We start from the raw sequence: 115343 nt of genomic DNA on the forward strand, positions 1-115343 counted from the left end.
ACCGGGCTCGCGGACACCGGGCTCGCGGACACCGGGCTCGCGGACACCGGGCTCGCGGACACCGGGCTCGCGGACACCGGGCTCGCGGACACCGGGCTCGCGGACACCGGGCTCGCGGACACCGGGCTCGCGGACACCGGGCTGCCGGGTCCGGGACCCGCCGAGGAGGCCGGCGCGGAGCGGCGCCGGCCCGCCCTGTCCCCCTCGCGCGCCGCGGACTTCAAGCAGTGCCCCCTGCTCTACCGCTTCCGCGCCGTGGACCGGCTGCCCGAGGCGCCGAGCGCGGCCGCCCTGCGCGGCACCCTCGTGCACGCGGTGCTGGAGCGGCTCTTCGACCTGCCGGCGGCCGAGCGGGTGCCGGCGCGGGCGAAGGCACTGGTCGGCGTGGTGTGGGCGGAGATCGCCGCGGAGGCGCCGGAGATCGTCGCGGCGGTGCTCGAGGAGCTGCGCCGGCGCCCGGTCGCGGTCGACACGGAGGACGACGAGGGCACCGGGGACAGCGGGGACAGCGGGGACACCGCCGACACCGCCGACACCGCCGACCACGGCGTGCCCGCCGAGACCGCCGACACCGCCGACCACGGCGTGCCCGCCGAGACCGCCGAGACCGCCGACCCGCTCCCCGGCTGGCTCTCCTCCGCCGAGGCCCTGCTCGACACCTACTTCGCCCTGGAGGACCCGCGCGCCTTCGAGCCGCAGTCCCGGGAGCTGCTCGTCGAGACCGAGCTGAGCTCGGGGGTGCCGTTGCGCGGCTATCTCGACCGGCTGGACGTCGATGCCGAGGGCGGGCTCCGGATCGTCGACTACAAGACGGGTGCGGCCCCGCGGGAGGCCTCGGAGGCCCGGGCGCTGTTCCAGATGAAGTTCTACGCGCTCGCCCTGCTGGAGCTGCGCGGCACGGTGCCGGAGCAGCTGCGCCTGGTCTACCTCGGCGAGGGCGGCGAGGAGCTGACCTACCGTCCGGAGGCCGGCGAGCTGCGCCGCTTCCAGCGGATCCTGGAGGCGATCTGGGCCGCCATCCGGGAGGCCGACCGCACCGGCGACTTCCGCCCCCGCCGGGGACCGGGGTGCGACTGGTGCGCCCACCGCGCGCTGTGCCCCGCCTGGGACGGCACCCCGCCGCCCTACCCCGGCTGGCCCGAGCTCCGATCGGCGCCCGCCGGCGCGGGCCCGGGTCGACCGGGCAGCACGGGGGCCTCGGACGTCGCGGACGTCACCGACGCTCCCGACACCCGCGGTCCGGAGGGTGCACACGGAGTCGCACACGTCCGCGGGGCATCATCGGCCGCGTGAGCGAGGAGCCCTTCTACCGAGTCGTCGACGCGAGCGCGGGCCGGTACCACGCGACCATGTCGACCGCAGGCCCGTGGTTCGCCGGCGCCCAGCACCTCGGGCCGCCGTCGGCGCTGCTGGTGCGCGAGTTCGAGCGGTGCGCGCCCAGCCGGCCGGACGCTCCCCCGCTGCAGCTCTCGCGCTACACCATCGAGATCCTCGGCGTGGTGCCCGTGGGCGACCTCGAGGTGCGCGCCTGGGTCGAGCGCCCGGGCCGGACGATCGAGATGCTGGCCGCGGAGATGACCGCCGGCGGGCGGGCGGTGCTGCGGGCCCGCGCCTGGCGCCTCGCGATCGACGACACGGCCGACGCGTCCGTGGGCGCCGCCGCCCCGCTGCCCCCGCCGGACGACGCGGCGCCGCAGGGCGAGCGGCCGCAGGGCTGGCTGCCCGGCTACCTCGACGCCGTCGAGTGGCGCTGGCTGGGCGGGCAGTGGGACGAGCTGGGGCCGGGCCGCGCCTGGGGCCGGCTGCGGGTGCCCGTGGTGGAGGGCGAGGAGGCGACGCCGCTGCAGGGGCTCGCGGCGATCGCCGACTCCGCCAACGGCGTGGCCGCGACCCTGCGGATGCAGGACTGGTTGTTCGTGAACACCGAGCTCAGCGTGCACCTGCACCGCCCGCCGACCGGCGCGTGGACGGGCATCGACGCGGCGACCGTCGTCGGGCCGACCGGCACGGGCACGGTCACGGCGAAGCTGTTCGACCTGACCGGGCACGCCGCCCACATCACGCAGGAGCTGACCGTCCGACGCCGCTGACCACGGCGCCGAGGACCGAGCCGACGACCGAGCCGACGACCGAGCCGACGACAGGGCCGAGAACGACGACGGTCCCGGCGGCATCGCGCCGCCGGGACCGTGCCCACCACTGTCAGTACTGGCCGCCGTCGACCGCGCGACAGGACCGGATCTCCGAGGTCAGGATGGCCTTGGCGCCGAGGGCGGCGAGCTCGTCCATGACCCGGTTCGACGCGTGCTTGCGCACCATCGACCGCACGGCCACCCAGTCCGGGTCGGCGAGCGGGGCGATGGTCGGCGCCTGCAGGCCGGGGGTGATCTCCTTGGCCGCGTCGAGCTTCGCCTTGGGGCAGTCGTAGTCGAGCATCAGGTACTGCCGGGCGTAGACGACGCCGCGGATCCGCTCCGTGAAGATCCGCTTGAAGGCCTTGATCTCCTCGGACTCGACGCGGTCCATCCGCGGCTCGCGCTCGATGAGCATGGCCTCGGACTCGGCGATCGGGTCGCCGATGACCTTGAGCCCGTGCTGGCGCAGCGTGCGGCCGGAGGACACCACGTCCGCGATGGCGTCGGCCAGGCCGAGCTGCACGGAGATCTCCACCGCGCCGTCGAGCTTGATGATCGTGGCGCCGATCCGCTTGCCGGACAGGTGGGAGCGGACCAGCCGGGGGTACGACGTCGCGATCGTGCGGCCGTCGAGGTCCTCGAGCTTCCAGTCCTTGTCCTCGGGAGCGGCGAACCGGAACTTCGACGCGCCGAAGCCGAGCTTGAGCACCTCCTGGACCTGGCTGCCGGACTCCTCCATGAGGTCGTGCCCGGTGATGCCGAGGTGCAGGTCGCCGGAGCCGACGTAGGTCGCGATGTCCTTCGGCCGCAGGTAGAAGAACTCGATGCCGTTCTCCTCGTCGACCATGGACAGGTCGCGCGAGTCGGAGCGCTGCCGGTAGCCCGCCTCGCGCATCATCGTCGCGGCGGGCTCGGCGAGCGTGCCCTTGTTGGGGAGTGCGACGCGGAGCATGGGTGTGGCTTCCTTCGGGTGGGTGCGGCGGGCGCCGTTCGGGGCGGGGGTCGAGGTCGTCACGGGCGGGCTCCTACAGGTACTTGTAGACGTCCTGCAGGCTCAGCCCGCGGCCGATCATGATCACCTGGGCGCGGTAGAGCAGCTGCGAGATCTCCTCGGCGAGCGCGGCGTCGTCCTCGTGCTCGGCGGCGATCCAGACCTCGCCCGCCTCCTCGAGGAGCTTCTTGCCCTGCGCGTGGACGCCGGCGTCGAGCGCCTCGACCGTGGCCGACCCGGCGGGCCGGGTGGCGGCCTTCTCGCGGAGCTCCTCGAAGAGCTCGTCGAATGTCTTCACGTCCCTGCCGATCCCTCTCCAGCCGTCTCGATCGCACCCAGTGTCGGGTGCCTCCCGCGCCGTCACGAACCCGTGGGGCCCCGGTGAGACCGCCGGACCGCACGTTGCGCCGGGCGGTGACGCCACCGGGGCGGTCACCCGGACGGAGGCGCCGCTCGTCGCGGCCCGACACGCCCGACGGTACCCCGCGGACCAGGGCACCTGCCCGCCCGGCCGGGTCAGGCCGCCTGCTGCTCCCGCACCTCCCGGTGCACGGCGGCCAGGTCCGCAGGGGTGAGCCCCTCCAGCGAGGGGCGCACGACGCGGCCCGGCCCGGGCGGGATCGCCACCTCGCACGGCACGGCGAGGACGGCGGCGCCCGCGGCCTCCGCGGCCCGGATGCCGGTCGGCGAGTCCTCGACGGCCACGCAGTCCTCCGCCGCGAGGCCCAGCAGCGCGGCCGCGCGCAGGTACGGGTCCGGCGCGGGCTTGCCGTGCGGCACCTCGTCGCCGCAGACGGTGACGTCGAAGTGCTCCGCCCCGATCCCGACCAGCGCCTTGTCCGTGAGGTAGCGGCCGGTGTTGGTGACCAGCGCCGTCGCGAACCCGGCCTCCCGTACCGTGCGCAGCGCGGTGTAGGCGCCGGGCCGCCACGGCAGCCCGCCCTCGAACATCTCCGCCGTGCGCTCGACGAGCATGTGGGCGGCCTGCTCGCTCAGCTCGGGCGTCTGCACGACGCCCGCCTCGCGGAACACGATCGCCAGGCTGCTGCGCAGGTTCCCGCCGAGGGTCTCCCGACGGGCCTCGGGCGAGAGGTCCGTGCCGCCCAGCCAGCGCAGCACCTCGACGAGCGAGCGGTCCCACACCTTCTCGGAGTCGATCAGCGTGCCGTCCATGTCGAACAGGACGGCGGCGACCGATGAGCGAACGGCGCTCTCGCTCAGACCTGGTGAGCGAGAGTGCCGTTCGCTCACAGGGGGATCAGCCCGCATTGAAGTACTTCGCCTCCGGGTGGTGCGCGATCAACGCGTCGGTGGACTGCTCGGGGTGCAGCTGCAGCTCCTCGGACAGTTCGACGCCGATGCGGCCGGGTTCCAGCAGCTCGACGATCTTGGCCCGGTCCTCGAGGTTCGGGCAGGCGCCGTAGCCCAGCGAGTACCGGGCGCCGCGGTAGCCCAGCGAGAAGAACTCGGTGACGTCCTCCGGGTCCTCCTCGGCGACGGTCCGCCCGGTCGACCAGGTGAGCTCCTCGCGGATCCGCTTGTGCCAGTATTCGGCCAGTGCCTCGGTGAGCTGCACGCCGAGCCCGTGCACCTCCAGGTAGTCCCGGTAGGCGTCCTTGGCGAACAGCTCGTTGGCGTAGTCCGCGATCGGCCGCCCCATCGTGACCAGGTGCAGCGGGAGGACGTCGATCTCGCCGCGCGCCAGCGCGACCTCGCGCGGCCGCCAGAAGTCCGCCAGGCACAGGTGCCGGTCCCGGCGCTGGCGCGGGAAGGTGAAGCGGTACCGCTCGGGGCCGTCCGCGCGGGGCTCGGTGAGCACCAGCAGCGAGTCCTTCTCGGCGACGGCCGGGAAGTAGCCGTAGACCAGCGACGCGTGGGCCAGCACGCCCTCCGCGGTCAGCCGCTCCAGCCAGTACCGCAGCCGCGGTCGGCCCTCGGTCTCGACGAGCTCCTCGTACGAGGGCCCCGAGCCGCCCTTGGCCCCGCGCAGGCCCCACTGGCCCAGGAAGAGGGCGCGCTCGTCGATCATGCCGCTGTACTCGGCCAGCGCGACGCCCTTGACCACCCGGGTGCCCCAGAACGGCGGGGTCGGCACGGGGTTGTCCAGCGCCACGTCTGACCGCTCGGGCAGCGGGCCCGCGGACTCCGCCTCGGCGGCCCGGCGCTTCGCCGCGATCCGCTTGGAGCGCTCGTGCCGCTCCTTGCGCTCGGCCGCCTTCCGCTCCTCCTCCGGGTCGACGGCCGGCGCCAGGCCCCGCTTGCGGGCCATCGTCGCGTCCATCAGCCGCAGGCCCTCGAACGCGTCCCGGGCGTAGGAGACGCGGCCCGCGTAGACCTCGGACAGGTCGTTCTCGACGTAGGAGCGCGTCAGCGCGGCGCCGCCGAGCAGCACGGGCAGGGAGTTCCCGCGGGAGTTCATCTCCTGCAGGTTCTCCTTCATCACCACCGTGGACTTGACCAGCAGCCCGCTCATGCCGACGGCGTCGGCGCGGTGCTCCGCCGCGGCCTGCAGGATCGTGGCGATGGGCTGCTTGATGCCCAGGTTGACCACGGTGTAGCCGTTGTTGCTCAGGATGATGTCGACGAGGTTCTTGCCGATGTCGTGGACGTCGCCCTTGACCGTGGCCAGGACGATCGTGCCCTTGCCCTCGTCGTCCGTCTTCTCCATGTGCGGCTCGAGGTGGGCCACCGCGGTCTTCATGACCTCGGCGGAGGCGAGCACGAACGGCAGCTGCATCTGGCCGGAGCCGAACAGCTCGCCGACGGTCTTCATGCCGGCCAGCAGGGTGTCGTTGACGATCTCCAGCGGCGGCCGGGACTGCATCGCCTCGTCGAGGTCGGCCTCCAGGCCGTTGCGCTCGCCGTCGACGATCCGCCGCTCCAGCCGCTCGAACAGCGGCAGCGCCGCCAGCTCCTCGGCCCGCCCGGCCTTGGCCGACGACGCGGTCACGCCCTCGAAGAGCTCCATGAACCGGTTGAGCGGGTCGTATCCCTCGCGGCGGCGGTCGTAGACCAGGTCGAGGGCGACGGAGCGCTGCTCGTCCGGGATCTTCGACATCGGCAGGATCTTCGCCGCGGACACGATCGCCGTGTCCAGCCCCGCGTTGACGGCCTCGTTGAGGAACACCGAGTTGAGCACCTGGCGGGCTGCGGCGTTGAGCCCGAACGACACGTTGGAGACGCCGAGCGTGGTCTGCACGTCCGGGAAGCGGCGCTTGATCTCGCGGATCGCCTCGATGGTCTCGAGGGCGTCCCGGCGGACCTCCTCCTGCCCGGTCGTGATCGGGAAGGTCAGCGTGTCGACGACGATGTCGGAGACCCGCATGCCGTGGTTCGTGGTGAGGTCGGTGATCAGCCGGTCCGCCACGCGGACCTTCCAGTCCCGGGTGCGGGCCTGGCCCTCCTCGTCGATGCACAGCGCGACGACCGCGCAGCCGTGCTCGCGGACCAGCTCCATGGTCCGCTGGAAACGCGAGCCCGGCCCGTCGCCGTCCTCGTAGTTGACCGAGTTGACGATCGAGCGACCGCCGAGCAGCTCCAGCCCGGCCCGCAGGACCTCGGGCTCGGTCGAGTCGAGCATCACGGGCAGGGTCGAGGCCGTGGCCAGCCGGGAGGCGAGCTCGACCATGTCCGCGACACCGTCCCGCCCGACGTAGTCGACGCACAGATCGATCATGTGGGCGCCCTCGCGGGTCTGCTCGCGGGCGATCGCGACGCAGTCCTCCCAACGCTCCTCGAGCATGGCCTCGCGGAACTTCTTCGAGCCGTTGGCGTTGGTCCGCTCCCCCACCATGAGCACCGAGGTGTCCTGGCGGAACGGCACCGGGGCGTAGAGCGACGACACGCCCGGCTCGGGACGCGGCCTCCGGGCGGCCGGGGTGACCTGCGCGACGGCGTCGGCCACGGCCCGCACGTGCGCGGGCGTGGTGCCGCAGCAGCCGCCGACGAGCCGCAGCCCGTAGTCGCGGACGAAGGTGGAGAGCGCCTCGGCCAGCTCCTCGGCGGACAACGGGTACTCGGCGCCGTTCGGGCCGAGGACCGGCAGGCCGGCGTTGGGCATCACCGAGAGCGGGACGCGGGCCTGCTTGGACAGCGTGCGCAGGTGCTCGCTCATCTCGGCCGGGCCGGTGGCGCAGTTCAGCCCGATGAGGTCGATGCCCAGCGGCTCGAGCGCGGTGAGCGCCGCGCCGATCTCGGAGCCCAGCAGCATGGTGCCGGTGGTCTCGACGGTCACGCTGGTGATGATCGGGATGCGCCGGCCCTCGGCGGCCATCGCGCGCTGCACGCCGTGCACCGCCGCCTTGACCTGCAGCAGGTCCTGGCAGGTCTCGACGAGGAACGCGTCCGCCCCGCCGGCCAGCAGGCCCCGGCCGGTCTCGGTGTAGGCGTCCCGCAGGGTGGCGAAGCGCTCGTGCCCCAGCGTGGGCAGCTTGGTGCCCGGGCCGATGGAGCCCAGGACGTACCGCGGCCGGTCGGCTGTCGCGATCTCGTCCGCGGCCTCGCGGGCCAGCCGGGCGCCGCGCTCGGACAGCTCCCGGATCCGGTCGGCGATGCCGTAGTCGCCGAGATTGGGCAGGTTGGCGCCGAAGGTGTTCGTCTCGACGGCGTCCGCACCCGACTCGAAGTAGGCGCGGTGGATGCCCCGAACGACGTCCGGCCGGGTCGCGTTGAGGATCTCGTTGCAGCCCTCGAGCCCGGCGAAGTCGTCGAGGGTGAGGTCCACCCCCTGGAGCATGGTGCCCATGGCACCGTCGGCGATCACCACGCGCTGGTCCAGCGTCCCCAGGAGCGTGGTGTCGAAGCTGTGATCTGACGCGGCTGCGTTCACGGCTGACACCCCCTCAGGCTACCGGCGTCGCCCACCGGGCCCCTCGTGTTACCCGCGCGCGCCGTAGGGTGGACGGATGAGCGAGCGAGAGCAGCGGGCGGGGGTGCCCTCCGACCTCCCGGATCTGGTCGACCCGATCATGATCACGGCATTCGAGGGCTGGAACGACGCCGGTGAGGCCGCCAGCTCCGCGCTGGAGCATCTCGAGCTGAGCTGGGACGCCGAGCCGCTCGGCTCGATCGACCCCGAGGACTACTACGACTTCCAGGTCACGCGGCCGCTGGTCCGGCTCGCGGGCGGCGTCACCCGGCGCATCGAGTGGCAGACCACCCGGCTCTCCACGGCGAAGCTCCCGGGCAGCGGCCGGCACGTCGTCCTGGTCAACGGCATCGAGCCGAACCTGCGCTGGCGCTCGTTCTGCGCCGAGCTCCTCGAGTACGTCGACCGCCTCGGCGTGACGAAGGTCATCAACCTCGGCGCCATGCTGACCGACGTGCCGCACACCCGGCCCACCCCGGTCCGCGGCACCGGCTACGACACCGCGTCGGCCAAGAAGATGGGCGTCGAGCCGTCGACCTACCAGGGCCCGACCGGGATCGTCGGGGTGTTCCACAGCCTCTGCATCGAGGCCGGGGTGCCGGCGCTGTCGTACTGGGCCGAGGTGCCGCACTACGTCTCGCAGGCCCGGGTGCCCAAGGCCGCCATCGCGCTGCTGCTGCGCGTCGAGGAGGCGCTCGACGTCGAGGTCCCGCTGGGCGGGCTGCCCGAGCAGGCCGAGGAGTGGGAGCGCACGGTCAACGAGATGGCCGACGCGGACGACGAGGTGCGCGAGTACGTGCGCCAGCTCGAGCAGCAGGCCACCGAGGACGACGAGGAGAAGCCCGTCGACCTCGCCGAGGCCAGCGGCGACGAGATCGCCGCGGACTTCGAGCGGTACCTGCGCCGGCGCGGCGGCTCCGGCGGCGCGAGCTGACCGCTCCGTTCCGCCGGGCCCGCCGGGCCGGGCTCTACCTCGGGGGGTTCCTCGGGCCCTTCGGGGGCGGGGTGACGACGGCCATGCTCCCCGAGCTGGGGGCGAGCTACGGGATCTCCCCCGGCGCCGCGTCGGCCTCGCTGACGGCGTTCCTGCTGCCCTTCGCGGCGGCGATGCTGGTCTCCGGCACGCTGGGCGAGCGCTGGGGCCGCAGCCGGACGGTGCGCGGCGCGTACGTCCTCTACACCGTCTCCTCCCTGGCCTGCGTGCTCGCGCCGACCTGGACGCTGTTCCTCGGGGCGCGGGCGCTGCAGGGCGTCGCCAACGCCTTCACGACCCCGCTGCTCATGGCCGCGCTGGCCACGACCGTCGCGCCGGAGGCCCTCGGCCGGGCGCTCGGCTGGTACGGCTCGCTGCAGGCGGCCGGGCAGACGTCGGCGCCGCTGGTCGGCGGGCTCGCGGCCGAGGTGGACTGGCACTACGCCTTCTACGGTGTCGCCGCGGTGTCGCTGCTGCTCGCGCTGCTCGGCATCCCCGCCGACGAGCGCGGCACCGCGCGGGCCCGCGTGCCGCTGCGCAGCGCGTGGACCTCGGCGGTGCTGCGGCTCGGGCTCATCGCCGCGCTGGGCTGGGGGTGCCTGGCGAGCCTCGGCTTCCTGGTCGCGCTGCGGCTCGTCGACGTGTTCACCCTCGACGCCGGCCCGCGCGGCCTCGCGCTCACCGGGCTCGGCGCGATGGGGATCGTGACCGCCAGGTTGGTCGGTGCCGGTGTCGACCGGCTCGGGGCGCGGCCGTGCGTGCTGGTCGGCGCGGTGTCCGGCGGGGTGCTGCTCGCCGGCGTCGGGCTCGCCCCGGTGCTGTGGCTGGTCGTGGCCTGCTGGGCGCTCGCCGGGATCTCCAGCCAGCTCATCCTCGTGGGGGTGAACGCCCTGGTCCTGAGCCGGGAGGGCGGGAACCGGGGCGGCGCGGTGTCGGTGGTGCAGTCCATCCGCTTCTTCGGCGCGGCCGCCTCCCCCGCGGCGCTGCCGCCCGTCTACCACGCCGACCCGCTGGCGGGGTTCCTCGTCCCGGCCGGCGTGCTCGCACTGGTCACACCGCTGGCCCTGCCCCGCTCCGCCCCCGGCGACCGCACCGCCTGACCGGCCCCGCGTGCGGGACCCTCGACCGGGATCACGAGGCCGTTGGGCCCCCTCGTCGGCCGCCCCGGCCCACCAGACTGGCCGGCGGACCCGGGGAGGGACATGGACCCGATCGTGAAGACCCGGCACGGCGAGCTGCGGGGGCGCATCGAGGACGGCGTGGCGGTGTTCCGGGGCGTCCCGTTCGCCGCGCCGCCCTTCGGCCCCCGCCGCTTCCGGCCCCCGCAGCCGGTCGAGCCGTGGACCGGTGTGCGGGACGCGACGGCCGTCGGCGCGATCCCGCCGGCGCTGCCGCCCGCCCCGGAGGTCCGGGCGTTCGTCCCGGACGCCGGCGTCGCCGGCGAGGACTGCCTCAACCTCACCCTCTGGACGCCCGAGGTCGGGCCGGCGGACCTGCCGGTCATGGTCTGGATCACCGGCGGCTTCTTCAAGTACGGCTCCGGGGCGCCCTACGACGGCAGCCGGTTCGCCCGGGACGGGGTGGTCTGCGTGACGCTGAACTACCGCGCGGGACCGGAGGGCTTTCTCGACCTCGGCGACGGGCTCGCCGACCTCGGGCTCCTCGACCAGGTCGCCGCGCTCGAGTGGGTCCGGGACTCGGTCGCGGACTTCGGCGGGAACCCGGGCGAGGTCACCGTCTTCGGCGAGTCGGCCGGCGCGATGAGCATCGGGACGCTGCTGTCGATGCCCCGCTCGGAGGGCCTGTTCCACCGTGCCATCGCCCAGAGCGGCGCGGCGCACACGGTCAGCCCGGCCGCGGACGCCCGGCGCGTCGCTGCCGACCTCGCCGCCCGGCTCGGGGTCCCCGCGACCCGCGAGGCCCTTGCCGCCGTCCCGCTCGAGCGGCTGTGGCAGGCGCAGGCCGAGCTGGAGGCCGCGCTGGAGGCGGACCCGGACCCGCGGCGCTGGGGCCGGGAGATGGCCCTGGGCCGGCTGCCGTGGCAGCCGTCGATCGACGGCGACGTCGTCCCCGAGCGGCCGATCGACCGCATCGCGGCCGGGGCGGGCGGGGGTGTCGACCTGATCGTCGGCACGACCGTCGACGAGGGCCGGCTGGGGCTGGTCGCCTCCGGCGCGGTCGACCGCGTCCCGGCCGGGGCGCTGCGCGAGGCCGCCGCGCTCTTCGGGCTCGACCCCGACCGCGCCGAGGCCGCCTACCGGGCGGCGTACCCCGGCCAGGGCGAGGGCGACCTGCTCGCCGCTCTGCAGACGGACGGCTTCTGGCGCATCCCCGCGCTGCGCCTGGCCGACGCGCACACGGCAGGGCCCGCCGCCACGTACATGTACGAGTTCGCCTGGCGCTCCCCCGCGTTCGGCGGGCTGCTCGGGGCCTGCCACGGCCTGGACGTCCCGTTCGTCTTCGACACCCTCGGGCCGGGGGCCATGCTGGGGCCGGCGCTCGGGGACGACCCGCCCCGGGAGCTGGCCCACGCCATGCACTCGGCCTGGGTCGCCTTCGCCGCCCACGGCGATCCCGGATGGCCCGCCTACGAGCCCACCCGGCGGGCCACCATGCGTTTCGACACCACCTCCGAGGTCGTGGACGACCCGCGTGCCGCCGAACGCCGACTGTGGGCAGGAGTGCGCTGACCGGCCCCGCCGTACGGCGCTGACCGTCCCGCCGCACGGCGCTGACCAGGGCACTCGCCGTCACGCCCCGTTTCGCCGATCCGGGGACCGGGTACGGCCGGGACGTGGAACGAGAGGTCCGCGTGCGCGAGGTCGAGGAGGTGTCCGGCCGGTCGGGAACCACCCGATACGTGCTGCGCGACGACGAGGGCAACGAGTACACGACCTTCCGCCCGCGCGTCGGGGAGGAGGCGCGGCGCTTCGAGGGCCGGCGTGCCCTGGTCACCTTCCACGAGGAGGACCGCCGCGGCTTCCACAACGTCTACCTCGACGGGATCGCCGCTCCCGCCACGCCGCCCGACGACGGGGCCGACGGCGGGCGCGAGGAGGAGCGGCACGCCGACGAGTCGGCCTGGAACACGGCGCTGGAGGCGGCGCCGTGGATCGTCGGGACGCCGGAGCCGCAGGAGGCGGTGGAGCCGGAGGAGCTCTACGAGCGGCTGCACCCGTTCAAGGAGCTCGTCGCCGAGGACATCCGCCGGTCGTCCGACCCGGCCGGGGAGGACCGGGATCGCTGATCCGGCGCCCGCGTACCTCCTCGTGAGCGGCGATCGCCCGAGCGACGATCGCCACTCGCCAGGTCAGAGAGCGATCCCGAGCAGGGCGTCGATCGCGGTGCGGGCCAGCGCCGGCGCGCCGGTGTCCGTGCCCCGCCGTTCCAGCGCCTCGCTCGCCCACGCGTCCACGGCCGCGAGCGCCCGCGGGGTGTCCAGGTCGTCCGCCAGGTGCTCGCGCAGGCGCGCAACCAGGCCGGACGCGTCGGGCGCGGCGTCGAGCGAGACGGCCTCGCGCCAGCGCGCGAGCCGCTCCTGGGCGGCGGTGAGCAGCTCGTCCGTCCAGGCGCGGTCCTCGCGGTAGTGCCCGGAGAGCAGGGCGGCGCGGATCGCGTTGGGATCGACCCCGGCGGAGCGCAACTTCGAGACGAAGACCAGGTTGCCGCGGGACTTCGACATCTTCTCGCCGTCGAGGCCGATCATCCCACTGTGCACGTAGTGCCGGGCGAAGGGGTGGTCGCCGGTGAGCGCCTCGGCGTGCGCCGCCCCGCACTCGTGGTGCGGGAAGATCAGGTCCGAGCCGCCGCCGTTGAGGTCGATCTGCGTCCCGAGCCGGTTCAGCGCGATCGCCGCGCACTCCACGTGCCAGCCCGGGCGGCCGCGCCCCAGGTCGGAGTCCCACGCCGGCTCGCCGGGCCGTTCCATCCGCCAGAGCAGGGCGTCGACCGGGTTGCGCTTGCCGGGCCGGTCCGGGTCGCCGCCGCGCTCGCGGGACAGCCGGACCATCGTCTCCTCGTCGTAGGTCGACTCGTAGCCGAAGTGGCCCGTGGCGGCGGAGTCGAAGTAGACGTCCGGGTACTCGGGGTCGTCGATCCGGTAGGCGGCGCCGCCCGCCAGCAGCTTCTCCACCAGCTCGGCGATCTCCGGGATGGCCTCGACGGCGCCGATGAAGTCCCGCGGCGGCAGCACCCGCAGGGCCTCCATGTCCTCGCGGAACAGCGCGGTCTCGCGCATGCCGAGGACCACCCAGTCGTCCTGGTCCCGCTCCGCGCGCTCCAGCAGCGGCTCGTCGATGTCGGTGACGTTCTGGACGTAGTGCACCTGGTGCCCGAGGTCCCGCCACAGCCGGTTGACCAGGTCGAACGCCAGGTAGGTGGCCGCGTGGCCGAGGTGGGTGGCGTCGTACGGGGTGATCCCGCAGACGTACATCGTGGCGGTGGCGCCGGGCGCGGTCGGCCGGACCCGCGCGGTCGAGGTGTCGTACAGGCGGAGCGGCGGCCCGCTCCCCTCGAGCGCGGGGAGGTCGACGGAGGCCCAGGTCTGCATGCCTTCCACACTAAATGCTCGGCAGGGGTGCCCCGGGCCGCCGCGGGGACGGTCACACCGCGCGGGCCCGGGCGACGAACCACGCGCGAGGGGGCGCCGACGCTGATGGAGACCCGCGGGAGGTGTACCGGCGCGGGTCGCGCGTCTGATCACCACCACTCCTGCGGCAGCCGCGCCTCGATGTCCCGGACGTGCGCGCGGGCGCAGGCGGGGCAGAGCGCGGTCTCCCGGCCGCCGGGGTCCCGCTCGACGCTCCACGCCAGCCGCGCGGGATCGTCGTCCTCGACCGTCGCCCCGCACCTCTCGCAGGTCCACATGCCGCTCCCCTCCCCGCGGGTCGGCACCTTCCGGTCACCGAACCACACGTTCCCGTTCTCCCGGGATGTGCACCTCGATCGCGGGGGACCGCCGACTCGCGGGATCAGGCCGGGACGGGTTGCGCGGTCGGCTCCTCGGCGCGGCGGGCCATCCGGCCGGCGATCGCGGCGCAGGCCATCAGCTGGATCTGGTGGAAGAGCATCAGCGGCAGCACGAGCAGGCCGACCTGCGGGCCCGCGAACAGCACCCCCGCCATCGGCAGGCCGCTGGCCAGGCTCTTCTTCGACCCGCAGAACAGGATCGTGATCCGGTCGGCGCGGCCGAAGCGGCGCGACCCGAACCAGGTGAGCGCCAGCACGACACCGAGCAGCACGACGCAGGTGCCGAGCAGGGCACCGAGGGCCACCGGGGAGAGCCGGCCCCAGATGCCCTCGACCATCCCCTCGCTGAAGGCCGCGTAGACGACCAGCAGGATCGAGCCCCGGTCGACGACCTGCAGGTACTTCCTGTTCCGGGCCACCCAGCCGCCGATCCAGCGGCGCACCAGCTGGCCGAGCACGAACGGGGCGAGCAACTGCAGGGCGACGTCCACGACCGCCCCGCCCGAGATCCCGCCCTGGGAGGACAGCAGGAGGCCGGTGAGCAGCGGCGTGACCACGATGCCGAGCAGGTTCGACAGCGACGCCGCGCAGATCGCCGCCGGGACGTTGCCCCGCGCCACCGAGGTGAACGCGATGGAGGACTGCACGGTCGAGGGCAGGCAGCACAGGAACAGCACGCCCAGCGTGAGCTCGGTGGGCAGCACGGCCGACGGGACGAGCTGGATCGCCAGCCCCAGCAGCGGGAACACCACGAAGGTCGCCAGCACGACGGTGCCGTGCAACCGCCAGTGCTTCAGCCCCTCGATCGCCTCGCGGGTCGACAACCGCGCGCCGTAGAGAAAGAACAGCAGCCCGATCGCCACGGTCGTCGCGTGCCCGACGCCGGTCGCGACGGCCCCGCGCGCGGGCAGCAGGGCCGCGATCGCCACCGTGAGCAGGATCAGGACCAGGAAGGTGTCGATCCGGACCTTGTCCCGGAGCCGTCGGAGCTGTCGCAGCACCGCTCCATGGTGCGCCGCGGATGCTCATGTGGAAACACGCACACCGTTCTGTCTGTCATCACGGACTAAGATGACCGTGTGGACCCGGTGCTGCTGCGCTCGTTCGTCGCCGTCGCGCGCACCCTGAGCTTCACCCGCGCCGCGGACCGGCTCGGCGTCCGGCAGTCGACGGTCAGCCAGCACGTGCGCAGGCTGGAGACGGAGGTGGGGCGCACCCTGCTGGCCCGCGACACCCACACCGTCGCCCTCACGCCGGACGGCGAGGCGATGCTGGAGTTCGCGACCACGATCCTCGACACCGGCGAACGCGCGCTGGCCCACTTCCGCGGCGCGCGGGTGCGCGGGCGGCTGCGGTTCGGCGTGTCCGAGGACCTCGTGCTGACCCGGCTGCCGACGATCCTGGCCGGGTTCCGCCGTCGTCACCCCGAGGTGGACCTGGAGCTGACGGTCGGGCTGAGCGAGACCCTCGAGGCCGAGCTCGACCGCGGCGAGCTGGACCTGCTCTTCGCCAAGCGCTCCCCCGGCCGCACGGGCGGCACGCCGGTCTGGCACGACCGGTTCGTCTGGGTGGCCGCACCCGGCTACCGGCCCGACGACGGCGCGATCCCGCTCGTCAGCTACCCGCCGCCGAGCCTGTCCCGGGCCGCCGCGATCGCGGCGTTGGAGGCGGCGGGACGGCCGTGGCGCATGGCCTGCACCAGCGGCTCGCTCTCCGGGCTGCGGGCGGCGGCGCTGGCCGGGCTGGGGGTCGTCGCGCACGCCGAGACGCTGCTCCCCGCCGGGCTGGCCCCGGTCCCGGGGCTGCCCCGGCTGGCCGGGTTCGACTTCACCCTGCAGACCGGGCGCCGCGCCCTGACCGCCCCGGCCGAGGCCCTGGCCGGGGCGATCCTGGACAGCGCGGGCACCCTGCGAACCGCCGAGGACCAGTGAGCGAACGGCGCTCTCGCTCACAAGGTATGAGCGAGAGCGCCGTTCGCTCACCCGGGTCGAGTTGGGGTCAGGAGCGGCGCTTGAGGTAGTCCGCCACGACCTCGGCACCGAGGCCGTCGAGGGTCGGGTTGACCACCCGGCCGCCCACCCGTTTGGCCACGTCGTCCATGAACACGGCCAGGCGTGGGTCGTCGCCCAGCACGAAGAACGTGAACGTTGCCTTGAGTCCGGCCAGCCTGTCGAGCTCCCCGATCGTGGCCCGCAGGGTGTGCGGGCTGGGCGGGTAGTCGAAGTAGGCCTCGCCGTCCGGCTCCAGGTGCGCGGTCGGCTCGCCGTCCGTGACCACCAGGACCACCGGGGTGGCGTCCGAGTTCTTGCGCAGGTGCTGCCCGGCCAGCAGCAGGGCGTGGTGCAGGTTGGTGCCCTGAGCGTACGCCCCCTCCAGGCCGACCAGCTCCCCCAGCTCGACGGACTGCGCGTGCCGCCCGAAGGTCACGAGCTGCAGCGCGTCGCCGCGGAACCGGGTGGAGATCAGCTGGTGCAGCGCCAGCGCGGTGCGCTTCATCGGCACCCACCGGCCCTCGGCGACCATCGACCACGAGGTGTCGACGAGCAGGGCCACCGCCGCGCGGGTCCGCTGCTCGGTCTCGACGATCTCCACGTCGCTGACGTCGAGCGCCCGCGGATCGCCCCCCGCCCGCCGCAGCTGGGCGTTGAGCAGCGTGCGCGGCACCGACCACGCCTCGGTGTCGCCGAACGCCCACGGCCGGGTCTGCCCGGTCGCGTCACCCGCCGCCCCGGCGCGCCGGGTGTCCCGCTGCCCGGTCCGCCCGGACAGCTGCTCGGCGACGTCCCGCAGGATCGACTGCCCGAGCCGGCGCAGCGCCTTCGGGGACAGCAGCAGCGACCCGTCGGCCGCCCGTTCGAACAGGCCCTGCCGCTGCAGCTCGCGCTCCAGCTGGGCCAGGGTCCGGGCGTCGACGCCGGCCTGCTCGCCGAGCATCTCGGTGAGCGCGTCGAGGTCGATGTCGTCCAGCCGGGCACCGGGGTAGCTCTGCGAGAGCTGCTCGGCCAGCGAGTCCAGCTGCCCCAGCTCCTCGAGCGCGCGGGTGGCCTCGCCCATGCCCATCGGGTTCTCCCCGCGGAACCGGCCCGAGCCCTGCCAGTCCTCGCCGGGCCGCAGGGCCTGCAGCTGGGCGTCGAGCCGGGCCATCTGCTGGGCCAGCCGTGGGTCGCCGAACGCCTGCTGGGCCAGCTCCATCAGCTCCGCGCGCTGCTCGGCGGACATCGAGTTGAGCATCCGCTGCGCCGCCGCCGCGCGCTGCGCCAGCAGGTCCGCCAGCTCGTCCGTGTTCTGCGGGTTCTCCGGGAAGAAGTCCCCGTGCTTCTGCATGAACTCGCGGAACTCGTCCGTGGTGTCCTGGCCCTGGGCGTGGTGCTCGAGCAGGTCGTTGAGATCCGACATCATCTCGTGGATCCGCTCGACGTCCTCGGGCGTGGCGTTCTCCATCGCCTGCTTCATGCCCTGGAAGCGCTGGTCGAGCATCTCCCGGCCGAGCAGGTCGCGGATGTCCTCGTAGGCCTGCCGGGCCTCGGCGGACCGCCAGTCGTACTCGTTCAGCTCACGGACCGCGCCACCGGTGTCGTTCGGCAGCGCGTCGAGCTGCATCTCGCGGAACCGGGCGTCGTCCGAGTCCTCGTTGCCGAGGGCCTCCCGCTCGGCGTCGAGGGCACGCTGCAGCAGCTCCCGGACCTCCTGCAGGGTGCCGTCGAGCCGGTTGTCCCGCTGCAGGCTGCGACGGCGCTCCCAGACCTGGCGGGTCAGGTCGTCGAGCCCGCGCCGGCCGTCGAGACCCCGGCGGAGGAGCTCCTGCAGCGCCTGGCGCGGCGAGGAGCCCTCCATGACGTCCCGGCCGATCTGGTCCATCGCCGACCGGATGTCGAACGGCGGGGCGAGCGGGTCCGGGCCCCCGGCGTAGGGGCCGTAGGCGTACCGCAGCCTGCGCCGACGTGGATCAGCCATATTCCACCGTGTCGCCGTCGTCGGTCTCGTCCTTGGCGAGCTTGCGGGTGAGGAAGAGGTACTCCAGGGCCAGCTCCGCGGCGCTCGCCATCGGGCCCGGGTCCTCGGTGCCCTCGGCGCCGAGCCGCCTCGCGACCTCGGTCAGGGCGTCGACCGTCGGCAGCTTGGCGACGACCTCGGTCGCCGGCACCCGCTCGCCGGTGCGGACCGGGCGGGTGGCCACCTCGTCGGCCAGCTCGGACAGGTCGACCCCGCGCAGCGCGAAGCGGGCGGTGTCGGCCGTGGCCCGGCGCAGCAGGTGCTCGAGGATCTCCTCCTCGCGGCCCTCCTCGCCGGACTCGAACTCGATCTTGCCGCGGAGCACGGCCGGCACGGCCTCCAGGTCGACGGGCCGGGCGTGGGCGCGGGCCTCGCCGGTCAGCGCCGCGCGGCGCAGGGCCGCGGCCGCCACCGTCTCGGCCGCCGCCACGGCGACCCGGGCGGAGACGCCGGAACCCTGGTCGACCGCGCTCGACTCGCGCAGGTGCCGGGTGAACCGGGCGACGACCTCGATCAGGTGCCGCGGGACCTCCGCCGCGAGCTCGGCCTCCTGCACGACCAGGTCGACCTCGTCGGACACCTCCAACGGGTAGTGCGTGCGCACCTCGGCGCCGAAGCGGTCCTTGAGCGGGGTGATGATCCGGCCGCGGTTGGTGTAGTCCTCCGGGTTCGCGCTGGCGACCAGCAGGACGTCGAGCGGCAGGCGCAGCGTGTAGCCCCGGACCTGGATGTCCCGCTCCTCCATGACGTTGAGCAGCGCGACCTGGATGCGCTCGGCGAGGTCGGGCAGCTCGTTGATCGCCACGATGCCGCGGTGCGCCCGCGGCACGAGGCCGAAGTGGATCGTCTCGGGGTCGCCCAGCGAGCGGCCCTCGGCGACCTTGACGGGGTCGACGTCGCCGATCAGGTCGGCGACGGCGGTGTCGGGGGTGGCGAGCTTCTCGGTGTACCGCGCGAAGCGGTGCACCCACGTGACGGGCAGGTCGTCGCCGAGCTCGGCGGCGCGCCGGATCGTCTCCGGTGCAATCGGCTCGTAGGGGTGCTCGCCGAGCTCGGAGCCCTCGATGACGGGGGTCCACTCGTCGAGCAGGTTCGCGATCGAGCGGAGCAGGCGGGTCTTGCCCTGCCCGCGCTCGCCGAGGAGCACGACGTCGTGCCCGGCGATGAGGGCGCGCTCGAGCTGCGGGAGCACGGTGGACTCGAAGCCGACGATGCCCGGCCAGGGGTCGCGGCCCTCGCGGAGGGCGGCGAGGAGGTTGTCGCGGATCTCGGTCTTGACGCCCTTGCTCTCGTGCCCGGAGGCACGGAGGGCACCGAGGGTGCGGGGAAGATCGGAAGGTGCGGTGAACGGCACGTCCTCCACGCTACGCCCGGAGCATGATTACCGCGCAACGTTTCGGCGTCACCGCAGCTCAGAGGGGTCGTGAGGGCCGACTGCCATTCCAGGGGCAGTTGGTGCTCACAGGAGGAGCAGCACCGTGGGCACCGCCACCAACGCGAGCGCCCCCAGCCGGACGGCGGCCCAGGAGTACCACGGCAGCGGGCAGGGATGGGTCGTGATCCGCTCGATCCGGGCGTCGAGGGCGTCCGTGAAGGAGCTGAGCGCGGCCGCGGGGGCCGAGCCGCCGACCGTCTTGAGCGCCCCGACGAGCTCGTGCGGCTCGGAGCGGCAGGCCGCCACGTCGTCCGCCCGCATCTCGATCAGCTCGGCGACCGCGAGCTGGGCGCACACCATGCCGCGCACGAAAGGGGCGGTCGCACCCCACGCGACGAAGGGCAGGACGACGAGATCGTGCCGCTCCCGCAGGTGCGACTTCTCGTGGGCGAGGACCGCCCACACCTCCTCCGGCGACAGCGCCTCCAGCACCCCGGCCGAGACGACCAGCCGGGAGCTGCGCCCGGGCAGGCAGTACGCGACGGGCTGGGGATGGTCGAGCACCCGGGTACCGGGCGAGTCCGGCCAGGGCGTGGCCAGGACGTCGAGCAGGTCGCGGTGCCGGCGCCGGGCGCGAACCGTACGCAGGTACATCGTGCCGAGCACCCACAGCAGCCGCGCGCCCACGGCGAGCGCCGCGAGCATCGCGATCAGGTGGACGGCGTCGAGCCGCGCGGGCCAGTGCCCGGCGTTCCACTCCGTGACCAGCGCGCCGACGGCCTCCGGGAGGGAGTCGCCGAGCGGGGAGAGCCCGAAGACCACTCCGGACCCGACGAGCGAGAGCCCGCCGGCCAGCCCGATCGCCTGCCACACGAGCAGGGCGCCCACCGGGTCGCGCCGGGTCCAGCGGGCCCGGGAGAAGGCACGGCTGATCGGCTCGGCGAGCAGGACGCCGAGCAGGAGGAGGCCGAGCGCCGCGAGCGCCATGGGCCCATTGTCCGGGAGACCCGGCGGGACTAGTCGAGCAGGTCCCGCAGCTTGCGGCGCTCCTCGTCCGGGATCGAGCCGAGGAAGCGGGCGAGGGCGGCCCCGCGGTCCGGGGCGCCGTCGAGCGCGTCGTTCATCAGCTCGGCGACGTGGTCCTCGCGGCTCGCGGTGGCGCGGTAGTGGTGCGCCCGCCCGTCGCGCGTGCGCACGACCAGCTGTTTGCGCTCCAGTCGGCCCAGCACCGTGAGCACGGTCGTGGTGGCGAGCTCGCGGTCGGCGAGCGCCTCCTGCACCTCGCGGGCGGTCAATGCGCCCCGTCCTTCGTGGGCTGCGGCCCAGAGGACCTCCATGACCGCACGTTCCAACTCACCCAGGCTCGGCACGGGATCGATTCTACTCGACGTAGAAGCCGACCTCGCCAGTACTGAGGGTGTCCTTCAGGTGACCTGTACCTCGTCCCCGACCTGCAGGTGGGTGAAGAAGGCCTTCGCGTCCGCCTCGAGGAGCTTCACGCACCCCGCGGACGGCGTGTCCTGCCGACCCTGGTGGAACGCGATGCCGCCGGGGGCGAAGAACACCGAGTAGGGCATCTGCACCAGGTACTCGCGGCTGGTGTACTGCTCGGCCTTCCACTGCACGGAGAAGGTGCCCCGCGGGGTCGGGTCCTCGCGGTCGCCGGTCTGCACCTGCACCGGCCCGCGCACGACGGTGCCGCCGTCCATCAGCCACGCCTTGCGGCCGGCGACGTCGACGCACGCGCGGGCGGTCGCGGTGCACGGGGTGCCGCCGACGCCGTTCGGGTAGGTCGCGGGGGCCGCCGCGGGAGCGCCGGGGCCGGACGCCCGGGCGGCCGGGGCCGCCGCGCCCAGCCGGGTCGGCGCACCCGTCCCTCGTCCGTCGGCCGCGTTCGCGGCGTCGTCGGCCTCCTCGCCGTCCGGGCCGGGTGCCGCGGTCGCGTCCTCGTGCGTGCCCTCCGCGGGCTCGTCCGGCCCGGTGTCCGGCCCGGTGTCGGCCCCGGTGTCCACACTGCCCGCACCGGACGGGGAGGCGGAGTCGTCCGCCCCCAGGAGGCCGCCGAGCGCGGGGAGGCCGGGGCGCGCCTGCGGCTCGGCCGCCGCGGGTCCGAACCCGACCAGTCCGACGACGAGCGCGACCGCCCCCGCCACCACGGCGCCGCTCACCGCCGCGGGCCGTGCCCGCCCGGGCACCCGCCGCCGTCCGTCCTGCCGGACCATCCCTACCTCACCTGCCGCACGTCCTTCCCGGCACAACGACCGGGCGCCGGGGCGGGTGACGGCCCGGGGGCCGCCGAGGTGACCATCCGTCGACATCGAGACCTTCGGGTGAGACGCAGGCGTCACCCTCACGGCCACCGGGCCGATCCGGCTACTCATCGTGGTCGAGCAGGACCGAACGGAGCAGCGGCGGTGTCGTACGGACCAGCGGTCAGCGGCCCTCGTACGCCGGGACGCGCTTCTCGGATCGCGCCGCCCGCCCCTCCTCGAGGTCCGCGCTGCGCCAGCAGCCCTCGAACGCCTCGGCGAGGAGCGGGTCCTCCTCCCCCAGCTCGACGCGGTCGAGGACGAGCTTGTTGTAGGCGAGCGTGAGCGGCGCGAGACCGGCCAGCTCGGCGGCGAGGGTCCGGGCGTCCTCGAGCGTGCCGAGGCGGTCCACGAGGCCCCGGGCGAGGGCCAGCTCGGCAGCGACCGTGTCGCAGGCGAGCAGCAGGGCGCGGGCCGTCGCGCCACCGGCCACCTGCGCGAGCCGGCGGATCGTCCACGGGTTGACGGCCAGCCCGAGCCGGGCCGTGGGCAGCGCGAAGACCGCGCCCTCGGCGGCGACCCGCAGGTCGCACGCGATCGCGAGCTGGGTGCCCGCGCCGATGGCGGGACCGTTGACGGCCGCGACCACCGGGACCGGCAGGGAGTGCACGGCGCCGAGCGCGGCGTGCAGCGCGTCCCGGAACCCCTCGCCGTAGACCTCGCCGAAGTCCGCGCCCGAGCAGAAGCTCGTGCCCGTCCCGGTCACCACGACGGCCCGGACCGCCGCGGCCCGCAGCTCCTCGGTCGCAGCCACGATCCGGCCGCAGGTCTCGACGTTGAGCGCGTTGCGCCGCTCCGGCCGGTCCAGCTCGATCACGCCGACCCGGTCCGCCCCGACCGTCACGTTGACCGCCACGTCCACACTCCCTCGCCCCGCCGACCGACCGGCCGAGATTACGAGGTGGTCGGCGCGCCGCGGGGTCTAGGGTCCGGCGCATGGTGGACCAGGAGCTGCGGCTGGGCACGTCGGCGGGGCGCTGGGTGCTGCTCACCACCGTCCTGGGCTCCAGCCTGGCGCTGCTCGACGGCACGGTGGTCAACGTCGCCCTCGCCCACATCGGCGAGGACCTCGGCGCCGGGTTCACCGGGCTGCAGTGGACAGTCAACGCCTACACCCTCAGCCTGGCCTCGCTGATCCTGCTCGGCGGCTCGCTCGGGGACCGCTACGGGCGGCGGCGGGTGTTCGTGATCGGCGTCGTGTGGTTCGCGCTGGCCTCGCTGGCCTGCGGGCTCGCGCCCAACATCGAGACCCTGGTGGCCGCGCGGGCGCTGCAGGGCGTCGGCGGGGCGCTGCTCACCCCGGGCAGCCTCGCGATCATCTCCGCGTCGTTCCACGGCACGGACCGCGCGGCGGCGGTCGGCGCCTGGTCCGGGCTGGGTGGCATCGCCGGCGCGATCGGGCCCTTCCTCGGCGGCTGGCTGGTGGAGTGGACCTGGCGCGCGGTGTTCCTGGTGAACCTGCCGCTGGCGGTCGTCGTCGTGGCGGTGGCGGTGAAGCACGTGCCGGAGAGCCGGGACGGCGCGGCCGCGCGCGGGCTGGACCTGTCCGGCACGGCGCTCGCCGTGGCCGGGCTCGCGGGCCTCACCTGGTCGCTCACCGAGCTCGGCGCGGGTGCGGGCTCGGTCGCGGTGTGGACCGCCCTGGCCGTCGGGATCCTGGCGCTCCTCGTGTTCGTGCTGGTCGAGCGGCGGTCACCGCACCCGCTCGTGCCGCCGGTGCTGTTCGCCGACCGGGTCTTCACGGCGGCCAACGTCGTGACGCTGCTCGTCTACGCCGCCCTCGGGGCGCTCTTCCTGCTCCTCGTGCTGCAGCTGCAGATCGTCGCGGGGTACCCGCCGGTGCTGGCCGGGGCCGGGCTGCTGCCCGTCACGCTCGTCATGCTGCTGTTCTCGGCGCGGTCCGGGAGGCTCGCGCAGCGGATCGGGCCGCGGATCCCGATGACGGTCGGGCCGATCCTCGCCGCGTGCGGGCTGCTGCTCATGCTCCGAATCGGGCCGGACGCCTCCTGGCTGACGGACGTCCTGCCCGCGGTCCTGGTCTTCGCCGCCGGGCTGACCCTCACCGTCGCGCCGCTGACCGCCACCGTGCTCGACGCCGCCCCCGACCGCTACGCCGGGGCGGCCTCCGGGGTGAACAACGCCGTGGCCCGCGCGGCGGGGCTGCTCGCCGTCGCGGTCATCCCGGGCGTGGCCGGGATCGGGAACGCCGACTACTCCGATCCGGTCGCCTTCGACGCCGGGTTCCGGACCGCCCTGATGATCGGCGCCGGGCTGCTGGTGCTGGGCGGGCTGGTGTCCGCGGTGGCGATCCGCAGCCGGCTGGGCACCGGGGCCCCGCCAACCGAGCCGGAGCCCGTGGGCCCGCCGCTGGAGCGGATCCCGCTCGAGTGCTGCGCGCACTGCGGGATCACCGGCCCGCAGGTCTACCCGCGGGACTCCGCGGGTTCCTGAGCCGGGGCCGGCCCGCCGGCCAGGTCCCCGGCGAACCCGACGACCACCTGGTCGATCCGCCGCAGCGGAAGGACCGCCGAGAGCAGGTCCCGGCGCAGGCCGGGGTCGTCGCAGCGAGCGGCCCACGCCTCGGCGGCGTCGACCAGCTCCTCGGCGGACACGATCTCCTGGCTCCCGGCCGCGCCCCCCGGCCCGAGCAGCTCGCCGAGCCCCGCGACGTTGGCGCGGACCCGCGCGACGGCGGGATCGAGCGTCGGCGCCCACCCCGGCACGACGATCCGGTCGGACAGCCGGGCGAGAGCGCGGGCGTAGTGGTCCACGGCGGTCAGCACGCGGAGGGCGCGCTGGTAGCTGCCCCGCCCGTGCCGCCGCGGCAGCGGGTTGTCCAGCGGCTCGGCCCGCTGCCGGAGCGTCCCGAGCTTCTCGTCGGCCGTGCGGGCCAGGACCACGGGCAACCCCGTGGGCGGGCGCCCGGTCATCCGGTCGACGGTGGCTCCGAGCGTCTCGTCGAGCGCGAGCACGGTGTCGTCGAGGGCCTCCTGGAACGCGGCCCGGGTGTGCTTGGGCAGCACGACGAGCGCGGCCAGGGCCCCGAGCGCGCCGCCGACGGCCGTCTCGATCACGCGCAGCACGAGCGTCTCGACCGAGAACTGGCCGATCAGGCCGTAGAGCAGGGCGAGCACCGCGGTGATCCAGAAGGCGAGCAGCCCGACCGAGATCCGGAACAGGTACAGCGCGAGGAACACGCAGGCGGCCAGCAGGATCAGCGTGGGGACGGGCCGGCCGCCCACGAGGACGGCCAGCAGCATCCCGGCCACGACCCCGCCCACCGTGCCGACGAGCCGCTGCCAGCCGCGGGCCAGGACCTCGCCCCGGCTCACCGTGCCCGCGAACACCACGAACGTCGCGATCACCGCCCAGTACCAGCGCGCGGGCGAGATCAGCTCACCGACGACGATCGCCAGGCTCGTCGCCACCCCGACCTGGATCGCCTGCCGGGTCGACAGCGCGATGCGGTCGACGGGCCGGCCGGACTCGTCGTCCTCCTCGCCCTCGTCCTCGGGGGGCTCGGCCAGGGTGACCGGCGCCGGGACGGCGGGCTCGCCGCCCTCCCCGCTCGTCAGCGCGTCGGCCAGCCGCACGATCGCGAACGCGACCCGCTGCTCGCGGGGCCGGGCCCCGCTGTGCTCGGCGGCGAGCTCCTCGACGCTGCGCCGGGCCGCGTCGAGCACCGCGGCGCGCAGGGGCTCGGGTGCGCCGGTCGCCGTGGCCGAGGCGATCCCGCGCACGCCCCCGAGCAGCGCCTCCCGCACCTCCGGCTCCAGGGCGCCCGGCCGCGCCGGGTCGTCGGCCAGCCGCCGGGTCGAGACCGCGAGCCGCTCGGCCGCCAGTTCGAGGTCGGCGACGGCGAGGGAGAGCGCGCGCCGCGGATCGTCCTCGCCGGCCTCCTCGTCGGGCTCCCCCCGCTCGTCCCGCAGCTGCTCGATGCGGTCGACGACCAGCAGCATCGTGTCGTTGAGCCGGGTGCGGCGGCGGTGCAGGTCCCGCAGCGCGGCGTCGATGGCCTTCTCGTCGCCCGCGGGCGCCTCCAGCACGTCGATCACGGCCAGGGCCAGCGCGTGCACGTGCGCCCGGACGGCCCGGAGCAGGTCGTCGAGCACCTTCTCCGGTTTCTCGGCGAACACCCCGCCGCGCAGGAGCAGCGTGGACCCGATGCCGACGCCGACCGCCGCCAGCAGGGCGGGCAGCTGGGCGGGCCGCGCCTGGAGGAACTGGGTGAAGAAGTAGGGAATGAACATCGCCATGCCCAGCGCCGTGCCGCGCGGGCCGTACCGGCGGATCCACACCGCGGTCATCATGACCAGCACGAACAGGACGTCGGAGACGAGCCGGTGCTCGGCCAGCAGCGTGCCGACGACGGTCGAGGCGGCCGCGGGCAGCACCATCAGTGCGGTCGTCACCCGGCGCCGCCGGTTGTCCGGCTCGTTCACCGACAGGTTGCTGATCATCGCCAGCACCGCGGCGAACACCACCACGGTGACGGGCTGCCCGGTGCCGCGCGGACCGCGGACATGGCGACGGCGGCCAGCACCATGGCCGCCGTCGCCACCCCCGCCAGCCGCAGCCGGCCCAGGCCGGGGTCCACGCCCGTCACCCAGGTGCGCAGCTCCCCGATCCACGCCCGCCCGCGCACGGGGCGAAGTCTTCCACCGCGGTGATCCGGCCGCCGGGAAAGGGGCTCAGGCCAGGCCGAGCTCCGCGGCCAGCGCGCGCAGCGCGGTGCGGTACTCCTCGTCCGGCGAGCCGGAGGCGCTGAGGATCTGCGCGGCGACGTGGTCGGCCCCGGCCTCCAGGTGCGCGTCCAGCCCGGCGCGGACGGCGGCGGCGTCGCCGTGCAGGACCAGCGCGTCGATCGTGCGGTCGCTCGCGGTGTCGAGGTCCTCCTCGGTGAAGCCGGTGCGCAGCAGGTTGCGCCGGTAGTTCGACAGCCGCAGGTAGGGGTCGCGGACCTTCGGCCGGCCGACGCGCCGGGCGTACTCCGGGTCCGTGGAGACGACGACCTTGTGCTCGGGCGCGAGCAGCGGGCCCGCGCCGAGGATCTCGCGGGCCTCGGCGGTGTGCCGCGGCGTGGTCAGGTAGGGAGCGGCACCCGCCGTGCGCTCCCCCGCGACCCGCAGCACCTTCGGGCCCAGGGCGGCCAGGGCGCGGCCCGCGACCGGCACGCCGGCGGCGTCGAGGTCGTCGAGGTAGCCGACGATCGTGTCGTAGGGAGAGCGGTACTCCTTGACGGCCTCGGGGTGCCCGATGCCGACGCCCAGCAGGAACCGTCCCGGGTGGGCCTTCTCGATGCGGTGGTAGGACTCCGCGACCTCGGGCGCGGGCGCCTGCCAGATGTTGACGATGCCGGTGGCGACCGCGATCCGCCGCGTCGCCGCCAGTACCTGCTCGGGCAGCGCCAGGTCGGCGGGCGGGGAGCCGCCGATCCAGATCGCGCCGAAGCCGGCCGCCTCGATCTCCGCGCCGAGCTCCGGGGTGAGCTGGTCGCGGCGCAGCCAGATCCCGTAGCGGCCCAGGTCCACCGACATGCGTGCCTCCTCGCGTCGTCCGTCGGGGTGGTCGTCCCCCCGCACGGGCAACCCGCCGCCGTGCGCGGCGCATTCCTGTCGGGCCCCCTCCGTAGGCTTCCGCACGTGAATGCTCGGGCCGTGAGTCGCACCCTCCCGTGGCGGCGCCGTCCGCAGGTCCTCGTCCCCGCCCGGCCCGAGCTGCCCCGGCGGGCGCCGGCGGGCACACGCGCGGTCGTCGTGGGCGGCGGGATCGCGGGCGTGAGCGCGGCGGTCGTGCTCGCCGAGCGCGGGGTGGCCGTCACGCTCCTCGAGGCGGCGCCCACGCTGGGCGGGCGGCTCGGGGCCTGGCCGCACACCCTGCCGGACGGGTCGGAGCAGGTCGTCGAGCACGGGTTCCACGCGTTCTTCCGGCACTACGACACCTGGCGGTCGATCCTGCGGCGGATCGACCCGGAGCTCGGCTTCCTGCGCCCGGTCGAGGGCTATCCGGTGATCTCCCGCCGCTGGCCGGCCGAGGACCTGGGGAACCTGCCGGCGGCACCGCCGCTGAACCTCCTCGCGCTGTTCGCCCGCTCCCCCAGCCTGCGGCTGCGCGAGATCGCGGGGGCGGACGCCGGCCTCGGGTTCGCCCTGCTCGCGCACGACCCGGCGGACACCGTCGCGCGGTTCGACGACCTGAGCGCCGGGGAGTTCCTCGCGCGGCTCGGGGTGTCGGAGCGGGCCCGGCAGATGCTGTTCGAGGCGTTCGCGCGGTCCTTCTTCTGCGACCAGGCGGGGCTGTCCGCCGCCGAGCTGGTGGCGATGTTCCACTACTACTTCCTGGGCAATCCGGCGGGCATCGGCTTCGACGCGCCGGCCGAGGACCACCTCACCGCGATCTGGGCGCCGCTCGCCGCCCACCTGCGCGGCCTCGGCGCCGAGATCCGCACGGGGGTCCGGGTCGGCGCGCTGGAGCGGGTCGGACCGGCCTGGCGGGTGCACGGCGAAGGCGGTGCCCTGGAGGCCGAGCACGTGGTGCTCGCGCTGGACCCCGGGGCCCTGCGGGCGCTGCTCGCGGCGTCGCCGGTCGCCCCGGACCTCGCGCGGCGGGCGGCGGCACTGGCGGTCGCGCCGTCCTTCGCCGTCACGCGGCTGTGGCTGGACCGGGACGTCCGGCCGGAGCGGTCCGTGTTCAGCGCCGTCTCGGGCGAGCCGACGCTGGACTCCGTCACCGTGTACTCGCGGCTGGAGGGCGAGTCGGCGCGCTGGGCCGCGCGCACCGGCGGGTCCGTCGTGGAGCTGCACTCCTACGCCTGCCGGGCACCGGACGTGGCCGCCGCGACCTCCCGGATGCGGGCCGAGCTGGCGGCGTTGTGGCCGGAGACCGCCGCGGCCAGGGTCCTCCACCTGCAGGAACGCCTCGAAGCGACGGCACCGGCCTTCCCGCCCGGCACCGCGGGCACCCGGCCGGGCGTGCTGACCGACGCACCCGGGGTGCGGGTGGCCGGGGACTTCGTCGAGTGCCCGTACCCCTCCGGGCTGATGGAGCGCGCGGCGATGACCGGCGTGCTCGCCGCGAACGACGTCCTCGCCGCGGTCGGCGCCGCGCCCGAGGAGATCCGGGGCATTGCCGGGCGGGGTCTGCTGGCCGGGCTGCCCGTGCACCGGCTCGGCGCCCTCGGTCGCGCCGCGTCCCGACCGGACCCGGCGCTGCGGTGAGCGCACCCGCGGGTGGCGTGGCGACGCACGCCGCTGCGGCCGTGCGGGCGGCGCGGCTCGCGGTGCACGTCGACGACGAGCGCGGGCTGGCGCTGGTCCACGCGCTCGACGCGGCCGGTGAGCCCGTCGACGCCGTGCGGGCCGTGCCGGTGGCCGGTCTGGACCTCGGTGGCGCGCGGGCCGTGTGGCGCAACGCCCGCACCTACCGCGCCCTGCTCGCCGCGGGCGTGCGGGCCGAGCGGGCGCACGACGTCGAGCTGGTCGAGGGCCTGCTGGTGGGCGCCGACGGCGCGTCCGGGGCCCCGCACGGACTGGCCGCCGCGGCCGCCCGGCTGGCCGGCGAGCCCGTCCCGCCCGACGAGCAGCCCGAGGACGCCGCGGACGAGCCACCCGCCCTGTTCCGCCGCGCCGAGCCCGATCCGGCCGGGACCCTCGCCTCCGTCGTCGCGGTGCACGCGGCGCAGCAGCGCCGGCTCGCCGACGATGCGCGGCTGCGCACGCTCGCGGCCGCGGAGTCGGCGGGCGGGATCGTCGCGGAGGAGATGCGGGCCGAGGGCCTGCCGTGGCGCGCCGACGTGCACGACGCCCTGCTCACCGAGGCGCTCGGGCCCCGCCCGGCGGGACACGGCCGGCCGCCGCGGCTCGCCGCGCTCGCCGCCGAGGTCGACGCGGCCTTCGGGCGACCGGTCAACCCGGACTCCCCCGCCGAGCTGCTGCGGGCCTTCGCCCGCGCCGGGTTCGAGGTGCCGAGCACCCGCTCGTGGGTGCTCCGCCGGGTCGACCATCCGGCCGTCGCCCCGCTGCTGGCCTACAAGGACCTCGCCCGGCTGCACGCCGCGCACGGCTGGAACTGGCTGCGGACCTGGGTGCACGAGGGGCGGTTCCGGCCGGAGTACGTCGTCGGCGGGGTGGTGTCGGGGCGCTGGGCCACCCGCGGCGGCGGGGCGCTGCAGATCCCCCGGGCCGTGCGGGCGGCGGTCCGCGCGGACGAGGGGTGCCGGCTCGTCGTCGCCGACGCGGCCCAGCTCGAGCCGCGGATCCTCGCCGCGATCGCGGGCGACGCCGCCCTGGCCCGGGCCGGTGGCACGGAGCGGGACTCCGACCTGTACGCCGGCCTCGCCGCCGAGCTCTTCGGCCCGGCGGTGCCGGACGGACGGGGCAAGGCCAAGCTCGCGGTGCTCTCGACGATCTACGGCCAGACCTCGGGCGACGCCGGCGCCCACCTCGCCCTGCTCCGCCGCCGGTTCCCGGCCGCGGTGGCCGTGGTGGAGGACGCCGCCCGGGCAGGCGAGGAGGGCCGCCTGGTCCGGTCCTGGCTGGGCCGCACCTGCCCGCCCGCCCGGCCGGGGGACGAGGTGCCCGCGCGGGCCCGGGCGCGCGGCCGGTTCACCCGCAACTTCGTCGTCCAGGCCACCGCCGCCGAGTGGGCGTCGGTGCTGCTCGCGGAGCTGCGGGCCGCGCTGCACCGGGCCGGCAACCCGTGCCGGCTGGTCTTCTTCCAGCACGACGAGGTGCTGCTGCACGGGCCGGCCGCCGCCGCGCCGGAGGCCGCCGAGCTGGTCCAGGCCGCCGCCGACACCGCCACCCGCACCCTCTTCGGCGGGACACCGGTCCGCGTCCCGATGCCCGCCCGCGTGGTGGAGTCCTACGCCGAGAAGTGAGGCGCCGGGCCGCCGCGGCCGTCGCCGGCGATCCTGCGCGAGTCGTGGGTCTGGGGGAAGGACACGGGCTCCACCCGGATCAGCACCCGGCGCGGGCTGTCGAGCAGGCGCAGCATCCGGTCGGGGTCGCGGGGCTGGAGGCGGCGCGCGAGGAGCGGCAGCACGGCGTCGAGCGTCGCCCGGTCGCGGTGCACGGTCGCCCGCCCCCGGATCCGCACCATCCGCCGCCCGGACAGGTCCGTGCCGAGGTTGCTGATCACCAGCCCGACCCGCGGGTCCCGCTCGGCGGCGGTGACGTGCGCCCGCCCGGTCACCGCGGTCAACCAGAACACGCCGTCGTGGAACAGGTGGCTCATGGTGACCCCGGCCGGCCAGCCGTCGTCGTCGGTGAACAGGAAGGTGCACTCGCGCGCCGCCTCGACCAGCTCCGCCCGGTCGGCCGCGGCCAGCCGGGCCTGGTCCATGCCCTCGAGGTCCCGCTCGCCGACGCGCGTCACGGATCGAGGGTAGGGCGCCGGACGGCCGTTTGGTAGAGCCCTCAGGCGACCGCCGGCACCGGCGCCCCGAGCGCGGCCAGCACCGCCGCGCCCATCGCCTCCATGCCCTGCGCGTTGGGGTGCACCGGGGCCGCCGGCGAGGTCGGCAGCAGGCCCTCGATCCACTTCACGCCGGGCAGTTGGCACATGTCGTGCCCGATCGTCGGGGTGTAGGTGTCGACGTAGGTCGCGCCGGCCGCACCGGCCTGCGTGGCGAGCATCGCGTTCAGGTCCTTCTCGATCCCGCGCAGCCAGGCGACGTCGCCCGGGCTGAACGGCACCACCGGGAAGCAACCGGGGCCCTCGTCGGGCAGCAGCGCCGGGTACCCGACGACGGCGACCCGCGCGCCCGGCGACCGGGTGCCGATCTCGCCGAGCGCCGCCGCGATCTTCGGCGCGGTGCCGGCGATGCGCCGGTTCAGCTGGTCGCCGTAGAAGCCCCGGCAGGCCGCCCCCAGCGGCTGCTGCGGCGACCGCAGCGCGCACTCCTGGATGATCTCACCGAACCCGATGTCGTTGCCGCCGATCGTGAACGTGACGAGGTCCTCGGCACCGGTCAGCGCGTCGAACTGGGCGGGGTTCTCCCCGAGCGTGACCTTCTGGGGCGCCGTGAAGTCCGCCGTGGTCGCACCGCTGCAGCTCACGTCGACGAAGTCCGTGGCCCCGACACCGGCGGCCACCACGGACGGGAAGTTGGACCCCGAGCGCAGGCACCCCGCCGGCCGGCCGCTCTGCGGCGGGACGAGGGGCCCGGCGCTGTAGGAGTCCCCGAGGGCGACGTAGCGGCCGGCCTGCTCGGTGTCGTCGGCCAGCGCGGTCCCCGCCGTGCCGACCAGCGCGACCACCGCGGCGACGACCGCGAACAGGGAGCGGCACACGGTCGGGACACGGCGCACGGGCGGCCTCCGGGGGACGGGCGGGGCGGACGGCACCCGCCGGGGAGGCGGGCGGACGGCGCCGGGCCCGGCACCACGGGGACACTAACGAGATGATCGCGCGGCGGGACCGTCTTCCATCCGGGTGAGTGAACGCCGCAGGCGCAGCGGGGGGACGAGTGCGGCGCGCAGCGACGCGGCGTCGAGTGTGCGGGGCTCGTACCCCAGGCCGTCGAGACGCGCGGCGGCCAGCTCGGCCGGGTCCCCGGGCGGTGCGTCGGGCAGCCCGCACAGGAAGGCCCATTCGTGCTCGGGGCTGCCGACGTACGCGACGTGCGGGAACACCGCGCCGAACCGCCGCCACGCGGCGCGCAGGGTGGCGTCGCGCCACAGCGCCGGGCTCCCCGCCTGGCTCACGACGACGCCGCCGGGCCGCAGCCGGGCCGCGCAGCGGGTGAGGAAGTCCCCGGTGTAGAGCCGGTTGAGCTGGGCACCGGGCTCGTCCGGGCGTTCGTCGGGCAGGTCGACGACGATCACGTCCCAGGTGCCGTCCGTGGTGTCGACGAACGCCAGGCCGTCGTCGTAGTGCATCCGGACCGGCCCCTCGTGCGCCTCGGCGGCGGCGAGCGCGGCCGGCGTGTACCCGTAGGGCAGCTGCTCGGCGCACAGCCGCACGCACTCCCGGTCGAGGTCGACGTGGTCGACGGTCGCCGCGCCGCAGGCCACGGCCAGCTCGCTCACCACGCCCTCGCTGGACCCGATCACCAGCACCCGCTCCCGGCGCCCGGCGAGCAGCGCGGCCGGCACGAACAGCGCCTCGTGGTAGGTCAGCTGGGTGTGCTCGGCGCTCTGCCGCTCGCCGTCGCAGAACAGCGTGACGCCGTGCGCGGTGTCCGCGACCAGCACCTCCTGCAGCGCGGTCGCGGTCCGCACGCGCACCGCGTCGAGCTGCCAGCGGCGGGTCAGGCCCGGGGAGACCGGCTCGTCGACCCGGCCCGCGCCGCCCCGGTCCACGATCTCGATCGCGACGTCCCCGGCGCCGAGGGTGAGCGCGAGCCGGCGCACCGCGTAGAGCGGGTCCGCGCTGTCGCCGCAGGTGAACGCGTCGACGAAGGCCGACCCGAGCTCGGGCCACGTGTGGATCGTCGCGTGCGACTCGGCCAGCACCGCGACGACCGTGACCCCCTGCGGCGCGAAGCGCTCGGCGACGACCTGCCGCACGTCGGCGCCCGCGGCGAGCAACGCGGTGCGCAGGGCGTGCCGCAGGCCCTCGGCGTCGTCGAGCAGGGCCGGGTCGATGCCGCGCAGCTCGCCGAGGACGTGCCTGCCGACGGGATGGGACGTCTGCACGGTCCAGGACCCTAGGTGAGCGTGGGCGCCAGGACGTGCACGGGCAGCGGGCCGAATCCGTTGAACCCGACCGAGGCGTAGCTCGCGGTGTAGGCGCCGGCGTGCAGGAGGTCGACGGCGTCGCCCGCGGCGAGGTCCAGGGGCAGGGCGTAGGGCCGGCGGCGGTAGAGGACGTCGTCGCCGTCGCAGGTCGGCCCGGCCAGCACGACCGGGCCGGGCGAGCCCGTGCGACCCGGCGCCCGCACCGGGTAGTCGATCGCCTCCCCCTCGGCCTCCGCGAGTCCCTGGTAGCGGCCGGCGTCGAGGTAGACCCAGCGGCGGTGGTCGATCCCGGGGCGGCGGGACACCCGCAGGGCGGTCGTCCGCAGCACCCCCGCCTCCGCGACGAGGGCGCGGCCCGGTTCGAGGACCAGCCGGACACCGTCGACGTCACCGGCCGTGATCGCGGCGGCGACGGCCTCGTGGATCGCGTCGGCGTAGTCCGCCAGCGGGGGGACGGCGGCGCGGTAGCGCACGGGCAGTCCGCCGCCGACGTCGAGCACCGGGTCCGCGATCCCCGCCGCACGCGCCACGCGGAGCGCGACCCGCACGCCCTCGGCGAAGGCGGCCGGCCTGAGCTGCTGCGACCCGGCGTGGAAGGTGATCCCGCCCGCGCCGGACGCGAGCCGGGCGGCCTCGGCCGGGGTGGCGCCGAACTTGCCCAGGAAGGGGGTCGCGGACCCGTCGTCGGCCACCAGGACGCGGACGAGCACCTCGACGCCGGCCGGCAGCGTGGCCCGGTCCTCGGCGCTGTCCGTGACGAACCGGCGGACGCCCTGCGCGGCGGCCGCGGCGGCCGCGCCCGGGCCGCGGACGGGGTTGCCGTGGCAGAGCCTGGCCGGGTCGGCCCCGGCGGCGAGGCACAGCGCGATCTCCTGCGCCCCGGCCACGTCGAACCCGCTCCCGAGCGTGGCGAGGGTGCGGAGCACCTCCGGCTCGGGGCAGGCCTTCACCGCGTAGAGGATCTCCGCACCCGGGAACGCCGCCGCCAGCTCGGCGTACCGCCGCGCCACCAGTCCCACGTCGAGGACCAGGTACGGGGTGTCACGCGGCTCGGCGAGGAAGGCCTCCAGCGCGGGGGTGGGCGCATGCACGACCCGATCCTCCCCGACGCCCCCGGACCCCTCGTGAACGGCGATCACCGCGACAGCGACCATCGCCACTCACGGGGTGGGCAGCACCCGCCCCGAGGTCCCGTCGACGACCACGTGCTGCCCGGTCGCGATCCGTGCCACCGCGCCCGGCACCCCGACCACGGCCGGGATGCCGTACTCGCGGGCCACCACGGCCCCGTGCGAGTTCGCCCCGCCCATCTCCATCACCAGCCCGGCGGCGGTGAGGAACAGCGGCGTCCAGCCGGGGTCGGTGGAGGGGCAGACGAGGATCTCCCCCGGTCCGAGCCGGGCCTCGGCGGGGTCGAGTACCACCCGCGCGGGTCCCTCGGCCCGGCCGGCCGACGCCGGTGTGCCGCGCAGCTCCCCCGGCATCGCCGGCGGCGCCGCGGGGTCCGGCAGGGCCTCCGGCTCGGTGCCGTCGGACAGCAGGATCCGCGGGACGTGCCGGCGCCTCCGCTCGCGGTCGTAGGCCGCGCGCCGGGTGGCGACCAGCGCCCGCAGGTCGGCTCCCGCGAGCCCGGCGCGGCAGTCGTCGACGGTGAGGTGGACGACGTCCGCGGCTGCCGCGATCCGGCCGGAGGCGGCGAGTGCCTCCCCGACGGCCAGGAGATCGGCACGGGCCGCGTCGAGCACCGTGACCAGGGTGAACTTCGGCAGCTCGCGCAGGCCCGCGAGCGCCCGCGCCCGGCGCAGCAGCAGCCGCACCGCCCGCCCGCGCAGGCCGACGGCCCGGGCGGCGAGCGCCTCGGCCGTCCGTTCGGCCTCCGCCACCGCGGCCGCGAAGATCCGGTCCGGCGTGCGCTCCGGGTCGGCGCGCAGGTACCCCGCCAGGACCCCGAGCAGGTACGACGGGTCCTCGCGCCACCGCGGGACGCCGAGGTCGATCTCCGCGACGGCGCGGTGCCCGTAGCGCCCGAGGAACTCCCGCAGCCCGTCGGCCAGGACCGCCGGTGCGGTGCAGGCCTCGAGCGCGCCCCGCGCCGCGTCGACCGGACCACCGACCAGCGCGCGCGAGGGCGGGTCGGCGGCGATCCGTCCGGCCAGCACCCACAGCGCGAGGTCCATCTCGGTGGTGACGTTGTGCGGCAGCCCGCGCAGGACCGTCGACAGTTCACCGGGCCGGGCCCGGCCGCGCAGCAGCGCCGCCGCCAGGCCGAAGGCCACGAACCCGGCCGCGGCCACCGGGAAGGCCCGCCCGGCCACGGCCGGCATCTCGTGTGCGAGCGTCGTCTCCAGCCGGTCGAGGCGGGCCCGCGGCGGCAGCGGACCGCGGGCGTCGAGCCGGTCGCGCAGGTCGCGGACCGCCGCGTCGACCGCCCGGCGCGCCCGGTCCGGCGCCACCAACGCACCCACCAGCCGCGGCGGCACCCGGAAGCGGCGGAACACCCGGACCAGCGCGCGGGCGAGGCGGACGCGCCGCCCCGGTAGCACCGCGAAGGCCGGGTCCGCGAGGACCCGCCGCAGGACGGCGGCGGAGCGGGCCTCCATGACGTCGAACAGCCGTGGGACGACGATCCGCCCCACCGGGTGCCGCAGCGCCCCGGTCACGTCCACCAGCAGCCGCCCCCCGGCCACCGTCAGCACCGGCGCGCCCGCGCTGACCTCCGGCACCGCGATCCCGAACAGCCGGGCGACCGAGCCGGTCAGGACCCGGAAGGCGCCCTGCCCGGCGGTCGTCAGCGGGCCCAGCACCCCCTGCGCGACGTTGACGTTGAGGTAGATCCGCAGGCCCGGCGCCCGCGGCTCGGGCAGCGGGTAGAGCGTGGTGACCGGCCGTGCCTGCACCAGCCATACCCGGTCCGCGCCGTCGACCGCCCACTCGAGGTCCTGCGGGCCCCCGTGGTGCTCGGCGACCCGCCGGCCGAGCGCGGCGAGCTCCCGGGCCCGGTCGTCGGACAGGCAGGGACCCACGCCGCCGGCCCGCCGCTCCACGACCCGGCCCGCGGCGTCCAGCACCAGGTGCTCGGGATCGACCGAGCCCGAGACCACGGCCTCCCCGAGCCCCGGCGCCGCGTCGATCACGGTCTCGGCACGCCGGCCGGTGACCGGGTTCGCGGTGAACAGCACGCCCGCACTCACCGCCGGCACCATCCGCTGCACGACGACGGCGAGGGCGACCGTGTGGTCGTCGATCCCGTTCGCCGCGCGGTAGGCCACGGCGCGGTCGGTCCAGAGCGAGGCCCAGCAGCGGCGGACGGCGTCGAGCACCGCGTCGGGGCCCTCGACGTCGAGGTAGGTGTCCTGCTGACCGGCGAAGCTGGCGTCGGGCAGATCCTCGGCGGTCGCCGAGGACCGCACCGCGACCGGACCGTCGGCCAGCGCCCGGATCGCGGCGGCCAGGCCGGCCGGGACCGGGGCCGAGCGGACGGCCTCACGCAGCGCGGCCGGTGCGGCGCCCTCCGCGAGCAGGGGCCGGACGACCGGGTCGGCCACTCCCCGGTACGCCGCGGTGGTCACGCAGCTGCCCGGCGGGACCGGGAAGCCCGCGCGGAGCAGCGCGCCGAGCGAGGCGGCCTTCCCGCCGACGAGCCCGGGATCGGCGGCCAGGGCGAGATCGAGGATCCGGGGGCCCTCCGTGAGCGGCAGCGTGTGCGTCATCGCGCCTCCTCGTGCGTGGGAGGAGCGTAGCCCCGCGGGAGCGGGTTTTCAACGATCGTTGAATAGGATGGTTCCCGGGCCGGGGACGCGCCGCGCCGGCCCCTACCGACTCCGAACTACCGCTCGGTAATGTCCGCGACCATGACCGCACCCAAGACCCAGCGCCGGGGCCGGGCCATCGCGATGACCGACGAGGAGCGCGACGCCTACCTCGCCGCGGAGCGCACCTGCCGGGTGGCCACCAACGGCACGAACGGTCCGCACGCCACCCCGCTCTGGTTCCACTGGGACGGCACGGCGCTGTGGCTGACCTCGCTCGTGCGCGCGCAGCGCTGGGCGGACCTGGAGAAGGACCCGCGGATCGCCGCGGTCGTGGACTCCGGGGAGGACTACGACCAGCTGCGCGGGGTCGAGCTGCGCGGCCGCGTCGAGCCGGTGGGCGAGATCCCGCGCACCGGGGAGGCGAACCCCGAGCTGGAGCGGGTCGAGCAGGCCTTCGCCGACAAGTACACCAGCGGCCACGTCGTGATCGACGGCCGGCACGCCTGGCTGCGCCTGGTCCCCGAGAAGATCAGCAGCTGGGACTTCCGCAAGCTGCCGGGCGCGCGGCAGCGGCCCGGGGCCTGACCCGCCGCCCCTTGCCCCGGCCGGCACCCCCACGACCCCTCGGTGGGGGTGCCGGCCGGTTCCACGAGGCCAGGAGCGGCTAAGGGGTCCCGGTCAGCAGCGGCCAGAGACCGTCCGCGCCGACCTCCAGCGCGCGGGCGCCCACCCGGTCGTTCCAGTAGGCCTCGGAGCCGTCCTCGTCCCGCCACGCCCAGAGCCGGGTGGTGACCAGCCGCAGGTCGTGCTCGCGGGTGAAGCCGATAGCCCCGTGCACCTGGTGGGTGATCCGCGCGACCTGACCGGCCGCCTCGCCGGCGCGGGCCTTCGCCGCGGCGATCGCGAGCGACGCCTCGGCGAACCCGTGCCTGTCGACCTCGCGCGCGGCGGCCTCGGTCGCCGCGGCCGCGGCGGCCACCTCCGCCCCGGCGAGCGCCAGGGACTGCTGGATGGCCTGCAGCTTCGCGATCGGCCGGCCGAACTGCACGCGCTCGGTGGCGTACCGCACCGCCATGGCCAGCGCCCCGCGCGCGGCACCGGCCAGCAGGAGCGCCCGGCCGAGCGCGGCGCGCAGCGGGAACTCCACCAGGGCGACCGACGGGACGTCGGCCACGTGCCGCACGGTCAGCTCGTTGAGCACCAGGTCGTCCCGGGGCTCCTCGGCGAGGTTCGCCCCCTCCGTCTCCACCACCGTCCCGGTGGTGTCGACCAGCAGCACCTGCTCCCCCGCCAGGACCGCGACCGCCGAGACGGCACGGCCCCACGGCACCCGCCGCAAGGTGCCGCTCACGGTGACCCCGGCCCCACCGGCCGCGGGCTGGATCGTCAGGTGCCCCGCGACCGTCGCCGACAACGGCCCGGTCGGCACCTCCAGCCCGGCCGCGTGCAGCAGCCACGCGGCCAGCAGGTCGGTCTCGACCAGCGGCACCCGGGCGGCGAACTGCCCGGCCGCGGACAGCACCGCGGCCGCGTCGGACACCGTGCCGCCGCTGCCCCCGGCCTCCTCGGGCAGGGTCAGCCGGGCCAGCCCGGTCTGCTCCACGGTCTCCCACAACCCGGCGTCGAACGCGTCGGTGGAGTTGTCCCAAGCGTCGCCGAAGACCGACTCCGCCATCTCCCGCAGCTCGTTGTCCGCCATCAGCGCAGCCCCAATCCGCGGGCGACGATCCCGCGCAGGATCTCGTTCGTCCCGCCCCGCAGCGTGAAGCCCGGGGCGTGCAGCACCGCGTCGGCCAGCAGCCGGGCGTAGCCGCCCTGCCGGGCGCCGCGGTCCGGCGGGATCGACACCAGCAGCCGGGCCGCGTCGATCACCTCGTTCTCGAAGCGGGTACCCAGGTCCTTCACCACGGCCGCGGCCAGCTCCGGCGCCTGGCCCGCGTCGAGCGCACCGGCGATGGCCAGTGACATCCGCCGCAGCGTCCAGTACCGGGAGACCAGCCCGCCCAGGTCCCGGCGCCGCCCGGCGTCGAGGTCCTGCGCGGAGATCTCGCCCAGCAGCGCCACCAGCAGCGGGAAGGTCGACAGGTAGCGTTCCGGGCCGGAGCGCTCGAAGGCCAGCTCCGAGGTCACCTGGTGCCAGCCCTGCCCGATCTCGCCGAGCACCATGGAGTCGGGGATGAAAACCTGGTCGAACACCACCTCGTTGAAGTGGTGCGCGCCGGTGAGCAGCGGGATCGGCCGGATCGTCACGCCCGGCGCCTTCAGGTCCACGATCAGCTGCGACAGCCCGGCGTGCCGGTTGCCGTCCTCCTTCGGCGAGGTCCGCACCAGCGCGAAGAAGGCGTGCGCGTGGTGCGCCCCGGAGGTCCAGACCTTCGTGCCGGTGAGCTCCCAGCCGCCGTCGACCCGGTCCGCCTTCGACCGCACGGACGCGAGGTCCGAGCCCGAGTCCGGCTCCGACATGCCGATGCCGAAGTACACCTCGCCGGCCGCGATACCGGGCAGGAACTTCTGCCGCTGCTCCTCGGTGCCGAAGCGCATCAGCGAGGGTCCGATCTGCCGGTCGGCGACCCAGTGCGCCGCGACCGGCGCACCCGCCGCGAGCAGCTCCTCCGTCACCACGTACCGGTCGAGGGCGCCGCGGCCGTGGCCGCCGTACTCGGTCGGGATCGTCATCCCCAGCCAGCCGCGCCGGGCCAGCTCCTTGGTGAACCGCTCGTCCCACCCCGAGAGCCAGGTGTCCGCCCGCGGACGCCAGGCCCCGGCGGCGCGCTCCTCGGCGAGGAACGCGCGCACCTCGGCCCGCAGCGCCGCGACGCGCTCCGGCAGCTCCACCGGCGGGGGCACGAGATCCGGCAGTGTCGCCATCGTGTCCGTCACGGATCCTTCCTAGCCCACGAATGGAGCGCGTGCATCAGGGTGTGGCGGATGGGAACATTCGGGGCATGACGAACCCCGATCTCGAACGGAAGGTCCTCGAGGCCGTCCCCACGGGTCTGCTCATCGGCGGCGAGTGGCGGCAGGCGGCGTCGGGGGCGACGACGAAGGTCGAGGACCCGTCGACGGGCGAGGTCCTGGCCGAGGTCGCCGACGCGGGTCCGGAGGACGGCATGGCGGCCCTCGCCGCCGCCCACGACGCGCAGGCCGGCTTCGCCGCGATGGCGCCGCGCGAGCGCGGGGAGATCCTGCGCCGCGCCTACGAGGCCATGATCGCGCGGGCGGACGATCTCGCCCTGCTGATGACCCTGGAGATGGGCAAGCCGCTGGCCGAGTCGCGCGGCGAGGTCACCTACGCCGCCGAGTTCTTCCGCTGGTTCGCCGAGGAGGCCGTGCGGATCGACGGCGGGTACGCCACCGCCCCCGCCGGCGGCAGCCGCTTCCTCGTGATGAAGCAGCCGGTCGGCCCGTGCGTGTTCATCACGCCCTGGAACTTCCCGCTCGCCATGGGCACCCGCAAGATCGGCCCGGCGATCGCCGCAGGCTGCACGGTCGTGATCAAGCCCGCGCAGCAGACCCCGCTGTCCATGCTGGCCCTGGGCCAGCTCCTGCTCGACGCCGGTCTGCCGGCGGGCGTGCTCAACGTGATCACCGCGACGGACGCGGCGGGCGTCATGGAGCCGATCATCACGGACGGCCGGGCGCGCAAGCTCTCCTTCACCGGCTCGACCGGAGTGGGCAAGATCCTGCTGCGGCAGTGCGCCGACAAGGTCCTGCGCACCTCGATGGAGCTGGGTGGGAACGCCTCCTTCCTCGTGTTCGACGACGCCGACCTCGACAAGGCCGTCGAGGGCGCGATGCTGGCCAAGATGCGGAACATGGGCGAGGCGTGCACCGCCGCCAACCGCTTCTACGTCCAGCGCGGGGTCGCGGAGGAGTTCGCCGCGAAGCTCGCCGAGCGGATGGGCGCGCTCAAGGTCGGGCGCGGCACCGAGGAGGGCGTGCAGGTCGGCCCGCTGGTCGACGCGAAGGGCCGGGCGAAGGTCGTCGACCTCGTCGGCGACGCGGTGAGCAACGGTGCGCAGGTCACGGTCGGCGGGAAGGCCGCGGACGGGCCGGGCTACTTCTACCCGCCGACCGTGCTGGTCGACGTGCCGAAGGAGTCCCGGCTCAACCACGAGGAGATCTTCGGCCCGGTCGCGCCGATCTCGGTGTTCGACACCGAGTCCGAGGCCCTCGCCGCGGCCAACGCCACGGAGTTCGGGCTGGTCAACTACGTGTTCACGGAGAACCTGAACCGGGCGCTGCGGGTCTCGGAGAAGCTCGAGAGCGGCATGGTCGGGCTCAACACCGGGCTGGTGTCCAACCCGGCCGCGCCGTTCGGCGGGATCAAGGAGTCCGGCCTGGGCCGCGAGGGCGGCACGGTCGGGATCGAGGAGTTCCTCGAGATCAAGTACGTCGCCATCGGCGGCCTGGGCTGAGCGGGACCCGACCGGGGGCGCGTGGCGGGGTCCGCCACGCGCCCCCGTCGTCTCAGGCGGGCGCCGGGGTGCGGCGGCGCAGGCGCGGCCACACGACCACCGCGACCGCGCACACCAGCTGCGAGATCGCGTAGCCCGCGGCCACCGGCATCAGCTGCTCGACCGGGTGCGCGCCGGACGCGTCGGCCGGTCCGATCGGGATGAACAGCACCACCGCGATCACGAACGCGGTGCTGAGCAGCTGCAGCCGCGCGAACCCGACGCCGTCGTGCCGGGCCTGCCGCACGCCCAGCTCGTGCGAGATCACCAGGCGGGCGACCATGCCGAGCAGCAGCACGCGGAGCACGTCGGCGGCCTCGGCGTAGCCCGGCCCGAAGAACTCGAGCGCGAACCGGGCCAGCAGCACGCCGACCAGGATCATCGGCAGGAAGATCACGTACAGCCGCTTGCGCGAGGCCCGGATGTGCGACCGCGCGTTCTCCGGGTCCCGGGCCAGCTGGGCCGACAGCGACTGCATGAACCGCTGCGCGGCGATGTCGATGACCATCACCGCCTGCCAGGCGATGAAGAACGCCGCACCGGTCGTCGGGCCGAAACGCTGGGTGACGATCACGGTGACCTGGTTGAACAGCAGCACCGTCCCCCAGTGGGCCAGGGTCGTGGGGCCGAGGAAGCTCACGGCCTCCCGGCGCGTCGGCAGCCACTCGCGGTCCGAGAGCTGCGCGAACTTGCGGGTGTAGATCCCGCCGACCACGGTGCTGCCGAGCGTCCACAGCGCGATCGGCACCACCCAGGACAGCACGACACCGAGCGGGCCGAGGCTCGCGCCCAGCGCCACCAGCATGCCGATCCGGGCGACGGCGAAGGCGATGTTGCGCCACGACGCCCACCAGGTCTTCCCGACGGCGATGAGGCTGAAGTCGTGCACGCCCCACAGGCCCCAGCCGATCCCGGCGAGCACGAACAGCAGGCCGCCGACCCAGACCGGCAGCGAGTCACCGGCCCCGGTGGTCGCCATGAGTGGTTCGAGCAGGACGTACGCCAGCCCGACCAGCGCGCACGACGGGATGATCACCAGGTGGCTGCGCCAGAAGAGGGTCGCCGCCTTGCGGCCCGCCTTCGGCATCCACAGCATCATCGCGGAGTCGAGGTTCAGCTGCGCCACGCCCGCGACCAGCAGGAACGCCGACACGAACGCCGAGGCGTAGCCGACCGCCTCCTGCGGCATGATCCGCGCCGCGATCAGCCAGCTGACGAAGCCGGCCAGCGACCCGACGGCGCCGCTGATGGAGAGCGACAGGCCGTCGGAGAGCGCCCGCTTGCCGGAGCCGCCGTCGGACGACCCGAGGTCCTTCGCCGTCCCGGCCGGGGGCTCGGGGGGCATCGGGCCGTCGGAGGCCCCCTCGGGAGGGGCCTCGTGCCGCACGGCGACCCCGCCGGGAGCGAGCTCGACGGTCGGCGGGTCGTGCGCGCGGGGCGGACTGTCGAACCAGCCGACGGGCCCGCGGCCGGCGCCGCCGGTCCCGGGCGCCGCGGGACCCGTCGCGGTTCCCCCGGGGCGGTCCGCCGCCGTACCGCCCGAGGGGAACCGCCGGTCGCCGGCGGAACCGGGGACGGCGTCGTCGAACAGGGGTGCCGGTCGCCGATCGGGGTCGGGAACCGGGGAGTGCCTCACACCGGGAGGCGGGTCGGGCTCCTCGCGCCGGTGCGCGGAGTCAGCGGATACGGGAGTGCTGGCCTCGGAGTCCGGTCGGGTCACTGCGCCTCGGCAGCGACGGGAGCGGACGACGGGACAGCTCCCACCACGGGGGGCAGATGGGGAAGCGTGGCCGTCAACATGGACGCCGAGTCTACCGACGGGTCACCTGCGGCCCCGTGCGGCCGACGGACGGGCGGCGCGCCGGCGGGACCATCCGGACGCCCCGGACGCGGCGCCCGGACGCGCGCGTGCCGGGCGTTCCCGGCCTCCCCCGACGCGCCGAGGATCACCCGATGGGGTCCTTGTATGGTCCGGACCCGAGATCGCCGGCACACGCGGGGGGAACGGGACGCATGGGGGACGGGTACACAGTGGAGAGCAACGGTCCGATCGGGATAGCCGTGGTCGGCGGCGGGTACTGGGGTCCCAACCTCGTCCGCAACGCCCAGCAGACCCCGGGCCTGCACCTCGAGTACCTGTGCGACCTGAACGCCGACCGCGCCCGTCAGGTGCTGGGCAACTACTCGACCGTGCGGGTCTCCACCTCGCTCGACGAGGTGCTGGCCGATCCCGCGGTGTCCGCGGTGGCGATCGCCACCCCGGCCGCCACCCACTTCGACGTGGCCATGCGCTCGCTCGAGGCCGGCAAGCACGTGCTCATCGAGAAGCCGCTGGCCCCCACCTACGAGGAGGGCCGGCAGCTGGTCGAGGCCGCCGAGCGGCTCGGGCGCGTGCTCATGGTCGACCACACCTTCTGCTACACCTCCGAGGTCCGGCACATCCGCGAGGTCGTGCGCAGCGGCCGGCTCGGTGATCTGCAGTACATCGACTCCGTGCGGATCAACCTCGGCATCGTGCAGCCCGATGTGGACGTCCTGTGGGACCTGGCCCCGCACGATCTGTCCATCTTCGACGCGATCCTGCCGGACGAGGTGTTCCCGGTCTCGGTCGCCGCGCACGGCTCCGACCCGGTCGGCGCCGGACACGCCTGTGTGGCGCACCTGACGTTGCGGCTGTCCAACGGCGCCCTCGCCCACGTGCACGTCAACTGGCTCTCCCCCACCAAGATCCGCACCTTCGTGGTGGGCGGGTCGAACCGGACCGTGGTCTGGGACGACCTCAACCCCACCCAGCGGCTCTCCGAGCACGACCGCGGCGTCGACCGGATCTCCTCCGAGCTGGAGGACGCGGACGTCCGCGGCCGCCGGCTCGTCTCGTACCGCACCGGCGACACGGTCGCCCCGGCCCTGGCCAACCTGGAGGCCCTGCGGTCGGTCATGGTCGAGTTCGCGGCGGCCATCGCCGAGAACCGGCGCCCGCTCACGGACGGCTTCGCGGGCCTGCGGGTGCTCGCGATCCTCGAGGCCGCCTCCGAGAGCCTCGCGAAGGACGGCCAGTCCGTGCCGATCCGCGCGATCCAGGAGACCCCGCGCACCACCGCCGGGGTGATCGAGGACGTTCCGACCACGATGGCCCAGCGCGGCCGCGGAGAGGTGACGGTGTGACCGAGTCCCAGCAGGCGGCCCAGCCGGTCGAGGGCCAGAAGATCCTGGTCACCGGTGGTGCCGGCACGATCGGCTCGACCCTCGTCGACCAGCTCGTCGAGGCCGGCGCGGCCGAGGTCGTCGTGCTCGACAACCTCGTGCGCGGGCGGCGGGAGAACATCGCCGCGGCGCAGGAGGCGGCGGGCGACCGGCTGACCCTCGTCGAGGGCGACATCAACGACCGCGGGCTCGTCGGCGAGCTGACGGCCGGCAAGGACCTGGTCTTCCACCTCGCGGCGCTGCGCATCACGCAGTGCGCCGAGCAGCCGCGGACCGCGCTGGAGAGCCTGGTCGACGGCACCTTCACGATCATCGAGGCCGCCGTCGAGCACGGGGTGAAGAAGGTCGTGGCGAGTTCGTCGGCGTCCGTCTATGGGCTGGCCGAGGAGTTCCCGACGACCGAGCGGCACCACCCGTACAACAACGACACCTTCTACGGCGCCGCCAAGGCGTTCAACGAGGGCATGCTGCGCAGCTTCCACTCCATGAACGGCCTGGACTACGTCGCGCTGCGGTACTTCAACGTCTACGGCCCGCGGATGGACGCCTACGGCGTCTACACCGAGGTGCTGATCCGCTGGATGGAGCGGATCGCCCGGGGCGACCGCCCGCTGATCTTCGGCGACGGCAGGCAGACGATGGACTTCGTCCACGTCCACGACATCGCCCGGGCCAACGTGCTCGCCGCGCAGGCCCCGGTGACCGACGCGGTCTACAACATCGCCACCGCCCAGGAGGTCAGCCTGGCCGAGCTGGCCGAGGCGCTGCTCAAGGCCATGGACTCCGACCTCACCCCGGAGTTCGGCCCGGCCCGCCAGGTCAACGGCGTGACCCGCCGCCTGGCCGACATCTCCGCCGCCGCCCTGGACCTGGGCTGGAAGCCGACCATCGGCATGGACGAGGGCCTGCGGGGCCTGGTCCGGTGGTGGAGCGAGGAGACCGGCACGAAGGTCGGCGCATGATCCCGGTGATGAAGCCCCTCCTCGGCGAGGAGGAGGCGGAGGCCGTCGCGGCCGTCGTCCGGTCCGGCTGGGTGGCCCAGGGTCCCCGGGTCGCCGAGTTCGAGAAGGCGTTCGCCGCCCACGTCGGGGCCGCCCACGCCGTCGCGACCTCGAACTGCACCACGGCGCTGCACCTGTCGCTGTACGTGCTCGGGGTGGGTCCGGGCGACGAGGTCGTGTGCCCGTCGTTCTCCTTCGTCGCGACCGCCAACGCGATCCGCTACTGCGGTGCCACACCGGTGTTCGCGGACGTCGAGCCGGAGACCGGCAACGTCACCGCCGAGACCGTCGCGGCGGTGCTGACCCCGCGGACCAAGGCCGTGCTCGCCGTCCACCAGGGCGGCCAGCCCGCGGACGTCCGGGCGATCACCGCGGTCTGCGGCGAGGTCCCGGTGGTCGAGGACGCCGCCTGCGCCGCCGGTGCCACCCTGCACGGCAGCCCGGTCGGCACCGGCGCGCTGCTCGCGGCGTGGTCCTTCCACCCGCGCAAGCTCCTCACCACCGGTGAGGGCGGCATGGTCACCACGGACGATGCCGAGTGGGCCGCCCGGATCCGCCGGCTGCGCGAGCACGGGATGACCGTCTCCGCCGCCGACCGGCACGCCGCCGGCACGAAGGTCGTCCTCGAGGGCTACGACGAGACGGCCTTCAACTACCGGATGACGGACATGCAGGCCGCGATGGGCCTGGTCCAGCTCGGCCGGCTCCCCGGGATCGTCGCGCAGCGCCGGGCGATCGCCGAGCGCTACCGCGAGCTGCTCGCCCCGCTCGGGCTGCGCGCGGTCGGCGACCCGCCGCACGGCACGTCGAACTACCAGTCCTTCTGGGTGGAGCTGCCCGAGGGCGCGGACCAGGTCGCCGTGCTGGGTGCGCTCGCCGAGGCCGGCGTCTCCGCCCGCCGCGGGATCATGGCCGCCCACCTGGAGCCCGCCTACGCCGGGCACCCGCACGGCCCGTTGCCCGTCACCGAGCACCTCACGCGCCGCACCGTGATCCTCCCGGTGCACCACGAGATCGGGGAGACCGAGCAGCGCGCCGTCGTCGACGCGCTGGCCGGGGCCCTCGGCCTCGCCACCACCGGCGCCTGACGAGCCGCCCCGGTTCGCCGGACCCGCCTCCCCAGCCCGCTCCCCGAGTCCCAAGGAGCCGCATGGCCGCCCCCACCACCCCGGTCGCCCCCGCCCCGATCCCTCTGGTCGACCTGGCCGCCCAGCACGCGGAGGTGGCCGCCAAGGTCGCCGAGGGCTGGGACGAGGTCCTGTCCCGCACCGCCTTCGTCGGCGGACCGGCCGTCTCCGAGTTCGAGGCGGCCTACGCCGCGTACTCCGGGGTCGAGCACGTCGTCGGCGTCGCGAACGGCACGGACGCCCTCGAGCTCGCCCTGCGCGCGCTCGGCGTCGGGCCCGGCGACGAGTGCATCGTGCCCGCCAACACGTTCATCGCCACCGCCGAGGCGGTCGCCCGCGCGGGCGCCGAGGTCGTGCTCGTCGACTGCGAGCCCGGCACGGCGCTGATCGACGTCGACGCGGCGCTCGCCGCGGTCACCGACCGGACCCGCGCGGTGCTGCCGGTGCACCTGTACGGCCAGGTCGCGGACGTCGCGCGGCTGCAGGCCGGGCTGCCGGACCACGTCGCGATCTGCGAGGACGCGGCGCAGTCCCAGGGCGCGCGGCGCGACGGGCTGCAGGCCGGCGCGATCGGCGACATCGCCGGCACCAGCTTCTACCCGGGCAAGAACCTGGGCGCCTACGGCGACGCGGGCGCGGTGCTCACCCGCTCCGCGGAGCTGGCCGAGCGGGTCCGGCTGCTCGGCGCGCACGGTTCGCCGCGCAAGTACGAGCACACCGTGGTCGGTGTGAACAGCCGGCTCGACGCGCTGCAGGCCGTCGTGCTCTCGGCCAAGCTGGCGCGCCTGGACGCGTGGAACGAGGCCCGGCGCGCCGCCGCCGCCCGGTACGACGCCCTGCTCGCCGACCTGCCCGGCATCACCGTCCCGACGGTCACCCCCGGCAACGAACCGGTGTGGCACCTCTACGTGATCGAGGTCGACCGCCGCGACGAGGTCCTGGCCCACCTCAACGCCCACGGCGTCGGCGCGGGCATCCACTACCCCACACCGGTGCACCTCACGGGCGCCTTCTCCGGCCTCGGCAAGACCGGCGACTTCCCCGTGGCGGAGGCCCTGACCGAGCGGATCCTCTCGCTCCCGCTCTACCCGCAGATCACCGAGGAGCAGCAGCAACGCGTGGTGGACGTCCTCCGCACCGCCCTGTAACCCCCCCACGGCCGAACGGCGCTCTCGCTCATACCTGGTGAGCGAGCGCGCCGTTCGCCTACTCCAGGGGTGCGGGAACGACCGCCACCGCCGCGATGCACGAACGGCGCTCTCGCTCACACCTAGTGAGCGAGAGCGCCGTTCGCCGTTCTCAGCGGGGGCCGAGGAACCACTCCTCCCAGTTGTCGAAGGCGCCGGTCAGGGCGGCGCGGAAGATCAGCGGCCGGTCGATCTGCGTGATGAAGGTGCGCGGGACCGTGCTCTCGGGGCGCGTGTCGACGGCCTGCGCGTACACCGTGCGGTAGACCCGGCGCGCGATCGCGCCGGCCTCTGGGGTCCAGTTCGCCGACTGTCCGAAGGGGATGGCGAACTCGTCGATCTCGTGGCCGAGCATCCTCTCCAGCCGCGTCCGGGACTCGACGAGCTCGCGCTCGGCCGAGGCGGCGTCGAGCCGGCCGAAGTCGGGGTGCGACGCCGAGTGGCTGGCCAGCGTCACCCCTGCCGTCTCGAGCCGGCCCAGCCCGGCCCAGTCCAGGACGTGCGCGTACCCCGCGTCGTGCCCGCCGTCGGCCCACCCGCTGACCACGAACATCGTCGACGGGACGCCGTGGTGGCGCAGCACCGGCACGGCGTTGTCGAGCACGCTCGTGGCGCCGTCGTCGAAGGTGATCGCGAGCTGCTTGCGCTCGGGGGCGGCCAGGACCTCGGCCGGGGTGGCGAAGGTCCAGCCGTCGTCGGCGGCGATCTGCAGGTGCCGCTCGAAGTCGGCGGGCCGCACGTCGTTGACGCCCCAGGACTCGGTGCCGATCGAGTGGTAGGCGAGGATCCGGCCGACGGCCGCGCCGCGCGGGCGGGTCAGGCCGGTGCGGGTGCGCAGCGCCTCGTCGAGGGCCAGGCCCCACCGCTCCGCCCGCATCCGGCCGGCCACGGCGCAGCGGTAGGCGGCCTGGGCCGCGGGGAGCTCGCCGAGCGTGCTGCGCAGGGAGGACACCGCGGACGACACGGCCGCGTCAGCCCTTCCGGCCGACGCCGCTGAGGATCACGCCGGCGAGCAGCGCGGGCACCGTCCACTCGACGGCGTGGATGGTCGTTTCGGGGACCTCCCTGGACCCCATGACGGCGGTGCCCGCCACCGCGCCCACGGCGGCGGTCGTCAGGCCCAGGCCGACGAGGTCGGCGCGGCTGCGGCGTCGGGCCAGCAGCCCGACGCTGCCCAGCAGGTGCGCGGCCACGGCGGCCCGGAAGATCGGCGTCCAGCGCGCCCAGCCGGCCGTGACCACGCGCTCGCGCTCCAGCGGTCCGCCCGCGGCGTCGGCGGCGGCGTTGAGGCCGGACGCCCCCATCAGGGAGCCGCCGAACCAGGCGGCCGCGCCGACGTCGCGCAGGGCACGCAGGGCCGTCGTCGCGGGGGTGGGGGTCTGGGCGGCACGGGCCATGTCTGCTCCTCGGTCCGGTGTGGTCGGGCACGGGACGCCCGGCTCGCCCCCGCTGCGCGGTGAACACCGTGCGGCACGGTCACCGCAGCGGGGCGGGGGCGGCGACGTCCCGTGGCGGGGGCGGCCGGCCGGCCGGACGCCGGCGGGTCCCCGGTGGACTCTCCCGTGGCCGGACTCTAGCGACGGCCCCGTCAGGCCCTGACGCGCAGTCCCTCGCCGGCCCGCTCGTGCGCGGTGCCGCACTCCGGGCACACCAGGTCCGCGCCGAGGCGCTCGCCGCACACGCAGACCCAGCCCTTGACCCGCGCGGGGTTGCCGGCGACGAAGGCGTGGGCGGGCACCGAGCGGGTCACGACGGCGCCCGCCGCGGCGAAGGCGTGCTCGCCGATCTCGGTGCCGCAGACCACGACCGCGCCGGCGCCCAGCGTCGCGCCGCGACGGACGACGGTCGACAGCAGCGCCTCCGGCCCGCGCTTGATCGCCGCGCGGGGCCGCAGATCGTTGGTGAACAGCACGTTGGGTCCGAGGAAGACATCGTCCTCGCAGGTGACGCCCGAGAAGACGAGGGTGCCGTTCTTGACGGTCACGTTGTCGCCGAGCACCGCACCGTCCTCGACGAAGGCGCCGTCGCAGATGTTGCAGTCCCGGCCGACCCGGGCCCCGGGCAGCACGTGCGCGAAGGCCCACACCCGGGTGCCGTCGCCGACCTCCGTGCTCTCGCACAGCCCCTGCGGGTGCACCCGCACACCCGTCGTGGTCCCCGTCATGCGCGCTCCCGCCGTCCGTCCGGTCCGTGCGGCGCGACGATAGCCGCGGCCCGCGACGGTCCCGCGGCCCGGCCGGAGCCCGCCGTGCGTGACGACGCAAGGACCCCGTGTAACGCGTCGCGCCGGGGCCCCGATGGACGGTCCGGGGAGGTGACGGCCCTCCGTGCGGGAACCGGGCAGGCTACACCCCGGGACCGGCCTCGGCGAGTCGACCATTAGGCTCCGGTGACCGAGACGAGGAGCGGCGATCGGCGCCCGCGGATGCGCGCGGCACGGACAGGTCTGACGGGGTACTGCGGTAGTGGAGCGAGACAGGGGTCCGGTGCGCGGCGACGAGCGGTTCGCGGGCGGTCCGGGCCGGTCCGTCGCGGGCGCGCCCCGGAACCGGGTCACCGGCCCGGGTGCGGACCCGTACGCCGATCCCCCCACCGAGCGGTTCGCTGCGCTGCAGGTGCCCGCCCCGGGCACCGCGGAGAACGCGGCGGTCGACACCATCGGTCTGCGGACCGCGCAGGTACCGGGTGCGACCCACGCCGGGGCCACCGAGGTCCCGACCGCCGAGCAGCCGGTCGTCGAGAGCCCCGTGGCAGAGACGGACCGGGCACAGGAGCCGGCGGCCGACGCCGATCCGCCCCGCAGGCGCCGCTCGCTGCTGCCCAGCCTCGAGCTCAACGCCTTCGCGCTGATGGCCGCCACGGGCATCACCGCCCTCGTGGGCCTCGGCTTCTGGGCGATCGCCGCGCGCCTCCCGGCCGCGGAGGTCGGCCGGTCGTCCGCGATCCTGTCCACCGCGACCATGCTGTCGCAGGTCGCGGCGTCGAACGTCGGGCTGCTCTTCGGTCGCGTCCTGGCCTCGGCGGGGACGAAGGCCCGCACGCTGGTGCTCGGCGGGTACGGCATCGCGACCGCGATCGCCCTGCTGCTCGGTGCGGGCTTCCTCCTCTTCTTCCCGCACGACGAGCTGTTCCCCACCCTGTGGGACCGGGCGGCGTTCCCGCTGCTCGTGGCCCTGCTGGCGCTGTCGACGCTGCAGGACTGGGTGCTCACCGGGCTGCGCCGCTCGACCTGGATCCCGCTCGAGCAGCTGCTGTTCGCGCTCGGGAAGATGGGGCTGCTGATCCTCTTCGCGAACCTCGCGTTCGAGAAGGGCATCCTGGTCGCCTGGGCGATCCCGATCATCGTGCTGCAGCTGGCGATCTCGCCGTTCCTGTTCCTGCGGCTGCTCCCCCGCGTGCCCCCGCCCGGCGAGGGCACGCCCCCGATGCCGGACCGACGCGGGCTGCTGACGATCTTCCTCGCGGAGTACGCCACCGGCGCCGTCACGGTGATCATCCCGCTGGTTCTGCCGCTGCTGGTCGTCGCCTCGCTCGGCACCGAGGCCAACGCCTACTTCGCGCTGCCGTGGCTGATCGCCGAGTCGTTCAGCGTCCTGATCTGGAACATCAGCTCCTCCTACGTCGTGGAGACCAGCCACGACCGGCGCCAGCAGTGGGCGCTGATGAAGCGCACGTTCCGGCTGAGCTATCTGATCGGCGGCCTGGGCGTGCCCGCGCTGTTCTTCCTGGCCCCCTGGGTGCTGTCGGTGCTCGGGGACTCGTACTCCGACCAGGGCACCTGGGTGCTGCGCTACGCGGTGCTCGCCATCCCCTTCACGATCGTCAACATGAACTTCATCAACACCTCCCGGCTGCGCAACCAGATGGGGCGCGTGGTCGTGCTGGAGGTGTTCACCGCGGCCCTGGTCATCGGGCTCGCGGTGGTGCTCATGGGCCGCATGGGCATCGCTGGCGCCGGCCTGGCGTTCCTCCTCGCCCAGGCCGTCACGGCGCTCGTCGTCGCCGTCCCGCTGGTCCGCTTCATGCGGACGCTGCGCCGCGACGCCGTCGAGGAGGAGACCGGCCGCCCCGGCGACGACGCCGCCGCCGCCGACCGGTCCGACCCCCCGACAGAGCCGACCCCCGTCGCCGGACTGGCGTCCGGAGCGGGGCGACGCCCGTCCTGACGGACGGCCCTTCTTCACACACGAGGGAGACCCGAGGAGTGAACGCGCACAGCGCCCCCGGCGCGAGCCGCTGGCCGACGGACCGGCCGCTGCGCCTGCTCGTCGTCCTGCACAACCTGGACATCGGCGGCAGCCAGCGCAACTCGGTGGACCTCGCCGCGGGTGTGCGGGACATGGGGCACGAGGTCGTGATCGCCGGTCCGCCCGGCGTCCTCGAGGACGTCATCCGGGAGCGGGGCGTGCCGTTCCAGGCGGTCGAGGAGCTGGTCCCGGACAACATCGCGCCCACGGCGCGGGCCGCCTACAAGCGGGTCCGCGACCTGGCCCGGCGGGTGCGGCCGGACCTGATCCACGCCTACGAGCTGACCCCTGCGCTGCTCGCGTTCCTCGGCCCGCACCGCCTCGACGACGTGCCGATGACCATGACGATCAACAGCATGTCGGTGCCGGACTTCATGCCCGGCACGGTGCCGCTGCAGGTCTGCGGTCCGCTGATCGCCATGGAGACCCGCGAGCGCAGCGGCCCGATCGGCGTCCTCGAGATCCCCACGGACACGGTCGGCCAGTACCCGGACTACCCCGGCGCCGCGGCCTTCCGGGCCGAGCTCGGCATCGCGCCGGACGAGATCGCCGTCGTCGTGGTCAGCCGGTTCGCCCGGGCGCTCAAGCAGGAGGGCCTGGAGACGGCGATCCGCGCCGCGGGCCGCATCGCGCCGTACCACCGGATCCGGCTGGTGATGGTGGGCGACGGGCCCGCGATGCCCGAGCTGCGGGCCCTGGCCGACGCGACGAACGCGCGCGCCGGCCGCGAGGTCGTGCTGCTGCCCGGGCTGCGCGTCGACCCGCGACCCGCCTACGCCGCCGCGGACATCGCGCTCGGGATGGGTGGGTCGATCCTGCGCGCGATGGCCTTCGGCAAGCCCTGCATCGTGCAGGGCGAGCGCGGCTACTTCCAGATCCTCGACCGCGAGTCCGCGCGGCTGTTCCGCTGGCGCGGCTTCTACGGCATCGGCGACGGCGGCACTGGCGAGGACGTGCTGGTGCGCGAGCTGCACACCCTGCTCTCGGACGAGGTGCGCCGCAAGGAGAACGCCGCGTTCGCCCTCGAGCTCGTGCGTCGGCACTACAGCCTCGAGCACGCGCTGCGGGTGCAGATGGAGTGGTATCAGAAGGCGCTGGCCGCACACGTCCGGCCGGGCCGCGCCGAGGTGACCCGCACGATCGCGTCCGTCGGCGCGTGGTTCGCGGCCCGCGCGGCGGGCCGGGTCAAACCGGACACGTTCAACAGTTCCGAGCGGATCGCCCCGGGAATCGCCGCCCCGGTGCCGGACTGGTTCGACCCGGACATCGACACCGACACGGGCAGCATCGACATCGCCAACGCGAAGACGCTGAAGATGCGGGCGGTCCGGCGGGCCTGACCGCCCCGAACCCCCGGGAACGACGCCGGCCGGTGCCCCCTCGCGGGGGCACCGGCCGGTTCCGTGTCCGGGGGTCAGGTCCGGGGGTCAGGCGTCGACCTTGTACTCCTTGACCCAGTCGACCTGCATCTCCGAGGGCCGGACGTTGTTCGGGTCGCCGTCCTCGGGGAACCAGTCGAGCTGGATGCACAGGTGCATCGGGCCCGGCGGGAGCTTGTCCTTGTCCTCGACCCGGTACCACTCGCGCCCGTCGAGGTAGCCGATGACGTGGTCGGGCGTCCACTCGACCGCCCAGTTGTGCCACTCGGTCGCGTCCACGTCGACGGAGTGCTCGACCTGCTTGTTGTCCTCGCTGTAGTGCAGGAACGAGTTCACGTTCTGCCGGTCGCCGGAGGTCGCCTCCATGAAGTCGATCTCGCCGCCCTCCGGCCAGTTCTCCTCGTCCGGCCACAGCAGCAGCAGCGCGTGGTAGGTGGGGTCGCTGACCGGCAGCTTCACCCGGCCCTCCCAGCGCCCGTACATCTGGCCGGGGTTGAGCGCGAGACCGCCGGTGTTGCCCTGCGCGTCGCCCTTGATGGTGAGGATGCCGTCGTTCACCTGGATCGACTCGGTCGTGCGGCGGCCGTTCCCGTCGTGCCCCTCGCCCCGGTAGATGCTCCAGCCGGCGGGCCGGGGGCCGTCGAACTCGTCGACCCGGCTGGGCTCCCCCCAGCCGAGCAGGGTGGCCGCGCTGGTGTCGGCGCCCGCGCTCTGGCTGCGGGTCGGCGTCGTCGGGCCGGCCGGCTCCGACACGGCACCGCTGCCCGCGGTGGTCCCCGAGTCCGACGACGGGCGGCCGACGAGCACGGCGACCAGGGCGATCACGGCGACGACCGCGATACCGGCGAGGATCAGGCCGGTGCGGCGGGAGATCCCCCGGGTGGGGGCACCGCCACCACCGTCCCCGGATGGTTCGGACACTGGGACTCCTCGGTCACATCGGACGACTCAGAACGGACAAAGCGGACAGCCGGGGAGCGTAGAGCACCCCGCCGACGCCCCCGTCACCGAGTCCAACGACCTCACCGGTCGGACGTGACGTGGGAGTTCACAGGGGACAGTCGGGGTACCCGGCCGCCGGCCCGCCGGGCCGCCCGGCGGCCCCGGACGTAGGCCGAGCCGCCGTCGACGATCCAGGCCAGCCGTTCGACGGGACCGCCTGCGGCGACGCCCTCCCCCGCCGTGGCCTCGCGCGCGCCGATCTGCCGGAACTGCGCGACCGCGGCCGGGAGGCGCCTCGCGGCCATGGCCCCGGCCCGCGGGTCCAGGGCGATCTTGGTGAGGAACGCACCGAGGCCCATCGAGTACCCGCGCAGCTGGCGGCGCAGCTCCTCCGGCGAGGACCGGTGGTGGTGCCAGACGAAGGCGCCCGGGTCGTAGCCGACCCGGTGCCCGGCCAGGACCAGCCGGACCATGAACTCGCAGTCCTCGCCGCCGCGGGTCGGGGCGCCCGCACCGAGCGCCTCGTCGAAGCCGCCGACCGCACGCGCGACGTCCGCCCGCACTGCGAAGTTGGCGCCGATCCCGAACAGGCCGGGCGAGAACGGGAAGATCGCGGAGTCCGCGGGCGGATCGGCCAGCGAGTAGCGGCGTGCCTCGAAGCCCCGGTTCCACACCAGGGCGCGCTCCGCGGCCAGCTCGTCCTCGGTCTCCAGCCGGGCGCCGATCACCGGCCCGCTGACGCAGGCCAGCTCCGGCTCGGCGGCGAACACGGCGGCGATGCGGCTCGCCCACTGGCGGTCGACCTCGGTGTCGTCGTCCGTGAAGGCGACGAGCCGGGTCACCGCCTCGCGCAGGCCGCGGTTGCGCCCCACCGACAGGCCGCGCCGCCGCTCGCGCACGTAGACCACGCCCCGGTCGGCGAACTCCTCGGCGACCAGCCGGGTGCTCTCGTCCGGCGGGTCGTTGTCCACCACGATCACGGTGACGGCCGGGTGGTCCCCCGCGACGACGGCGGCGAGGCTGGTCCGCAGGCTCTCCGCCCGGTCCCGGGTCGCGATCACGACGGTGAGCGGCTCGTCCGACGGCGGCAGCGCCTGCTCCGCGGCCCTGTCGACGGTGTCCGGACCCAGCTGCGCCTCGATCGCGGCGCGGACCGTCGACGTGGTCGCGCGGCCGCCCGTGAGGCCGACCGTGATCAGCCCGGCGGGCACGCCGCCGTCCGTGACCAGCAGCCGGGCCGCCAGGTAGCGCGGGTCCACGGACAGGTCCAGCGCGTCCGGCCCGTCGGCCCGTCGTTCGACCCGGCCGACCCAGGCCGGTGCCCGCCCCGGCAGCTCCATGCTTCTCCTCGAGTGGTTCGTCGACGGTACGTGTGCCCGGTCCGGTTCGGACCGTCCGATCAGGACGGGGCGACGACCGGCCCGGGTCTTTCGTGAGGACCGGGCCGGGTCAGGCCGAACCGGCCGGCGCCACCACGCCCTCCGGGGCCGCGGCGGGCCGGGCCTGGGAGACGACCTGCGGGCGGGCGAGGCGCACCGGCTCCAGCGGCGTGTTGCCGAGGATCATGTCCGACGCCTTCTCGGCCACCATCAGGGTCGGCGCGTAGGTCTGGGTGTTCGTCACGGTCGGGAAGATCGACGCGTCGACCACCCGGACGCCCTCGAGTCCGTGCACCCGCAGCGTGCCGGGGTCCACGACGTCGTCCGCGGTGCGCCCCATCCGGGCGCTGCCCGTGGGGTGCAGCCCGGTCTGCGCGGTGTGCGAGATCCAGTCGAGGATCTCCTCGTCCGTCCGGAAGTCCGGCCCGGGGACGACCTCGCCCCCGTCGACCCCGGAGAACGCCGGCTGGGACATGATGTCGCGGGCGATCCGGATCGCCTTGACCCAGTCGTCCCGGTCCCGCTGGTTGTCCAGGTAGTTGAAGATGATCCGCGGGTGCTCGGTCGGGTCCGCCGAGCGCAGCGTGACGCTGCCGCGGGAGCGCGCCGCCATGGTGCCGACGTGCACCTGGTAGCCGTGCCCCTCCACGATCCGCTTCTCGTCGAAGGCCATGGCCATGGGCGCGAACCCGACGATGACGTCCGGGAACTCCATGTCCTCGTTGCTGCGGATGAAGCCCGCGGCCTCGAAGAGGTTGCTCACCGCGGGGCCCCGGCCGGCGAGCCACTGCAGGCCCATCTTCGGCCAGTTCTTCTTGTCCTTCATGTGCACCATCGAGATGGGCTGGGTGCACCGGTGCTGGACCTGGACGGCCAGGTGGTCCTCGAGGTTGTGGCCCACCCCGCGCAGGTCGTGCACCGGGGCCACGCCCACCGCCTCGAGCTCCTCGGCGCGGCCCACGCCGGACAGCTGCAGCAGCTGCGGGGTGTTGAAGGCGCCGCCGGACAGGACGACCTCCTTGGCCCGGACGATCTCCTCGTGCCCGTCCGCGCCCCGGTAGGTCACCCCGACGGCCCGGGTCCCGGAGAACACGACCTGCGTGGCCAGGGCGCGGGTGCGGACCTCGAGGTTCGGCCGCCCCATCACCGGGTGCAGGTAGGCCTGCGAGGACGACTGCCGCCGGCCGCGCCGGATGTTGCGGTCGAACGCGGCGAAGCCCTCCTGCACGGCGCCGTTGAGGTCGGCGGTGAGGTTGTACCCGGCCTGCTGCGCGGCCTCGAAGAACAGCGCGAACAGCGGGTGGTCGGCCGGGGCGCGCTCGACGGTCTGCAGGCCGCCGCGACCGCGGTACTCGTTGCCCCCGAAGGTCACCGAGTCCTCGATCTTCTTGAAGTACGGCAGCACGTGCGCGTAGTCCCAGGCCTCGTCGCCGAGGACCTTCGCCCACTGGTCGAAGTTCGCCGGGTGGCCCCGGACGTAGGTCATGGCGTTGATCGAGCCGGAGCCGCCGAGCAGCTTGCCCCGCGGCAGGTCCATGCGGCGGTTCTGCATGAACGGCTCGGGCTCGGAGACGTAGTGCCAGTTGTGGCTCCGGCTGGCGATCGCCAGGCCCATCGCCGCCGGCATGTGGGTGAAGACGTCCCAGAACGGGTCCGACTTCCCGGCCTCGAGGAGGAGCACCCGGTGGGCCGGGTCCGCACTGAGCCGGTTGGCGAGAACGCATCCGGCGGCGCCGCCGCCCACCACGACGAAGTCGTAGACCTTGTCCGACATGAGGTGTCGAGCCCTCCTCTGGGAACGCTGCGTGCCTGCCCCCGCGTCGCCACGACCCGGGCCCCGGGTCGCCGCGCCCGCAGCGGCGGTCACGATATCGCGGTGAAATCCTCTGCCCCGACCCAGGTCAGGGCGCGGCTCCTGCGGCAGGTGCGTTCGGGTTCGCGTTGGGGTCGGCGGCCGCGGGGGCGTTCGGGTCCGCGGCCGGGGCGTTCGGGTCCGCCGGGGCGGCCGGAGCGGGCTGCTGCGGCTCGTCCAGCGGGAGCCCGGTGATCGGGTCCGTGCGGGTCAGGACGGAGTGGACGACCTGCCGTCCACCCTGGATGGTGAGCAGCGCGACGACGACGGCGACCACGCCGACGGACGCCACGGTGAGCGCCCGCACCCGGGTGGGCGTGCGCTCGAGCCGGTTGCGGCTGCTCTCCACCACCCAGGCGCGGATGCCGAGCACGACGAGCAGGGCGAGGAACGACAGCCACACCCACTTGTCGAAGGCCGGGTCGATCGTCATCCGGGCCTCCCCGCGGTGCCGCCGGGGAGCACGGGCGCCCCGACCTTGCGCAGCACGTAGTCGTACGGGTCGTCCGGGCTCTGGTACCAGAAGTAGTAGGTGCCCTGCTGGACCAGCGTGTTCGCGTAGTCCAGGGACCAGTCGTGCGGCTTGCCGTAGAGGTACACGCCCTGGGCCTCGATGGACCCGAAGCTGACGATGACGTCCGGCGAGACCCTGGCCGTGCAGCCGATCGGGTCGTTCGAGACGCCGATCCGGCCACAGCCCGGCACGCCACCGCCACGGCCGAAGAGCGTGAGGCCCTCGATCGCGAACGGACCGGGGTCGGACACCGGGATGACGTTCTGCCCGGGTGGGGTGGTCGCGACGACCGAGCGGAACATCGCGGCGTCCTCGGGGTAGACGACCTGGTAGGAGTCGTTGCCGCCGCGCAGGAACACCAGCGTGCCGAACAGCCCGACCATCCCGACGGCCAGCACCGGGCGCATCCACGAGCGCTTGCGCACCGTCCAGCGCAGGAAGTCCGCGCCGAGGATGGTGAGGATCGGCAGGCCGAACAGCACGATCCGCAGGAAGCCCTCGCTGCCGTAGCCCTGCGCGGCGAAGGCCATCGGCACCACCGCGAGCCCGATCGGCACGAGGTCCCGGCGCCGGCGCCAGTAGACCCAGGCGCCGACGATGCCCAGCAGGTACGAGCAGCCGGCGACGAGCACGCGGCCGTACTTGACCACGACCTGGCCGAAGTCCCCGGTCAGCCGGTCGGCCACACCCTCCTGCAGCGCGGCCCCGGTGTCGCCGGTGCCGATGAAGAGCGTGATCTGGGTGGTCCAGATGTTCCGGGCGGCGATCAGGATGAACAGGATCACGCCGATCATGCCGATCAGCACGAGCCCGCGGCCGCGGTAGCGGCCGACGACGGCGAGCAGGAACAGCTGGCCGAGGATCGCGAACGGCGTGAGCTGGTGCGCCGGGATCACCGCGAGGATGCACAGCGCCGCGCAGAAGTAGACCAGCAGCAGCTGCCGCGGGGGCAGCGTCGGCCGGTTCGGCGGCGTCATGCCCGACACCAGCCAGCGGTGCAGCAGCGGCAGGCGCTTCGCGTCCCGGTGCGGGGCGGGCCAGCCCGGCACGCCGCTCGGGTCCGTCCGGCGGGTGGCCAGCGGGCCGAGCGCGAAGGTCAGCACCGTGAGCAGCAGGCAGATGCCCGTGGCCTGCGGGGAGAAGTAGTCCTGCTCGATCCAGTTCAGCCCGACGAACAGCCAGGCCGCGGCCCAGGGCGCGCGGGTGCCGCCCAGCATGGAGCGGGCCAGCGCGTAGATGCCGATCGCCCACACCGTGACGACGGCGGGCGGGAACCAGCGCAGCACCTCGTCGAGCTGGTCGGCGCCGCCGGCCTGGCGGAACCACGCCCACTGGGCGAAGAAGGCGGGCCAGGAGAACCGGGCGTCGAGGCCCTGCGGCGGGACGCCGTTGGCGACCGCGACCGCGTCGACGAAGCCGGTGATCGTCCAGGCCGTACCGAACCGGGCGGCCGGCTCGACGACCGACGGGAGGCCGGTCGAGCAGAGGATCAGGACGCCGGTCGCGGTGCCGAGCATCGGGATGCGTGGCCGCCTGGCGTAGAGCTCGGACAGGCAGGAACCGATCGCGAACAGCAGGGCCAGCCAGGCGGGGACGCCGAGGACCTTGGCCAGGCCCCAGCCGTCGAGCGCCTCCAGGTCCGTGGTGACCACGGCGAGCGGCAGCATCGCCAGCGCCAGGAAGGCGAGCACCGGCGAGAGCCAGCGGTCGATCACGACCCGGTTCCGCTCGAGCCAGGACGGCTCGGCCGGCGGCTCGGGGCCCGGCGGCGGCCCCGGCACGACCGGCAGCGCCGCGGTGGGCGGGTCGGTGCCGTCCTGGCCGGCACCCGCGGCCGGCCCGAGCGGGCGGAGGACCTGGGTGGCGTCGGGGTCGCTGCGCACGGCCTGCGTCTCCTCGCCGGTCCGGGCCCGGCCGGCCCCCTCGCGCGGGGACCCGCCGTCGCGGGCACCCCGGCGGGTGTCCTGTGTGGTCACTGGGCGACCACCGCGTGACGCAGCAGGAACGGGATGCTGATCCCGGTGATGATGTAGAGCATCAGATCCGGGTGCCACCAGACGGTGCTGACCATGATCTGCGCGGCGAGCAGCGTGGTCGCCACGCCGACGCCGACGGTCAGCAGCCAGACGTGCGCCGCGGGTGCGCGGCGCAGGAAGCCCGCCGCGGACCAGCCGGGCCCCAGCAGCAGGAAGCCGATCGTGATGAAGAGGCGCAGGTCGCCGGCCGCGCCGCCGGTGACCTTCAGCAAGCTCAGGGCGCAGGCCGCCAGACCGGCGACGACGAGCATCAGGGCGACGCCGCGGCGCGCGGTGCGTGCGCGTGTCAGCTCCGCCGCGGAGGGCATGCTCACCGCGTCACTCCGTTCCCTCGCCGGTCCTCGTCGTGGTAGACACCGTTCCCGTGCCCGTCACCGCGTGGCGCACCGGCCCGTGCGGCGGTACCGCCGCACGGCGCCCGCGCCGGACGGACCCCGGCGCCCGGAGCGAGTATGCCGGGCGCCGGTGATCCGCAGGAGGGGGCCCCTCAGGAGGCCTCCTCCTCGAGGGCGTAACGCGCGTCGAGCGCCTCGCGCTGCGTCGCGGTCCGCTGGGGCGCGGGACGGTCGGTCCCGGCCGCCGGACGGTCGGACGGGCGCGGCGACGGGCGGGGCGCGGGTCGGGGCGGGGCCGTCGCCGTGGGCGGCGAGGGCGGGGTCGCCCCGGCCGGGGCCTGCGTGACCGGCGCCTGCGCGACGGCGTCGGCTGCCGGCAGGGTGGGCTCGGGCGCCTCCGTGGTCAGGGCGACCGACTCGGTCGTCGGTGGGACCGGGAGGGTGTCGGCGGTGCCGAGCGCCCGGCCGTTGACGTGCCCCTTCGCGTGCCCGTTCTGCCCGTGCCCGTTGACGGCCCCGTTGGAGTGCCCGTTGACGCTGCCGTTGGAGTGTCCGTTGGCGTGGCCGTTCGTGTGCCCGTTGCGTGCGAGGCCGTTCTGCGCGTGCCCGTTCACCGCGCCGGCGACCGCGTTCTCCAGGGGCGTGCCGTAGCGGACGGCCGTGACCGGCGCCGTGAGCGGGGCCGTCACCCGCCCCGTCACCGCGAGCTCCTCGGGGGCGGCCGGTGTCACCGGCCGCGACGTCTGCCCCGCGGTCGACCCCGCGGTGGCTGCGGGAGCCGACACCGCCGGTGGCTCCTCGCGACGCCGGGTGGCGCGCCGCCGCTCGGCGGCCAGGGTGCGCAGCACCCGGGTGCCGTCGGCGAAGGTCCGCAGGTTGGTGTCGCCGAAGAGGCGCTCGCGCTCGTAGGAGGGCACCTCGGTGACCCGCAGCCCGGCCGCGGCGACGCGGCAGGCGAGCACGGTCTCGATCTCGAAGCCGTCGCCCCAGAGCATCGACCCGTCGTCCGGTGCGGGAGCGTCCACCGCCGGCAGCTCCAGCAGGGGCAACAGGTCGGCCCAGAAGGCGTTGTAGCCGTAGCAGAGGTCCGAGTGCCGCGTGCCGAACAGCACGTTGGCCACGCCGTTGAGCCCGGCGTTGCCGCTGCGGCGCAGCAGCGTGATGTCGTCGCTGCCGCCGCCGCGCGCGAAGCGGCTGCCCTTGGCGAAGTCGGCGCCCGCCTTCAGCGCCGCCACGAACGCCGGGATCTCGGCCGGGTCGGCCGAGCCGTCGGCGTCGAACATCACGATGATGTCCCCGGTGGCGGCGGCGAACCCGCACGCCATCGCGTTGCCCTTGCCCTTGCGGGTCTGCTCGACGATCCGGACCCACGGCAGCACCCGCCGCGCGGTCTCGACCGTGCCGTCGACCGAGTTGCCGTCGACGACGATCACCTCGTGGACCGCGGGCCGCACCGCCGCGATGGCCGGCAGCACCACCTGCAGGTTGCGGGCCTCGTTCCGGGTGGGCACCACCACGGACACGGTCGGATCGGCAGGGCGCTGAACACCGCGCCGGTCACTGCGCTGCATCGCAGTCTCCCCCTCGTCGCACGTCGTGTGCGGTCGCGCTGACGCTTCGGCGCCCGACTCCTGCAGGTCGAGATGTCACGCGGTACTCCGTCATCGCTTGGCTTATCTGTCGGCCTCGTCGGTGCGTTACGTGACGGGGTGTTCCCCCGACCGCGCGCACATGTCCCCCGCCGCCCCCCGTTCGTGTCCGGCGCAACTCCGCTCCGCGTACTCCGCGGGCGCTCGGCTGCTCCGGGATCACGACGCGAACCTTACGGACAGTGCGATCGGGCCGCCGACCGGGCCCGTCCCGGGTGCTCGGTACAGTCCGTGCCATGGACAGCACGGACCGCCTCGCGCACGCGGCGGAGCAGCGGGAACCGGGCGTCCGGTGACCGCGGCCGGCTTCCCGGGTGTGTACCAGGCCACGGTGTCCGTGGTCGCCGCCGTCACGGACGGCGAGCGGCACCTGGCCGAGACGATCGGCTCGGTGCTGGAGCAGACCGAGCCCGAGTTCGAGCTCGTGCTCGTCGACAACGGCAGCACGGACGGCACCCTCGAGATCATGCGGTCGTTCGCCGACCCGCGGATCCGGGTGGAGCGGACCGGCGAGCGGGTCTCCCGCGCCGAGGCGCGCAACCACGCGATCGCGCTGAGCCGGGCGCCGCTGGTGAAGACCGTCACGGACGGCGACATCCTCCACCCGCGCTGCCTCGAGCTGCAGGCCCAGCCGCTGCTCGACGACCCGGGGCTGACGCTCGTCGCGGCCCGCCGGCACGTCGTCGACGACAAGAGCCGGGTGATCGTCCCCCGCCGCGGGCTCAACGGGCTGATCGGCACCCGCAGCGGGGACGAGGTGGCCCGCAAGATCGTGCGGAGCCGCAGCAACCTCATCGGCGACGCGTGCAACGTCACCTTCCGGCGGGAGAGCTTCACCGCCGCGGGCGGCTGGCGCGGCCGCCGGGACGAGCTGCTCGACCTCGACTGCTGGCTGCGGCTGCTGCACCACGGCGACTTCCTCGGCCGGCCCGAGCCGCTCGCCGCCGTGCGGATCACCGGCTCGCCCCGGCAGCCGGGCTACGCCGAGCGCGTCCGCGGGGAGCACACGGCGATCGTCGCCGAGCTCGGGGACTCCCCGGCCTACGAGGTCCGGGCGCTCGACCGGCTGGTCGGCGCGGTGCTCGCGCCGGTAGGGGCGCTGCGGCGTGCCGGGCTGTCGGTGCTGGCCTCGCGGTCGGAGAAGCGCGAGGAGCGGGAGCGCCGGCGGGCGCTCGCCGCGGCCTGACCGGAGGACGTCCACCCCTCCGACCGGACAGTCGCAGCGCATTCGCTCCCGCAGGATGTTTGCGATTGCGTCTCCGAGGCGTTGAGATGGGGGCGGCGCCGGGACCGGCGCCCCCCTCGCACCCCGGGAGGCCCCATGGTCACCGCCATGCACATGAGCGACGGGCTGGTGAACGCCCCTACCTCGCTCGTCTTCGCGGCCGTGGCCGTCGTCGGCCTCGTCCTCTGCCTCGTGCGCGCCCGCGCGGACCTCGACGAGCGCACCGCCCCGATGGCCGGGCTGGTCACCGCGTTCGTCTTCGCCGTGCAGATGATCAACTTCCCGATCCTGCCCGGCGCCAGCGGCCACCTGCTCGGCGGCGCCCTCGTCGCGATCCTCGTCGGGCCGTGGGTGGGTGCGGTGTGCATCTCGATCGTGCTGCTGGTCCAGGCGCTGCTGTTCGCCGACGGCGGGCTCACCGCGCTCGGCACGAACATCACCAACATGGCGCTGATCGGCGTGTTCACCGGCTACGGCGTCGCCCTGCTGCTGCGCCGGATCGCCCGGCGCAGCCGCGGCGGGCTGGCGGCGACGGCCTTCGTCGCCGCGTTCGTCAACACCGTGGTCGCCTCGCTGGGCTTCGTCCTCCAGTACGCCATCGGAGGCAGCGGCGGCGCCGCGCTCGGCACCGTGTTCGTGCTGATGGTCGGCCTGCACGCACTGATCGGGGTCGGCGAGGGCGTGATCACCGCGGCCACCGTCGGCGCCGTCGCGTCCGTGCGGCCGGACCTCGTGTACCTGCTGCGGGGCACGGCGACACCGTTGGTCCGCAGGTCGGCGCCGTCCCCGTCCGCGCCGTCCCCGTCCGCGCCGTCCGCGCCGTCGTCGGCGCCGTCGACGGGGGGTGCGGCGTGACCGGGCGGCGCGGGTTCCTCCTCGGCTTCCTGCTGGTCGCCCTGCTCGTCGCCGGCGGGCTCTCCTCCTTCGCCAGCTCCAGCCCGGACGGGCTGGACACCGTGACCCTGCACGGCTGCACGGTCACCGAGACCGCCGGCGGCGAGCAGCTCGACGGCACGTGCATCGCGCGGAACGCCGGGGAGCACGCCACCGCCGGCTCGCCGCTGGCCGACTACGCGGTGTTCGGCGGCGAGGGCACGGTGGGGCTCGCCGGCGTCGTCGGCGTGCTCGTGACCCTCGTCCTCGCGGGCGGGCTGTTCCGGGTGCTCCGCCGGCGCTCCCCCGCCGGGTCGGCACCGTCGAGGGACGACTGAGGTGGGCGCGGGCCACGCGCACCCGCTGCACCTGCACCGCGACTCCCCCGTCCACCGGTTGCCGCCACAGGTGAAGATCGTCGCCGCGTTCCTGGGCGTGGTGTGCGTCGTCGCGACCCCGCGCGAGGCCTTCCCGGTGTTCGGCGGCTACCTGGTGCTGCTCCTCGGCGTCTGGGTCGCGGCCCGCATCCCGGTCGGCTGGATCCTGCGGCGCTCGGTGATCGAGCTGCCGTTCGTGGTGCTGGCCGTGCTGCTGCCGATCACCGGGCCGGACCCGCGGATCGAGTGGCTGGGGCTCTCGCTCTCCGAACCCGGCCTGCTCGGCGCCTGGAACATCCTGGTCAAGGGCACCCTCGGCGTCCTCACCTCGCTCACGCTGGCCGCCACCACGCCGATGCGGGACCTGCTCGTGGGGCTGCAGCGGCTGCGGGCCCCGGCGCTCGTCACGACGATCGCGGCGCTGATGCTCCGGTACGTCGACGTGATCGCCGGCGAGGCCCGGCGGATGCGGCTCGCCCGGATCGCGCGCGGGCACGACCCGCGGTTCCTGTGGCAGGCCGGCGCGACGGCCCGCGGCGTCGGCGCCCTGTTCGTGCGCTCCTACGAGCGCGGCGAGCGGGTGCACCTGGCGATGCTGTCCCGCGGCTGGACGGGCGCGATGCCGGTCCTGACCGAGAACCGCACGACCCGGCGGGACTGGGCCGCCGGGCTGGCGCCGGTCGCCGTCGCCGCGGCGCTCGCCGTGAGCGGATGGGTGATCGCATGACCCTCGCCGACCCGCTGCGCCCCGCCGACGGCACGGCGCGCCCGGCCCCGTCGCTGCTCGTCCGGGACCTGCTGTTCGCCTACCCGGACGGCCACCAGGCGTTGCACGGCGTGGACCTGCGGATCGAGCCGGGCGAGCGGGTGGCGCTGCTCGGCCCGAACGGCGCCGGCAAGACCACCCTGGTGCTGCACCTCAACGGCATCCTCGCCCCCGGCGAGGGCACCGTGGAGGTCGGCGGGCTGCCCGTGACGAAGGAGCACGTCCAGGAGATCCGCCGCCGGGTGGGCATCGTCTTCCAGGACCCGGACGACCAGCTCTTCATGCCGTCGGTCCGCGAGGACGTCGCCTTCGGACCCGCGAACTTCGGGCTGAGCGGGCCGGCGCTCGCGGAGCGGGTCGAGCAGGCGCTCGCGGCCGTCGGGATGACCGGGCACGCCGACCGCTCCCCGCTGCACCTCTCCGGCGGGCAGCGGCGCCGGGTCGCGCTGGCCACGGTCCTGGCCTGCGACCCCGAGATCCTCGTGCTGGACGAGCCGTCGTCGAACCTCGACCCGGTCGCCCGCCGCGAGCTCGCGGAGGTGCTGCTCGGGCTCGGCCGCACCATGCTGATGGTCACCCACGACCTGCCCTACGCCCTGCAGCTCTGCCCCCGCAGCGTGGTGCTCGACGAGGGCGTGGTCGTGGCCGACGGCCCCACCCGGGAGCTCCTGGCGGACCGCGCCCTGCTCGAGCGGCACCGCCTGGAGCTCCCGTTCGGCTTCACCCTGTCCTGAGACCGCGGGTCAGCGGGGCGGGCCCTCCTCGGACCAGTTCCCCCGGGCCGGGACGCCGTTGGGCGGGGTGACCGCCTCGTCGACCGCCGTCCCCAGGGCCGGTCGCGCCGGCTCGCCGATCGGCGGGACCTCCTGCGTCGCCTCGGCCGTGGCCGCCGCGACCTGCCGGGCGATCTCCGGGTCGCCGGTCGTGTCGAACCAGTCCCGGACGGACTCCTCGTCCTCCTCGGGGACCGAGCGCACGCCGTCGTCGGGCGAGGGGGTGTACTTGAAGACGCCGTCCTCGCCGGGCGCGCCGAGCATCTTCATGAAGCCCTCGAGCGCCTTGCCGAAGTCCGACGGCACCAGCCACACCTTGTTCGCCTCGCCCGCCGCCATCTGGGGCAGGGTCTGCAGGTACTGGTAGGCGAGCAGCTCGGGCGTCGGCCGACCGGCCTTGATCGCGGCGAAGCGCTTCTCGATCGCCTTCGCCTCACCCTGGGCCCGCAGGTACTGCGCCGCCCGCTCGCCCTGCGCCCGCAGGATCCGGGACTGCCGCTCGGCCTCGGCGTTGAGGATCGCCGCCTGCTTGGCGCCCTCGGCGGTCAGGATCTGGCTCTGCTTCTGGCCCTCCGCGCTGCGGATCGCCGACTCCCGCTGGCCCTCGGCGGTGAGGATCATCGCCCGCTTCTCGCGGTCGGCCTTCATCTGCCGCTCCATCGACTCCTGGATCGACGGCGGCGGGTCGATGGCCTTGATCTCCACCCGCTCGACCCGGATGCCCCAGCGGCCGGTGGCGTCGTCGAGCTCGCCGCGCAGCACCGTGTTGATCTGGTCCCGCGAGGTGAGCGTCTCCTCCAGCGTCATGCCGCCGACGACGTTGCGCAACGTGGTCGTGGTGATCTGCTCGACGCCGGTGATGTAGTTCGAGATCTCGTACACCGCCGACTTCGGGTCGGTGACCCGGAAGTAGACGACGGTGTCGATGTTGACCGTCAGGTTGTCCTGCGTGATCACGGGCTGCGGCGGGAAGGACACGACCTGCTCGCGCAGGTCGATCCGCTCCCGGATCCGGTCGACGAAGGGCACCAGGAAGGCCAGCCCCGGGTCCTGCGTGGTCTTGTACCGGCCCAGCCGCTCGATCACCGCGGCCGTGGCCTGCGGAATGATCTGCACCGCCTTGGCGAGCGCGATGATCACGAAGAGCACGATCAGCACGATCACGACGAGCAGTCCGACGTTCACCGTCTCCATGTCCCTTCCCCCTCACTCGGCGAGCACGAGCACGGTGGCGCCCTCGATGCGCACCACCGTCACCCGCTCGCCGGGCTCCATGACCTGCTCGCCGTCGAAGGCGCGGGCGGACCACTCGTCCGGGCCGATCCGCACGCGGCCGCCGTGCCCGTCGACCCGCCGCGACACCACCGCCGGTCCCCCGACGATCTTGTCGGTGTGGTGCACGTAGCCCTCGATCGACTTCTGCGCCTTGCGCCGCAGCACCGGCCGCACCCCCACCAGCAGCAGCACCGAGGCGATCGCGAACAGCAGCGTGCTGCCCAGCCAGCCCAGGCCGAACAGCGCCGAGCCCCCCGCGGCGACGAGCGCCCCGCCGCCGAGCATCAGCAGCACGAACTCCCCCGCCAGCATCTCGCCGGCGAGCAGGGCGATCCCGGCGATCAGCCAGACCAGCGGAACCATGACCTCAGGATGGCAGAGATCACGGCCCGGGGTGGCCGAAACGATCATTGCGGTCGCGCAACGACCGTGGTCAGCCCTCCTGCGTCACGAAGTCGATCAGCTGCTCGACGGCGCCGATGAGCGAGGAGTCCAGGTCCCGGAAGGACTTCACGGCGCCGAGCACCCGGCGCGCGCCGTCGGCGGGCTCACCCCAGCGCAGCGCCTCGCACACCCCGGTCTTCCAGTCGGTGCCGCGCGGAATCCTCGGCCACGCCCGGATGCCGACGGCCTGCGGCTTCACCGCCTCCCAGACGTCGACGAACGGGTGGCCGGCGACCAGCACGTTCGGCCCGGCGACGGCGGCGGCCTGGCGGGTCTCCATGCTCCCGGCGACGAGGTGGTCGACGAGGATCCCGAGCCGCCGGTGCGGCGCGGGGCCGAACTCGCGCACCGCGGCGGCGAGGTCGTGCACGCCGTGCAGCGGCTCGACGACGACGCCCTCGACCCGCAGGTCGTGCCCCCAGACCGTCTCGAGCAGGGCGGCGTCGTGGATGCCCTCGACCCAGATCCGCGCGGCGCGGGCGGTGCGGGCCTTGAGGTTCTCCACCCGCACCGAACCCGACGCCGAGCGGGCCGGCCCCGTCGGCACGGCGGCCGGCTTCACCAGCGTGGCCGGCCTGCCCTCGAACAGGAAGGCGGCGGGCCGCAGCGGAAAGACCCGCCGTGCGCCGGAGCGGTCCTCGAGGGTGACCTCGCGGACGTCGACCTTCACCACCGCGCCGCAGAAGCCGCTCGCCGGGTCCTCGACCACCAGCCCGGGCTCGGCCGGGACCTCCGGGACCTCCTTCCTGGTGCGGACCCGGGTCCCGTCGGCGCCGAACGCGCCGCGGTAGTCGTGCGTGCGGGGTGCGGGCATGTCCGGGTTGTATCCCAAGGGGCACACCGGGTCGCGGCCGACACGCGGAGGCGGCGCCCGAAGAGCGCAGCGTGCACACGACCGCTCACCGAAAGTCACCCACCGTCACCCGCACGGCAGAGGCCGGGTACCGGTCACCCCTGGTTAGCCTGGCGTTCGTGCCCCGCTCCTCCGCCACCTTCGCGGTGTGGTCGTCGGCCTGGCTGGCCGGGTCCGCCGCGCCGGACGACGTGCTCGACGCGCTCACCCCGTGGGCCGAGGCCCACGACGTCGTCGCCGTCGACGAGGCCACCGCCGCCGCCACGGACCTCCCCGCCCCGGGCGCGCCCGTCTCGTCGCTCACCTTCCTGCTCGCCGCGCTGCGCCGGGCCCCGCGCGGAGCCGGGCGGCTGGTGCTCCCGGTCCCGGGTGACATCCGCGGTTTGCCCGGGCCCGGCACCTTCACCAGCGCCGCGATCGCCGCCGGCGAGGGCGTGCTGTACCCGGAGGCGGGGCTGGGCGTGGTGCCGAGCCCGATCGCCGACGGCGTCCTGCGCTGGACCGTGCACACCGTCCCGGCCCCCGTGCCGCCCGCGGAGTACGTGCCGCTGGCCGAGGCCGAGCACGAGCTGCGGGGCCAGGTGCGGCAGTCGACGTCCGTCCTCACCGAGCTCGGGGTCGCCCGGCACCGGCCCGGGGTGCGCGAGGAGATCGCCGCCGCCCTGCGCGCCCGGCCGGCCACCCACTGGCCGCAGGGGATGCCCGGGCGCGCGCTGCGGGTGCTGCAGCAGGCGGACGAGGTGGAGGCGATCCTCGCCGCCGCCTCCGCGGACGAGCCCGGCGGTGCCCTCTCCGCCTCCGCCGCCACCGCCCGCCGGGAGGCCCTGCGCCCGCTCGACACCGCCGTCCGGGTCGCCCGTCGCGCCGCGGTCGCGGAGGCCGTCCGCTCCTACGCCCCCACCCCGTAGTGACCGGCCCGGGGCCTCGTGGCCGCCGAGCCGGTCGGGGACGTCGTCGGACCGGCCGCGGAAAGGACGCCGACAGCGATCATCGACCGGTACCCGCCGGACAGTGCACGACGACCGAGCTCGTACCGCTGGAAGATCACACGGCCTTCCGACGGAATCGCGTCGCGGAACGGCCGGCGGGCGAGCCCCGAGTCGTCCGCTCCGAGTGGTCAGCTCGGCTGGGGCACGATGCGGATGTAGGGACGTGGGGCCTGCCAGCCCTGCGGGTAGGTCTTCCGCGCCTCCTCGTCGGAGACCGAGCCGGCGATGATCACGTCCTCGCCCTGCTTCCAGTTCACCGGCGTCGCCACCTTGTGCCGGGCGGTCAGCTGCAGCGAGTCGATCACCCGAAGCACCTCGTCGAAGTTGCGGCCGGTGGTCATCGGGTAGACCAGCACCAGCTTGATCTTCTTGTCCGGGCCGACGACGAAGACGTTGCGCACGGTCTGGTTGTCCGCCGGGGTGCGCGCGCCGGCATCTCCGCTGGTGTCGGCCGGCAACATCCCGTAGAGCTTCGAGACGGCGAAGTCGGCGTCGCCGATCACGGGGTAGTTCGGTGCGTGGCCCTGCGTCTCGGCGATGTCGGAGGCCCACTTGGCGTGGCTGTCCACCGGGTCCACCGACAGGCCGATGATCTTCACGTCCCGGCGGTCGAACTCCGGCTTGATCTTCGCCATGTAGCCCAGCTCGGTGGTGCACACCGGGGTGAAGTCCTTCGGGTGCGAGAACATCACGGCCCAGGAGGTACCGATCCAGTCGTGGAACCGGATCCGGCCCTGAGTGGTCTCGGCCTCGAAGTCCGGGGCAGGGTCGTTGATCTTGAGTGTCATCGGGTTCTCCCCTCTCGACCGGTGCCGTGCGCTGCTCTCCGGTGTGCCCACCGAGACTGAGGGTCTGCTCCACCCGCCGGCTCCGAGGGGCGGGCCGCGCCGCGTCACCGGGCCCCCTTGGTTAACGCACAGGTCACGCTTCGTCAATCCACCAGGCGCTCGTGCCGGCTGCGTCGAAGGGACAGTCCGCTGCGGGCGTACTCCGGTCCCCGGGGGGCCGCCTCGTCCGACGAGCACTCAGTCCCGCGCCCGGGCCGCGGCGATGAGCGCCCGCGCCGCGGGACCGTTGGGGCCGTCCGCCCGCCACGCCAGCTCGATCCGGCTGCGCACCTCCGGCAGCAGCCGAGCCGCCGGGGCGTCGAGCCCGGCCGCCCGCACCGCGCTCGCCGGCAGCACCGCCACCCCCAGCCCGCGCGCCGCGAGCCGCGCGAGCAGCAGCGGGTCCCCGGCCTCGAACGCGATCGTCGGACGCAGGCCCGCCGCTGCGCACGCCGCGTCGAAGGCACCGCGCGGACCGGTGCCCGGGGACATGCACATCAGCGGGCGGCCCGGCAGGTCGCCCAGCCCCACCTCGACCGCGTCCACTCCGACGGCCACCAACGCCTGGTCGGTGATCGTGCGGGTGGCGACGCCGGGCGGCGGCTCGCCCGCCATCCCCGCCCACACCAGGTCCACCTCCCCCGCGACGAGCTGCCCGAGGAGCTCGTCCGAGGTCCCCTCGCGCAGCGAGATCTCGACCGCCGGGTGGGCCTCGCGGAAGTCCGCCAGCAGCTCGGGCAGGTCGGTGGCCGCGAGCGAGGGCGCCATCCCCACCGCCACCCGCCCCCGGACCAGCCCCTTCAGCTCGTCGACCGCCAGCCGGGCGGCCTCGACCGCCGCCAGCGCCGCCCGCGCGTAGGGCAGCACCGCCTCTCCCGCCGCCGTCGGCGCGACGCCGCGTGAGGTCCGCGTCAGCAGTGGCTCGCCGAGCTCCCGCTCCAGCTGTCTGAGCTGCGCGCTCACCCCGGGTTGGGCGACGTGCAGGCGCGCGGCCGCCGCCGTCACCGTGCCCTCCTCGACCACGGCGACCAGATACTGCAGGTGACGCAGCTCCATAACGAAAAATGCTAGCGGGCAGACGATTTATCTCTTGGACTTCTTGCGGGACTCCACCGAGGCTCGGAATCATGCCCTCGACGAGCACCCTCACCGGCACCGTCCTCCGCCCCGGCGACCCCGGCTACGACGTCGAGCGCCGCGGCTTCCAGGCCGCCCACGCGCACCGCCCGGACCTCGTCGTCGCGGCGAGGTCCGCGGCCGACGTCCGGGCCGCCGTGCGCCACGCCGCCGGGCACGACCTGCCCCTCGCGGTCCAGTCCAGCGGTCACGGCCTCGCGGCACCGCTCGACGGCGGCCTGCTGATCAGCACCCGCCACATGCGGAAGGTGACCGTGGACCCGGCCGCCCGGCGCGCCCACGCCGAGGCCGGCGCGACCTGGGGCGACGTCGTCGCCGCCGCGGCACCGCACGGACTCGCGCCGCTCAGCGGCAGCTCGCCCGGTGTCGGTGTGGTCGGCTACCTCCTCGGCGGTGGGTTCGGCCTGCTCGGCCGCACCTTCGGGTTCGCCGCCGACCGGGTCCGGCGGGTCGAGGGCGTCACGGCCGCCGGCGACCCGGTGCACCTCGACGGACTGCCCGCGCGCGGCGACGGCACCGTCGTCACGGCCGTCGAGACGGAGCTGGTCGAGCTCGCCGGGATCTGGGGCGGCTCGCTCGCGCTCGAGGTCACCCCTGCCGTGCTCGACGGCTGGGCTGCGTGGAGCGCCGACCTGCCCGAGGAGGTCACGACCGGCATCTCGCTCGTCCCGTTCGCCGACGACCCGGCGCTGCCGCCGCCCCTCCGCGGGCGACACGTCGCCATGATCGCCGTCGCCTCCACCGTCGACGCCGAGGACCTCGCGCGGCCCCTGCGCGACCTGGGTCCGGTGCTCCACGAGAGCCTCGGCCGGCTCCCGGCCGTCCGGTCGCACACGATCCACCACGACCCCACCGAGCCCGAGCCCTACGTCGGCGACGCCCACCTGCTCCGTTCCCTGGACCGGCAGGGGCTGCGGTCGATCCCCGAGCTGACGGGCCCGACGGCCGCCGTCCCGTCCGTCGTGGAGGTGCGTCGCCTCGGCGGGGCGTACTCGCGTGGCCGGACGGTCCCCGCGACCTTCCGGGAGGCCGGGTACCTCCTGCGGGCGATCACCGTGCTCGACGGCCCGGCCGAGGCGGCCGCGCGCGCACTCCATCGGGACCTGTTCCGCCCGTTCGGCTCGGACGTGCTCGGCCGGGCGTGGACCTTCGCCTACGGCCTCGCGCGGCCGAACTAGTCATTGACAAGTTCTCCTCCGTCCACCAGTCTTGTCAGTGTCTAGTTCGACGAGGGGAGTTCGCGATGTCCACGACGACCGTCGTCCCCGCACCCCTGGTGCGCGGGATCTGGCAGGTCCTGGAGCCCGTCCACGCGGTGCTCTACTACGCGCCCGAGGTGGCTGCCGAGGCCGCCGCGCTGGGCTACGACACGGCGACCCGCTGGCCGTCGTACTTCCCGCTGCGTGCCGCGCCGCTCGGCCGGCCGGGCCCCGAGGTCGTGACGTCCGCCTTCTACAGCTTCAGCCCGTCGATGGTGGCCGAGCACGTGCGCGACGCCTGGACCACGGCCTCGCCGGACGACGTCCTCGCCGCCCGGCTTCGCGGCGTCGGGGCCGGTCTCCGGGTGCTACTGGGCCCGCTCGTCGATGCGCCCGACACGAAGGAGGCCGCCGAGCTCGCGTGGCACGCGGCCGAGGCGGCCGTCACCGCCGGACGACCTCTGGCGGCGGGCAACACCGGGCTCGACGTGCCCGACGAGCCCCTGCTGCGGCTCTGGCACTCCGCCACGATCCTGCGCGAGCACCGCGGTGACGGGCACGTGATCGCCCTGCTCGACGCGGAACTCGATCCGTGCGAGGCGCTGGTGTCCTTCGCCGCCGTCGGCGCCGCGCCGCGGACGACCTTCGCGAGCCGGGGCTGGACGGACGACGAGTGGGCGGCGGCAGCCGACCGGCTCCGCACGCGCGGTCTGCTCGACGACGACGGCTCCGCCACCGAGGCCGGACGGGATCTGCGGCAGCGGGTCGAGGCACGCACGGACGCCCTCGCCGCCCAGCCCTACGCGGCCGTGGGAATGCCGGAGGTCGCGCGGCTGCCTCAGCTGGTGGGGCCGCTCACCGCGACGATCGCGCGGTCCGGCCTCCTCCCCGCCGTCAGCACGCTCGGGATCCGCCGCCCCGAGTGACCCGCGAGTCGGCGCTCCCGGGCGACCGAGGTCCACATCCCGGGGGCCCCGAGGTGTGAGGTTCGGTGCCCCGGAACTGCCCACTCGCGGTGCGGGAACCCGCGACTCGCGGAAGCCCAGGGCGCGACTCGCGGGAGCCCACAGCCCGACTCGCGGGGCTCAAGGCGCGACTCGCGGAAGCCCAGGGCGCGACTCGCGGGAACCCGCAGCCCGACTCGCGGTGCAGGAACCGGGTCAGGGGCGGGTGGGGCGGCGGACCGGCTCGCAGCAGTTCACGGCGCAGGGGGCGCCGTCGACCGTGCACCCCGCGCCGGGAACGCTGCCCAGGGCCCGGGCGGGGGCGCCCTCCTGCAGCTCCGCGATCAGCTCCGCGACCATGTCGGCGAAGCGCGGGTCCGGGCCGGCGGTGGCGGCCCGGGCGAAGGCCAGCCCCAGCTCGGAGGCCTTCTCCGCGGCCTCGTTGTCCAGGTCCCAGATGACCTCGACGTGGTCGGACACGAACCCGATCGGCGCCACGACGACCGCCTCGATCCCCTTCGCGTGCAGGGCCTCGACGTGGTCGACGATGTCCGGCTCCAGCCACGGCACCTGCGGCGGGCCGGACCGCGACTGCCACACGACGTCGTACTCGGTGATCCCCAGCTCGGCCGCGACCAGCCGCGCCGCCTCGGCGACCTGCCGCGAGTACCGGTGCCCGCCCTCCTCCGGCACGCCCGCGGCGGCGTCGGCGGCCACCGGGATGGAGTGCGCGGTGAACACGACCCGCGCACCCTCGGGGACGGTCCCGAGCGCGGCGCGCACGGCGTCCGCGTTGGCCCGTACGAACAGCGGATGGTCGAAGAAGTGCCGCAGCTTGGTGAGGTGCGGCGCACCGTCGCCGACGGCGGCGCGGGCGCGGACGATGTCGTCGTCGTACTGCCGGCAGGCCGAGTACCCGCCGTAGGCGCTGGTGGCGAACACCAGGGCGTTGCGCACCCCGTCCCGGGTCATCTCCGCGAGGGTGTCCTCCACCATCGGGTGCCAGTTCCGGTTCCCGAAGTAGACCGGGAGATCCGTCCGTGCACGGATCGCCGCGATCAGCTCGCGGTTGCGGGCGTTGATCGGCGAGACGCCGCCGAAGTGCTGGTAGTGCTCCTCGACGGCGTCGAGCCGCTCCGGCGGGACCCCGCGGCCGCGCACCACGTTCTCGAGGAAGGGGCGCACCTCCGCCGGGCCCTCGGGACCGCCGAAGGAGAGCAGGAGCAGGGCGTCGTACGGGGCGGAGGACGAACTCACGGCCTCATTCAACCCCGGCCCCGGGACACCCGCCCGTCAGACCCCGATGGCGTGGAACCCGCCGTCCGCCCACACCATCGAGCCGGTGGTGGCGGGCAGCCAGTCCGAGAGCAGCGCGCAGATCGTCTTCGCGACGGGCACCGGGTCGCCGACGTCCCAACCCAGCGGCGCGCGGCCGTCCCAGTTGTCCTCGAACGCGGCGAAGCCCGGGATGGACTTGGCGGCCATGGTCTTCACCGGCCCGGCGGCGACCAGGTTGACCCGGATGCCCTTCGGCCCGAGGTCCCGGGCGAGGTAGCGGGTGACGGACTCGAGCGTCGACTTGGCGACGCCCATCCAGTCGTAGGCCGGCCACGCCTGCCGGTTGTCGAAGTCCATCCCGACGATCGACGCGCCCGGTCCGAGCAGCGGCAGCAGCGCGGTGGACAGCGACTTGAACGAGTAGGCGCTGACCTGGATCGTCGTGGCGACGTCCTCCCAGGGCGCGGTGAGGAAGGCGCCCTCGCCCAGGCAGGAGGCCGGGGCGAAGCCGATCGAGTGCAGCACCCCGTCGAGCTTCGGCGAGTCCCCCAGGTGCGGCGACACCCGCTCGACCAGCGAGTCCAGCTGCTCCTGGTTCGCCACGTCGAGCTCGACGACCGGGGCGGGCTTCGGCAGCCGCTGCGCGATCCGCTCCACCAGACGCATCCGGCCGAAGCCGGTGAGCACGACCTCCGCGCCCTGCTCCTGCGCGATCTTCGCCGCGTGGAACGCCAGCGACGCGTCCGTGATCACACCGGTGATCAGCAGCTTCTTGCCCTCGAGCAGTCCCATCAGGACCCTCTCCTCGCGATTCGGGGAGTTCTAGTGGCCCATGCCGAGGCCGCCGTCGACCGGGATGACCGCCCCGGTGACGTAGCCGGCCTGCTCGGAGCCGAGCCAGGTGACGGCCGAGGCGACCTCCTCGACGGAGGCGTAGCGGCCCAGCGGGACCTGCTTGGTGATCTCGGCGCGCCGCTCCTCGGAGAGCGCACGGGTCATGTCGGTGTCGACGAAGCCGGGGGCGACGACGTTGGCGGTGATGCCCCGGGAGCCGAGCTCGCGGGCGACCGAGCGGGCCAATCCGACCAGGCCGGCCTTCGAGGCGGCGTAGTTGACCTGGCCGGCGCTGCCCAGCAGCCCCACCACGGACGAGATGAAGATCATCCGCCCGCCCTTGGCCTTGAGCATCCCGCGCGACGCGCGCTTGGCGACCCGGTAGGCGGCGGTGAGGTTGGCGTCGAGCACCGAGGTGAACGAGTCCTCGCTCATCCGCATCAGCAACCCGTCGTCCGTGATCCCGGCGTTGGAGACCAGGACCTGGACCGGCCCGTGCTTCTCCTCGACGGTCGTGAACGCCGCGTCGACGGCGGCGGCGTCGGTGACGTCGCACTGCACCGGCAGCAGCTCCCCCGGGAGCCCCTCCGCCGAGCTGCGGTACGTCACCGCCACCTGGTCCCCCTGGGCCGCGAACGCCTCCGCGATCGCCAGGCCGATGCCGCGGTTTCCTCCGGTGACCAGCACGCTCCTACCCACGGGCACAGAACCTAGTGCACGGGGGCGCGGCGGGCCGCGACACGCGTCACGGCAGGCGGCGCCCCAGCAGCAGCCCGCTGCCCAGCCCGACCACGAGCAGCAGCGCCCCACCGGCCAGCCACGGCCTGCTGGTGTCGACGCGACGCACCTCGTAGCCGATCTGCTCGGAGAGGTCGGCGTAGACCCGGCGCAGCTCGTCCTCGCTGGCGGCGGTGAAGAACTGCCCCCCGGAGAGGTCGGCGATCTGCTTCATCGAGGCATCGTCGACGGCGACGCGGGTGCGGCCGCCCTCGATGTCGATCGTCCCGTACTCCGTGCCGAACGAGATCGTGGAGACCGGGATCTTGGCCTCGGCGGCCTGCCGGGCGGCGGTGAAGGAGCCACGGGGCTCGTTCTCCCCGTCCGGCCCGGGCACGGTCTGCTTGCCGTCGCTCATCAGCACGATGCGGGCGGGCGGGGGCGGCTCCTCGCCGCCGGAGCCGTCCGGGCCGCCGGAGCCGCCCGAGCCCGCGACGGACTGGGAGAACGACTCGATCGACTGCATCGACGCGAAGATCGCCTCGCCGGTCGCCGTCGACTCGGAGAGCTTGAGCGAGTCGACGGCGCGCTTCACCGAGTTGCGGTCCGTGGTCGGCGAGACCAGCACCGCGGCGGTGCCCGCGAAGGAGACCAACCCGAGGTTGATCCCGGGCGTGAGCTGGTCGGCGAACGCCTTGGCCGCGGCCTGCGCGGCCGCGAGCCGGGTCGGCTCCACGTCCGTGGCCTGCATCGACAGCGACACGTCGATCACCAGCATCACGGTCGCCCGGTTCCGCGGGACCTTGGCCTCGGCCTGCGGACCGGCCAGCGCGACCGTGAGCACCGCCAGCGCGGTGATCAGCGCGGCCGCCGGCAGGTGCCGGTACCAGCCGGGCCGCCGCGGGGCGACCTTCTCCAGCAGCTCGAGGTTGGTGAACCGGACGACGTCCCGGCGCCGCCGGCGCAGCAGCACGAGGTACCCGGCCACCAGGGCGGCCACGATCAGCAGCCCGAGGAGCCACCAGGGCGAGGCGAAGGTCATGCCGCGGTCACCGCCCGCCCCCCGACCACGTCCGCTTGCGGGCCAGCGCGAACCGGACGATGTCCGAGATCCAGTCCGAGTCGGTGCGCAGCCGCAGGTGCGCGGCCCCGCAGCGGCGCAGCGCGTCGGCCACCCGGTCGCGGTGCTCCGACGCGGCCGCGGCGTACTCGCGGCGCAGCAGCGGCGTGGTCTCGACCTCGCGCTGCCGCCCGGTCTCCGGGTCGGCCAGGACGACCGTGCCGACGTCCGGCAGGTCCAGCTCGCGCGGGTCCAGCACCTCGACGGCGAGCAGGTCGTGCCGGGCGCTCAGGCCGCGCAGCGAGCGCTCCCAGTCCGGCTCCCCGAGGAAGTCCGAGATGACGACGGCGAGACCGCGCCGGCGCGGCGGCCGGCGCAGCTCCTCGAGGGCCGCGGCGAGGTCACCGCGGGTGCCGTCCTCCGCCCGGGGCACCTCGGCCACCCGGCGCACGACGCTGCGGGTGTGCGCGAGGCCCCCGCGGGCCGGGATCCGCACGGTCTCGGCGCCGGTCGAGACGATCGCGCCGATCCGGTTCCCGCCGCCGCGGGTGAGGTGCGCGACCGCGGCCAGCGCGGCCACCGCCAGGTCGCGCTTGTCGCAGTCGGCGGTGCCGAAGTCGAGGCTCGGCGACAGGTCGACGACCGCCCAGGTCTCCAGCTCGCGGTCGGCGATCGTCTCGCGGACGTGCGGCTCGGTGGTCCGGGCCGTGACGGCCCAGTCCATCCGCCGGACGTCGTCGCCGGCCCGGTAGGGCCGCGCCTCCGCGGGCTCGGACCCGGGCCCGGGCAGCAGGCCGAGGTGGTTGCCCTGCAGCAGTCCGTCGAGCCGGCCGCGCACGCTCAGCTCCAGGCTGCGCAGCGCCGCCTCGAGGTGCCCCCCGCGCAAGGACGGCGGGCCGGAGTGGCCCGCGCGGGGGCCCACCGGGCTCGGCGCGGTCACGACGGACCGGGCGCCGGCGGATAGGCGGCGGCCGCCGGCTGGGCCGGCTGGGCCGGCTGGACCTGCGGCCGGGCGGTGACCTGCGGCAACGGCACGGTCTGCAGGACGCGCTGCAGGATGTGCTCCATCGGCACCTGGTCGGCCACGGCGTCGTAGGAGAGCACCAGCCGGTGGCGCAGCACGTCCGGCGCGACGTCGAGCACGTCCTGCGGCAGCACGTAGTCCCGCCCGCGGACCAGCGCGAGCGCGCGGGCCGCGGCGACGATGCCGAGCGTGGCGCGCGGGGACGCCCCGTAGGCGACCCAGCCGGCGATGTCCTGCAGCCCGTGGTCCGCGGGGGTGCGGGTGGCGACGACCAGCCGCACCACGTAGTCCACCAGCGCGTGGTGCACGAAGACCTGCGAGGCCACGCCCTGCAGCCGGACGAGCTCCGCCGGCTCCATGACCTGCTCGGCCACCGGGGGCGTCGCGCCCATCCGGTAGACGATCTCGCGCTCCTCCTCGACGCCCGGGTACTCGACGATGATCTTGAAGAGGAAGCGGTCCCGCTGTGCCTCGGGCAGCGGGTAGACGCCCTCGTTCTCGATCGGGTTCTGCGTGGCCAGCACGAGGAACGGGTCGGGCATCGGGAAGGTGCGGCCGCCGATCGACAGGTGCCGCTCGGCCATGACCTCGAGCATCGCGGACTGGACCTTCGCCGGGGCGCGGTTGATCTCGTCCGCCAGCACGAAGTTCGCGACGACCGGACCCAGCTCGACGTCGAACTCCTCGCGGCCCTGCCGGTAGATCCGGGTGCCGAGGATGTCCGACGGGACGAGGTCCGGGGTGAACTGCAGGCGCGCGAACGTGCCGCCGACGACCTTCGCGACCGTCTCCACCGCGAGGGTCTTCGCGACGCCCGGGACGCCCTCCAGCAGCAGGTGACCCCGGGCGAGCAGCCCGACGAGCATCCGCTCCACCAGCCGGTCCTGCCCGACGATGACCCGCTTGATCTCGAAGACCGCGCGCTCGAGGTGCTCGGCGTCGTCCTTCGGGGTGGAGGTGGCGGCGGGGGCCGCCGGGGTACCGGAGGGCGGCGTCGACTCGGGGGATGGATGCACGCTCACCGTTCCATCACACCGGACCGCCCGTGAACTGCCGGTGAGCGGGGTCCGAGGGGACGCCCCCTAGATCACCCGGGAGACCGTCGGCAGCAGCCCGCCGGAGTAGCGGACCGGGGAGACCTTGACCGACGCGCCGGAGTACGGCGCCTCGATCATCCTGCCGTTCCCGATGTAGAGGGCGATGTGGTAGACGCGTCCGTTGCGCGCCCAGGAGAGCATGTCGCCGGGCCGCATCTGCGCGAGCGGGACCTGGTCGCCGTAAGCGTGCTGGTTGCCGCTGTAGCGCGGCAGCCGCACCCCGACCCCGGCGAACGCGTAGAGCATCAGCCCCGAGCAGTCGAAGCCGACCTTGCGGTAGTCGCCGAAGCTGTCGGCGACCCCGCCGTCCCGGATGCCGAGCGACGGGCCGCGGGCGGTGCCGCCGCCCCACGCATAGGTCACGCCGAGCTGCGACATCGCCCGGTCGATCACGGTCTGGACCGCGCCGGACCCCGTGCGGCGGGTCGTGGGCGGCGGGGCCGACGCCGCCGAGCCGGCCCGGGCCGCAGCCTCCTCGCGCGCCGCCCGCTGCCGGGCGGCCTCGGCCTCCTCCTGCGCCCGCTGCCAGGCCTGGAAGCGCTGCCGCTGCGCGCGCAGCCCGGCGTCGGCGTTCTCCGCCGCGTCGAGCTGGGCCTGGACCTGCGCCTGCTCCCCCACCACCGCCTGCAACCGCTGCGCCTGCTCGTCGGCCGCCTGCTGCGCCCCGGCGAGGGCCCGGTCGGCGGCGACCTTCGCGTCCGCGGCGGCCTGCCGGCGCTGCTCGGCCTCCTCCTGCGCCTTGCGCGCGGTGGAGTCGGCGTTGGCCTGCTGCACCCGGGCGCGCTCGAGCCCGTCGAGCGCGGCGGCCTGCTGCTGGGCGAGCGCGTCCGTGAGCTGGGCCCGATCGACGAGGTCCTGCGGCCCCGTCGCCGTGGTGAGCAGCCCGATCGGACCGAGGTCGAGGCCCTGGGAGTAGGTGCCGGCGACGAAGTCGTCGAGCCGGGTCCGGGCGGCGTCGACGGCCTTGCCCGCGGCCTCCGTCTGTGCGCGGGCGGACTCGGCGCGCGTCGCCGCGGCGTCGGCCTCGGCCTGGGCGCCGGTGAGGACGTCGAGCGCCTGGTTGGCGGACTCGTGCTGCTCGGCGACCTGGATCTGCAGCTCGTCGGCCTCCGCCTGGAGCTCGGAGAGCCGCTGGGTCAGCCGGGCGACGTCGGCGGCGCGGCCGCTCACGGCGTCGCGGCTGCGCTGGAGGTCCTCGTTGCTCGGGTTCGGCGGTGGGGTCGGCTCCGGCGCGGCGCCGGCCGTCGCCACCGAGGCGGCGGTGAGCAGCGTGACGAGCAGGACCACCAGGAGCCCCCGCGCGAACCGCACCGCTCTCCCCCCACCGGTGATCGACTGGATCGGAGGCACCCTGGCACCGGCGCCACGTCACGCCCGGTCGCCACGCCGGTGCGGGGCGCGAACTTCCTCCACTCGGTGGACGGCCCGGACCCGCCCCACGCGTCGCGTTGGGCCGGACGGAGCAGTACATCCCGGTACTTCCACCCTGTTCCGGACAACGGGGATCCACCATGATCCCCGCGAGCGCACCCGAGGGCGGGTGCCCGACGAGGGGGTACGACGGTGAGCGACGGCGGCCAGTGGCCCGGGCAGGGCCCGCACCCGGGAGGCCGGGACCCCGACCCGGCCACCCGTCCCTCGACCGGCTCCGCGACCGGGCCCGCGACCGGCCCCCTGCCGTACCCGGGCGACCGCGCCTGGGCGGAGGGCCCGGGCGCCGGGGCGGCCCCGGACCCCGGCCGGCAGGCGTGGGCGGGGCAGGGTGCGGGCGCGACGGCCCCGTACCCGGACCAGCCGGGCGGCACGCAGCAGTACCCGACGCCGCCCTACCCGCAGCAGTACCCGCCGCAGCCCTCCCCGCAGCAGTACCCGGGCGGGACCCGGCAGTACCCGGCGCCGGGGTACGGCGGCGGCGAACCGCCCACGTGGGGCCCGCCGCCCGGCCACGGCGGCGACGGCGGCGGGGCGCCTCGGCGGAAGCGCCGGTGGCCGCTCGTCACCGCGATCGTCGCGGTGCTCGCCCTGCTGGTCGGCGGTGGCGTGGCGGCATGGGCACTGCTGGGCGGCAGCGGCGGCGCGAGCAGCCCGAACGGCGCGGTGACCTCACTCGCCGAGGACCTCGAGGGCCGCGACCACCTGCGCGCCTACAGCCGGATCGCGCCGAACGAGGCCACCCTGCTCACCGACCTGGGCTCGGTGCTCACCACCGAGCTGCAGCGGCTCGAGGTCCTGCGCCCCGACGCCCGGGCCGACACGAGCCTCGACTCCGTGACCTTCTCCGGCCTGCGGTTCGACGAGGCCGCCGCCGAGCAGGTCCGGCCGAACGTCACGATCACCAAGCTGGTCGCGGGCACCGTCACGACCACGCAGGACCCGGCGAGCCTGCCGTTCACGGACTCGTTCAAGGCCAAGGTCTACCCGGACGGCGCCCCGCCCGCGGGCGTCCCCGAGACGATCGACATCGCGCAGGTCGTCCGCGAGCAGGGCGAGCCGATCCGGATCGCGACCGTGCAGGTCGACGGCGAGTGGTACGTCAGCGGCCTCTACACCGCGGCCGACTACGCGCTCAGAGACGCGGTGGTGCCGTGGCCGGCGACCTCGATCGACGCCCGCGGCGCCGGGAGCGCGCAGGACGCCGTCCGCGACCTGGTCCAGGCGGCGCTCGACGCCGACGTCCGCCGGGTGATCGAGCTGACCGACCCGACCGAGATGGCGGCGCTGCACGACGCCGGGCCCGCCCTCGCCGACGGGGCGGCCGGCGCGCAGCCCACCGGCGCGCGGATCGTCGACCTGCGGACCACCGAGAGCGACGTCCGCGGGCACCCCGGGCTCTCGCTGGCGAGCGTGACCGTCGACGACGGCACCGGCACCCGGGTCACCGTGACCCGGACCGGGGACTGCGTGACGATCACCGGTGTCGAGGGCGCGCCCCCGCAGCTGTGCGCGAACCAGCTCGGCCCGCTCGTCGGCGCCCAGGTCGGCGCCTCGCCCGCCGTCCAGGAGCTCGCGCCCCGGCTGGCCACCGCGGTACTGAACGTGAAGGTCGTGACGACCGAGGACGGCGGCTCGTGGTACGTCGCCCCCGGCCAGACGGTCGTCCAGCTCTACGCCGACCTGCTCGGCGCGCTGCAGCCGGGCGACCTCGACGCCCTGATCGCCGGCAACTGAGCCCTCCCGGACCCGACGGCCGGCGGCGTACCCGCGCCGCCGGCCGTCGCGCGTTCCCGGGCGCTGACGGGGTATGCCCGTGACCTGCGACCCCCTGGCTCGACCCCGTATATAGGACAGGCGTACTGTTTGGGTCGGGAACGGGGGTCACGCTGCCGTGGAGCCGACGGTGCGCGAGACTCCCGCGGGACACCCGAGATGAAGACGCGCCCACCACGCCACCAGGAGGAGAGCCGACAGTGGCCAGTACCGACAGCTTCGGAGCCAAGGGGACCCTCGGGGTCGGGGGCAGCGAGTACGAGATCTTCCGGCTTTCGGCCGTCGAGGGCTCGGAGAACCTGCCGTACAGCCTCAAGGTGCTGCTGGAGAACCTGCTGCGCACGGAGGACGGCGCCAACGTCACCGCCGACCACATCCGCGCGATCGCGAACTGGGACCCCGCCGCCGAGCCGGACACCGAGATCCAGTTCACGCCCGCGCGCGTGATCATGCAGGACTTCACCGGCGTCCCGTGCGTCGTCGACCTGGCGACCATGCGCGAGGCCGTGACCGAGATGGGCGGTGACCCGTCGAAGGTCAACCCGCTCGCGCCCGCCGAGCTGGTCATCGACCACTCGGTGATCATCGACGTGTTCGGCCGGCCGGACGCGTTCGAGCGGAACGTCGAGTTCGAGTACGAGCGCAACCGCGAGCGCTACCAGTTCCTGCGCTGGGGCCAGGGTGCCTTCGACGAGTTCAAGGTCGTCCCGCCGGGCACCGGCATCGTGCACCAGGTCAACATCGAGCACCTGGCCCGCACCGTGATGTCCCGCAACGGCCAGGCCTACCCGGACACGCTGGTCGGCACGGACTCGCACACCACGATGGTCAACGGCCTGGGCGTGCTGGGCTGGGGCGTCGGCGGCATCGAGGCCGAGGCCGCGATGCTCGGCCAGCCCGTGTCGATGCTGATCCCGAAGGTGCTGGGCTTCAAGCTCACCGGTGAGATCCCGGCCGGCGCCACCGCCACGGACGTGGTGCTCACGATCACCGAGATGCTGCGCAAGCAGGGCGTGGTCGGCAAGTTCGTCGAGTTCTACGGCGAGGGCGTCGGCGCCGTGCCGCTGGCCAACCGGGCCACCATCGGCAACATGAGCCCGGAGTTCGGCTCCACCGCCGCGATCTTCCCGATCGACGACGAGACCGTCCGGTACCTCAAGCTCACCGGCCGCTCCGCCGAGCAGGTCGCCCTGGTCGAGGCCTACGCCAAGGAGCAGGGCCTCTGGCACGACCCCGCGGCCGAGCCGCGGTACTCCGAGACCCTCGAGCTGGACCTGTCGACGGTCGTCCCGTCGATCGCCGGCCCGAAGCGCCCGCAGGACCGCATCGCGCTCTCGCAGGCCAAGGAGGCCTTCCGGTCGTCCCTGGCCGACTACGCCTCCACGCCCGACCAGACCGACCCGGACGACGCCGCGTCGTCGGGCTCCACCGTCGACGAGGCCGGCGAGGAGTCCTTCCCGGCCAGCGACCCCGCCTCGCCGGCGCACGACGGCAACGGCGACGCCGGCAAGCCGCACGCCCCGATCTCCGCGGCGGCGGGCTCCGGTGGGCGGGTCAGCAGGCCCACCAAGGTCACCATGGGCGGGGCCGAGTTCGAGATCGACCACGGCGCCGTCGTGATCGCCTCGATCACCTCGTGCACCAACACCTCGAACCCCTCGGTCATGCTCGGCGCCGCCCTGCTGGCCAAGAACGCCGTCGACAAGGGCCTCGCGGTCAAGCCGTGGGTGAAGACCTCGATGGCGCCGGGCTCGCAGGTCGTCACCGACTACTACGAGAAGGCCGGCCTCTGGCCGTACCTCGAGAAGCTCGGCTACCACCTGGTCGGCTACGGCTGCACCACCTGCATCGGCAACTCCGGCCCGCTGCCCGAGGAGATCTCCGCCGCGGTCAACGACGCCGACCTCGCCGTCGTCTCGGTGCTGTCCGGGAACCGGAACTTCGAGGGCCGGATCAACCCGGACGTCAAGATGAACTACCTGGCGTCCCCGCCGCTGGTCATCGCCTACGCGCTGGCCGGCACGATGGACTTCGACTTCGAGACGCAGCCGCTGGGCAAGGACACGGACGGCACGGACGTCTTCCTCGCCGACATCTGGCCGTCCGCGCAGGACGTCCAGGCGACGATCGACGGCGCCATCACCGAGGAGATGTTCGCCAAGGACTACGCGGACGTCTTCCGCGGCGACGAGCGCTGGCGCTCGCTGCCCACGCCCGAGGGCCAGACCTTCGAGTGGGACCAGGAGTCCACCTACGTCCGCAAGCCCCCGTACTTCGAGGGCATGGCGAGCGAGCCGGCCCCGGTCGAGGACATCGCCGGTGCCCGCGTGCTCGCGCTGCTCGGGGACTCGGTGACCACCGACCACATCTCCCCCGCCGGCGCGATCAAGCCGGGCACCCCGGCCGCGCAGTACCTCGACGAGCACGGTGTGCAGAAGAAGGACTACAACTCCTTCGGCTCGCGGCGCGGGAACCACGAGGTGATGATCCGCGGCACCTTCGCGAACATCCGGCTGCGCAACCAGCTGCTCGACGACGTCTCCGGCGGCTACACCCGGGACTTCACCCAGGACGGCGCCCCGCAGGCGTTCATCTACGACGCCGCGCAGAACTACGCCGCCGCGGGCATCCCGCTGGTCGTGCTGGGCGGCAAGGAGTACGGCTCCGGCTCGTCGCGCGACTGGGCCGCCAAGGGCACCGCGCTGCTGGGTGTGAAGGCCGTGATCGTGGAGTCCTTCGAGCGCATCCACCGCTCGAACCTCATCGGCATGGGCGTCATCCCGCTGCAGTTCCCGCAGGGCGAGTCGGCCTCGTCGCTGGGCCTCGACGGCACCGAGACCTTCGACATCGCCGGCATCACCGAGCTCAACGAGGGCCGCACCCCGCGCACGGTGAAGGTGACCGCGACCAAGGAGTCGGGCGAGAAGGTCGAGTTCGACGCCACGGTCCGCATCGACACTCCCGGTGAGGCGGACTACTACCGCAACGGCGGCATCCTGCAGTACGTGCTCCGCGGCATGCTCGCCTCCTGACCGTGGGCGGCGACTGCCCTTGGAGGGGGCGGTCGCCACACCGCTGCCGAGCTGCACGGACGAAGCCCCGCACCCTCCGGTGCGGGGTTTCGTCGTGCGCGGACCTACGGTCGGACGCGTGGTGGTGCTCTGGGCCGGGCTGGTCGTGGCGGTCGGTGCGGTGGTGCAGGGCACCGTGGGGTTCGGGCTGGCGCTCGTGGCGGCACCCCTGCTGGCGCTGCTCGACCCGCGGTACGTCCCGGTCCCGCTGATCGTCGTGGCGGGGGCGCACGCCGTGCTCGCCCTCGTCCGCGAGTGGCGCGACGCCGACTGGCGCGGGGTGGCGTGGGCGCTGGCCGGGCGTCTCCCCGGTGCGGCGCTCGGCGCGACGGTGGTCGCCCTGCTCCCCTATCGCGGGTTCGCGACGTTCGTCGCCGGCGCGGTGCTGGTCTGCGTGGCGCTGTCCCTGGTGCGGCTGCGCCTGCGGCCGACCCCGCCCGCGCTGCTGGTCGCGGGAGCGGTGAGCGGGGTGTCCGGCACCGCGGCGGGGATCGGCGGGCCGCCGGTCGCGCTGCTCTACCAGAACGAGCACGGCGCGACGGTCCGGGCGACCCTCGGCGCCTACTTCGGGCTCGGCACACTGCTGTCGCTCGGCGTGCTCGCCGCCGGCGGCCAGGTCGACGGCGCCCGCCTGCTGCAGGGCGCCGTGCTGATCCCGTTCATGGCCGCCGGCTTCCTGCTCTCCAACCCGTTGCGCCGGCTCCTCGACCGGGGCTGGACGCGCCCGGCGGTGCTGGGCCTGGCCGCGGTCACGGCCGTCGTCCTGCTGGTCCAGGCCCAGCTCGCGTGACCGCAGGTCGAGCAGCGTCGTCGGCCTACTGCCCCTCCAGGGGCAGTAGGCGACGACGGGGTCAGGAGGCCAGCCAGTCCAGGGCGACGGCGGCGGTCCAGGACTGCATGGCCGAACCGAGGGCCTCGCCGGTCATCGGGTCGAAGTACTCGGCGAAACCGACATGACGCAGCGAGTCGAGCGAGGCCTCCCGGAGGGCGGCGGCCCGGGCGGTGTCGCCACCGTCCTGCAGGCCCTTCCAGTACAGCCAGTTGACGATCGGCCAGACCGGGCCGCGCCAGTAGTTGCGCGGGTCGAAGCACTCCTCGCGCGGGCTGGTGCTCGGCAGCATCGCCCAGCGCAGGTCCGGGTGGCCCGCGAAGTCCTCGGAGTCGAAGAGCGACCGCGCGCGGGCGCGCCGGGCGCTCGGGGCGTCCGCGTCGAGCAGCGCGGACATACCGGCGAAGGTCGCGACCTCGATCGGCGCGTCCGCGCCGAGGTCCACGTCGTAGGTCATGCCGCTCGCGGGATCGGTCGCCGCCGCCACCCCGGCGCGGGCCCGGTCGATCCAGCCCTGGATCGTCGCGCGCTGGGCCTGGGTGGCCCCGACGACGTCCGCGATCTCCAGCAGCGCCCGGTTCGCCATGATCAGCACCGAGGTGAAGAAGACGTCCTTGACCAGGAACGGGTACCGCTCGTGGATCACGGCGTCGTCGTAGCGGTACCGCTTGAGCAGCTCGAGCAGCCAGAGGAAGCGGTCGTAGTGCGCGTTCGTGGGCCGCTGCCCGGCGTCGGCGACGTGCTGGACGTCCCGGCGGGTGTACGGCGGGACCTCGCCGACCTCGAGCCGGGCGAGCACCCCGTCCCAGCGCGGGGAGTTGTCGATGCCCTCCCACGGGTGGTAGGTCGTGACCAGCCCCGACGCCGACGGGTCGCGGTGCTCGGCCAGGTACCGGTGCCAGGCGAGGAGCTTCGGGAAGAGCTCGCGCAGCTGGGCCCGGACGTCCTCCTCGGCCGCCGTGCCGGACGCGACCTCCCAGATCCGCGCCACGGCGATCGCGTGCACCGGCGGCTGGCAGATGCCGCTGGTCTCGGCGACGCCGACGGGGGCCTCCGGGGACACCTCGACGGCCCAGCGCGCCGGGTCCGGGAAGTAGGACTCCGGCCCCGCGAGCGGGTTGAACACGATCTGGGGAACCATCCCGTCGCGCCACTGCGCCTCGAACAGCCGCTGCTGCTCGGTCATCGCGCGGCGCACGTCGACCTGGGCCCAGCCGATCGAGACGAACGCGCTGTCCCAGCTCCACTGGTGCGGGTAGAGCAGCGGGGCCGCCTTCGTCCAGCCGCCCATGTCGTTCGTCCGCAGCACCTCGGCGGCGTGAACGCCGAGCCCGGGCTCGGTGAGCGCGGTGCCGTACGTGGCGTGAGTGACCGGTCCCGCCATCCCCTGTGCCGGCGGAGCGGCGAAGGAGGCGGGCGGGCGATGGCCTGTATCGGACTCCGTGCTCACGGGGATGTGCATCCTTCCGGCGCATCAACGCGCCTCATCGGTATCGGCAGTACTTAACTGCAGAGTAACAACGGATATGCGACGGCTCAATATCTCGCCGCTCACTTCATCGGGGTCGCCGCGGAGGCGTTACGCCGTCGCATCACCGGTACGGGTGGTCAACGAGCACGACGGCGTCACGGTGCGTCGACCCGCGGCGGGGATCGGCCCGCGCCCGCAGGGACGCTCGTTTCCTCGCTGTTCGACGAAGGATTCGGACGCGTTACGCCCGCTCACGCACAATCCGGTGTGGACGGTCGGCGGAACGGCGCTCAGCCGCTGCTCACGGCGGCGCCGGCGCGGTCGGCGCCGTCGAGCGCACGCTCGCTCGCCGGGTCGAACCAGCGCACCCGCTCCGGGGGCACGCGCAACCACACCGGGGCGTCGTCGCCGGCCGGGAAGTCCGTCGGCGTGAGGAGCTTCACGTTCTCCTCCCCCGCCGTCCCCCCGCCGACCGTCGCGGACACCAGCAGCTGCGAGCCCAGCGGCTCGACGAGCCGGATCCGGCCCGGCAGCGCGTCGGGCACCTCGGTCGTGGAGGGCTCGATGTTCTCGGCGCGGATTCCGGCCCACACCTCGTCCGTGACCCGGTCGGCGATCCCGGGCGGGACCGTGAACGGCTGCCCGGCGACGCTCCAACCGCCCTCCGCGCGCCGCACCGGCAGCAGGTTCATGGGCGGAGTGCCGAGGAACCCGCCGACGAACCGGGTCACGGGCCGGTCGTAGACCTCCATCGGCCTGCCGCACTGCACGATCTCGCCCGAGCGCATGACGGCCACCCGGTCGCCGAGCGAGAGCGCCTCGACCTGGTCGTGGGTGACGTAGACGATCGTGGTGTTCAGCTCCTTGGCCAGCGCCTTGAGGTCGGAGCGGAAGCTCAGCCGGAGCAGGGCGTCGAGGTTGGAGAGCGGCTCGTCCATCAGCAGCACGCTCGGCCGGACGGCGACCGCCCGCGCCACGGCGACCCGCTGGCGCTGCCCGCCGGACAGGGCGGACGGGTAGCGGTCGAGCACGTCGTCGAGCCGGACGAGGCCCGCGGCGTACTCCACGGCCTCGGCGATCTCCCGCTTCGGCGCCTTGCGCATGGCGAGCCCGAAGCCGATGTTCTCGGCCACGGTGAGGTGCGGGAAGACCGCGTAGCCCTGGAAGACCATGGCGATGTCCCGGCGCCGCGGCGGGAGCGAGGTGACCTCCCGCTCGCCGAGGTGCACGGTCCCGGCGTCGGCCTGCTCCAGACCCGCGATCGTGCGGAGCAGGGTCGTCTTGCCGCAGCCGGAGGGGCCGAGGAGCACGAAGAACTCGCCGTCCCGGACGGTGAGGGACACGTCGTCGACGGCCGGGGCCGCGTTCCGGGCGTACCGCTTGGTGATCCCGCTGAGCCGGATGTCGGACACGGAGGCTCCTACCGCAGCGTCGGGCCGCCGCCGACGCCGAGCAGGCGGCGGCGGATCAGCAGGATGAACAGGAAGGCCGGGGCCAGCAGGAACAGCGCACCGGCGTACCGGAAGGGCAGCGGCGCCTGCGTGAGCCCGGTGAGCACGAAGACCGGCAGCGTCGGGTGCTGGAGCGTGAGGATCGAGGCGGCGAACACCTCGTTGTAGCTGAGCAGCACGGCGAAGGTCGCGGCCGCGGCGAGCCCCGGCGCGGCGTTCGGCACGACGGCCCGCCGGAACGCCCCCGACCGGCTGCAACCGAAGACCTGCGCCGCCTCCTCCAGGTCCACCGGCACGCCGGCGAACACCGCGCTGACCATGAGCACCACGAACGGCAGGGCCAGGGCCGTGTGCATCAGCGCCACGCCCCACACCGAGTCGTAGATCCCCCACTGCAGGAAGAACACCGCGAGCGGGATCGACAGCACGACCACGGGGAACGCCCGGGTCGACAGCACGGTCAGCCGGTAGGCGTTCGCCCCGGGGAAGACGAACCGGGCCAGCGCGTAGCCGGCGGGTGCCGCCAGCAGCAGGGTGAGCACCCCGGTGAGCACCGCGACGATCACGCTGGACAGCAGCGCCTCCGGCACCCCCGCCGAGGTCACGAAGAACCGCATCGACTCCAGCGACCAGTCCGGCCAGGCGGCGAGCGGGTAGCCGTAGATCGCGTCGGCCGTGCTGAACGCTCCGACGACCACGAACCAGATCGGCACCAGGATCCAGCCCGCGAGCAGGACCGCGCCGCCGTAGCCGAGCACCCGCCGCGCGGTCATTGCCCGCGCTCCTTCCGCGTGGGCAGCGCGACCAGGATGATCCCCACCGCCACGAGCGAGACCAGCAGGATCACCAGCCCGTAGGCCGAGGCCAGGTGCGCGTCCTGGTACTCGGTGTAGGCGCGGTTGGCCTGGGTGGCGAGCACGTCGGTCGCCGTGCCGCCCAGCGCGACGACGGTGGCGAACACCTCGAACGCCAGCACCGTCCGCACGATCAGCGCGGTCCGGATCGTCGGGCGCATCATCGGCAGCACGACGTGCCGCATCCGCTGCCACGGGCCGGCGTGGAAGACGTCCGCCGCCTCCAGGTAGTCCCGCGGGATCGCGCGCAGCCCGCCCACCAGGATGATCACGATCAGCGACGTGGACCGCCACGCCTCCGCGACCACGATCGTGCCGATCACCCGCCACGGCTCGCGGTAGTCCAGCCAGATCACCGGCCGGTCGATCAGCCCGAGGGACTGCAGCACGGTGTTCAACCAGCCCTGCTCCACGAAGATCGAGTACCAGAGGATGCCGGCCCCGAGCTCGCTGACGCCCAGCGGCAGCAGGAACACGTAGAGCCAGAAGCCCGAGGCCCGCAGCCGCGAGGTGATCACCATCGACATCGCCAGGGCCAACGCGAACTGCAGGGGCAGCAGCACCACCAGCAGGATCAGGGTGGTCCACACGGCGGGCCAGAAGCGGTCGTCCCCGAACATGGCGCGGACCGACTCGAGCCCCCACCCGCCGGTGGTGCTGGTGAAGGCGAGCCCGAACGCCTGGATCATCGGGGACGCGAAGAAGATCAGCAGATAGGCGACGCTCGGCGCGAGCAGCAGGTAGGGCAGCCAGCGCTGCGGCCCGCCGCGGCGCTCCCCCGTCGCCGTCCGCGCGGCGCGCACCGCCTCGGTCACCTCAGCCAACGCGGCACACCCCCTCCCCGACCGGGTCCGGCGCCCAGCACGCGGCCTTCGCGGTGTCGAGCACCCCCTGCAGTGCGACGGCCTGGGTGGCGAGCGTGCCCCCGATGTCGCCGCCGTCGAGCACGATCGCGCGGAACGCGTCCGTGAAGACCTTGTCGTAGGCGCCGCTCTGGCCACCGAGCCCGACGGCGAGCGACGACGCCACGGCCCCGGGCGTGCCGACCATCCGCTGCAGGGTCTCCGCCTCCTGGCCGACGCCCGGCGGCAGCCCGCCCGGGATCGTCGCCAGGTCCTGCGGCGGGAACCAGGCCACGGTCCGCAGGGTGGTGGAGACCCGCGCGGGGTCGGTGAGGTGTCGGATCAGGTCGATCGACGGCTGGGGGTCGGCGACCGCCCTCGGGATCGACAGGCCGCCGAGCACGGGCAGGTAGCCCAGCCCCTTCGGACCGGTGGGCGCGGGGAAGGAGACGACGTCGTCCGGCCGGGTCTCCAGCGCGTCGACCAGCCGGACGGCGTGGTCCCACGCCACCCACACCTCGCCGGAGAGCAGCGGCTCCTGCATGAAGCCGTAGGTCACCGACTGCGGGTTGGCCGTGCCCCAGACCGCGCGCACCCACTCCCACATCCCGACGGCGTCCGCGGAGGCGAAGGTGGTGTTCACCCCGCCGGTGAAGCTCGGGTAGGCGTAGCCCTGCAGGAACCGCTTGAGCAGGCCCTTCTCCCCGGCGGGCAGGCCGAACCGCGGGGCGCCGGTGGCCTGCTGGATCGCCCGGGTCCAGTCAAGGAGCTGCGTGTAGGTGAGCCGCTGCAGGTCGGCGCCCGCGGGCAGGAACGGCAGCGCCTCGCGGCGGGCGGCCATGATGTAGCTCGCGGAGATCCACGGGACGAAGGCGTAGCGGCCGTCGACGCGGGCGAGGTCGAGGTACTGGCGGGTGAAGCCGCGGTCGCCGAGTTGCTCGACGACGTCCGTCATGTCGCGGAGCAGGGCCTCCTTCGCCAGCGTGGCGAACTCGCCCTGCAGGGCCCCGAGCAGGCCGATGCTCGAGGATCCGGCCCGCGCGTCGGCGCGGACCCGGTCGAACATCTTGCTGGCGGAGCTGTCGCTGACGAACTGCACCTGGCGCCCGAACCCGGCGAGGATCTGCCGCCGGACGGCCTCGGCCTCCTCGGTCGTCGCCAGCTGGGTCGAGTAGAAGACCAGGCCCTCCGAGCCCTGCGAGCCGGGGGCACCCGTGGTGTCGAGGGCACAGCCGGCGAGCAGGCCCGACGCCGCGGCACCGAGCCCCAGCCGCAGCACCTGGCGTCGCGACAGCCGCATACCGCCCTCCCCCGTCGGTGGCGGAACACTATCCAGAATGGACCCGCCACGCAGAGCGAGACGCAGGCCGTCAGACGGCGGTGGCCAGCGACAGCGCGAACCGGCGGTCCTCGTCGGACCACCAGCGGCCGAGATCGAAGCCCGCCTCGGCCAGCATCTCCCGCACGCCCTCCGGCCGGAACTTCGCCGAGATCTCGGTCCGCATCTCCTCGCCCTCGGCGAAGTCGACCGTGAGGTCCAGCTCCTCCACCCGCACTCGCATGGCCTTCTCCGCGCGCAGCCGCATCTCGATCCACTCGTCCTCCGCCTCCCACGCCGCGACGTGCGCGAACGCCTCGGGCACGAAGTCCGCATGCAGCTCGCGGTTGAGCACGTACAGGACGTTCCGGTTGAACTCGGCGGTCACGCCCGCGGCGTCGTCGTAGGCGGCGAGCAGGGTGGGCTCGTCGATCACCAGGCCGGTGCCCAGCAGCAGCTGCTCACCCGGCTCCAGCACCGAGCGGACGTGCGCGAGGAACGCGGCCCGCTCGGCGGGCCGCAGGTTGCCGATCGTGCCGCCGAGGAAGGCGATCATGCGACGGCCGCCCGTGGGCAGGCCGGCGAGGTCCTTCGTGAAGTCGCCGACCACACCGTGCAGCTCCAGGTCCGGGTACTCGCCCTCCAGGGCCTCGAGGGCCCCCCGCAGCGCCGCCTCGCTGACGTCCTGCGGGACGTACCGCCGCAGGCTGCCGGTCGCCCGGAAGGCGTCGAGCAGCAACCGGGTCTTGGCCGAGGAGCCCGACCCCAGCTCGACGACGGTATCGGCACCGGACGCCTCCGCGATCTCCGCGACCGACTCCTCGAGCAGGGCCCGCTCGGTGCGCGTCGGGTAGTACTCGGGCAGCTCGGTGATCTTCTCGAACAGCTCGCTTCCGCGCGCGTCGTAGAAGTACTTGGGCGGCAGCTCCTTCGGGACCGCGGTGAGCCCGGCGCGGGCGTCCGCCCGCAGCTCGGCCTCGGCGTCGGCCGCGGTGAGGTGGACGTCCAGCTCCGTCAGGCGGTTCGGCCGGGTCATGTACGTGCTCCTCGCGGTGCGTCCGGGCCGGGCCCGGGTCGAGCAGACGGGCTGCTCAGGGGTGGGGCGCGCGGGTCCCGCGGTCCGGGATCCCGGTGTCGGTGGGGGTGACGGCGGGGCCGAGGGGCCGGCGCTCGAGGCGGCCGGGCGCCGCGACGACGAGGTGCCGGTCCGGCACCGGCTCCCAGCCCGGGTCCGCGTCGGTCGGTTCCGACGCGACGGTGGCCGCCTCGTCCGTGACCCGCACGGACAGCGCGTGGTCCCAGGCCGTGCCCCAGATCGTGCTGCCGTCCGTGAGCAGCAGGTTGAGCCGGGAGTGCGGCGCGACGGCCTCGACGGCCAGGACGGCGCCGGTCAGCACCCGCGCCGGGTCCTCCCCCGCCCGCAGCCGGTGCCGGACCAGCGCCCAGAGCAGCGCCGCGTCCGTGGGGGCGTCGAGGGTCAGCAGATCGACCACGGGCAGCCCCTCGGCCAGCCCGGCGACCGAGCCGGGCCAGCCGCGCACCAGGCCGTTGTGGCTGAACAGCCAGGGTCCCTCGCCGAACGGGGCCGCCGCCGTGCTGGTGACGGGCATCCCCGTCGTCGCGGACCGGACGGCGGCCAGCACGGCTCGGCTACGGGTGGCGGCCGCGAGGGAGGCGAACGCGCCGTCCGACCAGATCGGCTGGTCGGACCGGTACCGCGCGGGCTGGGGGGCGTGCCCGTTGCCGGCGGTCTCGACCTGCGGGTACCAGCCGGCGCCGAAGCCGTCCGCGTTGACCGTGCCCCCGCCGCGCATGTCGGTGGGGGCGTAGGACTGGTGCAGCAGCCCGTGCGGCGGCTCCAGCAGCAGCGCGGAGAGCGTGGTCGGCGGGCCCAGGTGGGCGAGGTGGCGGCACACGGGTCAGGAGGGACCAGGGGCGTCGGTGGTACCGGCGGTGTCGGCCGCCGACGCGTCCCGGGCGCAGCGGAAGCCGGAGAAGATCTGCCGGCGGATCGGGTGGTCCCAGTTCCGGAAGGTGCCGCGGATCGCCGACGGATCGGTGCCGAACGAGCCGCCCCGCAGGACCTTGTAGTCGCCGCCGAAGAAGACCTCGGAGTACTCCCGGTACGGGAAGGCCTCGAACCCCGGGTAGGGGTGCCAGCCCGAGTCGCACCACTCCCACACGTCCCCGATCAGCTGCTCGACGCCCAGCGGCGACGCCCCCTCGGGGTAGGCGCCGACCGGGGCGGGCCGCAGGTGGCGCTGCCCCAGATTGGCGTGCCGCTCGCCGGGCGGGTCGTCGCCCCAGGGGAAGCGCCGGCTGCGCCCGGTGTCCGGGTCGAAGCGCGCGGCCTTCTCCCACTCCGCCTCGGTGGGCAGCCGCTTCCCGGCCCAGCGGGCGTACGCCGCGGCCTCGTGGAAGCAGACGTGCACCACCGGCTCCTCCGCCGGCACGCGCTCGACCACGCCGAACCGGCGCCGCCACCACTCCCCGGCGGAGTCCCGCTCCCAGAACCGCGGGGCGACCAGGTTCTCCGCGGTGCGGTGCCGCCAGCCCTCCTCGCTCCACCAGCGCGGGTCGTCGTACCCGCCCGCCTCGACGAACGCGGCGTACTCGCCGTTCGTCACCGGGTGGGTGTCGATCCAGAAGGCGGGCAGGGACACGGTGTGGGCCGGGCGCTCGTTGTCCAGCGCCCAGGGCTCAGTCGAGGTGCCCCGGGTGAACGCCCCGGCGGGCACCAGCACCTCGTGCGCGGCGAGCCGGCGCCCCGCGGGCGGCTCGGGCGCGTGCAGCACCGGCGCCCCGGCCCGCAGCTGATGGGTGGCGAGCATGGTCTCGTCGTGCTGCTGCTCGTGCTGGACGATCATGCCGAAGGCGAAGCCCTCGTGCTCCAGGCGGCGGCCGCGCAGCGGGCTGCGCTCCAGCGCGTCGAGCGCCTTCTCGCGCACCTCGGCGACGTAGGCGCGGGCCTCGGGCGGGGTGAGCAGGGGCAGCTCGACGCGGCTGGCCCGGCTGTGCTGGAACGCGTCGTACAGCCCGTCGATCTCCGGGCGCAGCGGCTCCCGGCCGCCGACGTCCCGGACCAGCCAGAGCTCCTCCTGGCTGCCGATGTGCGCGAGGTCCCAGACCAGCGGGGACATCAGCGGCGAGTGCTGGGCGACGAGGTCGGTCTCGTCGACCGCGTCCGTGAGTCCGGCGCTGCGGGCGCGGGACCGGTCGAGCAGCGCCGCGACGTGGGTACGGAGCTGCTCGGTCGAACCGAAGGGGTCGGTCTCGGGCGTGATCGTCACGGGCGTGCTCCCTCCGTCGGGGACGGGATCATCTCGAGGGTCTCGAGGGGGCCGCCGGCGGGCGGCTCCCCGGGCAGCGGGTCGTCCGCGGGGCAGCGGCCCGCGGCCACCCGGTGCTCGGTGACCTCCACCAGCCGGGCGAGCAGCTCCGGCGGCGGATCGAGCGCGGGCAGCTCCGCACAGGCGAGGGCGAACAGCTCGACGGCGGCGGCCGCGAGGACCCGGTCCTCCAGGCCGTGCCGGGCCGCGGAGGTCCAGCGGTGCCGGGCCGGGGCGCAGATCTCCCGCACCCGGTCGACGACGACGGGCCGGGCGGTCAGCGCCGCGAGCACGGCGACGGGGAGCGCCCAGTCCGCGCCCTGCTGCCCGTCGACGTACCGGACCTCCAGGAACCCCCGCGGGCGGACCGGCGGGAAGAGCGTGGAGACGTGGTACTCGAGGTCGGCGACCGTCGGCCTGCGGCCGGGCAGCCGGCCCCCGACCCAGTCGGCGAAGGTCACGCCCTCCGGCGTGGACCACTCCCCCTCGCCGCGCACGCAGAGCAGCGGGGTGCCCACCACGCGCTCGGCCCAGGCCTGCGCGGGATCGCCGTCGACCGAGGCCGGCGGGGCGGTGCGGGCCGGGTCGAGCGCCAGCCAGGCGGCCAGCCGGCTGGACTTCCAGCCCGTGCGCCGCCCGTGCAGCAGCGGGGAGTTGGCGAAGGCGGCCACGAGGACCGGGCCGAGGTCGTGCAGCGCCGCCCACCGTGCGGGCAGGTCGGCCCGCTCCCCGGCGTCGAGCGCGACCTGCACCGCGGAGGTGGAGCACATGCCGCTGCGGCCGTGCGGACCGAACCGGTCGAAGGCGCGCTCCATGGCGCGGTAGCGCGGGAGCTGCAGGAGCCGCCGGGCGGGCCGCACGGGATCGGCGGCGCGGGGTTCCGGCGTGAGGCCGCCGGCGGCGAGCCGGGCGTGCAGGGCGGCGGTGTCGGCCTCCACGGCGGCGAGGAGGGCGCCGAGGCCGGCGGTCGGGCGGCTGGCGAGCTCGACCTGGCCGCCGGGTTCGACGGTGACGACCGAGCCGTGCGGCAGCGGGGCGCCGGGGGAACCGGGGACGAGCGGGGCGGGAGCGTGCGGGCCGAGCGCGCCGAGCAGGTCGGCGAGATCGGCGGGACGGGCGGGACTGGCGAGGTCGGCGGGATGGCGGGCGTCGGCGCGGGCGGGGCGCAGGAGCCACTCGAGCTCCACACCCAGGTAGCGCGGGGGGCCGTGTTTGAAGCAGACCGAGGCGACGTAGGCCTCGGCCTCCGCCCGCGTGCGCAGCTCGGCACCCGCCGCGGGCGGTTCCGCCCCCTGCGCCGTGAAGCTGGGCCCCGCCTGCGCCGGGATCCCGGACGGCGCGGGTGCACCCTCCGGCCCCGGGACGGCGGGCACGATCCCCGCGTCTGGAAGCACGGATCGAACGCTACCCGCGGGGTACGACACTTTCAGGTTCTCCGCGCGAACTCTGCCGCCCGTGCGCGCGTCCTGCACCACAAGACGTACGTACGGGATACTGGGCCGGTGCCCCGCGTGAGTACCGACCAGCTCGCCGCCCGGCGCCAGCACATCCTCGACGGCGCCCGGCGGTGCTTCGCCGCGCACGGGTACGAGGGTGCGACGGTCCGGCGGCTCGAGCAGAGCACCGGGCTCTCCCGCGGCGCGATCTTCCACTACTTCCGGGACAAGGACGCGCTGTTCCTCGCCCTCGCCGAGCAGGACGCCCGCCGGATGGCGGACGTCGTGGCCGAGCAGGGCCTGGTGCAGGTCATGCGGGACCTCCTGGAGACCGCACGCGGCGAGGGGACGGACGGGGTCGAGGCCGACGGCGCCAGCGACCGCAGCTGGCTCGGCACCCGGCTGGAGGTCTCCCGCCGGCTGCGCACCGACCCGGACTTCCGGGAGCGGTGGCAGGCGCACTCCGCCGAGCTCACCGCAGCCACGCGGGAGCGGCTCGAGCGGCAGGCCGCCGCCGGCGCCCTGCGCGACGACGTCCCGGTCCCGGTGCTGGCCCAGTACCTCGAGCTGGTGCTGGAGGGGCTGGTGTCGCACCTGGCCATGGGCCTGCCGGCGGACGCCCTCGACGGCGTGCTCGACCTCGTCGAGCAGAGCGTGCGGACCCTCCGCCGGTGACCGACCCCCGATGACCGCCCCCACCGCGCGGTCGAGGAGGGCAGGCCCGCCGGCCCCGGAGGGGGTGTGGGGCCGGCGGGCTGGTCGGGAGCGGACCGCTCAGGCGGGCTCGACCTCGACCCGGGTGTCCGAGAAGGTCGGGGCGTTGCCGAGGTCGGCGAACTCCGTCGGGTTCACGGCGTTGACCGTGGCCAGGCCCTTCGCCCGCGACCGCCACTGCCCCATGCTCGCCATGACCACGCCGCGGGCGACCTCGTCCGAGACCGTGACCTTCACGAGGAACTCGCCGCGCTCGTTGAACACGCGGATCAGCGAGCCCTCGACGATCCCCCGCGTCTCCGCGTCCGCCGGGTGCACGATCGCCGACGGCTCGCCCTGCACCCGCTGCTGCGCCCCGAGGTTGCCGTATGACGAGTTGAGGAAGGCGTGGGCCTTCGGCGAGACCAGGTGCAGCGGGTAGTCGCTGTGCGCCGGCGGGATGTAGTGCGGCAGCGGGTCCACCTCGCCGCCCGGCTGGGCCTCGTTCGAGCCCTGCCGGAACAGCGGGAGCACGAAGTTGCCGCCCGCCGCGGCGGCGGAGAGGAACTCCTGCTTGCCCGACGGCGTCGGGAAGCCGCCGACGTCGTGCGGGGCGTAGTGGTCGGCGTCGGGCAGGTTCAGCCGCGCCCAGCCGGTCTTCTCCAGCGACTTGGGCGTGATGCCCTGCAGCGCCGGCGCGCCCCAGTCGTAGGCCTGCTCGATGAGCTCCTCGTCCGTCATCCGGAAGCACTCGTCGTCGAACCCCATGGCGGCGGCGAGGCGCCGGAACAGCTCGGTGTTCGGGATCGCCTCGCCCACCGGGGCGATCGAGGGCCGGTTGAGCCCGATGTAGAAGTGCCCCCACGAGAACATGACGTCGAGCTGCTCGAGCTGTGTGGTCGCGGGCAGCACGATGTCCGCGTACAGCGCCGTGTCGGTGAGGAACTGCTCGCTGACCACGGTGAACAGGTCCTCGCGGGACAGCCCGGCGACCAGCTTCTCCTGGTCCGGGCAGACGATCACCGGATTCGCGTTGTAGACCATCAGCGCGTGGATCCCGGGGTCGAGCCCCATCTCCCCGGTCAGCGCCCTGCCCAGCAGGTACTGGTTGACCACGCGGGTGCCCTCGGGCCGCAGCTGGGGCTGGGAGAGGGCGTCCCAGTTCACCGGGAAGGCCCACAGCGGCAGCGCGAGCAGGCCGCCGCCGGGCCTGCGCCACGCGCCCACCAGCCCGGGCAGGCAGGAGATCGCCCGGACCGTCTGGCCGCCGCCGGAGTGCCGCTCGATCGCCACGCCGATCCGGATCATCGACGGCTGCCCGGCGGCGTACTCGCGGGCGAGCGTCCGGATGTCCTCGGCCGGGATGCCGGTCTCCTCGGACGCCCACTCCGGCGTGCAGTCGCGGACCCGCTCCGCGAGCTCCTCGACGCCAACCGTGTGCTCGGCGACGTACTCCGCGTCCGTCAGCCCCTCCGCGAGAATGACGTGGATCAGCGCCAGGGCCAGCGCCCCGTCCGTGCCCGGGCGGATCGGGATGTGCCAGTCCGCGCGCTTCGCGGTGCGGTGCCGCACCGGGTCGATGACGACGACCTTCGCGCCCCGCTTCTGCGCCTCGGCCACGAAGGGCCACAGGTGCAGGTTCGTCGAGACCATGTTGCAGGCCCAGATCACGATGTACCGGGAGTGCACCAGGCTCTCGGGGTCGACGCCGGCCGTCGGGCCCAGGCTCATCACGTACGCCGTCGAGGCGCCCGAGTCGCAGAAGGTGCGCTCCGCGACGGTCGCGCCGAGCCGGTTGAAGAAGGGGTCGCCGACGTTGAGGCCGTTGAGCGTGCCCTGGGTGCCGAGGTAGCTGACCGGCATGATCGCCTCGGCGCCGTGCTCGGCGATCACACCGCGGAACCGCTCGGCGATCTCGGCGACCGCCTCGTCCCAGCCGATCGGCTCGAACCGGCCGGAGCCCTTGGGCCCGCTGCGGCGCAGCGGCGTGGTGACCCGGTCCGGGCTGTAGACCCGGTCGACGTAGTTGTTGACCTTGACGCACAGCCCGCCGCGGGTGAACGGGTGGTCGGGGTCGCCCCGCACCCCCGTCGCCCTCCCGTCCTCGACGGACACGAGCATCGAACAGCCGTCGGGGCAGTCGTGCGGGCAGATCGCGCGGTGGGTGCCCGTCTCCCCGACGGCGGGGAGGGGCAGGTCGGCGAGGGTCATCGCGGCGGCTCCGGATCGTGGTGGGATGACCGATCCTGGGCCGCCGGCACCGCCCACCGGATCGGCACGGAGCGACCGGAGGTGGGCAGCGAGTGACCGGTGGTGGGCAACGGGCGACAGGCAGCGGGCGGTGAGCGACCGGGTCGTGCGGAGGACGGAGGCGTTGACGCGACCGCAACACGCTGCGAACCTGCGTCTGGTTCCCTCCGGAACGGGCCGGCGGGAATGCCGCCGCCGTGGACGCAGGAGGTGACCGTGGTCCTCGCACCGGGATCCGCGCCCGGCGGCACGGACACGCGCGCCACCCGCCGGTTCGACGAGTGGCGGGAGGCCATCCGGCACGACTTCGTCGCCCTCGACATCGCCCCCGACCGCCGGGTCGGCACGTTCAGCGGCACGGTGCGCAGCGCGACCGTCGCCCACCTGCAGGTGTCGGAGGTCTGCTCGGTCGACCAGGTGTGCCGGCGCACGCCCTCCCTCGCCGCGGCCGACGACCGGGAGTTCCTGCAGATCGGGATGATCACCCGGGGCACGGGGGTGGTGGAGCAGGACGGCCGCCGCGCCGCGCTCGCCGCCGGCGACTTCGCGATCTACGAGACCGGCCGGCCGTTCCGCTGGCGGCTGGGCGGGGACTGGCGCCTGGACGTCTTCACCTGGCCGCGCACCTCAGTCGGGCTCGACGCCGGGGAGTCCGCCCGCGCCACCGCCGTGCGGATGGACGGCCGGGAGGGCCTGTCCGGGATCGTCGGCGGCATGCTCCGCGGGCTGCTCGCCGATCCGCCGCGGCTGACGCCCGCCGGGGCCGCGCGCGTGGCGGACGAGACCGGGGACCTGGTCACCACGCTCGCGGTCGAGCACCTCGCCGGGCCCCTCGCCGTCGACCGGCCGCAGCAGGCGCTGCTGCGCGAGATGCTCGCCTACGTCGACGCCCACCTCGCCGATCCCGGTCTCGGTCCGGCCGCGGTGGCGCGGGCGCACTTCGTGTCCGTGCGCCAGCTGCACCGACTGTTCGCGACGACCGGGGAGACGGTGAACCGCCGGATCCGGCGGCTGCGGCTCGAGCACTGCCGCCGGGAGCTGGCAGACCGGCGGCGGGCTGGCGAGCCGGTCACGGACGTCGCGCGCCGGTGGGGCTTCCCGGACCTCGCCACCTTCAGCCGCGCCTTCCGGGGCGCCTACGGGATCTCGCCCAGCACCTACCGGGCCCGGCACCTCGCCCCCTGAGCTCACGAATCGCACCACCGGAACTCCTGACTCGCGGTGCGGGAACTCGCGACTCGCGGTGCCGGAACTCCCGACTCGCAGTGCCGGAGCTCGCGACTCGCGCTGCCGGAACTTCCGACTCGCGGGGTCAGAGGGAGGCGAGGATCCGGTCGAGGTGGGCGAGGTCCTCGGGCGGGAGGGCGCGCAGGGCCGGGGGCGGGTCGCCGAGGATCGCCCGTGCGGTGGCGGCGGCCCGCTCCCCCTCCGCCGTGGCGCTGACGATCTTGCAGCGCCGGTCGTCGGGGTGATGCTCGCGGCGGACCAGGCCCCGCCTCTGCAGCTCGTCGACCACGACGGTGGCGTAGGGCCGGTCGACCGACAGCCGGTCGGCCAGGTCGGAGAGCGTCCCGGGCTCGCGCGCCACCTCGAGCAGCGCCTTGACCCGCACGAAGCTCAGCCCGACGGCCTCGCACGCCTCTCGTCGCCGGTCGTGCTGGTCCACGACCAGCGCCCGCATGCGGCCCCAGGCGCGGATCGCGGGATCGGCCGGGCCCGGCGCCCGCACCGGGTGGAGGGGCCGGTCGAGGGACGGACTCACCGCACACCCGCCGGGGCCGGCGCGTCGGGCGTGGCGAACAGTTCGGCCGTCCGCGCGGCCCAGCTGCTGGTCGTGACCACGCCGAGGACCAGCACGACGAGCCCGCAGCCGATCTGCACCGCCCAGCCGACGTGGGTGGCCGCGGCCAGGCCCGTCGGCAGCGGCCCGACGACCGAGGCCGTGACTGCCGACCCGATCACCGCGACCCCGAGGGCGGTGCCGACCTGCCGGCTGGTCGACGCCACCGCGGAGGCCACCCCGGCCTGCGCGGCGGGCATCCCGGAGACGGCCGTGTTCGTGATCGGCGGGTTGATCATGCCGAAGCCGATGCCGAACAGCACGTAGGCCGTGATCGGCACCCAGAGGGACGAGTCCGTGCGCAGGCCCAGCAGCACCACCCCGGACAGCAGGATCCCGGCCCCGCCGACGACCAGCGGGATCCGGGCGCCGCGGGAGCCGACCAGCCGGCCCGCGACGCTCGGCAGGGCCGCGGCCATCGCGGCCATCGGCAGCGTGAGCAGCCCGGCGTGCAGCGGCGAGAACCCGCGGGCGGTCTGCAGGTAGAGCGCGTTGACGAAGAGGAAACCGGCGAGGCTGGCGAAGGCGCACACCGCGATCACCGTGGCCCCGGCGAAGGGGACGCTGCGGAAGAACCGCGGATCGAGCAGCGGCTCCCGGCGCCGGCGCTCCCAGGGCAGCAGCGCCACCAGCGCCGCCACCGCGGCGATCGCGCACCCGAGGACCCACCGCGAGGTCCAGCCCTGCGCCGGGCCCTCGATGATCGCGAACGTCGCACCGCCCAGCAGCACCGCGATCAGCACCTGGCCGACCGGGTCGAGCCGCCGCGGCCGCGGCGCCCGGGACTCCGGCACGATCCGGGTCGCCAGCACGACGGCCACCACGACGACCGGAACGTTGACCCAGAACACCGACCGCCAACCGACGGCGCCGACGAGCGCGCCGCCGATGACCGGGCCGAGGGCCATGCTCAGCCCGACGACGCTGCCCCACACCCCGATGGCACGGGCCCGCTCGCGGGGGTCCGTGAAGACGTTGACGATGATCGACATCGCGACGGGGTTGAGCATCGCGCCGCCGAGCGCCTGCACCACCCGGAACGCGACGAGCGCGCCGGCCGACGGCGCCACGCTGCACAGCAGCGACCCGAGGCCGAACAGCACCAGCCCGATCCGGAAGACCCGCTTGCGCCCCACCCTGTCCGCCGTCGACCCGGCCAGCATGAGCAGGCTCGCCAGGGTGAGCGTGTACGCGTCGATGGTCCACTGCAGCGAGGTCACGGAGGCCGACAGATCGGTCTGGATCGCCGGCAGCGCCAGGTTGACGATGGTCGCGTCCATGCTGACCACGAACAGGCTGGAACAGCAGATCACCAGGACCAGCAGGCGCCGCCTGCGGTCGAGCTCGGGCACGGGATCTCCAGGGGCAGCGAACGGGACAGTGGTTGCGACGGCACAACCGTTAGCACGGTACAACCATTCCCGTCCCGCCGTCAGCGCATGAGAGGCAGATCCCCCTCCTCGTGCGTGTGGGTGCAGCCCGGCACGAGGCACTGCGCGTCGACGGACGCGTCCGGGTCGGCGAACTGGGTGCGATGCAGCGCGGCGTAACGCCCCTCCGTGGCGAGCAGCTCGGCGTGCGTGCCCTGCTCGGTGACCCGCCCGGCCTCGACGACGGCGATCCGGTCCGCGGCGCGGACGGTGGAGAGCCGGTGCGCGATGACGATCGCGGTGCGGCCCGCCAGCGCCTCGGCCAGGGCGTCCTGCACGGCGGCCTCCGACTCCGAGTCGAGGTGCGCCGTGGCCTCGTCCAGCACGACGACCGGGGGCCGGGCCAGCAGCAGCCGCGCGATCGTCAGCCGCTGCCGCTCGCCGCCGGAGAGCCGGTAGCCGCGCTCCCCCACGACCGTCTCCAGCCCGTCGGGCAGCTGGTCGAGCAGGTCGCCGAGGCGGGCGCGGCGCAGGGCCTCGCGCAGCTCGTCGTCCGTCGCCCCCGGCCGCGCGTAGCGCAGGTTGGCGGCGATGCTGTCGTGGAACAGGTGCCCGTCCTGGGTCACGACGCCGACGGCGCCGCGCAGGGCCTCGAAGCTCAGGTCCCGGACGTCGACGCCGGAGAGCTCGACGGCCCCGGAGTCGACGTCGTAGAGCCGTGGGAGCAGCGAGGCGATCGTCGACTTCCCGGCTCCCGACGGCCCGACCAGTGCCAGGAGCGATCCCGCCGGCACGTCGAGGTCGATGCCGTGCAGCACCTCCCCCGGCGCCCGTCGGTCCAGCACGGCGACGTCCTCGAGCGAGGCGAGCGAGACCTGCTCGGCCGTCGGGTAGGAGAAGTGCACGTCCCGGAACCGCACCGACACCGGCCCCGGTGGGAGGGCCCGGGCCCCCAGCCGTTCGGTGATCATCGGCTGCAGGTCGAGCACCTCGAAGACCCGCTCGAACGCGACGAGCGCGGTCATGACGTCCACGCGGGCGTTGGCCAGCGCGGTCATCGGCGTGTAGAGGCGGGTGAGCAGCAGGGCCAGGGTGACGACGGTGCCCGGCTCGATCCGCCCGGTGACGGCCAGCCAGCCGCCGAGGCCGTAGACCAGCGCCTGCGCCAGGGCCGAGACCAGCGACAGGGAGGTGACGAACACCCGGGAGACCATCGCCGTCCGGACGCCGATGTCGCGGACCCGCTCGGCGCGCTCGCCGAACTCCCGGGCCTCCTCCTTCGGCCGCCCGAACAGCTTGACCAGCGTGGCGCCCGCCGCGGAGAACCGCTCGGTCATCTGCGTGCTCATCGCGGCGTTGAGGTCCGCCGAGTCCCGCCGCAGGTCGGCGATCCGCCGGCCCATCCGCCGGGCGGGCAGCACGAAGATCGGCAGCAGGAGCAGGGCGAGCACGGTGACCTGCCACGCCAGGCCGATCATCACGGCGAGCGCCAGGGTCAGCTGGATGACGTTGGACAGCACGCTCGCGAGCGTGGTCGTGATCGCCGACTGGGCGCCGATGACGTCGTTGTTCAGCCGGCTGACCAGCGCGCCGGTGCGGGTACGGGTGAAGAAGGCGACGGGCATCCGCTGGACGTGCGTGAACACCGCGGTGCGCAGGTCGACGATCAGACCCTCGCCGATCCGTGCGGAGAACCAGCGGGCGGCGAGCCCGATCAGGGCCTCGCCCACGGCGAGCGCGGCGATGGCCAGGGCGAGCGTGACGACGCTCCGCGCGGCGCCGGACCCACCCGCGACGATGGCGTTGACGACCCGCCCCGCGAGGATCGGGGTCAGGACGCCGATCACGGCCGTACAGGTCGTGAGCAGCAGGAAGGCCAGCAGCCAGAGACGGTAGGGGCGGGCGAACGCCCAGATCCGCGGGATCGTGCCCTTGGCGACGGAGCGCGGCGCGTCGGCCGCGCGCGTCATCCCGCGCATGATCGTGAAAGGCCTGTCCACACACCTCACCCGGACTGCATCACGGAACCATAATGCGAATTTCCGTGCTCATCGCGCGCACTGTGGTTCCGCAATGCATTCCGAGCGCCCGATTCGCGTCGTGACGGTTCCATGATGCGCCCCGGCCCGGGTGCTCGCGCGCCGACCCGCCGCCGTCGCGCTGCGAACGGTGGCGGGCGCGCGTGACGTGGTGTGGCTGTTCGGTGACGTCCTGGGTCGTGCTGCGGTGCTACTTCTTCTTGGTGCGGGTCGCCCCGCCCCGGCCACGGAGCGTCACCCCGGTCTCGCTGAGCACCCGGTGCACGAATCCGTAGCTGCGCCCGGTCTGCTCGGCCAGGGCGCGGATGCTGGCGCCCTTCTCGTACTTCTTCTTCAGATCGGTGGCGAGTTTGTCCCGCTGGGTGCCCGTGATCCGGGCGCCCTTCTTCAGGTCGGCCACGACACTTGACCTCCTCTGCCCCACCGCGGACCCCCGCCCGCGGACCGGAGCCGCCGATCGGCTCGTCGGTGCGAGCCATGATGATCCTTCTGTCGGGATGTGGCCAGCGCAACATCCCGCATGATCGGTGAACGGTTCGCCCGTTCGGATCACGCGGACGGGTGATCGCGGGGAGGTCGGAGGTCACGCGGAGGTCACCTCCGCGTCACGGGCGTGTCTCCTACGCCAGCTGGACGAGTTCCAGGTAGTCCGCGGACCAGTGGTCCTCGGTACCGTCCGGAAGCACGATCACCTTGTCGGGTTCGAGTGCCTCGACGGCCCCGGGATCGTGCGTGACCAGCACGACGGCCCCCTCGAAGCGGCGCAGCGCGTCGAGCACCTGCTCGCGGCTCGCCGGGTCGAGGTTGTTGGTGGGCTCGTCGAGCAGCAGGACGTTGGCCGCGCTGGACACCAGCCCCGCCATCGCGAGCCGGGTCCGCTCGCCGCCGGACAGCGTGCCCGCCAGCTGCTCCAGCTGCTCGCCGGAGAACATGAACGACCCCAGGACCGTGCGCAGCTGCTGCTCCGGGGCGTCCGGCGAGGCGTGCCGGATGTTCTCCCAGACGCTGGCGTCCATGTCGAGCGTGTCGTGCTCCTGCGCGAAGTACCCGGTGCGCAGCCCGTGCCCGGGGACGACCTCGCCGGAGTCCGACTGCTCGGTGCCGGCCAGCAGCCGCAGCAGTGTGGTCTTGCCCGCGCCGTTGAGCCCCAGCACCACGACCTTGGTGCCGCGGTCGACGGCCAGGTCGACGCCGGTGAACACCTCCAGCGACCCGTAGGCCTTGGACAGGTTCTCCGCGGTGAGCGGGGTGCGCCCGCACGGCGCCGGCGTGGGGAAGCGGATCTTCGCCACCCGGTCCGCCTGCCGCTCGGGCTCCAGCCCGGCCAGCAGCTCGTCCGCCCGGCGCGCCATGTTCTTGGCGGCGACGGCCTTGGTGGCCTTGGCGCCCATCTTCGCGGCCTGGGCGTGCAGCGCGGAGGCCTTCTTCTCGGCGTTGGCCCGCTCCCGGCGACGGCGCTTCTCGTCCGTGGCGCGCGCCTCGAGGTAGCGCTTCCAGTTCATGTTGTACTGGTCGACCTCGCCGCGGGTCGCGTCCAGGAACCACACCTTGTTCACGACGGCGGCCAGCAGGTCCGTGTCGTGGCTGATCACCACGAGCCCGCCCTCGTGGGCCTGCAGGAACCCGCGCAGCCAGGTGATCGAGTCGGCGTCGAGGTGGTTGGTCGGCTCGTCGAGCAGCAGCGTGGTGGCGCTCTGCGAACCGCCGTCCGACGCGGCGAACAGGATGCGGGCGAGCTCGACGCGGCGGCGCTGGCCACCGGAGAGCGTGGCGATCTGCTGGTTCAGCACCCGCTCGGGCAGGCCGAGGTTGGTGCAGATCCGGGCGGCCTCGCTCTCGGCGGCGTACCCGCCGAGGGCGGCGAAGCGCTCCTCCAGCCGCCCGTACTCGCGGACGGCCTTCTCGTTCTCCGGGCCGTCGACGAGCTCGGCCATCCTGGTCTGGACCTTCTCCAGCTTGCGCAGCAGCTCGTCCAGGCCGCGGGCCGACAGCACCCGGTCCTTGGCGGTGACGGAGAGGTCGCCCTCACGGGGGTCCTGCGGCAGGTAGCCGACGGGCGAGTTGCTGGAGACGGCGCCGCCGTAGGGCTCGCCCTCTCCCGCCAGGACGCGCATGGAGGTGGTCTTGCCGGCGCCGTTGCGGCCGACGAGGCCGATCCGGTCCCCCGGCTGCACGCGCAGGGTGGCCCCGGACAGCAGGATGCGGGAGCCGGCGCGCAGCTCGAGGTCGGTGGCGGTGATCATGAAGGGACTCCGGTACGGGGTCGGAACGAGAAGGGCGGCCTGGCGGCACACGGGTGCCGCGGCGCGGCGCCTACTCGATCAGGATCACGCCACCAGGCTACCGGCCCGCGCACCCCGTTTTCCCCCGTAGGGTCACCGCCATGACCGAAGTCACCGGAGATCGCCCCGGCGATCTCGCCGGCCGGGCCGCGCTCGTCACGGGCGCGAGCCGCGGGATCGGGCTGGCCATCGCCGCGGAACTGCTGGCCCGCGGCGCGTCCGTCACGATCACCGGCCGCAAGCAGCCCGATCTGGAGACCGCGGCCGCCGGGCTCGGCGCCCCCGGCCGCGTGCTCACCGTGGCGGGCAACGCCGGCGACCCCGCGCACCGCGAGGAGGCCGTCGCCCGGACCGTCGAGGAGTTCGGCAACCTCGCGATCCTGGTGAACAACGCCGGCATCAACCCGCAGTACGGCCCGCTGGTCGACGCCGACCTCGACGCCGTCTCCAAGATCTTCGACGTGAACGTCGTCGCCCCGCTGGCGTTCGTGCAGCTCGCGTACCGGGCCTGGATGCGCGACCACGGCGGCGCCGTCGTCAACATCGCGTCGATGGCCGGGATCCGCTCCACCGGGGTGATCGGGGCGTACGGGGCGTCGAAGGCCGCGCTGATCCGGCTCACCGGGGAGCTGGCCGGCCAGCTGGGCCCGGGCGTCCGGGTCAACGCCGTGGCGCCCGCCGTCGTCAAGACACGGTTCGCGGCCGCGCTGTACGAGCGGGACGAGGAGGGCGTGGCGAACGGCTACCCGCTGAAGCGGCTCGGCACGCCGGAGGACGTCGCCGCGGCCGTCGGGTTCCTGGTGTCGGACGCCTCGGGCTGGATCACCGGCGAGACCGTCCGGGTCGACGGCGGCGCCCTGGCCTCCGGGAGGAACGGCTGAACGTGCGGGAGCCGGCGGCCCGGTCGGGGTCGGCGGGGTCGGCGGGGTCGACGGGGTCGACAGGGCCGGCGGGGTCGGCTCGGCCGGCACCGGCCGGTCCCGGGGCGGTGGACGTGCTCGTGGCCGGAGGCGGCCCGGCCGGGCGCGCGCTCGCGGCGGCCTGCGCGCGGATCGGCCTGCGCACCGCCCTCGCCGACCCGGCCCCGGACCGCCCGTGGCGCGCGACCTACGCGGCCTGGTCCGGCGAGCTGCCCCCGGACCTGCCGGCCGGCGTGGTCGCCGCGCGGGCGACCGGCCGGGCCGTCGCGCTGACCGAGCACCGGCTGGGCTGGGACTACACAGTGCTCGACACCGCGGCCCTGCGCGCCCACCTCGACGCCGGGCTGGCCGGCGTGACGCTGCACCGGGCGAAAGTGGTGGGCAGCGAGCCGGGGTTCGCCCGGCTCGCCGAGGGGCGCATCCCGGCACGCCTGGTCGTCGACGCCACGGGGCACCGGTCCGCCCGCGGCCGCCGGCCCGCCGCCGAGCAGACGGCCTACGGGGTGGTCGTGGACGAGACCTCGGCCGCTGCGCTGGTCGCCCCCGGCGAGGCGCTGTTCATGGACTGGCGGCAGGACCACGGCCGGGCCGGCGGGGCCTGGCCGACCTTCCTCTACGCCGTGCCGCTCGGCGGGGGCCGGGTGCTGGTCGAGGAGACCTCGCTGGCCCGCCGGCCCGGGCTGCCCCTGCCCGAGCTCCGCGAGCGGTTGCACGCCCGCCTCGCCCACCACGGCGTCCGGCCGCCCGCCGACGCCGGGGAGGAGCGCGTCCGGTTCCCCGTCGAGAGCCCGATCGGCGCCGCGCTCGCCCCCGGGCCCGCGTTCGGCGCGGCGGGCGCGCTGGTCCATCCGGCCACGGGTTTCTCGGTGGCCACGGCCCTGCGGCTGGCGCCGCAGCTGGCCGAGGCGCTGGTCGGCCCGTCGCCCCGACGCGCGGCCCGATCCGTGGTGTGGCCGGCGCAGGCGAGGATGGTGCACGTGCTGCGCCACCGCGGGCTCGAGGCGCTGCTCCGCATGCCGCCGCAGCAGGTTCCGGCCTTCTTCGAGGTGTTCCTGGGCCTGCCGACGCACCACCGGTGGGCGTACCTCACCGGCCGCGCCGACCTGCCCGGGACGGCCGCGGCGATGCGCGCGTTGTGGGCCCGCGCGGACTGGCCGCTGCGCGCCCGGCTGGTGGGCCCGGCGCTGCTGCCCCGGGCCCGGCCCGCCACCACCGGGTGACGCTCGCGAGTCGATGCAGGTCAGCGGACTACCCGCCGGTAATCTGCCGGGACCATCGTGTGACCGATCCCCGGAGGGCACATGTCCGCCTACACCACCGTCGTCGTCGGCACGGACGGGTCCGCGACCTCGTACGTCGCCGTGGAGCGCGCGGCCGCCGTGGCCCGCGACTCGGACGCCGAGCTCGTGCTGGTCTCGGCCTACACGCCGGCCTCCCGCGAGGACACCCTCGAGGCCGAGGACGCACTCGGCGACGAGGCCTACCAGGTGCGCGGCTGGTCGCCGGCCGAGGAGGTCCTGCGCACCGCGGAGGACAGGGCGGCGGCGGTCGGCGCCAACAAGATCTCCAAGATCGCGGAGGACGGTGCCCCGGCCGACGTGCTGCGCAAGGCGGTCCAGGAGCGCAAGGCCGACCTGCTCGTGGTGGGCAACAAGGGCCTCAACACCCTCAGCGGCCGCATCCTCGGCTCGGTCCCGTCCGACGTCGCGCGCCGCTCGGGCGTCGACGTCCTGATCGTGCACACCACCTGAGCCGGCCCGTGGGCGAGGGCTGGCTGCAGGACCTCGAGGCGTTCCTGGCGGCGGCGGACCGCGGCGAGCGGCGGCGGCTCGACGAGTCCACCGAGCTGGTCACGGCGCTCGAGGAGATCGTCCTGGGCGGCCCCCGGCGGCACACCCGCGCCGAGGTCGTCGAGCTGGCCGGCATCGCGGACGAGGAGGCCGTGCGGCTCTGGCGGGCGCTCGGCTTCCCCGAGGTGCCCGACGACTCGGTGTTCTTCACCGACCGGGACGTCCAGGCGGCGTCGATGCTGGGCCGCGACCCCGCGGCCGCGGCGATCCCCGCCGACGTCCGGGAGGCGATGCTGCGGGCGATCGCCCAGTCCGTGTCGCGGCTGGCCGAGTGGCAGATCGGGATGCTCGCCCGGATGCTGGCCGATCGCGCCGGGCAGGTCTCGGCCGAGCAGGCCGTCGAGTTCACCGCCGGGCTGCTGCCGAAGCTGGAGCTGCTGCACGTCTACATCTGGCGGCGACACCTCGCCGCGACGATGTCGCGGTTCGTCGTCGGCGGCATGCAGGACGACTCCGGCGCCGACACCGCGACCGAGACCCGCACCCTCACCGTCGGGTTCGCGGACATGGTCGGCTTCACCCGCACCACCCGCCGGCGCTCCCCCGCCGAGCTCGCCGAGATGATCGAGCACTTCGAGGCCAGCACCACGGACGTCATCACCGAGAACGACGGGCGGCTGGTCAAGACGGTCGGCGACGAGGTCCTCTTCGTGACCGACGAGCCCGCCGCGGGCGCGCAGCTCGCCCTGCGGCTGCGCGAGCGGGTGCGACGCGAACCCTCGCTCCCCCAGCTGCGGATCGGGCTCGCCGCCGGGGACGTCCTGCTGCGCTTCGGCGACGTCTACGGCGAGCCGGTCAACATCGCCGCCCGGCTCACCACCCACGCCCGCCCCGACACCGTGCTGGTCGACCGCGAGGTCGCACGGGGGATCGAGGGCGACGGGCGGTTCCGCGTGCGCCGGCTCAAGCCGCTGCAGGTACGGGGCTACCGCCACCTGCAGCCCTATCTGCTCCGCGAGCGCGACGACGGCGGCTGAGAACGCGCGAGTCGGCACTCCCGGGCCGCCGAACCCACGTCCCGGGATGTCCCGGGAGGTGCGACTCGGTGTACCGGAAGTGCCGACTCGCGGACGGTGTCTAGACGCGGAAGCCGAGGGCGCGCAGCTGCTCGCGGCCGTCCTCGGTGATCTTCTCCGGGCCCCACGGCGGCATCCAGACCCAGTTGATCGTGATGTCCTCGACCAGGCCGCCGGTGCTGCCGCCGGTGAGGGCGGAGCGGGCCTGCTCCTCGATCACGTCCGTCAGCGGGCAGGCCGCCGAGGTCAGGGTCATGTCGATGATCGCCTTGTTGTCCTCGACCTTCAGGCCGTAGACCAGGCCGAGGTCGACGACGTTGATCCCGAGCTCGGGGTCGACGACGTCCCGCATGGCCTCCTCGATGTCGTCGAGCGAGGGGCCCTCGCCGTCGGCCGGGGCGGCCGGCGGCTCCGGCATCCCGGCGGCGCCGCGGACGACCTCCTCGTCCGTCGTCCCGGTGGTGTTGTCGCTCATGCCTCCTCCTTCACCCGCGCGACGGCGTCCTTGAACGCCATCCAGCCGAGCAGGGCGCACTTGACGCGCGCCGGGTACTTGGAGACCCCGGCGAACGCGATCCCGTCCCCGATGATCTCCTCGTCGCCCGGGACCTTCCCGCGGCTCTGCGCCATCTCCTGGAAGGACTCCAGGATCCGGAACGCCTCCGTGACGCTCTTGCCGACGACCAGGTCGGTCAGCACGGACGTCGACGCCTGGCTGATCGAGCAGCCGAGCGACTCGTAGGACACGTCCCGCACGGTGCGGTGCTCGCCGTCGCCGTCGAGCTTGACCCGCAGGGTCACCTCGTCGCCGCAGGTCGGGTTGACGTGGTGGGTCTCCGCGTCGAACGGGTCCCGCAGGCCGGCCCCGTGGGGCTGGCGGTAGTGGTCCAGGATGATTTCCTGGTACATCTGCTCGAGCTGCATCCTCAGACCCCGAAGAACTCCCGGGCGGCCCGCACGCCGTCGGCGAGCTGGGCCACCTCCTCCGCCGTGGTGTACACGTGGAAGGACGCCCGGACGGTCGCCGCGATTCCGAAGCGCCGGTGCAGCGGCCACGCGCAGTGGTGCCCGACCCGCACGGCGATGCCCCGGTCGTCGAGCACCTGCCCGACGTCGTGCGCGTGCACCCCGTCGACGACGAACGACACCGCGCCGCCCCGCTGCTCGAGCGAGTCCGGCCCGATGATCCGCACGCCCTCGACCTCGCGGAGCGTGTCCAGGGCGACCTTCGTGAGCTCGCGCTCGTGGGCGAAGACCCGGTCCATACCGATCGCGGACAGGTAGTCCACGGCCGCGCCGAGGCCGACGGCCTGCGAGGTCATCGGCACGCCGGCCTCGAACCGCTGCGGCGGCGGGGCGTAGGTCGAGCCCTCCATCCGCACCATCTCGATCATCGAGCCGCCCGTGATGAAGGGCGGCATCGCGTCGAGCAGCTCGGTGCGGCCGTAGAGCACGCCGACCCCGGACGGGCCGAGCATCTTGTGCCCGGAGAACGCCGCGAAGTCGACGCCGAGCGCGGTCAGGTTGACCGGCATGTGCGGCACCGACTGGCACGCGTCGAGCACGGTGAGCGCCCCGACGGCCCGCGCCCGCCGCACCAGCTCCTCGACCGGGGCGATCGAGCCCAGGACGTTGGACTGGTGGGCGAAGGCCACGACCTTGGTGCGGTCGGTCAGCTCGAGCGAGTCGAGGTCGATGCGGCCGTCCTCGGTGACCGAGTACCAGCGCAGGGTCGCCCCGGTGCGCCGGCACAGCTCCTGCCACGGCACCAGGTTGGCGTGGTGCTCCAGCTCGGTGACGACGATCTCGTCGCCCGGGCCGACCGCGAACCGCTCCGACTCCGGGCCCAGCCCCGTGCGGATCGAGGAGTTGCTCATCGCGTACGCCACGAGGTTGATCGCCTCGGTGGCGTTCTTGGTGAACACCAGCTCCTCGGGCTCGGCACCGACGAACACGGCGATCCGCGAGCGGGCGCCCTCGTAGTCGTCCGTCGCCTCCTCGGCGAGCTGGTGCGCGCCGCGGTGCACGGCCGCGTTGTGCGTCTCGAGGAAGGCCCGCTCGGCGTCGAGCACCTGGCGGGGCCGCTGCGAGGTGGCCCCGGAGTCCAGGTACACCAGCGGGCGGCCCTCGCGGACGGTGCGCGACAGGATCGGGAAGTCGTCGCGGATCGCGGCGAGGTCCAGACCCGTGCTCGGGGCCTGGACGGCGGTCACGACGCCGCCACCTGCGCGACGAACCGCTCGTAGCCGTTCTTCTCGAGGTCGTCGGCCAGCTCGGGGCCGCCCGACTCGACGACCCGGCCGCCGGCGAACACGTGCACGAAGTCCGGCGTGATGTGCTGCAGGATCCGCGTGTAGTGCGTGATCAGCAGGACGCCGTTCTCGGGCGAGCGGAAGCGGTTGACGCCCTCGGACACGACCCGCAGCGCGTCGACGTCCAGGCCGGAGTCCGTCTCGTCGAGGATCGCGATCTTCGGGTTCAGCAGGGCGAGCTGCAGCACCTCGTGGCGCTTCTTCTCGCCGCCGGAGAAGCCCTCGTTCACCGAGCGGTCGGCGAACTCCTCGGAGATCCCGAGGTCGGACATCGCGCCCTTGACCTCCTTGACCCACGTGCGCAGCTTCGGGGCCTCGCCGCGGATCGCGGTGGCCGCCGAGCGCAGGAAGTTCGCCATCGAGACGCCGGGCACCTCGACGGGGTACTGCATGGCGAGGAACAGGCCGGCCCGGGCCCGCTCGTCGACGCTCATCTCGAGCACGTTCTCGCCGTCGAGCAGGACCTCGCCCGAGGTGATCTCGTACTTCGGGTGGCCCGCGATCGCGTAGGCGAGCGTGGACTTGCCGGAGCCGTTCGGCCCCATGATCGCGTGGGTCTCGCCGGCCTTCACGGTCAGGTCGACACCGCGCAGGATCGGCTTCGGACCGTCGTCGGTGCTGACCGACGCGTGCAGGTCCTTGATCTCCAGGGTGGACATCGCTGTTCGGAACTCCTGTGGTGGGAAGGGCTCAGACGCCGGTCACGGCGAGCTCGGCCTCGATGGCCGCCTCGAGCCGCTCGCGCAGGTCGGGCAGGGTGGCGGCGGGGATCCGCTGCAGGATCTCGCCGAAGAACGCGCGGACGACCAGGCGCCGGGCCTGGTCCTCGGGGATGCCGCGGCTCTGCAGGTAGAACAGCTGCTCGTCGTCGAACCGGCCGGTCGCGCTGGCGTGGCCCGCCGACACGATCTCGCCGGT

General features: G+C 74.6%; 101 protein-coding genes (1 of these 101 running past the window's edge). 35 read left to right on the forward strand and 66 right to left on the reverse strand.

From position 1 onward, the window contains the following. Window positions 1-141: 141 nt before the first annotated feature. Window positions 142-1293, forward strand: a complete 1152-nt coding sequence (locus tag ABD990_RS05180; protein WP_345379039.1) for a RecB family exonuclease — start codon at window positions 142-144, stop codon at window positions 1291-1293. 56 nt (window positions 1294-1349) lie between these two features. Next, entirely contained in the window at window positions 1350-2090 is a 741-nt protein-coding gene (locus ABD990_RS05185; RefSeq protein ID WP_425569485.1) for a thioesterase family protein, read from the forward strand. A 112-nt stretch (window positions 2091-2202) separates the two neighbouring features. Here the strand turns inward: ABD990_RS05185 and hisG are convergent, their stop codons facing one another. The 4 genes from hisG to metH form a co-directional block, all read right to left on the reverse strand. Continuing rightward, window positions 2203-3087 carry an ATP phosphoribosyltransferase gene (hisG, locus tag ABD990_RS05190; RefSeq protein WP_345379040.1) on the reverse strand — a complete coding sequence of 295 codons (885 nt, stop codon included), beginning with the start codon at window positions 3085-3087 and terminating at the stop codon, window positions 2203-2205. A 73-nt stretch (window positions 3088-3160) separates the two neighbouring features. Then, window positions 3161-3424 carry a phosphoribosyl-ATP diphosphatase gene (locus ABD990_RS05195; protein WP_345378703.1) on the reverse strand — a complete coding sequence of 88 codons (264 nt, stop codon included), beginning with the start codon at window positions 3422-3424 and terminating at the stop codon, window positions 3161-3163. Between the two features lie 218 nt (window positions 3425-3642). Further along, complete coding sequence (locus ABD990_RS05200; RefSeq protein WP_345378704.1) at window positions 3643-4395, reverse strand: HAD family hydrolase; 753 nt, start codon at window positions 4393-4395, stop codon at window positions 3643-3645. Further along, complete coding sequence (gene metH, locus ABD990_RS05205; protein ID WP_345378705.1) at window positions 4385-7954, reverse strand: methionine synthase; 3570 nt, start codon at window positions 7952-7954, stop codon at window positions 4385-4387. The genes ABD990_RS05200 and metH overlap by 11 nt, the downstream gene beginning before the upstream one ends. A gap of 76 nt (window positions 7955-8030) precedes the next feature. Here metH and ABD990_RS05210 point away from each other — a divergent pair, with 76 nt between their 5' ends. The 4 genes from ABD990_RS05210 (at window position 8031) to ABD990_RS05225 (ending at window position 12213) form a co-directional block, all read left to right on the forward strand. After that, window positions 8031-8927, forward strand: coding sequence for a PAC2 family protein (locus ABD990_RS05210; RefSeq protein WP_345378706.1), 897 nt, complete (start codon window positions 8031-8033; stop codon window positions 8925-8927). Next, window positions 8924-10066: an MFS transporter gene (locus ABD990_RS05215; RefSeq protein ID WP_425569486.1), complete on the forward strand. Its 1143-nt coding sequence runs from the start codon at window positions 8924-8926 to the stop codon at window positions 10064-10066. Before ABD990_RS05210 ends, ABD990_RS05215 begins: the two co-directional genes overlap by 4 nt. A gap of 102 nt (window positions 10067-10168) precedes the next feature. Continuing rightward, entirely contained in the window at window positions 10169-11656 is a 1488-nt protein-coding gene (locus ABD990_RS05220) for a carboxylesterase/lipase family protein (protein WP_345378708.1), read from the forward strand. A 104-nt stretch (window positions 11657-11760) separates the two neighbouring features. Continuing rightward, window positions 11761-12213: a hypothetical protein gene (locus ABD990_RS05225; RefSeq protein WP_345378709.1), complete on the forward strand. Its 453-nt coding sequence runs from the start codon at window positions 11761-11763 to the stop codon at window positions 12211-12213. A 63-nt stretch (window positions 12214-12276) separates the two neighbouring features. On the opposite strand, the gene mshC is transcribed toward ABD990_RS05225, so the two are convergent. The 3 genes from mshC to ABD990_RS05240 form a co-directional block, all read right to left on the reverse strand. After that, on the reverse strand, window positions 12277-13515 hold the full coding sequence (gene mshC / locus ABD990_RS05230; protein WP_345378710.1) for a cysteine--1-D-myo-inosityl 2-amino-2-deoxy-alpha-D-glucopyranoside ligase: 1239 nt from the start codon (window positions 13513-13515) through the stop codon (window positions 12277-12279). A 149-nt stretch (window positions 13516-13664) separates the two neighbouring features. Further along, window positions 13665-13832 carry a hypothetical protein gene (locus ABD990_RS05235; RefSeq protein ID WP_345378711.1) on the reverse strand — a complete coding sequence of 56 codons (168 nt, stop codon included), beginning with the start codon at window positions 13830-13832 and terminating at the stop codon, window positions 13665-13667. A gap of 104 nt (window positions 13833-13936) precedes the next feature. Further along, window positions 13937-14935: a bile acid:sodium symporter family protein gene (locus ABD990_RS05240; RefSeq protein ID WP_345378712.1), complete on the reverse strand. Its 999-nt coding sequence runs from the start codon at window positions 14933-14935 to the stop codon at window positions 13937-13939. Between the two features lie 78 nt (window positions 14936-15013). On the opposite strand from ABD990_RS05240, the gene ABD990_RS05245 reads away from it, so the two are divergent. Then, the gene (locus ABD990_RS05245; RefSeq protein ID WP_345378713.1) at window positions 15014-15865 is read left to right on the forward strand and encodes a LysR family transcriptional regulator; all 852 of its coding nucleotides are present in this window, start codon (window positions 15014-15016) and stop codon (window positions 15863-15865) included. Window positions 15866-15932: 67 nt separating this feature from the next. Here ABD990_RS05245 and ABD990_RS05250 read toward each other — a convergent pair whose 3' ends face one another. The 6 genes from ABD990_RS05250 to ABD990_RS05275 form a co-directional block, all read right to left on the reverse strand. Further along, entirely contained in the window at window positions 15933-17888 is a 1956-nt protein-coding gene (locus ABD990_RS05250; RefSeq protein ID WP_345378715.1) for a vWA domain-containing protein, read from the reverse strand. Then, window positions 17881-19281, reverse strand: coding sequence for an ATP-binding protein (locus ABD990_RS05255; protein ID WP_345378716.1), 1401 nt, complete (start codon window positions 19279-19281; stop codon window positions 17881-17883). The genes ABD990_RS05250 and ABD990_RS05255 overlap by 8 nt, the downstream gene beginning before the upstream one ends. Before the next feature lie 105 nt (window positions 19282-19386). Beyond that, window positions 19387-20289 (reverse strand): M56 family metallopeptidase, encoded by a 903-nt coding sequence (locus ABD990_RS05260; protein ID WP_345378717.1) that lies wholly within the window; start codon window positions 20287-20289, stop codon window positions 19387-19389. 29 nt (window positions 20290-20318) lie between these two features. Beyond that, window positions 20319-20672: a BlaI/MecI/CopY family transcriptional regulator gene (locus ABD990_RS05265; RefSeq protein ID WP_232868589.1), complete on the reverse strand. Its 354-nt coding sequence runs from the start codon at window positions 20670-20672 to the stop codon at window positions 20319-20321. 54 nt (window positions 20673-20726) lie between these two features. Then, window positions 20727-21524 (reverse strand): L,D-transpeptidase, encoded by a 798-nt coding sequence (locus ABD990_RS05270; RefSeq protein WP_345378719.1) that lies wholly within the window; start codon window positions 21522-21524, stop codon window positions 20727-20729. A 211-nt stretch (window positions 21525-21735) separates the two neighbouring features. After that, window positions 21736-22467, reverse strand: coding sequence for an enoyl-CoA hydratase (locus ABD990_RS05275; protein ID WP_345378720.1), 732 nt, complete (start codon window positions 22465-22467; stop codon window positions 21736-21738). Between the two features lie 80 nt (window positions 22468-22547). Between ABD990_RS05275 and ABD990_RS05280 the strand changes: the two genes are divergently transcribed. Beyond that, a complete protein-coding gene (locus ABD990_RS05280; protein WP_345378721.1) occupies window positions 22548-24062 on the forward strand; it encodes an MFS transporter in 1515 nt (504 codons plus the stop codon). On the opposite strand, the gene ABD990_RS05285 is transcribed toward ABD990_RS05280, so the two are convergent. The 3 genes from ABD990_RS05285 to ABD990_RS05295 are packed head-to-tail and all read right to left on the reverse strand — an operon-like array spanning window position 24035 to window position 27148. Continuing rightward, window positions 24035-26098, reverse strand: a complete 2064-nt coding sequence (locus ABD990_RS05285; protein WP_345378723.1) for an FUSC family protein — start codon at window positions 26096-26098, stop codon at window positions 24035-24037. The two genes, ABD990_RS05280 and ABD990_RS05285, sit on opposite strands and share 28 nt — an antisense overlap. Next, on the reverse strand, window positions 26068-26256 hold the full coding sequence (locus ABD990_RS05290; RefSeq protein WP_345378724.1) for a hypothetical protein: 189 nt from the start codon (window positions 26254-26256) through the stop codon (window positions 26068-26070). Before ABD990_RS05290 ends, ABD990_RS05285 begins: the two co-directional genes overlap by 31 nt. Before the next feature lie 46 nt (window positions 26257-26302). Continuing rightward, complete coding sequence (locus ABD990_RS05295) at window positions 26303-27148, reverse strand: LLM class F420-dependent oxidoreductase (protein WP_345378725.1); 846 nt, start codon at window positions 27146-27148, stop codon at window positions 26303-26305. Window positions 27149-27268: 120 nt separating this feature from the next. On the opposite strand from ABD990_RS05295, the gene ABD990_RS05300 reads away from it, so the two are divergent. Further along, complete coding sequence (locus ABD990_RS05300) at window positions 27269-28828, forward strand: FAD-dependent oxidoreductase (RefSeq protein WP_345378727.1); 1560 nt, start codon at window positions 27269-27271, stop codon at window positions 28826-28828. Next, entirely contained in the window at window positions 28825-30489 is a 1665-nt protein-coding gene (locus tag ABD990_RS05305; protein WP_345378728.1) for a bifunctional 3'-5' exonuclease/DNA polymerase, read from the forward strand. Before ABD990_RS05300 ends, ABD990_RS05305 begins: the two co-directional genes overlap by 4 nt. Here ABD990_RS05305 and ABD990_RS05310 read toward each other — a convergent pair. The 5 genes from ABD990_RS05310 to ABD990_RS05335 form a co-directional block, all read right to left on the reverse strand. Next, window positions 30474-30986: a pyridoxamine 5'-phosphate oxidase family protein gene (locus ABD990_RS05310; protein ID WP_345378730.1), complete on the reverse strand. Its 513-nt coding sequence runs from the start codon at window positions 30984-30986 to the stop codon at window positions 30474-30476. The genes ABD990_RS05305 and ABD990_RS05310 overlap by 16 nt on opposite strands. Before the next feature lie 41 nt (window positions 30987-31027). After that, window positions 31028-31921 carry an SGNH/GDSL hydrolase family protein gene (locus ABD990_RS05315; protein WP_345378731.1) on the reverse strand — a complete coding sequence of 298 codons (894 nt, stop codon included), beginning with the start codon at window positions 31919-31921 and terminating at the stop codon, window positions 31028-31030. A gap of 84 nt (window positions 31922-32005) precedes the next feature. After that, window positions 32006-33250, reverse strand: coding sequence for an adenosylmethionine decarboxylase (gene speD / locus ABD990_RS05320; RefSeq protein ID WP_425569446.1), 1245 nt, complete (start codon window positions 33248-33250; stop codon window positions 32006-32008). Window positions 33251-33261: 11 nt separating this feature from the next. Next, window positions 33262-34383: a type III PLP-dependent enzyme gene (locus tag ABD990_RS05330; protein ID WP_345378732.1), complete on the reverse strand. Its 1122-nt coding sequence runs from the start codon at window positions 34381-34383 to the stop codon at window positions 33262-33264. 69 nt (window positions 34384-34452) lie between these two features. Next, the gene (locus tag ABD990_RS05335) at window positions 34453-37002 is read right to left on the reverse strand and encodes a PEP/pyruvate-binding domain-containing protein (RefSeq protein ID WP_345378733.1); all 2550 of its coding nucleotides are present in this window, start codon (window positions 37000-37002) and stop codon (window positions 34453-34455) included. Between the two features lie 141 nt (window positions 37003-37143). Between ABD990_RS05335 and ABD990_RS05340 the strand changes: the two genes are divergently transcribed. Beyond that, the gene (locus tag ABD990_RS05340; protein ID WP_345378734.1) at window positions 37144-37629 is read left to right on the forward strand and encodes a pyridoxamine 5'-phosphate oxidase family protein; all 486 of its coding nucleotides are present in this window, start codon (window positions 37144-37146) and stop codon (window positions 37627-37629) included. A 79-nt stretch (window positions 37630-37708) separates the two neighbouring features. Here the strand turns inward: ABD990_RS05340 and ABD990_RS05345 are convergent, their stop codons facing one another. Then, the gene (locus ABD990_RS05345) at window positions 37709-38743 is read right to left on the reverse strand and encodes an acyl-CoA dehydrogenase family protein (RefSeq protein ID WP_345378735.1); all 1035 of its coding nucleotides are present in this window, start codon (window positions 38741-38743) and stop codon (window positions 37709-37711) included. Beyond that, window positions 38743-39924 carry an acyl-CoA dehydrogenase family protein gene (locus ABD990_RS05350; protein ID WP_345378736.1) on the reverse strand — a complete coding sequence of 394 codons (1182 nt, stop codon included), beginning with the start codon at window positions 39922-39924 and terminating at the stop codon, window positions 38743-38745. Before ABD990_RS05350 ends, ABD990_RS05345 begins: the two co-directional genes overlap by 1 nt. A 65-nt stretch (window positions 39925-39989) precedes the next feature. Here ABD990_RS05350 and ABD990_RS05355 point away from each other — a divergent pair, with 65 nt between their 5' ends. After that, window positions 39990-41462 carry an NAD-dependent succinate-semialdehyde dehydrogenase gene (locus ABD990_RS05355; protein ID WP_345378737.1) on the forward strand — a complete coding sequence of 491 codons (1473 nt, stop codon included), beginning with the start codon at window positions 39990-39992 and terminating at the stop codon, window positions 41460-41462. Between the two features lie 52 nt (window positions 41463-41514). Here ABD990_RS05355 and ABD990_RS05360 read toward each other — a convergent pair whose 3' ends face one another. Then, the gene (locus ABD990_RS05360; protein WP_345378739.1) at window positions 41515-42846 is read right to left on the reverse strand and encodes a lipopolysaccharide biosynthesis protein; all 1332 of its coding nucleotides are present in this window, start codon (window positions 42844-42846) and stop codon (window positions 41515-41517) included. Window positions 42847-43514: 668 nt separating this feature from the next. On the opposite strand from ABD990_RS05360, the gene ABD990_RS05365 reads away from it, so the two are divergent. The 4 genes from ABD990_RS05365 (at window position 43515) to ABD990_RS05380 (ending at window position 47981) form a co-directional block, all read left to right on the forward strand. Next, window positions 43515-44666: a Gfo/Idh/MocA family protein gene (locus ABD990_RS05365; RefSeq protein ID WP_345378741.1), complete on the forward strand. Its 1152-nt coding sequence runs from the start codon at window positions 43515-43517 to the stop codon at window positions 44664-44666. Continuing rightward, complete coding sequence (locus ABD990_RS05370) at window positions 44663-45667, forward strand: SDR family NAD(P)-dependent oxidoreductase (protein WP_345378742.1); 1005 nt, start codon at window positions 44663-44665, stop codon at window positions 45665-45667. The genes ABD990_RS05365 and ABD990_RS05370 overlap by 4 nt, the downstream gene beginning before the upstream one ends. A gap of 8 nt (window positions 45668-45675) precedes the next feature. Further along, the gene (locus tag ABD990_RS05375) at window positions 45676-46794 is read left to right on the forward strand and encodes a DegT/DnrJ/EryC1/StrS family aminotransferase (RefSeq protein ID WP_345378743.1); all 1119 of its coding nucleotides are present in this window, start codon (window positions 45676-45678) and stop codon (window positions 46792-46794) included. A gap of 62 nt (window positions 46795-46856) precedes the next feature. Continuing rightward, window positions 46857-47981 carry a DegT/DnrJ/EryC1/StrS family aminotransferase gene (locus ABD990_RS05380; protein ID WP_345378744.1) on the forward strand — a complete coding sequence of 375 codons (1125 nt, stop codon included), beginning with the start codon at window positions 46857-46859 and terminating at the stop codon, window positions 47979-47981. Between the two features lie 151 nt (window positions 47982-48132). Here the strand turns inward: ABD990_RS05380 and ABD990_RS05385 are convergent, their stop codons facing one another. From ABD990_RS05385 to ABD990_RS05395, 3 genes are all read right to left on the reverse strand, one after another. After that, window positions 48133-48984: a polysaccharide deacetylase family protein gene (locus ABD990_RS05385; RefSeq protein WP_345378745.1), complete on the reverse strand. Its 852-nt coding sequence runs from the start codon at window positions 48982-48984 to the stop codon at window positions 48133-48135. A 7-nt stretch (window positions 48985-48991) separates the two neighbouring features. After that, window positions 48992-49417 carry a hypothetical protein gene (locus tag ABD990_RS05390; protein ID WP_345378746.1) on the reverse strand — a complete coding sequence of 142 codons (426 nt, stop codon included), beginning with the start codon at window positions 49415-49417 and terminating at the stop codon, window positions 48992-48994. A gap of 191 nt (window positions 49418-49608) precedes the next feature. Next, window positions 49609-50184, reverse strand: a complete 576-nt coding sequence (locus tag ABD990_RS05395; protein ID WP_345378748.1) for an acyltransferase — start codon at window positions 50182-50184, stop codon at window positions 49609-49611. A gap of 301 nt (window positions 50185-50485) precedes the next feature. Between ABD990_RS05395 and ABD990_RS05400 the strand changes: the two genes are divergently transcribed. Both ABD990_RS05400 and ABD990_RS05405 read left to right on the forward strand, forming a co-directional pair. Next, window positions 50486-52186, forward strand: coding sequence for a lipopolysaccharide biosynthesis protein (locus tag ABD990_RS05400; protein WP_345378749.1), 1701 nt, complete (start codon window positions 50486-50488; stop codon window positions 52184-52186). A 38-nt stretch (window positions 52187-52224) separates the two neighbouring features. Continuing rightward, on the forward strand, window positions 52225-53607 hold the full coding sequence (locus tag ABD990_RS05405; protein ID WP_345378750.1) for a glycosyltransferase: 1383 nt from the start codon (window positions 52225-52227) through the stop codon (window positions 53605-53607). Between the two features lie 87 nt (window positions 53608-53694). Here the strand turns inward: ABD990_RS05405 and ABD990_RS05410 are convergent, their stop codons facing one another. The 7 genes from ABD990_RS05410 to ABD990_RS05440 form a co-directional block, all read right to left on the reverse strand. After that, complete coding sequence (locus tag ABD990_RS05410) at window positions 53695-54567, reverse strand: glycoside hydrolase family 16 protein (protein WP_345378751.1); 873 nt, start codon at window positions 54565-54567, stop codon at window positions 53695-53697. A gap of 101 nt (window positions 54568-54668) precedes the next feature. Beyond that, entirely contained in the window at window positions 54669-55928 is a 1260-nt protein-coding gene (locus tag ABD990_RS05415; RefSeq protein WP_345378753.1) for a glycosyltransferase family 2 protein, read from the reverse strand. A gap of 109 nt (window positions 55929-56037) precedes the next feature. Continuing rightward, window positions 56038-57741, reverse strand: coding sequence for a choline dehydrogenase (locus ABD990_RS05420; RefSeq protein ID WP_345378754.1), 1704 nt, complete (start codon window positions 57739-57741; stop codon window positions 56038-56040). A 127-nt stretch (window positions 57742-57868) separates the two neighbouring features. Beyond that, complete coding sequence (locus ABD990_RS05425; protein ID WP_345378755.1) at window positions 57869-58252, reverse strand: hypothetical protein; 384 nt, start codon at window positions 58250-58252, stop codon at window positions 57869-57871. Further along, on the reverse strand, window positions 58249-60309 hold the full coding sequence (locus ABD990_RS05430; RefSeq protein ID WP_345378757.1) for a hypothetical protein: 2061 nt from the start codon (window positions 60307-60309) through the stop codon (window positions 58249-58251). Before ABD990_RS05430 ends, ABD990_RS05425 begins: the two co-directional genes overlap by 4 nt. Continuing rightward, window positions 60306-60683: a hypothetical protein gene (locus tag ABD990_RS05435; RefSeq protein WP_345378759.1), complete on the reverse strand. Its 378-nt coding sequence runs from the start codon at window positions 60681-60683 to the stop codon at window positions 60306-60308. The genes ABD990_RS05430 and ABD990_RS05435 overlap by 4 nt, the downstream gene beginning before the upstream one ends. 173 nt (window positions 60684-60856) lie before the next feature. Then, the gene (locus tag ABD990_RS05440) at window positions 60857-62275 is read right to left on the reverse strand and encodes a glycosyltransferase family 2 protein (RefSeq protein WP_345378761.1); all 1419 of its coding nucleotides are present in this window, start codon (window positions 62273-62275) and stop codon (window positions 60857-60859) included. A 370-nt stretch (window positions 62276-62645) separates the two neighbouring features. Between ABD990_RS05440 and ABD990_RS05445 the strand changes: the two genes are divergently transcribed. The 5 genes from ABD990_RS05445 (at window position 62646) to ABD990_RS05465 (ending at window position 66328) form a co-directional block, all read left to right on the forward strand. Continuing rightward, entirely contained in the window at window positions 62646-63539 is an 894-nt protein-coding gene (locus tag ABD990_RS05445) for a glycosyltransferase family 2 protein (protein ID WP_345378762.1), read from the forward strand. A 135-nt stretch (window positions 63540-63674) separates the two neighbouring features. After that, window positions 63675-64433, forward strand: coding sequence for an energy-coupling factor ABC transporter permease (locus ABD990_RS05450; protein ID WP_345378763.1), 759 nt, complete (start codon window positions 63675-63677; stop codon window positions 64431-64433). Continuing rightward, window positions 64430-64789 carry a PDGLE domain-containing protein gene (locus ABD990_RS05455; protein ID WP_345378764.1) on the forward strand — a complete coding sequence of 120 codons (360 nt, stop codon included), beginning with the start codon at window positions 64430-64432 and terminating at the stop codon, window positions 64787-64789. The genes ABD990_RS05450 and ABD990_RS05455 overlap by 4 nt, the downstream gene beginning before the upstream one ends. 1 nt (window position 64790) lies before the next feature. Further along, window positions 64791-65555 (forward strand): cobalt ECF transporter T component CbiQ, encoded by a 765-nt coding sequence (cbiQ, locus tag ABD990_RS05460; RefSeq protein WP_345378765.1) that lies wholly within the window; start codon window positions 64791-64793, stop codon window positions 65553-65555. Continuing rightward, window positions 65552-66328: an energy-coupling factor ABC transporter ATP-binding protein gene (locus ABD990_RS05465; protein ID WP_345378766.1), complete on the forward strand. Its 777-nt coding sequence runs from the start codon at window positions 65552-65554 to the stop codon at window positions 66326-66328. The genes cbiQ and ABD990_RS05465 overlap by 4 nt, the downstream gene beginning before the upstream one ends. A gap of 9 nt (window positions 66329-66337) precedes the next feature. Here the strand turns inward: ABD990_RS05465 and ABD990_RS05470 are convergent, their stop codons facing one another. From ABD990_RS05470 to ABD990_RS05480, 3 genes are all read right to left on the reverse strand, one after another. Further along, entirely contained in the window at window positions 66338-67561 is a 1224-nt protein-coding gene (locus tag ABD990_RS05470) for an SPFH domain-containing protein (protein ID WP_345378767.1), read from the reverse strand. Between the two features lie 12 nt (window positions 67562-67573). Then, complete coding sequence (locus ABD990_RS05475; RefSeq protein ID WP_345378768.1) at window positions 67574-68005, reverse strand: NfeD family protein; 432 nt, start codon at window positions 68003-68005, stop codon at window positions 67574-67576. A 70-nt stretch (window positions 68006-68075) separates the two neighbouring features. Beyond that, window positions 68076-68900, reverse strand: a complete 825-nt coding sequence (locus tag ABD990_RS05480) for a DUF3097 domain-containing protein (RefSeq protein WP_345378769.1) — start codon at window positions 68898-68900, stop codon at window positions 68076-68078. 158 nt (window positions 68901-69058) lie between these two features. Between ABD990_RS05480 and ABD990_RS05485 the strand changes: the two genes are divergently transcribed. Next, window positions 69059-69847: a hypothetical protein gene (locus ABD990_RS05485; protein ID WP_345378770.1), complete on the forward strand. Its 789-nt coding sequence runs from the start codon at window positions 69059-69061 to the stop codon at window positions 69845-69847. 209 nt (window positions 69848-70056) lie between these two features. Here ABD990_RS05485 and ABD990_RS05490 read toward each other — a convergent pair whose 3' ends face one another. Continuing rightward, entirely contained in the window at window positions 70057-70716 is a 660-nt protein-coding gene (locus ABD990_RS05490) for a peroxiredoxin (protein WP_345378771.1), read from the reverse strand. Window positions 70717-70953: 237 nt separating this feature from the next. Next, on the reverse strand, window positions 70954-71811 hold the full coding sequence (locus tag ABD990_RS05495; protein WP_345378773.1) for a LysR family transcriptional regulator: 858 nt from the start codon (window positions 71809-71811) through the stop codon (window positions 70954-70956). Between the two features lie 71 nt (window positions 71812-71882). On the opposite strand from ABD990_RS05495, the gene ABD990_RS05500 reads away from it, so the two are divergent. Continuing rightward, entirely contained in the window at window positions 71883-73070 is a 1188-nt protein-coding gene (locus ABD990_RS05500) for an FAD-binding protein (protein WP_345378775.1), read from the forward strand. 65 nt (window positions 73071-73135) lie between these two features. Then, window positions 73136-74017: an SCO6745 family protein gene (locus ABD990_RS05505; RefSeq protein WP_345378777.1), complete on the forward strand. Its 882-nt coding sequence runs from the start codon at window positions 73136-73138 to the stop codon at window positions 74015-74017. A 234-nt stretch (window positions 74018-74251) separates the two neighbouring features. Here the strand turns inward: ABD990_RS05505 and ABD990_RS05510 are convergent, their stop codons facing one another. The 7 genes from ABD990_RS05510 to ABD990_RS05540 form a co-directional block, all read right to left on the reverse strand. Continuing rightward, window positions 74252-75292 carry a ferrochelatase gene (locus ABD990_RS05510; protein ID WP_345378778.1) on the reverse strand — a complete coding sequence of 347 codons (1041 nt, stop codon included), beginning with the start codon at window positions 75290-75292 and terminating at the stop codon, window positions 74252-74254. Between the two features lie 36 nt (window positions 75293-75328). Further along, window positions 75329-76105 (reverse strand): enoyl-ACP reductase FabI, encoded by a 777-nt coding sequence (gene fabI, locus ABD990_RS05515; protein WP_345378779.1) that lies wholly within the window; start codon window positions 76103-76105, stop codon window positions 75329-75331. Between the two features lie 30 nt (window positions 76106-76135). Next, window positions 76136-76846, reverse strand: a complete 711-nt coding sequence (fabG, locus tag ABD990_RS05520; RefSeq protein ID WP_345378780.1) for a 3-oxoacyl-ACP reductase FabG — start codon at window positions 76844-76846, stop codon at window positions 76136-76138. A 46-nt stretch (window positions 76847-76892) separates the two neighbouring features. Then, complete coding sequence (locus ABD990_RS05525; RefSeq protein WP_345378781.1) at window positions 76893-77906, reverse strand: VWA domain-containing protein; 1014 nt, start codon at window positions 77904-77906, stop codon at window positions 76893-76895. 7 nt (window positions 77907-77913) lie between these two features. Beyond that, window positions 77914-78864, reverse strand: coding sequence for a DUF58 domain-containing protein (locus tag ABD990_RS05530; RefSeq protein WP_345378782.1), 951 nt, complete (start codon window positions 78862-78864; stop codon window positions 77914-77916). Beyond that, window positions 78861-79964 (reverse strand): AAA family ATPase, encoded by a 1104-nt coding sequence (locus tag ABD990_RS05535; RefSeq protein WP_345379043.1) that lies wholly within the window; start codon window positions 79962-79964, stop codon window positions 78861-78863. Before ABD990_RS05535 ends, ABD990_RS05530 begins: the two co-directional genes overlap by 4 nt. A gap of 66 nt (window positions 79965-80030) precedes the next feature. After that, on the reverse strand, window positions 80031-81356 hold the full coding sequence (locus ABD990_RS05540) for an NlpC/P60 family protein (RefSeq protein ID WP_345378784.1): 1326 nt from the start codon (window positions 81354-81356) through the stop codon (window positions 80031-80033). Between the two features lie 252 nt (window positions 81357-81608). Between ABD990_RS05540 and ABD990_RS05545 the strand changes: the two genes are divergently transcribed. From ABD990_RS05545 to ABD990_RS05555, 3 genes are all read left to right on the forward strand, one after another. Then, a complete protein-coding gene (locus ABD990_RS05545; protein ID WP_345378785.1) occupies window positions 81609-83213 on the forward strand; it encodes a flagellar basal body protein FliL in 1605 nt (534 codons plus the stop codon). A 239-nt stretch (window positions 83214-83452) separates the two neighbouring features. Further along, window positions 83453-86284: an aconitate hydratase gene (locus ABD990_RS05550; RefSeq protein WP_345378786.1), complete on the forward strand. Its 2832-nt coding sequence runs from the start codon at window positions 83453-83455 to the stop codon at window positions 86282-86284. 118 nt (window positions 86285-86402) lie between these two features. Continuing rightward, on the forward strand, window positions 86403-87113 hold the full coding sequence (locus ABD990_RS05555) for a TSUP family transporter (RefSeq protein WP_345378787.1): 711 nt from the start codon (window positions 86403-86405) through the stop codon (window positions 87111-87113). 61 nt (window positions 87114-87174) lie between these two features. Here ABD990_RS05555 and ggh read toward each other — a convergent pair whose 3' ends face one another. The 9 genes from ggh to egtA form a co-directional block, all read right to left on the reverse strand. Continuing rightward, a complete protein-coding gene (gene ggh, locus ABD990_RS05560) occupies window positions 87175-88602 on the reverse strand; it encodes a glucosylglycerate hydrolase (RefSeq protein WP_345378788.1) in 1428 nt (475 codons plus the stop codon). A gap of 311 nt (window positions 88603-88913) precedes the next feature. Then, window positions 88914-90035 (reverse strand): ABC transporter ATP-binding protein, encoded by a 1122-nt coding sequence (locus tag ABD990_RS05565; RefSeq protein ID WP_345378789.1) that lies wholly within the window; start codon window positions 90033-90035, stop codon window positions 88914-88916. Between the two features lie 8 nt (window positions 90036-90043). Beyond that, window positions 90044-90847, reverse strand: a complete 804-nt coding sequence (locus tag ABD990_RS05570; RefSeq protein ID WP_345378790.1) for a carbohydrate ABC transporter permease — start codon at window positions 90845-90847, stop codon at window positions 90044-90046. Next, the gene (locus ABD990_RS05575; RefSeq protein ID WP_345379044.1) at window positions 90844-91743 is read right to left on the reverse strand and encodes a carbohydrate ABC transporter permease; all 900 of its coding nucleotides are present in this window, start codon (window positions 91741-91743) and stop codon (window positions 90844-90846) included. Before ABD990_RS05575 ends, ABD990_RS05570 begins: the two co-directional genes overlap by 4 nt. 1 nt (window position 91744) lies before the next feature. Beyond that, a complete protein-coding gene (locus ABD990_RS05580; RefSeq protein ID WP_345378791.1) occupies window positions 91745-93070 on the reverse strand; it encodes an ABC transporter substrate-binding protein in 1326 nt (441 codons plus the stop codon). 70 nt (window positions 93071-93140) lie between these two features. Next, on the reverse strand, window positions 93141-94124 hold the full coding sequence (gene egtD, locus ABD990_RS05585; RefSeq protein WP_345378792.1) for an L-histidine N(alpha)-methyltransferase: 984 nt from the start codon (window positions 94122-94124) through the stop codon (window positions 93141-93143). Between the two features lie 55 nt (window positions 94125-94179). Then, a complete protein-coding gene (egtC, locus tag ABD990_RS05590) occupies window positions 94180-95004 on the reverse strand; it encodes an ergothioneine biosynthesis protein EgtC (RefSeq protein WP_345378794.1) in 825 nt (274 codons plus the stop codon). A 3-nt stretch (window positions 95005-95007) separates the two neighbouring features. After that, window positions 95008-96378 carry an ergothioneine biosynthesis protein EgtB gene (gene egtB, locus ABD990_RS05595; RefSeq protein WP_345378795.1) on the reverse strand — a complete coding sequence of 457 codons (1371 nt, stop codon included), beginning with the start codon at window positions 96376-96378 and terminating at the stop codon, window positions 95008-95010. Next, the gene (egtA, locus tag ABD990_RS05600; protein ID WP_345378796.1) at window positions 96375-97811 is read right to left on the reverse strand and encodes an ergothioneine biosynthesis glutamate--cysteine ligase EgtA; all 1437 of its coding nucleotides are present in this window, start codon (window positions 97809-97811) and stop codon (window positions 96375-96377) included. Before egtA ends, egtB begins: the two co-directional genes overlap by 4 nt. A 108-nt stretch (window positions 97812-97919) precedes the next feature. Between egtA and ABD990_RS05605 the strand changes: the two genes are divergently transcribed. Continuing rightward, on the forward strand, window positions 97920-98528 hold the full coding sequence (locus ABD990_RS05605; protein WP_345378797.1) for a TetR/AcrR family transcriptional regulator: 609 nt from the start codon (window positions 97920-97922) through the stop codon (window positions 98526-98528). A gap of 99 nt (window positions 98529-98627) precedes the next feature. Here ABD990_RS05605 and ABD990_RS05610 read toward each other — a convergent pair whose 3' ends face one another. Continuing rightward, window positions 98628-100757, reverse strand: coding sequence for a molybdopterin-containing oxidoreductase family protein (locus tag ABD990_RS05610; RefSeq protein ID WP_345378798.1), 2130 nt, complete (start codon window positions 100755-100757; stop codon window positions 98628-98630). 255 nt (window positions 100758-101012) lie between these two features. Between ABD990_RS05610 and ABD990_RS05615 the strand changes: the two genes are divergently transcribed. After that, the gene (locus tag ABD990_RS05615) at window positions 101013-101981 is read left to right on the forward strand and encodes an AraC-like ligand-binding domain-containing protein (protein WP_345378799.1); all 969 of its coding nucleotides are present in this window, start codon (window positions 101013-101015) and stop codon (window positions 101979-101981) included. A gap of 127 nt (window positions 101982-102108) precedes the next feature. On the opposite strand, the gene ABD990_RS05620 is transcribed toward ABD990_RS05615, so the two are convergent. The 5 genes from ABD990_RS05620 to ABD990_RS05640 all read right to left on the reverse strand — a co-directional run bounded on the left by ABD990_RS05620 (window position 102109) and on the right by ABD990_RS05640 (window position 108288). After that, window positions 102109-102558, reverse strand: a complete 450-nt coding sequence (locus tag ABD990_RS05620; RefSeq protein ID WP_345378801.1) for a MarR family winged helix-turn-helix transcriptional regulator — start codon at window positions 102556-102558, stop codon at window positions 102109-102111. After that, window positions 102555-103988, reverse strand: coding sequence for an MFS transporter (locus ABD990_RS05625; protein ID WP_345378802.1), 1434 nt, complete (start codon window positions 103986-103988; stop codon window positions 102555-102557). Before ABD990_RS05625 ends, ABD990_RS05620 begins: the two co-directional genes overlap by 4 nt. An 80-nt stretch (window positions 103989-104068) precedes the next feature. Beyond that, window positions 104069-105985, reverse strand: coding sequence for an ABC transporter ATP-binding protein (locus ABD990_RS05630; RefSeq protein WP_345379045.1), 1917 nt, complete (start codon window positions 105983-105985; stop codon window positions 104069-104071). Window positions 105986-106235: 250 nt separating this feature from the next. Then, entirely contained in the window at window positions 106236-106445 is a 210-nt protein-coding gene (locus tag ABD990_RS05635) for a helix-turn-helix domain-containing protein (protein WP_028932228.1), read from the reverse strand. A 220-nt stretch (window positions 106446-106665) separates the two neighbouring features. Then, a complete protein-coding gene (locus ABD990_RS05640) occupies window positions 106666-108288 on the reverse strand; it encodes an ABC-F family ATP-binding cassette domain-containing protein (RefSeq protein ID WP_345378803.1) in 1623 nt (540 codons plus the stop codon). A gap of 140 nt (window positions 108289-108428) precedes the next feature. Here ABD990_RS05640 and ABD990_RS05645 point away from each other — a divergent pair, with 140 nt between their 5' ends. The 4 genes from ABD990_RS05645 (at window position 108429) to ABD990_RS05660 (ending at window position 112074) form a co-directional block, all read left to right on the forward strand. Next, window positions 108429-109208: an SDR family oxidoreductase gene (locus tag ABD990_RS05645; RefSeq protein ID WP_345378804.1), complete on the forward strand. Its 780-nt coding sequence runs from the start codon at window positions 108429-108431 to the stop codon at window positions 109206-109208. A 113-nt stretch (window positions 109209-109321) separates the two neighbouring features. Next, window positions 109322-110467, forward strand: coding sequence for a lycopene cyclase family protein (locus ABD990_RS05650; protein WP_345378805.1), 1146 nt, complete (start codon window positions 109322-109324; stop codon window positions 110465-110467). Between the two features lie 81 nt (window positions 110468-110548). Further along, window positions 110549-110998 carry a universal stress protein gene (locus tag ABD990_RS05655; protein ID WP_345378806.1) on the forward strand — a complete coding sequence of 150 codons (450 nt, stop codon included), beginning with the start codon at window positions 110549-110551 and terminating at the stop codon, window positions 110996-110998. An 8-nt stretch (window positions 110999-111006) separates the two neighbouring features. Beyond that, window positions 111007-112074 (forward strand): adenylate/guanylate cyclase domain-containing protein, encoded by a 1068-nt coding sequence (locus tag ABD990_RS05660; RefSeq protein WP_345378808.1) that lies wholly within the window; start codon window positions 111007-111009, stop codon window positions 112072-112074. Window positions 112075-112174: 100 nt separating this feature from the next. Here the strand turns inward: ABD990_RS05660 and ABD990_RS05665 are convergent, their stop codons facing one another. The 5 genes in view from ABD990_RS05665 to sufD are tightly spaced (at most 31 nt apart) and all read right to left on the reverse strand, a layout consistent with a single transcriptional unit that may run on beyond the window. After that, the gene (locus ABD990_RS05665; protein WP_345378809.1) at window positions 112175-112588 is read right to left on the reverse strand and encodes a metal-sulfur cluster assembly factor; all 414 of its coding nucleotides are present in this window, start codon (window positions 112586-112588) and stop codon (window positions 112175-112177) included. Continuing rightward, a complete protein-coding gene (gene sufU, locus ABD990_RS05670; RefSeq protein ID WP_345378811.1) occupies window positions 112585-113037 on the reverse strand; it encodes a Fe-S cluster assembly sulfur transfer protein SufU in 453 nt (150 codons plus the stop codon). The genes ABD990_RS05665 and sufU overlap by 4 nt, the downstream gene beginning before the upstream one ends. A gap of 2 nt (window positions 113038-113039) precedes the next feature. After that, a complete protein-coding gene (locus ABD990_RS05675; protein ID WP_345378812.1) occupies window positions 113040-114326 on the reverse strand; it encodes a cysteine desulfurase in 1287 nt (428 codons plus the stop codon). Continuing rightward, window positions 114323-115084: a Fe-S cluster assembly ATPase SufC gene (gene sufC, locus ABD990_RS05680; protein ID WP_345378814.1), complete on the reverse strand. Its 762-nt coding sequence runs from the start codon at window positions 115082-115084 to the stop codon at window positions 114323-114325. Before sufC ends, ABD990_RS05675 begins: the two co-directional genes overlap by 4 nt. 31 nt (window positions 115085-115115) lie before the next feature. Next, a protein-coding gene (gene sufD / locus ABD990_RS05685) for a Fe-S cluster assembly protein SufD (RefSeq protein WP_345378816.1) crosses the window boundary here: on the reverse strand, window positions 115116-115343 show its final stretch. The gene runs 984 nt beyond the window's last position; 228 of the gene's 1212 nt are visible here — the last part of the coding sequence; its start codon lies beyond the right edge, outside the window; its stop codon occupies window positions 115116-115118.

This window comes from Pseudonocardia yuanmonensis, assembly GCF_039542425.1.
GTDB lineage: Bacteria > Actinomycetota > Actinomycetes > Mycobacteriales > Pseudonocardiaceae > Pseudonocardia > Pseudonocardia yuanmonensis.

What these genes read in the sequence shown, in the direction of transcription:
- ABD990_RS05185 (WP_425569485.1), top strand. Translation starts at nt 1,350, where the DNA reads ATGTCGACCGCAGGCCCGTGGTTCGCCGGCGCCCAGCACCTCGGGCCG.
- hisG (WP_345379040.1), bottom strand. Translation starts at nt 3,087, where the DNA reads ATGCTCCGCGTCGCACTCCCCAACAAGGGCACGCTCGCCGAGCCCGCC.
- ABD990_RS05200 (WP_345378704.1), bottom strand. Translation starts at nt 4,395, where the DNA reads ATGCGGGCTGATCCCCCTGTGAGCGAACGGCACTCTCGCTCACCAGGT.
- ABD990_RS05210 (WP_345378706.1), top strand. Translation starts at nt 8,031, where the DNA reads ATGAGCGAGCGAGAGCAGCGGGCGGGGGTGCCCTCCGACCTCCCGGAT.
- ABD990_RS05220 (WP_345378708.1), top strand. Translation starts at nt 10,169, where the DNA reads ATGGACCCGATCGTGAAGACCCGGCACGGCGAGCTGCGGGGGCGCATC.
- mshC (WP_345378710.1), bottom strand. Translation starts at nt 13,515, where the DNA reads ATGCAGACCTGGGCCTCCGTCGACCTCCCCGCGCTCGAGGGGAGCGGG.
- ABD990_RS05235 (WP_345378711.1), bottom strand. Translation starts at nt 13,832, where the DNA reads ATGTGGACCTGCGAGAGGTGCGGGGCGACGGTCGAGGACGACGATCCC.
- ABD990_RS05250 (WP_345378715.1), bottom strand. Translation starts at nt 17,888, where the DNA reads ATGGCTGATCCACGTCGGCGCAGGCTGCGGTACGCCTACGGCCCCTAC.
- ABD990_RS05260 (WP_345378717.1), bottom strand. Translation starts at nt 20,289, where the DNA reads ATGGCGCTCGCGGCGCTCGGCCTCCTCCTGCTCGGCGTCCTGCTCGCC.
- ABD990_RS05270 (WP_345378719.1), bottom strand. Translation starts at nt 21,524, where the DNA reads ATGGTCCGGCAGGACGGACGGCGGCGGGTGCCCGGGCGGGCACGGCCC.
- ABD990_RS05280 (WP_345378721.1), top strand. Translation starts at nt 22,548, where the DNA reads ATGGTGGACCAGGAGCTGCGGCTGGGCACGTCGGCGGGGCGCTGGGTG.
- ABD990_RS05295 (WP_345378725.1), bottom strand. Translation starts at nt 27,148, where the DNA reads ATGTCGGTGGACCTGGGCCGCTACGGGATCTGGCTGCGCCGCGACCAG.
- ABD990_RS05335 (WP_345378733.1), bottom strand. Translation starts at nt 37,002, where the DNA reads ATGACGCACACGCTGCCGCTCACGGAGGGCCCCCGGATCCTCGATCTC.
- ABD990_RS05340 (WP_345378734.1), top strand. Translation starts at nt 37,144, where the DNA reads ATGACCGCACCCAAGACCCAGCGCCGGGGCCGGGCCATCGCGATGACC.
- ABD990_RS05345 (WP_345378735.1), bottom strand. Translation starts at nt 38,743, where the DNA reads ATGGCGGACAACGAGCTGCGGGAGATGGCGGAGTCGGTCTTCGGCGAC.
- ABD990_RS05355 (WP_345378737.1), top strand. Translation starts at nt 39,990, where the DNA reads ATGACGAACCCCGATCTCGAACGGAAGGTCCTCGAGGCCGTCCCCACG.
- ABD990_RS05360 (WP_345378739.1), bottom strand. Translation starts at nt 42,846, where the DNA reads ATGCCCCCCGAGCCCCCGGCCGGGACGGCGAAGGACCTCGGGTCGTCC.
- ABD990_RS05365 (WP_345378741.1), top strand. Translation starts at nt 43,515, where the DNA reads ATGGGGGACGGGTACACAGTGGAGAGCAACGGTCCGATCGGGATAGCC.
- ABD990_RS05375 (WP_345378743.1), top strand. Translation starts at nt 45,676, where the DNA reads ATGAAGCCCCTCCTCGGCGAGGAGGAGGCGGAGGCCGTCGCGGCCGTC.
- ABD990_RS05380 (WP_345378744.1), top strand. Translation starts at nt 46,857, where the DNA reads ATGGCCGCCCCCACCACCCCGGTCGCCCCCGCCCCGATCCCTCTGGTC.
- ABD990_RS05390 (WP_345378746.1), bottom strand. Translation starts at nt 49,417, where the DNA reads ATGGCCCGTGCCGCCCAGACCCCCACCCCCGCGACGACGGCCCTGCGT.
- ABD990_RS05395 (WP_345378748.1), bottom strand. Translation starts at nt 50,184, where the DNA reads ATGACGGGGACCACGACGGGTGTGCGGGTGCACCCGCAGGGGCTGTGC.
- ABD990_RS05415 (WP_345378753.1), bottom strand. Translation starts at nt 55,928, where the DNA reads ATGGAGCTGCCGGGGCGGGCACCGGCCTGGGTCGGCCGGGTCGAACGA.
- ABD990_RS05420 (WP_345378754.1), bottom strand. Translation starts at nt 57,741, where the DNA reads ATGTCGGACAAGGTCTACGACTTCGTCGTGGTGGGCGGCGGCGCCGCC.
- ABD990_RS05425 (WP_345378755.1), bottom strand. Translation starts at nt 58,252, where the DNA reads ATGACGATCGACCCGGCCTTCGACAAGTGGGTGTGGCTGTCGTTCCTC.
- ABD990_RS05440 (WP_345378761.1), bottom strand. Translation starts at nt 62,275, where the DNA reads ATGCAGCGCAGTGACCGGCGCGGTGTTCAGCGCCCTGCCGATCCGACC.
- ABD990_RS05450 (WP_345378763.1), top strand. Translation starts at nt 63,675, where the DNA reads ATGGTCACCGCCATGCACATGAGCGACGGGCTGGTGAACGCCCCTACC.
- ABD990_RS05465 (WP_345378766.1), top strand. Translation starts at nt 65,552, where the DNA reads ATGACCCTCGCCGACCCGCTGCGCCCCGCCGACGGCACGGCGCGCCCG.
- ABD990_RS05470 (WP_345378767.1), bottom strand. Translation starts at nt 67,561, where the DNA reads ATGGAGACGGTGAACGTCGGACTGCTCGTCGTGATCGTGCTGATCGTG.
- ABD990_RS05475 (WP_345378768.1), bottom strand. Translation starts at nt 68,005, where the DNA reads ATGGTTCCGCTGGTCTGGCTGATCGCCGGGATCGCCCTGCTCGCCGGC.
- ABD990_RS05480 (WP_345378769.1), bottom strand. Translation starts at nt 68,900, where the DNA reads ATGCCCGCACCCCGCACGCACGACTACCGCGGCGCGTTCGGCGCCGAC.
- ABD990_RS05490 (WP_345378771.1), bottom strand. Translation starts at nt 70,716, where the DNA reads ATGACACTCAAGATCAACGACCCTGCCCCGGACTTCGAGGCCGAGACC.
- ABD990_RS05495 (WP_345378773.1), bottom strand. Translation starts at nt 71,811, where the DNA reads ATGGAGCTGCGTCACCTGCAGTATCTGGTCGCCGTGGTCGAGGAGGGC.
- ABD990_RS05500 (WP_345378775.1), top strand. Translation starts at nt 71,883, where the DNA reads ATGCCCTCGACGAGCACCCTCACCGGCACCGTCCTCCGCCCCGGCGAC.
- ABD990_RS05505 (WP_345378777.1), top strand. Translation starts at nt 73,136, where the DNA reads ATGTCCACGACGACCGTCGTCCCCGCACCCCTGGTGCGCGGGATCTGG.
- fabI (WP_345378779.1), bottom strand. Translation starts at nt 76,105, where the DNA reads ATGGGACTGCTCGAGGGCAAGAAGCTGCTGATCACCGGTGTGATCACG.
- ABD990_RS05525 (WP_345378781.1), bottom strand. Translation starts at nt 77,906, where the DNA reads ATGACCTTCGCCTCGCCCTGGTGGCTCCTCGGGCTGCTGATCGTGGCC.
- ABD990_RS05570 (WP_345378790.1), bottom strand. Translation starts at nt 90,847, where the DNA reads ATGACCGCGCGGCGGGTGCTCGGCTACGGCGGCGCGGTCCTGCTCGCG.
- ABD990_RS05580 (WP_345378791.1), bottom strand. Translation starts at nt 93,070, where the DNA reads ATGCGGCTGTCGCGACGCCAGGTGCTGCGGCTGGGGCTCGGTGCCGCG.
- egtD (WP_345378792.1), bottom strand. Translation starts at nt 94,124, where the DNA reads ATGACCCGGCCGAACCGCCTGACGGAGCTGGACGTCCACCTCACCGCG.
- ABD990_RS05610 (WP_345378798.1), bottom strand. Translation starts at nt 100,757, where the DNA reads ATGACCCTCGCCGACCTGCCCCTCCCCGCCGTCGGGGAGACGGGCACC.
- ABD990_RS05630 (WP_345379045.1), bottom strand. Translation starts at nt 105,985, where the DNA reads ATGCGCGGGATGACGCGCGCGGCCGACGCGCCGCGCTCCGTCGCCAAG.
- ABD990_RS05640 (WP_345378803.1), bottom strand. Translation starts at nt 108,288, where the DNA reads ATGATCACCGCCACCGACCTCGAGCTGCGCGCCGGCTCCCGCATCCTG.
- ABD990_RS05645 (WP_345378804.1), top strand. Translation starts at nt 108,429, where the DNA reads ATGACCGAAGTCACCGGAGATCGCCCCGGCGATCTCGCCGGCCGGGCC.
- ABD990_RS05655 (WP_345378806.1), top strand. Translation starts at nt 110,549, where the DNA reads ATGTCCGCCTACACCACCGTCGTCGTCGGCACGGACGGGTCCGCGACC.
- ABD990_RS05665 (WP_345378809.1), bottom strand. Translation starts at nt 112,588, where the DNA reads ATGAGCGACAACACCACCGGGACGACGGACGAGGAGGTCGTCCGCGGC.
- sufU (WP_345378811.1), bottom strand. Translation starts at nt 113,037, where the DNA reads ATGCAGCTCGAGCAGATGTACCAGGAAATCATCCTGGACCACTACCGC.
- sufC (WP_345378814.1), bottom strand. Translation starts at nt 115,084, where the DNA reads ATGTCCACCCTGGAGATCAAGGACCTGCACGCGTCGGTCAGCACCGAC.